Origin of the sequence: Candidatus Pelagibacter communis (genome assembly GCF_001180225.1) — a bacterium.
Lineage (GTDB): Bacteria > Pseudomonadota > Alphaproteobacteria > Pelagibacterales > Pelagibacteraceae > Pelagibacter > Pelagibacter ubique_D.
This window is the reverse complement of record NZ_CVST01000040.1, coordinates 57672-173014: the sequence shown is the minus strand read 5'-3', so window position 1 is coordinate 173014 and position 115343 is coordinate 57672. Positions and strand designations below refer to the sequence as shown.

Genomic DNA, 115343 nt, shown 5'->3' with positions numbered 1-115343 from the left:
GAGTGGAATGGCAAACAATTGCCAGATAAATTAACAACTACTGAATTTTTGATTGTTAAAGAATTGGCAAAAAGACCTGGGATTATTAAAGAAAGAGCCCAACTAATGGACATTGCTTACAGAGAAGATACAGATATTGAAGATAGAACTATTGATAGTCACGTCAAAAGAATAAGAAAAAAATTCAAAAAAGTAGATCCTGATTTTTCAGCTATTGAAACTAGATATGGTAGTGGATATAGATGGAATGTTAGCTGATGTTTAGTAAATACTTAAAGACTCTTTCTATTCTTAAAAAATTTCTATTTATAAACTTTGTAATATTTACAATTATTGGTTTATTTACACTTGTTTATCTTACTAATATTGAACCAAGTTTATTAAAAAAAAAATCTGAAGATCATATTAATATAATTAATAATACGATTGATAATATTAAAAGATTGAATATAAAATTTCAGGAAAATGACATTAGAAAATTTTTATTTTCTACAAGATTTATTTTTCAAAATTTAGATAGAGTCATTTTCTTTGATAATAGATTAGAATTAATTGGTGATACTGATACTTTAGATCTTGATCCACGATCTTTTTCAACACGATTAGATAAAATTGAATTTGAAAGTTTGAGTGAAGAAGTCAATGAAGATGAAAACAAAGAAAATAATTCTTCTCAAAATAATGAAACAAAGGCTTCATTTAAAGATTTATTAGAAAGGTATAATAATTCAGATAACTATGGAAATTATTATACTTTTACAGAAGATAACTTAAATCAATTTAAAGTTACAACAGTTAAAAATGTAAAAAGCGATGAAAGTAATTTAGGTTTTATAGTTATCTCAGAGAACGCCAATGAGATTAAGACAGCTATAGACGAGAGAAAAGCATTTGTAATTAGAACAGCTATATCAGTTGGTTTTGTAATTTTAATTTTTTCTTTTGTACTTAGCAGATATTTTATTAAACCAATTCAAAACCTAGTTGGATATACAATCAAAGTAAAAGAAAAAAACCCTGGCAAAACAGGAATTGAAAATTTGAAGAATAGAAATGACGAATTGGGATTATTATCTAATTCAATGGAGGATATGACTAATGAATTGCAAAAACGAATTTCTCATGCAGAAAATTTCTCAACAGATTTAGTTCATGAAATAAGAAATCCACTAGCATCTTTAAAAAGTGCATCGGAAATTTTAAAAGATACAAAAGATATAAATCAAAGAACTAAGCTTTTAGATATTCTTACTCATGACGTACAAAGAATTGAAAGATTAATTACAGATTATTCACAAATGTTGAAAGATGAAGTTGCCCTTAGTAGAGAGCAAATGAAAAAACTAGATATACAACCAATTATCCAATCTGTTGTTGATGATTATAACAACATTTATAAATTCAAGAAAAATATAAGTATAAACTATCAAAATGATGGAAAGTCAGAGTATCTAATTAATGGAATAGAAAATAGGATTGAACAAATCGTTGCTAATTTATTGGATAATTCTATTTCATTTAGTGAGGATGGTAGTGAGGTAATCGTGAATGTTTCAAATGGATTAGAAAAAAAAGTTATTGTTAAAATTTTAGATGAAGGACAAGGATTTAAAGAAAAAGATACTTCAAAAATTTTTAATCGTTTTTACAGTAATAGACCAGAAAATTTTGGTGAGCATTCAGGATTAGGTTTAAATATTGTAAAAAATTTAGTTGATCTTCATGATGGAAAAATTGAAGCATCCAATAGGCTAGATAAGCAAGGAGCATCGATAGAAATACAATTTCCTGGTTTATAATCTTTAGTTGATAAAATAGAACTTAACTGTATAAAGCTCGCTATGGATGATTTTAAAGTTAAAGATATTTCCCAAGCTGAATTTGGAAGAAAAGAAATTTCTATCGCAGAAAGTGAAATGCCTGGTTTAATGGCATTAAGAGAAGAGTATTCAAAAGAAAAACCATTAAAAGGTGCTAGAATTATTGGATGTCTTCATATGACTATTCAAACAGCAGTGCTAATAGAGACATTAGTAGATCTCGGAGCAGAAGTAAGATGGTCATCTTGTAATATATTTTCTACACAAGACCATGCAGCAGCAGCAATAGCAAAAGCTGGCATTCCTGTTTATGCATGGAAAGGTGAAACAGAAGAAGAGTACTTATGGTGTATTAAACAAACAATAGTTGGAAAACCTGATTGGAAACCCAACATGTTATTAGATGATGGGGGAGATTTAACTGCCATCATGCATAATGAATACCAAGATTTGATGAAAGATATAAAAGGTGTTTCTGAGGAGACTACAACTGGAATTAAAGCATTAAATAAAATGGAGAAAGATAATTCTCTATTAGTTCCTGCAATAAACGTTAATGACTCTGTAACGAAATCTAAATTTGATAACTTATATGGATGTAGAGAAAGTTTAGTTGATGGTATCAGAAGAGCTACTGATGTTATGATGTCGGGTAAAATTGCAATAGTTGCTGGTTTTGGTGACGTTGGAAAAGGAAGTGCCGCATCTTTAAGACAAAGTGGTGCTAGAGTTCTTGTTACTGAAGCAGATCCTATTTGTGCACTTCAAGCAGCAATGGAAGGTTATGAAGTAGTTTTAATGGAAGAAGCTATTAGTAGAGCAGACATAGTTGTTACAGCAACTGGAAATAAAGATATAGTTACAGCTGATCATATGAGAGATATGAAAGATAGAGCAATCTTATGTAATATTGGACACTTTGATAATGAAATACAAGTCGAGGCATTGAAAAATTACAAATGGACAGAAGTTAAGCCCCAAGTACATGAAATCGAACTACCAAGTGGAAAGAGAATTATCCTTTTAGCCGAGGGAAGATTAGTTAATTTAGGTTGTGCAACTGGACATCCAAGTTTCGTAATGAGCGCATCTTTTACCAATCAAGTAATTGCTCAAATAGAACTTTGGCATAACCATAAAAATTATGAAAATAAAGTTTATGTTTTACCCAAGCACTTAGATGAAAAAGTAGCAACATTACATTTGAAAAAAGTTGGGGCTAAATTAACAAAATTATCAAAAGAACAAGCAGATTACATAAGTGTTGGTACAGAAGGCCCATTCAAACCAGATGCCTATCGCTATTAAAAATAGCAAGATCGATATAAGTTCAGAAGAAACAACAAAAGTTTTAGCAGAAAGTTTTAAAAATTTTTTACAAGGTGGAGAAATTATATTTTTATACGGTGAAATGGGTGTGGGTAAAACTACATTTATAAAATATTTGGTTAATGAATTTCAAAAAAGTTCAGATCTTCCTATTACAGAAGTTTCAAGTCCAACATTCAATTTATTAAATGAATATCAAGTAGGTTCTAAGAAGATAAAACATTACGATTTATTTAGGATTAAAAATAAAAGAGATACTAATGATCTAAACATATTTGAAAAAAATGATAATTTAATTACTTTTATTGAGTGGCCAGAGTTAGTTAAAGATATTCAGGAAAAAGTTATTGTATTAAGATTTAAATATGAAAATGAGCTAAATAATAGAAGTGTTGAAATCACAGGCATCGATTAAGAACATAATAGAATGAAAAATTCACAAGATTTGCAAAAAATTAAAGGAGATGCATCATTTAGAACTTTTTATAGAAGTAAAAAAAATAACTCTATAGTTGTTTATGCAAAAAAAGAAAAAAAGAAAAATTTATTAATTTATGATGCGGTCAACAAAATTTTAATAAAAAATAGAATTTCTGCACCAAATCTGATTAGCCATGATTATAAAAAAAACTTCATTGAAATTCAGGATTTTGGAAATGTTTCGTTATTTAAAATTTTAAAAAATAAAAAAAGAAATAAGTATTTATTTTTTAAAAATATTATTCACACACTGAATAAATTACAAAGTATAAAAACTAAAAAAATAAAAAACTTTTTAAATCAAAATTACAAACTTGAATTATATAAAAATAAAATTTTATATAATGAAGCAAAACTTTTTAGTGACTGGTATGTTGAAAAAAAATTAAATAGAAATAAATCTTTATTCAAAAAAAAATTTAAAAACGAGATAAATAAATTATTATCTAAACTTAATAATAAAAACATTACTTTTGTACATAGGGATTTTCATGTTTCAAATTTAATGTATTTTAAAAATCAAATTGGCTTAATTGACAATCAAGACGCTCTTATTGGAAATAAAGCTTATGATTTAGCATCATTGATAGATGATGTTAGATTAAAAACTAATAACAAATTAAAAAAAAAGATTTTTGATTATTACATAAAAACCAATAAAAAAATCAATTTAATTAAATTTAAACAAGACTTTGAAATACTATCAGTTCTAAGAAATTTAAAAATCATTGGAATTTTCACAAGGCTTGCTTATAGAGATAATAAAAAAAAATATATTCAATTAATCCCTTATGCATGGGAAATGATAGATTACAGATTAAAACAGAATAAGATTTTTAAGGATTTAAAACTATTATTAAAAAATAATTTTCCAGAATTTATTAATTAAATTATGAAAATAAATACAGCTTTAATATTATGTGCAGGATATGGAAAAAGATTAAACCCAATAACATTAGATACACCCAAACCATTATTAGAGTTAAATAATGTAACAATGTTAGAAAAATGTATCCAATTGATTAAAAGTTTGGGAATTAAAAAAATTTTAATAAATTCATTTTATTTAAAAGATCATTTTCCAAAATTTTTTAAAGATAACAATTTTGATATTGATATTGAAATTATAGAGGATGGAAATGAAATTCTAGATACTGGGGGTGGTATTTTAAATTTAATCAAGCATTCTAATGAAGATGATTTTATTGTTTTTAATCCTGATACTGTTTGGACAAAAGAGTATTTTGATGAAATTAATAAAATGGAAGAGTTTTATTTTAGTGAAAAACTAAAAAATATTCTTCTATTAGTAAACAAAAATTTAAGTTTTGATAAAAATTTAATGGGCGATTTCAATTTAGAAAATAATATTATTACTAAGGAATTAGATAAAAATTATATTTACATCGGCTGTCAGATATTAAGTAAAAAATTGTTTAAAAATGAAACTAATGAAAAGTTTTCAATTTCTAAAATTTGGAACAAATTGATTGATACCAAAGATTTAAATGGATATGAAAGCAAACAAAATTTTTATCATTTAACTAACTTGGAAATCTTCAAAAAACTAAAAGATCTTTAGCTCTATCAGAGTCTAAATATTTAGCACTTAAAACTTTTCTATCTCCATTTACCTCAATGAGCAAAGGATTACCTGTTGGTATTTCTAATTTTGAAATTACATTATTATCTAAATTAAATAGGTACTTACAAAGAGCTCTAATTGAATTTCCATGTGCAGATATTAAAATATTTTTATCATTTATGATTTCAATTTTCTTTTTGTAAAAATCTATTACTCTCTCATAAGTGTCTTTTAAAGACTCAGTACTAGGTATTTTATCTTCAGGAATATTTTTATAAATTTCTATATTACATGGATGATATGGATTTTGTTTTTCTAGAGGATCAGGTCTTAAGTCCCAAGATCTTCTAAACTGATGTACCTTATCTTCCCCCAATTTTATCTTCATCTCGTCTTTATTAAGACCAGTAAGTGCACCATAATGTCTTTCGTTTAGTTCCCATGCTTGAGTAGGATTTTTATCATCCTTTAATTCATTTTTTATAATTTTAAGGGTATTTTTGGCTCTTAATTGAACAGAAGAGAAATAAAGGTCTATTTTTAGATTATTTTTATTAATTAATTCACCCGCTTTTTTTGCTTCTGATTTACCATTATCTGTTAAATCAACATCTACCCAACCAGTGAATTTTTTTTCCAGATTCCAAACACTTTGACCGTGTCTTACTAAGATTAAATAACTCATTTGTTTATCTTTTAGATTTATTTGATAATAAAACTTTTACATCAATGATTAATATATTTTCAAGATATAAGTTCATTTTTTATTTTTTTAACTTCGTAATAATTTTTCTGTATTTATTTCCTGGAAGTTTTTTAGGATGTTTTTTATATGATAATTGTCTAAAACAACCACAAATTACCCCAGATTTTTTGATTTCAACAAACCATTTGTATGCTTTTTTAATACTTTCTGTATTGGGATTTTTTACTTTTAATAAAATAAAACAATTTAAAATAATAAGTATTTATTTGATTTTACTTTCTATAATTTTAGAATTTCTACATTTAGTAATTCCGGAAAGAGGTTTTCAATTTTCTGATTTATTTGGAAATTTAATTGGTGTTGTTATAGTTGTAATCATAAGCTTTTTTTTAAAAAAAAATGAAAAATATTAGAGGTATTTATATATTTATATTTATTTTATTTTTAAGTGGCTGTTCTTCGGTACCAAAAAATATATCTGATGGTTGCTCAATATTTAATGAAAGATATTTGTGGTATAAGCACGCTAAAAAAACAGAAGCAAAGTGGGGTACACCAGTGTATTTACAACTAGCTATAATTAAGATGGAATCCAGCTTTGATTGGTTGGCAAAACCTCCAAGACAAAAAATATTTAAAGTTATCCCTTACAAAAGACCTTCCAGTTCTTTTGGATATTCTCAAGCGGTTAAAGGCACTTGGAAACAATATAAAGAAGAAACAGGTAATAAATTTGCTACAAGAACAAGATTTAAGGACAGCGTTGATTTTATTGGTTGGTACACAAACAAAACTGAAAAAATTTTAAAAGTTTCGAAGAAAGATGCTTTTAGACAATATGTTGCTTATCATGAGGGGTGGGGGAATTACAAGAATTATAAAAAAAATAACAAGGTTATTAAGTTAGCTAAAAGAGTTGAGAAACAGTCAAATATTTATAAAAAACAATTATCAGATTGTAAAAATAAATTAACTACAAGTAAGTATATTATTTTTTAATTTAATTGTTTTTTCAGCTCTATATCTACTGCATCAATACGCTTAGTATTTTTTGCTAATGCTAAATACATTGTAGGAGTTACATATAGAGTAAAGAATGTTGATATAATCATTCCACCTAAAATAGTTGCTCCAACTGCTAATCTTGATCCTTCTCCAGCACCAGGACCTATATTTCCGATAACCAAAGGTATCATAGCAATCATAGTACTTAGTGATGTCATTATAATAGGTCTAATTCTTAGCTTACAGGCTTTCAACACTGCTTCTTGAATTTTAACACCTGTTGTTCTTATTTGGTTTGCGTAATCAACAATTAAAATACTATTCTTCGTAGAAATACCAATAAGAATAATCAGGGCAATTTGTGAGAATATATTTACCGAACTATTTAAAAATAGAATAAATACCAAACCACCAAACACAGCCAAAGGAACTGTCAAAATAATTATGAAAGGGTGTACAAAAGAGTTAAATGTTGCTGCCATTACTAAATAAGCAGTTAACAAAGCTAAAGCAAAAATTAAATAAATTTCATTTGTAGTTTCTTTCAATTCTTCTGATTTTCCTTTCCAAGTAATTTGGTTTTGAGGTGCAACTTTTATCATTACATCTTCTAAATATTTAACAGCTTCAGTTAGTGTGTAATTTTCTGATAGTGCAGCTGAAATTGTAACAGCTCTTTGTCGATTATATCTTGGTAGTGTCTCAGCAGTTCCTTTTTCCTCAAATTCAACAAGACTAGCTATTGAAACTAATTTTCCAGTTGTTTCTGATCTTACAAATATTTTTGATAATCCGTCTTGATCACGTCTATCAGCTAAATATTGTTGTAAGATTATTGGGTATTCTCTTCCTTCTTTACTAAATGAAGTAACTCTTTTTCCTCCATAAAGTGTTTCAAGAGTTCTACCTATATTTTCTGTAGATACACCTAAGTCATTAGCTCTATTTTTGTTTGTAATTAATTTAACTTCAGGTTTGTTTTTTGTGTAATCACTTTCAATTCTGAACATATTTCTATTTTTTCTTAATTCTCTTAGAACACTATTTTGAATATCTTCTAATTCTTCATAGCTTGTCCCATAAATAACCATCTGTACTGGTTTGTTGTAGTTTGAAACTCTTATTCCTTGTGGAGATATTGGAAATGCAAAAGTTTCTGGAACCGAAACCACTTGTCCAATAGCTTCTCTTAATACAGTTTGACTATTTTTTTCTCTATTTTTCCATTCATCAAGTAAAGCAATTATTATAAAAGTGTTATAAGATGTTGCTGATCTTCCAAATCCAGGAACTCTCATGATTAGTCTTTCATATGGGCTATTTTCTGCTTGCAATAATCTTAATATTCTTCCTTCAATTATCTGAGCTTTTTCTTGAGTATATTCAAATGAACTACCTTCATCTGTCGAACCTATTATTAAATAAGAACCTCTATCCTCCATAGGCAGTAATTCTTTTTTTGAAAAATTAAAAAGATAAACAGATGCTGCAACGATAAAAATTATAAATATCGAAATAGTTTTTTGTCTATTTATCCAGTACTTGAGTGAATCAATATAAAATCCAGTAAAAGATTTAAATTTATTATTAAATTTTTTAACTAAGAAATTAACTTTTTCTTTTTTATTTAAAAACTTACTTCCAAGCATTGGAGATAGGGTTAATGCAACAAAGGATGATACTACAATTGAAAATGATAGCGCTATGGCTGTCTCTTTAAATAAAGTTCCAGATATTCCTTTAATAAATATAAGGGGCAAGAACACTGCAATTAAAATTAAAGTAGTTGCAATAATAGCAAAAGTAATTTGCTTAGAACCTTTATAAGCAGCAACTAGTGGTGTTTCACCATTTTCTATTCTAGTATAAATAGCATCTGTCATAATTACAGAGTCATCAGTAATTATTCCTATTGCTAAAATAAAACTTAATAATACAAAAATATTTATTGAGAGATCAAAAATGTATAATCCAAGAAATGAACCAATTAAACTAACAGGAAGAGCTACAGCTGGTACAATTACCGCTTTAAGATTTCCAAGAAAAAGATAAATAATTAAAACTACTAAAACAAAAGCAATAATTAAACTTTTATAAACTTCTTCGATTGCAGCACCAATATATGTTGCTCTGTTAAATGCTATCTCCAAACTTAGTCCATCCGGAAGTGACTTATTCAGTTCTTTTATTTTGGCTTTAATTTGGTTTGATAACTCTACTGTTGAAGCACCACTTTTAGCGTATATGCCAATTCCTACAGTTTTTAGGTTGAGAGCATTTTTACTTTGTGCTTTGAATAAAGTTTTCTCTGAAACAGGTCCAAATTCTATATTTGCAACATCAGAAAGTATTACTACTTTGTCTTTATTTTTTCTTAGAGGAAGTTGCTTTATAGTATCTATGTTTGAATAAGACTTATCTATATTTAAAGTTAAATCTTTATTATTTGCCTCTAATGTACCAGCAGGAATATTAAGATTTTCATTTCTTAAAGCTCTTTCAACCTCTTGAATTGTAAGGTTATTGGCTGCTAATTTAATAGGGTCTATCCAAACTCTTACACTAAGCTCTCTTAGTCCACCAACTAAAATCCTTCCAACATTTGGAACACTTGAAAAAGCATCTATCAGATATCTTTCAGCATAATCTCCAAGATCAAGATCATCCCATGTAGGAGATGTTAGTGCTACCCACATTGTAGTTGTGAAACCTGCTGCTTGTTTTAGAATTTGGGGTGGATTAGACTCGCTAGGTAAATTGTCAACAACTCGAGCAACTCTTTCTCTAATATCATTCGCTGCATCGTCTAAATCAATGTCTGTATTAAATTGTATATTAATTCTGCTTCGTCCATTCAAAGAACTAGAGTCTATGTTTTTAATACCTTCTGCACCACCTATAACATCTTCAAGTTTTTGAGTTATTTCTTCATCAACAATTTCTGCTGATGCTGACTTATAATCTGTTTGAACTTGGACTACTGGAGGCTGTATTCCATCTGGAAGTTCTCGAACAGGTAGCTCTGCAAAAACAAATATTCCAAAAATGATTAGAATTAAAGACATTACCCAAGCAACAACAGGTCGTTTAATACTAACTTCGGTTATATACATTTAATTATTTTTTTTCTTTTTCAGATTTTTTAAAAATATTTTTTAACCAATCAAATTTACCTTTTTTTTCCTCAGCTTTTTTAGATCCCTTTTTTTTACCCCAACCAGAATTTCCTTGTTTTTTCTTTGTACCTTTTTCTATAGGTCTGATCGTTAAATTTGGTCTAACTTTTTTTGTGCCTTCAGCAACGATTTTATCTCCTTTATTTAATCCATCTAAAATCTCTACAAATCCTAAATACCTATCACCTACAGTTACATTTGTTTTCATTACTTTATTTTTCTCATCCACTTTATATATAAAAATATTTTCACCTTCGACAATTGTGCTTGTGTCAGGTGCACTTAAACCATCTCTAACATTGTATTTAATTGAAATTTCTAAAAATGAACCTGGTAAAATTTCTCCAGATTTATTATCCATTTTTATTCTTGTAGCTAATGATCTGGTGTCTTGACTTATTCTGCTTGCGAAGGAGTCAACTTCACCTTTATAAATTTTATTTTTATATCCAGAAAACTTTATATCAACAGGTAAACCAACTTTTATAAATGGAACAAAAATTTCTGGTATATCCACATCGCAATACAGTGAGCTAGTATCTTCTAAATTAATTAATAGAGAAGATTTTGATACCTCTAAATCTTCAGAAAATTCTCTTTTCCCAATAACCCCATCAAATTGAGCAATAATTTTTCTATTCTTAAGATTAGCAACAACATCACCTTTTTTAACTTTTTTATTAAAATCTATTGGCTTTAATATCTCATACTTTTCAACCTTAAATGACTGAGTTTTAACTGGTGCTGCTGTTCCGTATGTACTTATAACATTTTCAAAAGTTCTCTCTTGTGTTGTGGTTACTATTATTCCAGGAGGAGGTCTTTTACTAAATTTTTTCTTAAAATGATTTCCAATCATTGTTCTGCCAATAATCACTATGGCAATAATTAAAAAGAAGATGACGATTATACTCGTGATTTTAGTTGATGTTTTCATAATTTAAATTCTTCCATATTCTGACCAAGATCCGTCATAAATGGTTGGGAGATATTTAGTATTAACTAAAGAATATGCAAGCGCTAAAACACAAGCAGTAACACCAGATCCACAAGAAAAAACTAAATTCTCCTCAAAATTTTTTGATATTTCTTGAAATAATTTATTTAAATCCTCTTTATTTTTAAAAGTCTTATTTTCATTTATTACCTCTACAAAAGGTAAACATACCGAATTTGGAATAGAACCACTTCTTACATTTTTTCTTGGATCTGGAGCTTTACCTTCAAATCTTTCTCTACTTCGCGCATCTACTATTTTAAATTCTTTTTTAGAAATATTTTTATCAATCAAGACTTTATTTTTTACAAGTTTAGATAACTCATTACCCTTATAATTAGATTTATTAAAATTTGCTGAAATATTTGAGGTCTCTTTATTTTCACTTTTCCATTTTTTAAAACCACCATCAAGAACATTCACCAATTTTGGATCATGACCAAAATAAATGAAATTATACCAGCCTCTGCATGAACTTATGACATTTGAATTATCATAAATTACAATTTGATCATCATTTGAAATTCCTAAGTTTGAAATTAAATCGTTCCAAACCTCTAAGCTTGGAAGCATATGAGGAAGGTCAGTGTTTTGTTTTGAATTCTTATCTAAATCAAAAAAAATAGCATTTGGGATATGCTCTTTATCAAATTCATCTTGAGCATTTCTATTTTCAGCAGGCATATGCCAAGAACAATCAATTATCTTCACTTTGTCGAGATTTTTTTCTAGCCAATCTGTATCAACTAATGACATACTATCTTTTTTCTAGATACTTTTGGTGATACTCTTCTGCTGTACAATAGTTTTTAGTTAATGAAATTTTTGTTACCACTTTGCCAGACAGTTTAATATTTTCTTTTTCTACCATCTTTTCAGCAATATTTTTTTGATCATCGTTTGTATAAAAAATTTCACTTCTATACTGAGTACCAAAGTCAGGCCCTTGAGAATTTAAGGTAGTGGGGTCATGAAATTTAAAAAAATGTTCAAGAATATTTTCATAAGAAATTATATTTGGATCAAATTCTAATTTAACTACTTCAGCATGATTGGTTGTACCAGAACAAACTTCTTTATAATTTGTTTTGTCAGAGTTACCTCCACAATATCCCACTTCTGTCTTTGCAACACCATCAAGTTTGCTGAATTTTATTTCTGGTCCCCAAAAACATCCTAAACCTAAAATTGCTATTTCCATTGATAAATACCTTAATTAATCTAAGTTAATCACATGTTATCGAAAAATCAATTGGGCTTTTTTTATATGTTTATATCTGTATGCGCTTTCTCGCTAATGGATTTAATTGTTAAATGGTCTGATGATTATCCAGTTGGGCAAGTTTTGTTTTTTAGAGGATTTTGTGGAATAATCCCAATTTTATTCCTTATCCCTAAAGATCGTTATTTTGATTTCTATAAAACAACGCGACCTGTGCTTCATTTTAAAAGATGCTTAGCAGGACTTATAGCTTTAGTTTCTATATTTATTGCACTTCGAAATTTACCTTTGGCAACTGTTGTAAGTATTTCCTTTGCCGCACCGATTTTTATTACAATTTTTTCAATTTTTTTATTAAATGAAAAAGTTGGATTATATAGATGGATGGCAGTGTTAGTTGGATTTTTAGGAATAATATTTATTACTGAGCCAGGTTTTAGTGCTTTAAATGTGTATTATATGTACCCAATTATTTTTTGTTTAGGTCTTTCCTATGTAGCAATTGCTATAAGAAAATTATCATCAACCGAACCTGCCTGGTTGATTAGTTTTTTCTTTTCATTCTCTATAATGCTTCTAAGTTTTTTATCGTTTTATCAGGGGTGGATCTTGCCAAGTTTACTTGATTTATTTTTGCTATCAATGGTTGGTATATTAGGTGGTCTTGCAAATTTATGGCTATCACAATCTTATAAATATTCAGAAGTTAGTTTGGTTTCTCCCTTAAAATATCTTGGATTAGTTTTTGCAATAATATTTGGATATTTTATTTGGAATGAAATACCAACTTCTAAAACTTTATTAGGTGCTTTATTAGTTATTGTTTCATCTATAATTATATTTAGAAGAGAAATGTATTTGAAAAAAAAACTATCTGTTTCACGTCATGAGTAAAACCCCATTATATTGGAATAAAGCAAAAAAGTATTTATCAAAAAAAGATAAAACTATGTCTTCTTTGATTAAAAAATATAAGTCACCATCAGAAACCGTTCTTACATCAAGGCGAGATGTTTTCTTTTCTCTTTGTAAAAGTATAATTGGTCAACAAATTAGTGTAGCCGCCGCTAACTCAGTTTTTTTAAAGTTTACAAAAAAGTGTAAAAACAAAATTAATGCAAAAACAGTGAATAAATTATCAAGCTCTCAATTAAAGAGCTGTGGATTAAGCAGACAAAAAGTTAAGGGTATAAAAAGTTTAGCAGAACAAGTATTAAATAAAACATTTAATCCTAAAGTTATTCCAGGTATGTCTGATGAAGAAGCAATTGTATACTTATCTAAACTTAGACAAATAGGAAGATGGTCAGCTGAAATGATTTTATTATTTACTTATAATCGTCCCGATATATGGCCTGTACAAGATATAGGACTTTTAAGAGCTATTTCAAAAAATTATAATAAAAAATATCTTCCACCAGAAAGCTATGTAAACTTATTACAAAAAAGATTTTCCCCATATTGTTCTGTAGCCACATGGTATCTTTGGAGAAGTATAGATCCTGAGCCTATTCAATATTAAAAGCTTCGACTATCTGTAAGTTTCTTTCGGTAGTATCTTTTGCGAGCGCCCAACCTTCTTGATATTCTTTAGAGTCATGACACTCCATAGCTTTTTCATAACTAGGAAATTCCCAAATTACTGTTCTTGGGTAAGTTTCTCCCTCTAAAGTATTAAATTTTCCTCCTCTTACTAATGGTACACCTCCATAACTTTTGATTATATCTGTAACTTTAGCTCCATATTTTTTAATATTTTCTTGGCTATCTATCTTTTTATACAAAGCAATCCAGTAAACCTTCATCATTTCTCCTTTTTAAATTTTTTTACTTATGATACTAAACTTCATGGCTGACAAACTCATAATCTCTTTTGATGAATATATAAAAATTGTTGAGAAACTGGCAATACAAATTCACAAGGAATACAAACCTACAGTTTTAATTGGTATTATGAGAGGTGCTGCACCGATCCTTGATATCTTATCGAGGATTTTAAAATTACCAATAGCCTACATTGTTATTCAAAGTTATTCAGGCGAAGGAATGGAAGATAAGCAGGGTGAACTTATGTTTGCTAGAGAAATAAGCTCATTAGCTAATAACGAGGATTTTAGTAAAGTTTTATTGATAGATGATCTTTCTGATACTGGTTTAACTTTAAATAAAAGTATTGAGTGGTTAAAAAATTATCCTCAAACAAAAAATTTTATAAAAGAAGTTAAAACTGCTTGTCTTTGGAAAAAAAAATCATCAACTTTCGAACCAGATTTCTGTCCAGTAAGACTAGATTCTGACCCATGGATTGTTCAGCCAACTGAACATTACGAGGAATTATCTATCGAAGAATTAATTAAAAGAAATTAGTTAACAGGGCTAGTTTACTAGCCCTGTTAAGATCTTATTTAACTTACAGCAAAACTTACAACACTAAGTATTGCAACTACCCATATTGCTGGAGAAGTGCTTGAAAACTTTCCAGTAAATATTTTAATTAATGCGTAAGAAACAAATGCTAGGGCAATTCCATTACTAATACTGTATGTTAACGGCATTGCTATCATTGCAAGTATCGCAGGAGCAGACTCAGAAATGTCGTTCCACTCAATATCTGTAATATTTCTTACAAAAAGAACAGACACAAAAAGTAGAGCTGCACCATCAATTTGTTTAGGTAAACTAGTTGCTAAAGGAGCAAAAAAGATACATGCTAAAAACAAAATACCTATTACAAGAGATGTCATTCCTGTTTTACCGCCTGCTTTTACACCGGCACCAGACTCAACATAACTTGTTACAGTAGTAGTCCCCATCATTGCACCTGCAACTGTTCCAACACTGTCAGATAACATTGCTTTATTGATATCTTGAACTTTTCCATCTTTACCAACTTTACCTGCAACGTTTGCAACAGAAGTTAAAGTTCCAGCCGTATCAAAGAAGTCGATAAACAATAAAGTAAAGATTACTGTAGACATACTAGCAGTCATTGCGGCAGACAGATCAAAATCAAAAAGATATGTCATTGGAGGAGGTGAGCTAGCTAAACCATTAAATTTAGCAAGTCCAGCAGCCCAAGCAATGATACTAAATACCAAAATTCCTATAATGATATTTCCTTTTACATTCATTTTTTCTAAAACAATGATTGCTATAAAAGTTGCACATCCTAAAAGAACTAATGGATCTCCAAGATTACCTAATTTAACTAAAGTAACAGGATCATCTACAACTACTTCCATAATTTGTAATCCGATAATCGCTAAAAATAACCCTATACCTGCACCAATTCCTAATTTTAAACTTTTTGGAATTGAGTTAATTAGCCATGCCCTTATGGGCGTTAAAGATATTATTAAGAATAATACACCTGCTACTAATACAGCACCAAGTGCTTCTTGAGGTGTGTACCCCATTCCAGCACATACACCAAATGCAACGAATGCGTTAATACCCATTCCGGGTGCAAGTCCTATTGGCCAAGTTTTTCCATAAAAAGCCATAATAAAACATGCTAAAGCTGTAGCTAAAATAGTAGCTGTATATACTGCGCCAAAATCAAAGAAACCTTTTTCGGGTCCGGCGAATTCTCCCGATAAGATAAATGGATTTAAAAACATTATATAAGCCATCGTTAAGAACGTTGTTGTTCCCGCTATGACTTCTGTTTTAAAATCTGTTTTGTGTTTTTTATAATTAAAATAATTATCAAGCATTTGTCCTCCTAATGTCAGATAAATATTTGATTCTATTGAATAATACTTTGAATAAGTCCATTTTATTCACAAAATTCAACCCACAAGTTTATATTTATGCCATATTTGTAATGATAGTGTTGTTATATGAAAAATTTGCGAATTTTATTTATTACGTTTTTTATCTTTTTATTTGTTTCAGGGTGTCAAACAGTAAAGCAAAAAACTGATGCTGCTATAGAAAATGAAAACAAAAAGTTGAGTGAATTTATTGGTCAATCAGCAAGTAAATTACAAATGGAACTTGGAAAACCTGATGAAGATTTTGAAAATGAAAAAGGTAATTTTATTTTTGTTTACAATACCAAGAAGTATGGATTTCCATGTGAGAGAAGATTTGAGATTAATCCAGATAAGATAGTAATTGGGTTTGCTTCTAATGGATGTTTTTAGGTTTTACCTGCGAGGATAAATCCTCGCAAGTAAGGGTAAACTTATTTAATTTCTATAAGTTTTTTCTTTTTGTGTTCTGGGATAATTCTTTCACAAGATATTGTTAAAAGACCATCTTTAAGTTCAGCACCATTAACTTTAACATCATCAGCAATAGTGAATGATCTTGCAAATTGTCTTTGAGAAATACCTTTATGAATTATTTCTCCATTAACTTCATTGTTTTCAGATTTATTAACTTGTTTTGTTCTTACCGTTAATAAATTATCTTCAAACTCAACCTCAACGTCATTTTTATTAAAACCAGCTAATGCAACTTCAATTGCATAATTATCCTTACCAGTTTTTCTGATGTTGTATGGGGGATAGTTTGATTGCATTGTCAAACCTCCATTACCCAACATACTTTCGAATTGCTCAAACATATCGTCAAAGCCAATTGAAAAAGGTCTTAGTGAGTTAAATATAGATAGATCCTTACTTGTCATAATATCCTCCTTTTTTAAGCAAGTTTATTTTAGGTAAGCCCCATTAGGCGACTTACATTGTATATTTAGGTATGATTAAAAAAATTTCAATATATGAGAAATTAAATTTTTTCTGAAATTTTTAATGCAAATGCGTAGTCGAGTGCAATTTCTTCTATTGCCCCATCTCTACCAGATTTACCTCCATGACCCGCATTCATTTCTGTTTTAAGGAGCAACAAATTATTATCAGTTTTATAGTCTCTAAGTTTAGCTGTAAATTTTGCAGGTTCATCAAACAAAACCCTGTTATCACTTAAACTAGTGGTTATTAGCATATGAGGGTAATCCATTTTTTTTATATTATTATATGGAGCATATGAATATATATAATCGAAGTGCTCCTTGTTATCTTTTGCATTTCCAAATTCATCAAATTCACCAACTGTAAGTGGCAAAGAGTGATCAAGATTTGTTGTTAATGAGTCCACAAAAGGAACAGCCATAATTATACCTAAAAATAATTCAGGAGCTTTATTTACAACTGCACCCATTAACAAGCCACCTGCAGATCCACCCATTCCAATTATTTTTCCTTTTGAGGTATAGTTGTTTTCTATCAAATATTTTGCAGCATAAATATAATCTTCAAACGTATTTTTTTTATTTGTTAACTTTCCTTCTTTCCACCATTTCATTCCTTTTTCCATTCCACCTCTAATGTGTGCAGTAGCCCAAATAATATTTCTATTTATTAAGCTCAGTCTTGTTGAGGAAAAACTTGGACTCATCGAACTACCATACGATCCGTATCCGTATAGTAACAAATTTGCTGTTCCGTCTATTTTTGTACTTTTATGTCTTGTAATCGTAAGTGGAACCATTCTTCCATCATGAGATTTAAACTCTATTCTCTCAACTATATAATCATCTGTATTATGGCCTGATGGTATTTCTTGTTCTTTTACAAGTATTTTAGATTTAGTTTTTAAATTGTATTTGTAAACTCTTGAGGGTGTTTTAGGTGAAGAGTATGAAACATAAACCTCATCTGTATCTCTATTTCTTTGAGTTAATGAAACACCAGGAACACACACTTTTTCGTCAGAAAAAATTAGTTCTTCTTCATTATTTGTTGAAGTATCAATAACAAATAATTTGTCCAAAGCATCTGATGTTTCGGATCTAATTATCCATTTATTTAAAAAAGAAAGTCCACCAATTAGCACTTCTTTTTTTGCAGGAATAAATGTCTCCCAATTCTGATTTTCTAATGTTTCTGAAATATCTATTTTAAAATCCTCTGCATCTTTATTTGTATGATTATAAAATTTTCCATTCCATGAATTTACAGAGTAAAGAATTCCCTTTTCTCGTTTAATTATTAATTTTGGATTTGGTTTTACTTCATTTACGTGAAAGTAATATTGCTCTGAAGTATTATGATCAGAAGTGTTTATGAAATAATATTTTTCATCAGAACTTAATCCAATACTAACAGTGAAAGCTTCACTTTTTTCCTCAAAGATTAGTTCATCTTCACTTTCAAAATTTCCAATTTTATGTCTATAAATTTTTCTAGCTCTATGATTTTCATCTAACTTTGAATAAAAAAGATACTTATCATCCAAGCTAAAAATTATACTTCCCGAGGTTTCTTTGATTTCTTTTGAAATTATTTTATTATTTTTAATATTTCTTACATAAATTGTATAATACTCAGAACCTTTGGTATCTAGTGAGTACCCAAGATATTGATCATTATTACTAACCTCTAAATCTCCAACTCCAAAATATTCCACATTTAATTTTTCTTTTTCTTTATCTCCATTCCAAATTTCTTCAATTTCTGACGAACCAATTTTTTTTCTTAATTTTATAGAGTAATTTCCTTTGGCAGTAGTTTTTGTCCAATATTCATATGAATGATCTTTAAAAGGTAAGCTTTCATCATCTAATTTTATTCTACCTTTAATTTCATCAAATAATATTTTTTGAGCATTTTTAGTATTTTTTAGATGATAATCAGTATATTCATTTTCATTTTCTAAATATTCTTTTACTTCTGGAAGAAGCTTAGTTTTGTCTTGCAAGACTTCTAAAATATTTTCTTGATGTATCCAGCTATAGTTATCTACCCACTCTATATTGTGACAAGATTTTAGCTCTGGTTTTTTTTTTAGATATGGTACTTTCATTTTTAACTGGAAATATATGAATTTTATAATTTATACATTATTAATTGTAGTTGGTTTATATTTTTTATTAAGGCTTTTTACTCAAGTTGCGTCAAAAAAAATATCAAAAGGTTTAAGAGTATTCTTATTTATAGTTTTAATTATCTTTGCAGTTTTGTTTGCAATCGGAGGTAAATTTTTACTTACTTTACCTCTTACTCTCGCGAGTCTTGCTCTTTTAAAATTGAAAGGTATGTCTATTTTTCAATTAATTTCATTGTACAGATTAATACAAACATTAAGAAATTCAGGCAGATTTTCATTTAATAACGCTGCATCAAATTTAAACACAATGTCTACTGAAGAAGCTTATCGTATACTTAATTTAAATCCCTCTAAAAATTTAACTAAAGAGGATGTAAATAAGGCATACATAAAAATACAAAAAAAAATTCATCCAGATATTTCTCCTGAGACTTCTAGGTTATCTACTTTAGTAAATGAAGCTAAAGAAATTGTTCTTAATGATATCAGCTAATTTTTAATTTATTTATTGTTTCGATTACTCTTTCTACAGAAATAAGGTTTGGATCTGCGTTTGTACCATGTGTTATATTCTCAATATTGTATCCATGAGGTACTAATCTAAAATAGTTTTTACTATAATCTGTGTAAGCTTTTGGAGCATCTAATAAAAATACAATACTTTTTTTACCTGATTGAGAAATTACATGAGAACCAAAAGAGTCGTTACCTACATACATGTCTGAAGCACATAAATAAGGTAAAACATCATAAATTTTTTTATCACTTAATGTCATAAAATTATCATTTTCTAAATTCGAAGTAATTTCATATTCAATTTCTTTTTCATTTGGACCGCATAGAATTAGAAAAAAATATTTCCCTGTTTTATTTAAACTGTTTACTAAATTAGAAAAATTTTTTGAACCCCATCTTGTTGTTGGTCCAGAAGATCCCACACCAAGCACTATTTTAAAATAATCATTTTTAATTTCAGATTTGATTTTCTCTAATCTTTCTTTTTTAATGTAAAATTTTGTTTCTGTTGGAGAATTTTTGATATTTAGTGTTTTTTCGGTAAATGATTTAGCTGACCTAATCAAATGTAAATTTTTTTTTTCATAAAATTTATAAGAATAAACATTTTTTATACCTGAAATTTTTGCTGCAAGATATATTCTTAAACTTGGGTAAAAAATTAATAAATTTTCAAAATTAAATTTTTTTAAAATTTTACTAAGTTTAAATATGTCAAAAAATTTTTTAGTAAATTTATCTAAGTAAAATACATTTTCAATTAATGGATCGTCAGCTAAAGCTTCTTTTAAATTTTTACAAAGTGTAATAATTGTAACTGGCCCGTGCTTTTTTGCTACTTCATGGCAGTATGCAAGATGTAATAAATTTGCACCCAGTCCAGAATAGCTTAAATATATTCCTGTATTCATAGTGAGTTATACATTTTTTTAATAAGTTTTTTCCCAACAATATTAAATTTAAAATTGTATGCTTTTTTTAGAAATAAAGAGTTTTTGCTATCACTAGCTAATAATTTGTTTTCTTGTTTTCTGAAATATTTTTTATTTATTGAGAAGTATTTTTTATAATCAAGTTTGTTTAAATAATAAGCTGTTTTTATTATTTCTTTCCCAGATAATTTTTTACCTGGTGAAATAATCAAATCCTTACTTCCAAGATTTGATACTTTTAATATTAATTTTACAACTTCTGTTATCCATGAGTAATCTCTAAATGTATTTATATTTCCAACTTCTACTTTTTTTTTATTTTTTGCGGCTAAGCAAATTTTTTTGATAAAAAAATCATCAGGTCTTAAAGGGGATTCAATCTGCATAAATACTAAGTTAAATAAATTTAACTTATATTTTCTGTATTTTTTCATTAACTTGAATACTTCTTTCTGCGTTTGGATATATGGATTTTTGTTTGTTGAGTATTTGCAATTTAGATTTACCAACCCTTTTTTTGGTGAAAATATATACCCAGAGTTTGCTTTAAAAAATTTTGTTTCTGACTTTTCTTTTTTTAAAATATCTAAGAAATTTTTAGTCCCAACATAATGAGATGAAAAAGTTGCTTTTTTTAATTTGATACTTTTTGGAATTGAGCTTTGCCCACTAAAATAAAAAATTTTTTTAGGATTATATTTATTTAAAATATGATTAATTTGTTTTTTATTATTTGTATTTAGTTTTTCAAAATTAACTTTTTTTTGTATTTTCAGATATTCATAATTAGTAAATTTTTTATTCAACTTTCTTGAGGTTACAATTATTTTTTCATTTTTCTTTAAAAGCTCTGCAGAAAGATATGCCCCTAATACACCTGATCCAATAATTAAGTTTACTTTTTTATTCATTTTTTTTTTGAATTATTATATTCTTTTAAAAAATATATGAGTTTATTAAAAGGTATTTATGCTGCATCAATGTCTGTGTTAAATGACGATTTAACATTAAACATTGACAAAACAATTGAGCATTCTGAGATGGTGATAGAAAATGGTTGCCATGGGGCTGCAATTTTTGGAAGTACAGGACAAGCTCAGCTGATACCAGTTGCTGAAAAAATTAAACTTCTAAACAAAATATCAACTAATAAATACAAAGATAATTTTATTATTGGTACAGGGTTAAATTCTTTAGGAGAAATAATAAATTTAATGAAAGTTGCAACATCATTGGATTTAGAAAAATTTTTAATTATGCCACCTGCATTTTATAAATATAGCGATGAAGATGTTTTTAATTTTTACTCCAGAATTGTAGAGTCAATTCCAAATGCTAAGATTGTATTATATAATTTTGAAAAACTTTGTGGATATAAATTCAGTGTGGAATGTGTTGAAAAACTAGCCAAAAATTTTCCAGATCAAATAGTTGGTGTTAAGGACAGTTCGTATAATCTTTTTGAAAATTTAAAGATAGATAATTTTTCTGTAATGCCAGGCTCAGAAACAAAATTATTAAAAGGACTAGGATTAGGTTGTTCGGGAATAATCACAGCAACATGTAACGCAACATCTAAACTTGCTAGAAAAGTATATGATGATTTTAATGATGGAAAAGAACAGGAAGTTAATACCAATTTATGTGATGTAAGAGGGACATTTGAAAAATATAATTTAATTTCTGGTTTACATACTTTTTTTAAGCATAAAGATAGTATTTATGAAAATTTGCTTCCTCCTTTGAGAATTCTTAATAAAGAGGAAGAATTTGATCTTTTAAATAAATTAGAGAAATTAGATTTTTCGTTTAAATCATCTATGGCAGCTTAATATGCAATTAGCAAGGTTCTTAAATAGTGTTTTTAAGAAAGATGGTTTTATCCTAGTTGATGCAAATTCTAAAAGTTATATAATTGGAAATCCCGAGAATGAAAATCCTATAAAAGTTAAAATATTAAATAAAAAACTTCATTATAAACTTTTATTTCATCCTGATCTATATTTTGGAGAAGCTTATACAGATGGAGAAATAGTTATTGAGAACGGTAGTCTTACAGACTTTTTAGATTTGTCTTTGATGAATTTTGGCAGAGGAGATTTAAATTTTTTTAGTTACTTAATTAATAGATTGAGAGGATCATACAGATATCTAACAAATTTTAATTTTATCAAAAAATCTAAAATGAATGTTTCACATCATTATGATATCAAAGATGACCTTTATGATTTATTTTTAGATCCTAAAAGACAATATTCTTGTGCTTATTTCAAAAATGAAAATGATACTCTAGAGACTGCTCAAAATAATAAAATTCAGCATATAATTAAAAAATTAAATATAAAGCCAAATCAAAAAGTATTAGATATTGGATGTGGGTGGGGATCTTTAGCTGTTGATATAGCTAAATCAGCAAATTGTGAAGTAACTGGAATCACTTTATCAGAGAATCAATTTAAATATTGCAAACAAAAAGCTAAAGAACTGAATTTAGAAAATCAATTAACATTTAAGTTGATGGATTATAGGGAGCTGGATGAAAAATTTGATAGAATTGTAAGTGTTGGAATGTTTGAACATGTGGGAAGAAAATTTTACAAAAAGTTTTTCTCACAAGTTGAAAAACTTCTTAAAGATGATGGAGTTTCGTTAATTCATACCATTGGATCAGTAAATCCTCCAAGAGATCCTCATCCATGGATTACAAAATACATATTTCCAGGTGGATATACACCAAGTTTAAGTGAAGTAACTACTCCAATCGAAAAAGCAGGCTTAATTGTTGCTGATATTGAGGTATTAAGAATGCATTATTCTCACACATTAAGAAATTGGAAAGAAAATTGCCTAAAGAATAAAGATAAAATTATTAATATGTTCGATGAGCGTTTTTTTAGAATGTGGGAATTTTATTTAGCAGGTTGTGAAATGGCTTTTAAATGGGGAGACCAAGTTGTATATCAATTTCAACTTACGAAAAACTATACTTCAACACCTGTTACAAGAGACTATATTTATCAATAATTTATTGATAAATAATAAATTCCTTTAAATGAAAAAAATAAAAAAAAAACAAAGTAAATCTGTTAAAAAAAGTAAGAAAAAATCTCAGCTAAAATCTAAAAAATCTAAAAAAATTTCTAAAGTTAAAAAAACAAAATCTAAGATTAACAAAAGTAATAAAAGAAAAACCAAAAAAAAAAATAATTTAAGAGTTAAAACAAAAAAAATAGTTATTAGAAAAACTAAAAAAAAAAGTTTTTTATTAAAAATAATTAATTTTCAAAATTCACTTAAACCTGAATTCAAATTTAAAATAAATATTAATATAGAAAAATATATTCAAGCATTTTTTGATAAAATTTCTGAAACAATCAGTAATTATAAGGATCTTAAAAAAGAAGAGCAGAGAAGAATAAAACTTGAAAAACAGGAACAAGAAAGACAGGAAAAATTAGCCATACAGCTAGAGAAGCAAAAAGAACAAGAATTAAAGTTAAAACTAAATGAACAAGTATTAAAAGAAGAAATTAGATTAGAAAAACAAAGAAAAAAAGAAATTAAGTTATTCCTAAGAAAAGAGCAGGCATTATTAAGAATTGAACAAGCTGAAAAACAGAAGAAATTTTTACAACAATTAAAATTAGAAAAACAAATTGAAAAATTTAGAGTAAGGGAAGTTAAAGAATTAGAAAAATTAGAAAAAATATCATTAAAAGAAAAAAGAGAAGATTATGCAGGACTTCAACAGAGAATTGAGAAGTTAAAAGAGAAATATCGAATAATCAGAGATCAAAAAATAAGAGAAAGAGTAGAAGCTTTAGGAGTTAAAATTCAAGGTGATGAAGATAGGGAAACATTACTAAGGAAAGAAAAAGAGTATACTTTAGCAAGGCAAAAAATTGAGTTTGCTCTTGAGAGCTTTTATAGAAGTGCTAGCAGTTTAGTTTTCCAATTAAATAAAAGGCATATCACAAGACACATGTCTATTTTTCGATGTATAGATAGAAGATTTGAAACAGGTGAGATATTTGTTAAGTGGGATGAGGCTCCTGATGAAGAGTGGTTATTATTAATTTATATTAAAAATAATTCTCCTGATGAAGGTATAGTGATTGAAGATAAAACTAATCCTGAGAAAAATATCTCTCACGAATTTAAAAATAATGAAATATTTAAGGCTTCAGACACTATGGTGGACTCCTTAACTCAACTAATTGCAAGAAAAAGAGCGAAAAATAACAATTAATTATTACATTTAATTTAAGTATTATTAGTTATGCTTTATGGAATAATTGCAATGGTAATTTTGTATGTGTTCTTAAGTTATATACTTGCTTGGATCAGATACTTTAATAGTCAGGACGAAAGGTTAGGACAATCAACCTGGAGATGGAGTTATGATTATGAAGTTGATGGAGAAAGAGACATATCCGATTTAGATGACAAGAATTTTGTAAGATTAAGAAGAAAGAGAAATAAAATTATTACCCTTATGTATTCAGTAGTTTTAATTATGTTTATTCTTTCAATGTCTTTATTAAGTCAAATTTTGATATTTTTTCTTAACTAATTTTTTAATTGTTTTTTATTTTTTAAATATAAGAAATAAGCAACTATTTCATATCCATATTTAAAAATTGTAAAGATAATAGGAAGTTTGAAAAAACTATATAAGAATTTATATTTTGGTATTCTCTTCCATACATAAAGAAAAGCTTCTGCACCTTCAATTACTTGATCGTTTTCTTTAATGTGCAATCTTCTTAAAAGTTCTTTGTCATTTTTCGAAGTTTCTTTTTCTGCTTCTTTGTTATTTGTAATATCTATCCAATCAATATCTTCAATATTTTCTTTTTTATACATATTGATTTCTGATCTGCAAATTTTGCAAGAGTTATTAAAATAAACTTTCATAGAAAATTATATTAACTTTAAAATTAAGCATGTAAATGCGCCAAATGATTAGTTGAAAATTAATAATAAAGCACTATCTAAAATGAGTGAGTAATTTTTTTGACAAATCTGATTTAACAAGAAAAGATGCTGATGCAATAGTATCTGATACATTACAAAATTGTGATGATGGTGAGCTATATTTGGAGGACACTAAATCCGAATCTATTTTATTAGATGATAATAAAATTAAAAGCTCAAGCTATAGTTCAGATTTAGGTTTTGGATTTAGAGCAATTACAGGAGAGGTTGTTGCATATTCTCACTCTAATGAAATATCAAAAGATTCATTAAAAAAATCTTCTGAAAATTTAAAATCTACACTGAAATCTATGAAAGGTACTTATAATCAAGATATTTCAAGATCTAATAAAAAATTTTATCAAGATATTAATCCCATAGAGCAAAAAACATTAAATTCGAAATTAGAAGTATTAAATAAAGTAAATGAGTATCTAAGAAAAAAAGATCAATCTGTAAAACAAGTTACTACGAGTTTTGCAGGTGAACAAAAATCTATTGAGATTATAAGATCAGGTGGTGAGGTATTAACTGATGTCCGACCACTAATTAGATTTAATGTATCTGTGATGTTAGAAAAAAATGGAAGAAAAGAAACTGGCGTTTATGGAATAGGTGGAAGACAATCTTATGATGAATATCTAAAAAATGACAATTGGAAAACTGTATGTGAAGAAGCATTTAGAATTGCGTCAGTAAATTTAGAAAGTAAACCTGCTCCAGCAGGAGAAATGAAAGTTGTTTTAGGACCTGGATGGCCAGCAATTTTAATACATGAAGCTATTGGACATGGTTTAGAGGGAGACTTTAATAGAAAAAAAACTTCTGCATTTCATGATCTTATGGGCCAAAAGGTTGCCAGTGAGGGAGTTACGATTGTTGATGATGGAACAATTGATAATAGAAGAGGTAGCTTAAGTATTGATGATGAAGGTACACCAACAGAAAAAACAGTATTGATTGAAAATGGGATATTAAAGAATTTTATGCAAGATAGATTAAATGCTAGATTGATGAATACCAAATCGACTGGTTCAGGAAGAAGAGAAAATTATAGACATGTTGTTTTGCCAAGAATGAGAAATACAATGATGTTGAGTGGAAACCAAACTCAAGAAGAAATGATCAAATCAGTAGATAAAGGAATTTTTGCAGTAAGTTTTGGAGGAGGACAAGTTGACATTACATCTGGAAAATTTGTATTTAATTGTACTGAGGCATATGAAATTAATAACGGAAAGATTGGTTCACCGATAAAGGGAGCGACATTAATAGGAGATGGTCCTTCAATTTTAAAAGAAGTTTCTATGGTTGGAAACGATATGATGTTAGATCCTGGTATAGGAACTTGTGGTAAAGCTGGACAAGGTGTACCTGTTGGAGTTGCCCAACCTTCAATTCTAATCGATAAAATGACAGTTGGTGGAACAAAACTTTAAATTATGGTTAAGGATCAAGAATATTTAAGATCAAAAGCATCATTTTGCTTAGATTTAGCTAAAAAATTAGGTGCAACCGGATCAAGTGTAACAGTAGGTCATTCAATTTCTGAAACTGTAAATTTTAGAAATAATACTTTAGACGAGTCTAATAGATCAGATGGATTAGCAATAAGTATAGAGACTTATTTGGGAAAAAAAAGATCTTCAATTTCTTCATCAAACTTATTAGATGATAACATTAAAACCCTAATAGAAAAATGTTTTGAAACAACTAAAAATACCCCTGAAGATGAATTTAATTCTTTACCAGATAAAGATCTTTTGGCTAAAGAAATTAAAAATTTAAATTTATATGATGAAACACACTTTGATAATGAAAAAAAAATTGAGTATTTAAAAGAACTTGAGAGCGTTGCATCTTCAGAAGAAAAAATCATAAATACAGAGTCTAGTTTTACTGAAAATAAATCTAACTTTATTTTAGCAAATAGTGATGGATTTTGTGATGGATACAAATCATCTTCATTTAGTGCATCTTGTGTTACTGTTGCTAAAGATGAAAATAGTATGGAAAGAGACTATGAATTTACAAGCAAACGTCATTTATCTGACATTAAGGGCGCAAAAGAACTTGGTCAAAAAGCTTCTGAACAAACTATAAAAAAATTAAGCCCAAATAAAATTGGAAGTGAAAAAATAAGCATTATATTCGATAAAAGAATTGCAAAAGGGATGTTGGGAGCTTTTGCAGGGGCCATATCTTCATCTGCGATTTCTAGAGGAACATCTTTTCTTAAGGACAAAATCAATGAACAAATATTTACAGAAACAATAAATGTTATTGATAAACCCGATATAAACAAAGGTGTTGGGTCCCAAATTTTTGATTCAGAGGGAGTAAAATCAGATACTTTAAATCTTGTACAAAATGGTGTTTTAAAAAATTATTTAGTCGATACTTACAATGGAAAAAAACTTAACTTAAAATCAAATGGACGATCTGGTGGTACAACAAATTTATATTTCGATAATGGAAATATTAGTTTTGAAGATTTATTAAAAAGTAATTCAAAACATATTTATGTAACCGAAACAATAGGCCATGGAAGTAATTTAGTTACAGGAGATTATTCAGTGGGTGCAACAGGCTTCCTAATTGAAAATGGCGAATTTAAATTTCCAGTAAATGAGATAACAATTGCAGGAAATTTCAAAGATATGTTTAAAAATATAACTTTAGCCAGTGATTTAGATTTTGAATATTCCATTAACTCACCAACTATGATGATAGAAGGAATGACAGTTGCAGGTAAATGAGCACTTACTGTGTAATTGGATCTGGAATATCTGGTGCTACAATTTCAAATCTATTAAATAAAAAACACTCTGTAGACCTCTATGACAAAGCAAGAGGTCCTGGTGGGAGATCGTCATTTAAAAGGTTAGATAAAAAAATAGGCTTTGATCATGGCGTTCAATATATTTCCCCTAAGACTAGTGAGTTTAAAAAATTCACAACAAAACTCATAGAAAAAAAAATATTAAAAAATTGGAAGGGCCAGCATATTTTTCAAAATAAAAAAATTAAAGAAAATAAAAATCATCAAAAAATAATTGGCAGAAAAGGTAATAACGATATTAGTAAGTATTTATTAAAAAAAATTAATTGTAATTTTCAAAAAGAATTAAAAAAAATTGATTATAATAAAAACAAATGGAAACTTACCTTTGCTGATGGTGATAATAAATTTTATGATAATCTAATTTTAACTTGCCCACATCCTCAATTACTTAAATTAGCAAAAAAATTTATTAATCATTCTTTTATTAAAAAAAAATTAAAAATGGATGCAAATATTACTGTCATGATAAAAATGAAAAAAACAAAAAAAAATATAAGTAGTTTTTTGTTTGATGATCAAATTTTAGGTTGGGCTGCTAGAGAAAATAGTAAGTTAAGATTTAAAAGTATTTATGAATTTTGGACACTTCAAAGTACAGCAATATGGGCAAATAAAAAAATTTTAAAAAATAAAGAAAATAAAGATTTAAATTCAAAAATATTAATTAACAAATTTTTTGATCTGACTGGTATTAAAAAAACCAACATCCTTTTTTCTTTAAATCATGGATGGATGTATTCATCAAATTCAAAACCTTTAAAAATTAAAAGTTATTGGAATTCAAAAATTAATTTAGGAGTTTGTGCTGATTGGTTTGTTGGACCCAGATTAGAAGCGGGATGGATAAGTGCTAATGACCTTTTTAGGAAAATAAAGAGATAAAATTACTCAATATTTTTAATTCTATACTCCCAACTTCCCATTCTTTCATAGGTAACTTTAACTATCACTGAAGTTTTTTTATCAAGCCATATATCAAAATTTAATCTTTTGTCTTCTGGAAGTGTCATGTCTTTTGAAGTGAGTTTAAAATGATCAGTATTAAATTCTTTTCCATTGATAGTGATTTTTTCCTTACCGATAAATGTAACTAGTTGTTCTTTTATACTTCCAGAAATAGGACTAATTTGGCTTTCTGCCTGTAATAATTTATGGCTCCACCAATTTCCAATTGTACTTTTCAAAGAAGCTTCACCAGAAAAAGAAGAACCTTGAATATCAAATTTATTAGTTTGATTATTTAATATTAAATTTACAAATTTTTCTTTTTTATTCTGACGTGTTTTAGATTTAAAGGAAATTAAATTATCTCCTAAATATTTTTCTTCTCCAAAACCTTCTACTTCAAAAATAGTTGCTCCAAGTAGTTTTACCGTAAATTTATATTCATTATTTACAGTTGTTTGATTGTCTTTCCTAGAAAAAGAGTAATTGTTGTATCCTATAACTTCATTATTTCTTAATATTTCAAGTTCAATTTTTTTAAAGTTATTATAATGACCAACATGCGCGTTTGAGTTAAAAGTAATTAAAAATAATATAAGAATAAAATAAAATTTTTTCATGATAACAATATAAATAAAAAGAAATTTAAGAGTATCAGTATTTAATGTTCCTATCTATAAAAAATATTCCGAAAGTAAATTGGAGCTCAAATGAAAGTTTGAATTTCAGACCAAAATTTTCAACGTCATTTTTCTTAATTTTTGGATTAACAATTTTTGGTTTAGGAGAAGGTTTGTTAATTTTATCAACAACTGGAAACTCACCCTGGTCAGTATTAGCTGAAGGAATTTCACTTAACTCCAGTTTATCCATTGGAGCAGCAACTTTTTTTGTAAGTGTAGGAGTACTTTTTTTATGGATTTTTTTAAAACAAAAACCAGGCCTTGGAACAATATTTAATATCATCGTGATTGCTGCTATGATTGATTTCACTCTAAATTATTTTCAACCGCCTTCATCTCTTTTTACAAAATATTTATTAGCAGTTCTTTCAGTAATTTTAGTAGGACTTGGTAGTGGTATTTATTTAGTAGCTAACCTTGGTCCAGGTCCACGAGATGGTTTAATGACAGGACTAACAAAAACAACAAATTTACCTATAGCCTTGGTAAGAGCTTTTTTAGAAATTACTGTTGTAATTATTGGTTGGTATTTAGGTGGGACCGTTGGAGTGGGCACACTTATATTTGCTTTTGGAATTGGCCCTTGTGTAGCTTTAGGACTATTTTTAGTTGGAAAAATATTTAACTAAGCAGCTGCGCTAGTTTTCTCACTTTTTTTTCTTTCATGAGGATCAAGAATTGCTTTTCTCAATCTACAAGACTCAGGAGTAATCTCTAATGCTTCATCACTGTTAAGCATACTTAGTTGTTCAGCTATTGACATTTTTCTAACAGGAGTAAGAACTACGTTTTCGTCAGTTCCTTGTGTTCTCATGTTTGTTAATTTTTTTCCTTTCATGACATTTATAATCATGTCTCCTGGTTTTGGTGATAATCCAACAATCATACCTGGATAAACAGGATCATTATGAGTGACAAACATTTCTCCTCTTGCTTGAAGGTTAAAGATTGCAAAAGCTACTGCTTTACCTTGTTCCATAGCAATCAATGCACCATTTCTTCTACCTTCCATTTCACCTTCGAAAGGTCCGTAGTCGTGGAATATTCTATTAATTACACCTTCCCCTTTAGTAAGAGTTAGAAATCTACTTGTGTATCCCATCAAACCTCTCGTAGGTGCATGAAATATCAATCTTTTCTTATTTGTACCGGTATCTTTTAGTTCAATTAACTTACCTTTTCTTCTATTCATTGAGTCGATTACTTTTGAAGAGTGTTCTTCATCTAAATCCATAGTAATTTCTTCAATTGGTTCAAGTTTGTTTCCTTGCTCATCAGTCTTAAACAAAACTTTTGGTGGACTCACTGTCATTTCAAAACCTTCTCTTCTCATTTGAGTAAGAAGTATTTCCAACATTAATTCACCTCGTCCACTTACAACGAATGAGTCTTTTCCATCATTTTCTGAAAAAGTAATTCCAACATTGTTTTGTGCTTCTTGAACTAATCTTTCTCTAATTTGTGTACTTGTAAGTTTTTTACCCTCTGTTCCTGCTAATGGAGAAGTATTAACAGTTATTGTAATCGACATTGTAGGAGGATCAATCGGAGTTGCTGGTATAGGATCATTAACTTCCAAATTACAGATTGTATCAGCAACATTTGCCTTTTCTAATCCAGCTACAACGACAATATCTCCTGCTTCTCCAACATCAATTGGAACTTTTTTAGTTCCTTCATATCTAAAAATCTTTGTTAATTTTCCTTCATCAACTTTTTCACCATTTAAATTAATAGCTTTGATTGGTTGATTTGCTCTTGCTGTACCTTGTGTAATTCTACCCACAAGACTTCTACCTAAAAAACTGTCTGAATAAAGCAATGTAGATAACATTGCAAAAGGTTTGGTTTTATCTAATTCAGCCGGTTTAACGTGCTCCACAATTAAGTCTAATAAAGGATTTAAATTTTCTCTTGGTCCATCTACCTCATGATCAGCCCATCCAGATCTTCCACTTGCATATAAAACAGGAAAATCTAATTGTTCTTCATTTGCATCTAAACTTACAAATAAATCAAAAGTTTCATCTAAAACCTCATTAGCCCTTTGATCCGCTTTATCTAATTTATTGATCACTACAATTGGTTTCAAACCTTGTTTTAATGCTTTCGATAAAACAAATTTTGTTTGAGGCATTACTCCTTCTGCAGAGTCGATTAATAAAAGAGCTCCGTCAGCCATACTCAAAACTCTTTCAACTTCTGCTGCAAAATCTCTGTGGCCAGGCGTATCGATAATATTTATTCTTGAATCATTCCAGTTAATAGATGCAGGTTTTGCAAGAATTGTAATTCCTCTTTCTTTTTCTAGTTCCCCAGAGTCCATTAATCTTTCATCAACAACTTCATTTTCTCTAAATGATCCACTTTGTTTCATTAAATTATCAATCAAAGTAGTTTTGCCATGGTCGACATGGGCTATGATTGTGATGTTTCTTATATTGTTGCTCATAAATTGTGGCTCTTATACATATTTAATTTGATATTAAAACTTAAAAAAACTCATGACTGGCTTGATTAATTTAAATAACTTGTGATTAATTAGGCTTTTTTTGTTTATCTTTTTTAAGTTTCCTTTTTTCTTTAAAACTTAATTTGGGTTTTTTTTTTACACTCGAATCTTTAAATGACTTTCCACTGTATCTTTTAGACATAATCAATATTTACCTAAAAAAAAAGGCCATCATATGATGGCCTTTTAAATTTTAGTTTTAGAGTAGTGGGATTACATTCCCATTCCACCCATTCCTCCCATGCCGCCCATACCACCAGGCATACCACCAGGCATTCCACCACCAGCAGCATCTTTTTCTTCAGGTTTGTCAGCAATCATCGCTTCTGTAGTTACTAATAATCCAGATATTGAAGCAGCATCTTGTAGAGCAGTTCTTACAACTTTAACAGGATCTATAATACCTTTAGCAAACATATCGCAATATTCTTCACTTTGTGCATCATATCCATGTGTTTTTTTATTTTGCTCTAACAATTTACCAACAACTACTGAACCGTCTACACCAGCGTTTTTTGTAATTTGTCTGATTGGAGCTTCAAGTGCTTTTCTAACAAGCTCTACACCAGCTTTTTGATCGTCACCTTTTGCTTTAACCTTATTAAGGTCTTGAGCAGCGTAAAGTAATGCACAACCACCGCCAGTTACAATACCTTCTTCAACTGCGGCTCTTGTTGCGTTCAAAGCATCTTCAACTCTATCTTTTCTTTCTTTAACTTCAACTTCAGTTGCACCACCAACTTTGATTACAGCAACTCCGCCAGCTAGTTTTGCAAGTCTTTCTTGAAGTTTCTCTCTGTCATAGTCAGAAGTTGTTTCGTCAATTTGTTGTTTAATTGAAGCACATCTTCCTTCGATATCAGATTTTTTACCACTTCCATTAACAATGGTGCTGTTATCTTTATCTACTTTAACTTTCTTACATGAACCTAGGTCATCAAGTTTAACATTCTCAAGTTTAATTCCTAAATCTTCAGAAATAACCTGACCTCCAGTTAAGATAGCAATATCTTCAAGCATTGCTTTTCTTCTATCACCAAAACCAGGTGCTTTTACCGCAACTACTTTTAGACCACCTCTTAACTTGTTTACAACTAAAGTTGCTAAAGCTTCACCTTCAACATCTTCAGAAATAATCATTAATGGTCTACCTGCTTGAACAACAGCTTCTAAAAGAGGAACCATTGGTTGTAGATTTGTTAATTTTTTTTCATGTAAAAGAATGAAAGGATTATCTAACTCAGTAGTCATTTTATCACTGTTTGTAATAAAGTATGGTGATAAATAACCTCTGTCGAATTGCATACCTTCAACAACGTCTAGTTCAGTTTCAATTCCTTTATTTTCTTCAACTGTTATAACACCTTCGTTTCCAACTTTTTGCATTGCTTTTGCAATCATAGTTCCTATTTCTTTATCACCATTTGCAGAAATAGTTCCAACTTGTGCAATTTCATCACTGTCTTTTACTTTTTTAGCTGATGCTACTAAGTTTTCTTTTACAACTTCAACCGCTGCATCAATTCCTCTTTTAACATCCATAGGATTCATGCCAGCAGTTACGTATTTTACACCTTCTCTAACAATTGCTTGTGCAAGAATAGTTGCAGTTGTTGTACCATCACCAGCTTCATCGTTTGTTTTGCTAGCAACTTCTTTAACCATCTGCGCACCCATGTTTTCAAACTTATCTTCAAGATCAATTTCTTTAGCAACAGAAACACCATCTTTAGTAATTCTAGGTGCACCATAAGATTTATCCATTACAACGTTTCTTCCTTTAGGACCCAAAGTTACTTTAACAGTATCAGCTAAGATATTTACTCCTCTAATCATAGCTGCTCTTGCTTCAGCATCAAATTTAACAACTTTTGCCATTTTGTTTTCTCCTTTAAATTAAATTACTTACTTGAAATACCCATAATGTCAGACTCTTTCATTATGCTATATTCTTTGCCATCTATTTTGACTTCAGTCCCAGACCATTTGCCAAATAAAACTTTGTCTCCAACTTTAACATCCATTGGAATTGTTTTTCCATCTTCTGTTTTAGCTCCACCACCAACAGCAACAACTTTTCCTTCTTGAGGCTTTTCTTGAGCTGTATCTGGTATAATTATTCCACCAGCAGTTTTTTCACTACTGTCTAAAACTTCGATTAGTACTCTGTCATGTAACGGTTTAAACTTCATAAATCTCCTTTATAATTCTATATAAATATGAGCCTCATATAGATATTTCGTAGCCTATTTCAAGATTAGAGAATCTTTTCAGAGTAATTATGCTAGGAAAATATAAATATTATGGTTTATAGGTAAAATAATGACTAAAAATTTAGACCTAGATGGCCTTCAGTCAATTGCTAATAATTATGACCTATTTTACATAGATTTATGGGGGGTCATTCATAATGGTGTCAAATTACATAACTCGGCAATAGCAACTCTGAATGAACTGAAGAAAAAAAATAAAAGTTTTGTTCTATTAACCAATGCTCCAAGACCAAATACTACAGTGAATAAATTTTTAGAAAAAATGGGTATGAGTGAAGATTTGACAAAGCATGTTTATACCTCGGGTGAAGCAGCTTTAAATTTTTTAAAAACATCTTTCAAATCTAAGAATTTTTTTCATATAGGTCCCCCTAGAGATTTTGATTTATTCAATGAATTTAAAAATAATAAATCAACCGAACTAAATGAAAGTGAATATTTACTTTGTACAGGTTTGTTTGATGACCATGAGGATGATTTAAGTTATTATAAAAGCTTGCTTGAAAAACACATAACAAAAAAAATGATTTGTACCAACCCTGATTTAATTGTTGATAGAGGTAATATTAGAGAATTGTGTGCAGGTTCAGTTGCTATGGTTTTTGAAAAAATGGGAGGAGAAGTAATTTATTTCGGCAAACCTCATGCTGAGGTTTATAATCAGTCTATAGACAATATTGGTAAGAAAGTTTTGGCAATTGGTGATAATTTAAATACAGATATAAAGGGTGCTAACTTATTAAATTACCATTCCTTGTTGGTTTGTAATGGAATTCATAAAGAAGAAATACAGAACAAAGGAGTTACCGAAGTATCAAAAGAGTATGAAGCTATCGTTAATTTTACTCAAACAGAATTAAAATGGTAAAGTTATATAAAAATTTCAATATTAATAATCACCATAAAAACTCAATTATATTAATTGGAAATTTTGATGGTCTTCACTTAGGACATCAAAAATTATTTAAATTAGCTCTATCATATAAAAAAAAATATAATTCAAAAATTGGTGTGATTAATTTTGATCCAATGCCTAAGATGTATTTTAATAATTCATTGAAGAATTTTAAAATTTCTTCTGTAAATCAAAAAATAGAATTACTCAAAGAATTAAAAGTAGATTTTATAATTACAAAAAAATTTGATAAAAATTTTTCTAAAATAAAATCAACTAAATTTATAAAAGAAATTTTATATAAAAAACTCAATTGTAAATTTATATTTGTAAGTAATAATTTTAGATTTGGAAATAAAAGAGAAGGTGATGTTAAATTACTTATACAAAATGAAAAAAATTATAATTATAAAGTAATCAAACCAAAGCCACTTTTAAAAAGTAAAAAAATAGTATCTTCAACGATAATAAGAAACTTGCTGGAAAAAGGTAATTTAAATAGAGCTAATAAATTTTTAGGAAGAGAGTGGACCATTGATGGAATAGTTCAAAAGGGAAGACAAGTTGGAAAAAAAATTGGTTTTCCAACATGTAACATAGATATTAAGGATTATGTCTTAGCACAGCCAGGAGTTTATGCAGTAAGAGTATTAAGAAAAAAAAATCAAAAAAAATTGAGTGGTATAGCAAATCTTGGCTACAGACCCACATTTAATCAAAAAAAAATCTTACTTGAGGTACATTTGTTTAATTTTTCTGGAAATCTTTATAATAAGCTTTTATCAGTGCAGTTTTTAAAGTTTATTAGAAAAGAAAAAAAATTTAAGAATGTTGATCAACTCAGAAAACAAATTAAATCTGATTTAAATATTGCAAAAAAAACTAAATGAGTAAATCTAATATAAATTTACCTAAAACAGCTTTCTCTATGAAGGCCAATTTACCAATCAGAGAGCCTGAGATTCTGGATTATTGGCAAAAAATAAATCTTTATGATCAATTGAGAAAATCTAGTAAAGGCAAAGAAAAATTTATTTTACACGATGGCCCTCCCTATGCAAATGGCAATATTCATATGGGGACAGCATTAAATAAAATTTTAAAAGATATAATTGTAAAATTTCATCAAATGGATGGAAAAGACTCAATTTATGTCCCTGGATGGGATTGTCATGGTTTGCCCATTGAATGGAAAATAGAAGAGGAATACAAAAAAAATAAGAAAAATAAAAATGATGTTCCTATAGTTGAGTTCAGAAAAGAGTGTAGATCTTTTGCGGAAAAATGGATTGAAATTCACAAAGGTCAATTTAAAAGATTAGGCGTAGTTGGTGATTGGGAAAATTATTATTCTACAATGAGCTTTGATGCGGAAGCTCAAATAGTAAGAGAGCTAGGAAAATTTCTTAAAGAAGGAAGTTTATATCGAGGTTACAAACCAGTTTTATGGTCAACTGTAGAAAAGACTGCACTTGCTGATGCAGAAGTAGAATACCAAGATCATAAGTCAGATACTATATATACATCGTTTCCAGTAAGGTCGTCTAAGATCAAAGAATTAGAAAAAAGTGAAATTATAATTTGGACCACAACACCATGGACGATTCCTGCAAACAAAGCTTTAGCTTATAATGAAGCATTAGAATATGTTTTATTGCAAGTTAATGATGAGGGAGATTTTCAAAACAGAAAAATAGTTGTCGCACAAGCTTTACTTGAGTCAGTCATAAAAGAATGTGGAATTAAAAATTATAAAGAGATTAAAAAGTTTAAAGGAAAAGAGTTCAAAGATACTATTTGTAATCATCCCTTTTTAAAATTAGGTTATGAAACTGAGATCCCAATGTTAGAAGCAAGATTTGTGACGACAGAGCAGGGTACTGGAATAGTTCATTGTGCGCCAAGTCATGGACCAGATGATTTTAATTTATGTTTGAATAATGGAATAAAAGCAATAGAGACAGTTGATGGTGATGGGAAATATACAAATAATGTAAAATTATTTGAAGGTATTCATATTTTTAAAGCTAATCCAATAGTAATTGAAAAACTTAAAGAGCAAAAAAATTTATTATCAAATGGTGAGCTAGTTCATTCTTATCCTCATTCTTGGAGATCAAAAGCACCATTGGTTCATAGAGCAACACCTCAGTGGTTTATTTCTATGGAAAGTCATAAATTAAGAGACAAAGCTTTAAAAGCCATTGATGATACAACATTTTATCCAAGCAAGGGAAAAGAAAGATTAAAATCTATGATCGAAACTAGACCTGATTGGTGCGTTTCTAGACAAAGAGTGTGGGGTGTCCCTTTACCTATTTTTGTTAATAAAAAAACTAAAGAAATTTTAGTTGATGATGAAGTTAATGAAAATATTGCAGCAATTTATGAAAAAGAAGGATCTGATTGTTGGTTTTCAGACGATCCGCAAAGATTTTTAGGCGATAAATATAAAGCCCAAGATTATGATAAATTAAGTGATATCGTTGAAGTTTGGTTTGATAGTGGCTCAACTCACTCATTTGTATTAGAGAAAAGAAATGACCTTAAATGGCCAGCATCAATGTATTTAGAAGGTTCAGATCAACATAGAGGGTGGTTTCATTCATCATTATTAGAATCATGTGGAACTAGAGGCAGAGCTCCTTTTGACTCAATTTTATCTCACGGTTTTGTCGTAGATGGAAAAGGTTTAAAAATGTCTAAATCATTAGGAAATGTGATTGCTCCAGAAGATATTTTAAAAAAATATGGAGCAGATATTTTAAGAATTTGGGTAGCATCATCTAATTATTCTGAAGATTTAAGAATAGATTATTCAATCTTAGATCAACACGCAGACTCCTATAGGAAGATTAGAAATACATTTAGATATTTGTTAGGAAATCTTAACGATAATTTTGAGATAATTGATCTTGAAAAAATAGAACTAAATAAATTACCTGATTTAGAGCAGTATATGCTACACAAATTGTATTCTTTAAACAATAATTTCAAAAAATATTTTGAGAATTATGATTTTCATAATTTGTATAAAGAATTATTAAATTTTTGTACTGTAGATTTGTCAGCTTTTTATTTTGATATAAGAAAAGACACTTTATACTGTGATTCTTTAGATGACCCTAAGCGAAAATCAACTATCTTGTTGCTAAATATAATTTTAAATTCTCTGCTTAGATGGTTTGCTCCAATATTGTCTTTCACAACTGAAGAAATTTATCAATTATTATTTAAAAACCAAAAAAGTATTCATTTAGAAAACTTTTTAACTTTCCCAAAAAGTTTTCATAATGAAAAATTAAATAAGAAATGGATTGAGTTAATTAAAATCAGAAATTTATGTAATGTAAGTATAGAAGAAAAAAGAGCAGCCAAAGTAATAGGATCAAGTTTAGAAGCTGAAATTAAAATTCATTTAGATCAAAATTTAGAAAGTATCACAAAGGATATTGATTTTTCAGAGCTTTGTATAACATCTAAAGCTGAAGTTAAATATGAAAATAATATCGACGTAAATGTTCTTACAGAAAAAGCAAAAGGAACGAAATGCTCTATGTGTTGGAAAATAAATGAAAAAGGATGTGCCAGATCTAATTGTCCTCAAAGTTCTTAATGTCTTTAAATAAAATATTTAAAAATTATTTTTTAGAAATGGTTATTATTTTAATCATTTTTTTTTTAGACAGAATTTCAAAACTATTTGTAATTCATCAGGATAAACTTAATTTTAATTCTGAAATATACTCATCAAAATTTTTGAATATTCATTTAATTTGGAATGAGGGAATAGCGTTTGGATTATTTTCATTTAATGACGATTATTTTTATAATTTACTAACTTTTTTAATATTTATAGTAATTATTTTTATTATTTTTATGATAAAGAAAAGTGATCCTTTAAGAAAATTTGCACTATTATTAGTACTGGGTGGTGCTTTGGGAAATTTTTTTGATAGACTAATTTACAAAGCTGTACCAGATTTTATAGATTTTCATGTGGGTAATTTTCATTGGTTTATTTTTAATGTATCAGATATATTTATAACTATAGGTATAATTTTAATGATATTAATTGAAATTATGAACAAATCTGAAGAGATAAATAATGAAAAAATTTAATCTTATTTTCATTTTAGGTTTAATATTAACTATTTTATCAGGATGTAATACAGTTAAAGAAGGTTTTAAAAATCCAAAAAAAAATAGTAGCGATGAGTTTTTGGTGGAAAAAAAATCTCCATTGGTGATGCCTCCAGAATTTAATGAGCTTCCTATTCCTAATGAAAATAAAGATACAGAACAGAAAGAAGAGAACAAAATTAAAAGTCTAATCACTGATAGTAGTGCGAATACCGAACAGGAAGTGTCAGATATCGATCTAGAAGGATCTATTTTGGACAAAATAAAAAATAATTAATGCTCACAAAAAATATTAAACTTAAGCTTTTTAGGGAAAAAAAGTTAAACAGAAACTTAAAAAAAAAATTAATAAATCTCCTCAAAGAAGATAATTTTGTAATCAAATCATTAAAAAAAGAATACAAAAATAATTTTAACAAAAAGACAATTTCTAAATTTAAAAGTTATATTAATTTTAGAGTTTTTGGGATGGGAGGATCCTCACTAGGAACCCAAGCGATTTATGATTTTCTAGGACATAAAATAAAAAAAAAATTTGAATTTTTAGATAATTTAAAATCAAATAAAAAAAAAAATACAAAAAAAAGATATTTAAATTTAATAATATCTAAATCTGGCAATACTATTGAAACCATTGTTAATACAAATATTTTTGTTAAAAAAAAAAGTGAAAGTATTTTTATTACAGAAAATAAAAAAAATTATCTTCATACTTTAGCTGAAAAATTTAAATCAGAAATAGTTCATCACAATAATTTCATAGGAGGAAGATACTCTGTTTTATCAGAAGTAGGAATGTTGCCAGCAGAGTTGATGGGTCTAGATTCAAATAAATTTAAACAACTTAATAATTTGATGAAAAATAAAAATTATTTTAATTCTTTAGTAAATAATGTTGACCAAATTCTATTCTTTGTAAAAAGAAAAAAATTTAATTCCGTGATCATAAATTATGATGAGAAATCAATAAATTTGTTCAATTGGTATCAGCAATTGGTAGCTGAAAGTTTAGGAAAAAAGAGTATTGGTGTACTTCCTATTATCTCAAATATGCCAAAAGATAATCACAGCGTTATGCAATTATATTTAGATGGTTTTAAGAACAATTTTTTTACTTTTTTTTACGTAAAAGAAAAAAATTCTCCAAAAATCAACAATAGTCAAATTTTACAAATGCAAAGTTATTTGAAAAATAAAGATATTGATCATATTATTTATGCTCAAAAACAAGCTACTGAAAATGTTTTTAAAAATAACAAATTACCCTTCAGGAGTTTTGAGATTTTGAAAAGAGATGAAAAAACACTAAGTGAACTTTTTACTTTCTTTATTTTAGAAACAATCTTGTTGGGAAGAGCTCTTAAAATTAATCCTTTTGACCAACCAGCTGTTGAGTTAATTAAAACTGAAACAAAGAAAATTTTAACTTAAATAAATTTTCCAAATATTATTTTAGAAATTCCATATTTTTTTTCTTCAATAATCTTAAATTTGTCTGGAAAATTATCCTTTTCTTTTTTATGTCTATGAATAATTATTATTCCATCTGGTTTAAGAGTTTTGAATTTAGAAAGATTATTTAAAATAGTATTAACATCTCTTTCTTTGTATGGAGGATCTAAAAAAATAATATCAAACTTTTCTATCTTTTTTAAAAAATCAATATCAATAAAAATATTCTTCTCAATAATTGAATAATTTTTGACCGTTTTTAAATTTGTTAAATTTTTTTTTAAGATTGGTAATATTCCTTTGTAATTTTCTACAAAAATTACATGTTTTGATTCTCTTGATAAACATTCCAAACCAAATGATCCTGTCCCAGAAAATAAATCCAGGACATAAGATTTTTCAAGATCTATAGAAAATTTATTTGAATGATTAATAATGTTAAAAATAGACTCTTTTGTTAAATCTTTTAAAGGTCTTGTTTCTTTATCTTTAGGTTCAAGAATTTTTTTACCTTTAAAATTACCACCAATAATTCTCATTTATTAATGACTTTGTATCCAATATCTTTTCTAAAAAAACCCTTTTCCCAGTTTAATTTTTCTAAGTTTTCGTGAATATTTTTTTTTGCTTCACTGTAAGTGTTTGAAAGTGATATAAAATTTAATACCCTGCCTCCAACAGAATAAATTTTATTATCTTGTTTTAGTGTTCCAGCATGAAATAGATAATTATTCTCATTTAAATTTAATTTATCAAAATTATTTATAATTAAATTTTTATCATATTTATCTGGATAACCATTTGAGCATAATACGACACACAAACTTTTTTTATTTATCCATTTTATATCTATTTCATCTAGTTTTTCATCAATACATGATTGAAAAATTTTAATGATATCAGTGTCTAATGTTGGCAAAATTGTTTGACATTCAGGATCACCCATCCTTACATTGTATTCAATTAAAAATGGTTCATTCTTAACAATCATTAATCCTGCATATAGAAAACCTCTATATTTTGTTCCTAAATCATTTATACCTTTTAACGTTGGTTTAATAATTTTTTCTATAATTTTTTGCTCTAATTTTTCATTAAATAATCTTGATGGTGAATATGCGCCCATCCCACCAGTATTTTTACCTTTGTCTCCTTCACCAACTCTTTTATGATCTTGAGCTGAGCCAAAATACTTAAATGTTTTTCCATCACTAATTATGAAATAGCTCATTTCTTCACCTTCTAAAAATTCCTCAAAAAGAATATTTTCTGCAGCTCCAAACTTGCCATCAAATATTTCTTTTACCGCTAAATATGACTCTTTTTTTTCTCTACAAATATAGACACCTTTACCAGCTGCTAAATTATCTGCTTTAATTACTAATGGGTGTTTTGCATTATCTATATAATTACAAGATTCCTCAGCATTTTTAAAAACACCAAACTCTGCTGTTGGTATATTATATTTTTTACATAGATTTTTTGTGAAAATTTTTGAACCTTCTAATTGTGAAGCAATTTTATTTGGTCCAAAAACTTTTATTTTTAATTTTTCCAAGTAGTCTACAATTCCATTCACAAGTGGATCTTCAGGACCCACTACAACAAAATCGATATTATTTTTTTTTAAAAATTCATGAACTTGTTTGAAGTTATTTATATCTAGCGAAATATTTTCAGCTATTTCAGATGTTCCTGCATTACCTGGTATGCAGTAAATTTTTTCAACTTTGTTTGACTTAGATATTGAAAATGTAAGAGCATGTTCTCTCCCTCCACTGCCTAAAATTGCAATTTTCATATAACTATTTATATATCTTAGAAATGAAAAATAAATTAGCTAAATTAAAGTATCTTCCTAATAACTTCAATGTATTGGAGGCTGGTGACCATGTAATGTGTGCTGTTTCAGGTAAAAAAATCATGTTAGAAGACTTAACATATTGGAATGTTGAAAAGCAGGAAGCTTATTACTCTTATGTAGAAGCAAACAAAAAAAGAGAACTATCTTTTAAATAATAAATTTACTTCCAACGGTTGTGAGACCAAATCCAGTGCTCAGGTTTCTTTATTATCATTTTTTCAAGAATTTTATTTAATTCATCAGTAATGGAATTTATTGAGATATCTTTTGAAAAAAAGATTGGTTTATTAATAGTTATCTTAAATTTTAAATCATTCATTCTTTCTATAAAGACAGGCACTATAGGAATGTTGTATTTTTTAACCAACTGTGCTGGAATTGTTGTTGTTAATGCTTTTTTGTTAAACAAATTGCTTAAAATTCCCTCTGATACTCTTTGATCTATCATTAATGCAGTCGAAAAATTTTGTTTCTTATATTTTACTAAATTTTTTAAACCACCTATGCCTTTTTTAATCTGATTTTGGCATATGTATTTTTTTCTAATTTTTTCCATTATTATATTCAAGAAAATATTATTTAATGGACGATAAATAGTTGCAAGTTTGATATTATTTTTTTCTAAACTCATTGCCATTAATTCAAAATTACTAAAATGTCCTGAGATAAAAACTACCTGTAATTTTTTTTCTTTTATTTCTTCCAAAATTTCTTTTCCATCTATTTCTATATTTTTTTCTAAATTTCCATATCTAAAATTTTTAATAAAAATATATTCTGCAAATACCCTGCCATAGTTATTCCACATTGAAATTTTGATCTGATCTAGATTTTCTTTGCTTATGTTTGGTAATGCTCTTTTAATATTTTCATCAATTATTCTTGTGGATCTAAAAAATGGTCCTATATTTTCAAATATTTTTCCACCCAACTTTGAGGATAATTTTACCCCTAATATTTTAAATAATATAAAACAAAACAAAGTTAGTAAAAATTGAAAAAAATATTTTATAAATTTCATATTTTAGATTATTGACTCAATAAATTTTTCTTTCTCTAGGATGTTCAATTTAGATTTTATAAATTTTAAATTATTAAAGTTCATATCTTTTAACCTTAAAAAATCTTTTTCAGTTGTCACAATCTTGCAATCTAATTCTTTTGCTAAATTGATTATTTTTTTTATATCTTCATCTTTGTAATCATAATGATCTGCAAATTCTAAATCTTTTAAAATTTTAAAACCACATTCTTCCATCATTGAAATAAAAGTTCCATGATTACCAATTCCTGAAAACGCCAAATAGTTATCTTCAATATTAAACTCATCTAAATTTTCTGGCATATATTTTCCTATATATATCTGAATATTTGGGTTGATATTAAGTATCTCTTTTTTAAGTTGCTCTAAATTCTGTAAATTGCCATTTATAAATACATTTTCATAATTCTTTAAGTTACTAATTTTTTCTCTTAATGGTCCCGCAGGGATTGTAAATCCGTTCCCAATCCAATTAATATTATTAAAACAAACAATTTTTGTGTCATATTCAACACTTTTATCTTGAAGACCATCATCCAAGATAGCAACCTCAAAACCTTTCTTTTCAGCTTCCGTAATAGCGTTAAATCTTTTTTTAGATAAAAAAAGTTCACCATGATTTTTTAAGAGAATTTGTTCATCTTTTTGATTACTATAATATTTTTTAATAAAACAAGATTTTATACTTTTTTTTTCTAAAATATTTTTAACTTCTATACTTAGAGAAGTTTTTCCAGTACCCCCTATATAAATGTTTCCAATGCAGATAGTTTTTATTTTAAATTTAGTTTTTTTTGGACTACTTTTAAGCAAACTTAAAAATTGAATTAATACTGCAATAGGAAGTAATAAATATGCTAAAAAGTTAGGTTTCTTAATTTCCCAAAATCTAGGTTTTTTTAAATTCATTTAGGATATATTTATCTAGCTCTTTTATAGTTTTTTTTAAAATTTTATCTCCAATCTTTTTTATTTTCACCCCAGTATTTTTGTTTTTTTTGAATTTAATTAAAGAAGCTAATTGTTTTGGGGAGTAAATAGTTCTTGATACATTTAAAGATTTAAGATGTTTATAAATATCAGTAAAATTATTTACATTAGGACCATGCAATATATTTGCTCCAAATCGAGCTGCTTCTAATGGATTTTGTCCACCTTTATTGACAATTGAGCCACCTAAAAATACTGATGGACTAATTTCATGAAATTTTTTTGTTTCACCAAAACTATCAACTAAATAAATATCTACTTTTTTTAGTTTTTGATTTTTTGAACTATGTAAAGTTATATTTAATCCAAGGTCATTTAGTTCAGAACTAATTTTATTTACTCTATGTATATGTCTTGGAATAATAATTGTTAAAAGATTTTTATATTTTTTTTTAAGATGCAGATGCGTTTTGCCACAAAATATCTCTTCAGGACTGTGTGTGCTTGAAGCAATCCAAATTTTTTTCTTTTTAAATTCTGATATTAGGCTCGAATTAAATTTATCAGAATAATAATCTCCAATTTCTGCAAATTTTAAATTTCCTAGATTATTGATTTTAGTATTTGAAAGTTTTTTTATATAAGAAAACGTTTCTATATTTTGTGGATAAGCAATTGTTAAATTGTCAAAAACTGATTTTCCAAAGCTCTTAATTTTAATCCAATTATTATATGTTTTTTTTGTTAATCTTGCGTTTAATAAAATTAAGGGTATTTTTCTTTTATTTATATTTTGAAACATACAGGGCCAAATTTCTGAGTCGATGAAGATAGCCACATCAGGTTTCCAAAAATTTAGAAATCTATTTATAATTTGGTAGAAATCTACAGGATAAAATTGATGCGTAGTTTTTTTGAATCTAAATTTTTTTATAACTTTTGATGAACTTAATGTACTGGATGTAATTAATATTTGTCTGACAGATTTATTTTTTTCATAATGTTTAATTAAAGGGATAACACTCATAATTTCACCTACACTTGCACCATGAAACCAAATGAGTTTGCCTTTAATTCTTTTTTTTGATGGAAAACTAAATTTTTCTGTAAACCTATTTTTATCTTCTTTTTTTTTTATTAATCTAAATACAATTATAAAAGGGGATAATATTAAAATTAACAAAACAATTATTTGATATAAAAATAACATTTCTATTTTTGTATTTGTTTCTCATAAAAGCTTTTGTAAAGTTTAGATCTTCCAAGCAAATCTTCGTGATTACCATTATCAACAATTTTTCCATTATCTATTAAGTAAATATTATTAGAATTTAAAATAGTTGAAAGTCTATGAGCAATAACAACAGTTGTTTTATTTTTAGTTAAAATTTTTAACGCTTCTTGTATCTTTGTTTCTGTTTCTGAGTCCAATGATGAAGTGGCTTCATCAAGAAGAATAATAGAACTTTCCTTCATCATAGCTCTCGCAATTGATAGTCTCTGTTTTTCCCCTCCAGATAATCTTACTCCATTTTCACCAATTATTGTTTCATATTTATTTGGTAAATTATTTATAAATTCATGACAAAAAGATAATTTTGATACTTTAAAAATCTCTTCATCTGTAGCGTCGTCTTTGGCATATTTAATATTATTAATTATTGTATCATCAAAAAGTGTTGTTTCTTGGCTTACAAGAGAAATTTCTTTTCTCAAAGATTTTATGCTCACATCATATATAGATTGGTTGTCTATTAAAATATCTCCAGATTTTTTGTCATAAAACCTAGGAATTAGATTCATAATTGTTGATTTGCCTGACCCACTATGACCAACTAATGAGGTCATTTTTCCCCCTTCAAATTCAAGGTTAATTGAATTTAGTGTATCTTCGCTTTGGTTCTCATAAGCAAAATTTACATTTAAAAATTGTATTTTTGAATTTTTAATTAAAAGTCTACTTGCTCCTTTTTTGTCATTAATTTTATTTTTTTGGTCAATTATTGGAAGTATCCTAGAAGCTGCAGATAATCCTTGATTTGCAACCAAGTTTAGCGTCGATAGCGCCCTCACAGGTTGGTAAGCTAACATCATTGCTGCTAAAAAAGAAAAAAAATTATTAATTTCAAGTTCACCTTTAGACATTAGTAATCCTGAATAAAAAATTAAAATTGCAATCATTATACCGGTAAAGGTCTCCATAATTGGAGACATCCTTACGAATACAGTTTGTATTTTTTGATTTTTCTCTTTTAATTCTGTTAAAAATACATCAGCTCTACTTTTTTCAAATTCCTCTTTTTGAAATATTTTAATCAGTTTGTGATTTTTGAAAAGTTCAACTAGATAGGTGGTTAGAAAACCAGATTTTTCTTGAGCTTCTGTAGCTACTTTGCTGATTCTTTTTCCTAAAGTTTTAGCAGATAAGCTTGCCAAAGGTATCATTATGATAGAAATAAGAGCCAATTTCCAATTTTGTGAAAACATTACTATTAACAAACCAACTAGTGTTAATGAGTCTTTGAATAAAGTTAATATTGAATTACTTAGTAAATTTGTAATGTGTGTAACATCATAAGTAAGATTTGAAATAAATTTTCCCGAATGTTTTTTGTCAATAATTTGTGTATCTGTTGAAACTAAATTATTTACCATGTCATTCTGAAGTTTTTTTTTAATCGACTCCCCAACATTTATCATCGTTGCTTTTGCAAAGTATAAAGATAGACCTTTGGTTGTAAAAGCAAATATTATCATTAAAGGTATCAAAACTAATAATGACTGATCTTTATCTATAAAAAGTTTTTTAATTGCAGGATCTAAAAGCCATGCAATTGATGAAGTGCTCCCAGCCACTAATATAGATAAAAAAGCTGATAAAAAAATTTTATTTAAATATTTTTTCGAATAATCTTTATACAATCTTTTATAAATTTCAGATTTATTCATTAAAAATTTTTAGAGATTAAAATATTTATAAAAATAATTAGACCAAACACATTATTACTTTTAAAAGCTTTTAAACAGCTAAAGGGATTAGTTAAATTAAAAACTCTCATTTGATATAAAAATAAATGCATTAGAGGCAATATAGATAAAAAATAATAAATAGATTTAAACTCTATTAGATATCCTCCAATAAAAAATAAAACCAATAAAATTGAGTAACATAAAAATAGAAATTTTTTTGCATTTCCTTTAAATTTAATTGAGGTTGATTTTAGTCCAATAATTTCATCATCTTTAATATCCTGAAACCCATATATCGTGTCATAGCCTAATGTCCAAAATATGGCTCCTAAATAAAATAGAACAGGAATTATATCAATCTGACCTTTAATTGCTGTCCATCCAAGTATTAGACCATAATTAAAAGTAATACCTAAAAATAATTGAGGCCAATAAGTAAATCTTTTCATTAAAGGATAAGTAAAAGCAAGTGGCATTGAACCTAGAGCTAATATTATAGTGAATAAGTTAAAATTAATTAAAACTAAAAAAGCTAATAAGCAAAGTGTTGTTGAATAAAAGATTGCAAGTTTAACTGAAATTTTTCCTGAGGCTATCGGTCGATCCTTAGTCCTAAAAACTTTAGCATCAAATTCTCTATCTAAAATATCATTCACAATACATCCGGCTGAACGCATTAGAACTGAACCAAGAAAAAATAAAATTAAATAAAAAAAATAGTTATTCCAACTCAATGAAAAATCATATGCTAGTGTTAAACCCCATGCACAAGGCCAAAATAAAAGCATGTAACCGATAGGTTTTTTTAATCTTGTCAATTCAATGAAAAGTTTAATTTGGTTCATAATAATTTACTTGTAAATAACAAAGGGTAGTTTCATAATCAAATTGATTCGTATGAACATAGATTACACAGTTACTGCTTTAATGTTTCCGGCTATTCCATTGCTTATGAGTGTCTATAGCAATAGATTTCACTCATTAAGTATTTTAATTCGTCAACTTCATGACGAGCATGTTTATGAAAAGCATATTCCACCTGAATGGAAGAAGCAGTTTATCAATTTAAGTGGCAGGATAACACTTCTTAGATGGACAATTTTATTTGCTTCATTTGGCTTCCTATTCAATATGCTTACTGTTTTCGCACTTTATTTAGATGAAGTGTTTGCAGCGAGAGTAATTTTTGGCTCATGTTGTTTATCCATGATTATATCAATTATTTTTTTTATTAGAGAAATTCAAATTTCAACAAATGCCCTTAAACTCCATATGTCTGATATGGATGTAGATGTAAATTAGGGAAGTATAACTGCTGGACCAGTAAGAACTCTAGACTCTAGATCTTTGTGTGCTTGAGCAATATCTTTTAAAGAATATTTTTTTGAAATTTTTACTTTTACTTTTCCACTTGAAGCCATTTCAAAAACTTTATTAGCAGCTTCATCTAATTCTTCTCTTGTAGTTGTGTACTGCATAATACTTGGTCTTGTTAAATAAAGTCCCTTTGGTTGAATTGATTTTGCAACGTTAACTGGATCTAAAGGTCCTGATGCGTTACCAAAAGAAACTAACATTCCTCTTAATTTTAAACATTCAATTGAACCATCAAAAGTATTTTTTCCAACACCATCATAGACGACAGATAATCCTTTTCCTTCAGTAATTTCTTTTACTTTTTCAGCAAAATTATCTTTGTTATAATTAATCACATGGTCGTAGCCATTTTGTTTTGCATTTTCTATTTTTTCATCTGAACCGACAGTACCAATAACATTGCATCCTAGACTTTTGGCCCATTGTCCAAATATTTGACCAACACCACCAGCTGCTGCGTGAAATAAAATATCTTCTCCAGATATTACAGGATAAGTTTTGTGTAAAAGATAAAATGTAGTTATTCCTTTTGTCATCAAAGTTGCTGCTGTTTCTAAATCAACATTATCAGGAACTTTTACCAAGTTTTTAGTTGGGTAATTTCTATGAGTTGAGTAAGCACCAAGAGGAGCTGCACAGTATGCAACTTTATCTCCAACTTTAAAATCTTTTACTTCTGAACCAACTTTAGTTATTTCTCCAGCTCCCTCTAGACCTATTGGGGAGGGTAGAGTTAATGGATAAAGTCCTGATCGATGATAAGTATCAATGTAATTTAAACCGATCGCATGATTTTTAATCGTTACTTCATCAGCTTTTGGATCTTCAAGTTTAAGTTCTTTATATTCTAAAACTTCTGGTCCACCTGCTTTTGATATTATAACTGAATTCATAATTTATTTTACAAATGTACCATTATGATAATCTTGAACTGCTTGCAAGATTTCTGCTTTAGTATTCATCACAAAAGGACCACCTCTTGCAATTTCTTCATTTATCGGTTTTCCAGATATTACAAGAAATTTAGCATCTGTTTTTGCTTTTACTTTAAGCTCTTCACCTTTTGTTAATAATATTAAAGTACTATCCTTAACATTATCATGTTTCTCACTGCCAATTTCGATTTCACCATCAATTAAGTAAATAAATGTATTGTGAGTTGATGGAATATTAAAATTAAACTCTTTTTCTTTATCTAATTCTACATCAAAATAAACTGGTTCTACATTATGACCTTTTACAGGTCCTTCAGCATTTTCAAATTTTCCTGCAATAACTTTTACTTGTTTTTCATCATCTTTATGAACACTCATTTTATCAGCATCAATATAAATATATTCAGGCTTACTCATTTTTAATTTAGCAGGCATGTTAATCCATAGTTGAAAGCCATGAAGTCTTCCTTCTTTCATAGCAGGCATTTCTGAATGAATAATTCCACTTCCTGTTTTCATCCACTGAACATCACCTGCAGTCATTCTTCCTTCACCACCAGTGCTATCTTTGTGTTCAAAATCTCCAGCGAGCATATATGTAACGGTTTCAATTCCTCGATGTGGGTGGGGAGGGAAACCAGCAATATAGTCTTCGCTATTTTCAGATCCAAATTCATCTAGCATTAAGAAAGGATCAAAGTAATTTGGCTCAACACCAATACTTCTTTTTAATTTTACTCCCGCACCATCCGAAGCTGGAATAGGATCTATAATTTTTGATACTTCAATTGATTTCATGTAAGTTGATATAATTATCTACTTAGTTATATCAAGTAGATCATTTAAGTTTTTAATTTCATTTTGTGGTGAATAATCAAGTTTATCAAAGATATTATTATTTCTATTTACCCATATAGAATTGTATCCATAGTTTCCTCCACCAGATACATCCCAAGTATTTGCACTTAAAAAAGCAACTTCATTTTTTTCAATTTTATATTTTTTTATTGGCATATCATAAACTTTAGAGTCAGGCTTAAAAATACCAACTTCTTCGACAGAAAAAATATCATCAAATAAATTGTCTAATTTATTACTTTGTACTAATTCATTTAACAAAGAAGGCGTACCGTTAGAAAGTATTGCTAGTTTTAAATTTTTTTCTTTTAAAGATTTTAAAACTTCTGGTACTTCTTCAAAAGGAGAGAGTATTTTATATAGATTTAATAATTCATCCCTCATTGAATTATCTATTTTAAACACACTCATTGATTTATCCAAACTATTTTCAGTGATTTGCCAAAAATCTTTATGTCTTTTCATTAAACTTCTAAGCCATGTGTATTCTAATTGTGTGGTTCTCCAATAATTTGCAAAAGCCTCCCACTTATCACCAATTTTATCTTTGCATTTTTCTGCTGCTGAATTTACATCGAATAAAGTGCCGTAAGCGTCAAAAATTATTGCTTTAATATTTTTCATAAACTAATTTAATAAAATGAGTAACATTAGATTATATTTTTCTAAAAGTTTATCTAATAATTTAACTGATACACTTGATAAATCCCAATCACATTACTTACACAAAGTAATGAGAGTTAAAGAAAATGAAGTTTTCTCATTATTCAACAGCAGTGGTGAATGGGAAGCAAAAATTTTAAATATCTCAAAAGGTGTTGTTGAATTTAATATTACAAAACAATTAAGACATAAAGAAAATCCAAAAGAATTGTGGTTGGCATTTTCTCCAATTAAATCAAATTACTTTAACTTTATGATACAAAAAGCAACTGAGTTAGGTGTTACAAAGTTTATTCCCATAATATTTGATAGAACGATTGTTCGTAAGATTAATAAAGAGCGATTAGAGAAAGTAATTATTGAAGCATCAGAACAATCAAATAGAATTAATATTCCAGATATTGAAGACCCAAAATCATTAGATGATTTTTTAAATAACAATAAAGTTGATTTAATTTTTACTGATCTAAATTCTGAAAATACCAGAATAGATTTAAATAAGGTTACAGATAAACCTACATGTGTAATTATCGGTCCAGAGGGAGATTTTTCTGAAGAGGAAAGGGCTAAGATTCTAAAATTTAGTGGAGTTCAACCATTGAAAATTAATGAGAATATATTGAGATCTGAAACAGCCGTAATTTCAGCTATATCGATCATAAAATACGCCATAAATTGATATTTTGTCGCGAAAACTAAAGTGTAATTTTTTTGAAGACGTTCTATATAGGGTAAAAAAATGAAAAAAATTTTATTAACAATTCTTTCTACTTTAACTCCTGCAGTTGCGTTTGCTAACCAGCCGAAAGATTGGCAATTAGGTTTTCAAAAAGCAGCATCAGAGTCTATGAGAGATATCGTTAATTTTCATGATAAATTGTTATTACCAATCATAATTGCGATAAGTGTTTTCGTTTTATTTTTGATGGTCTATGCATGTATCAGATTTAGAGCATCAGCAAATCCAGTTCCTTCTAAAAGAACTCACAATGTTGCAGTAGAAGTTTTATGGACATTAATTCCATGTTTAATTTTAATCGTGATGGCAGTTCCATCGTTTAAAATTTTATATAAACAAGATTCAATACCGAAAGCAGATGTAACAGTTAAGGCAATTGGTTATCAATGGTACTGGGGATATGAGTATCCAGATGAAAATATTATTTTCGACTCTTACATGATTGAAGATAAAGATTTAAAAGAAAATCAGCCTAGATTATTAGCTGTAGATAATGAATTAGTTGTTCCAGTAAATAAAGTAGTTAAAGTTTTAATTACCGCAAATGATGTTTTGCACGCTTGGGCTTTACCATCTTTTGGAGTTAAAAGAGATGCAGTTCCTGGAAGAATAAATGAAACATGGTTTAAAGCAGAAGAAGTTGGAACTTATTATGGACAGTGTTCTGAGCTTTGTGGAATTAAACATGCTTTTATGCCGATTACAGTAAGAGTAGTTTCTGAGGAGGAATATCAAGAATGGCTTACTGGTGCTAAAATAAAATTTGCAAAAGAAATTAATGAAGAAGATCAATTTAAAAAACTAGCGAGTAAATAATATGTATACACAAACTGCATCACACGACGATCATCATACGCCAACTGGTTGGAAACGTTGGGCATATTCAACTAATCACAAAGATATTGGTACAATGTACCTTATATTTGCAATTGTTGCTGGTGTGATCGGAACTGCATTTTCAGTTTTAATGAGAATGGAATTAATGCATCCAGGTGATGGAATTTTAGGTGGAAATTATCATTTATACAATGTCTTAGTAACAGGTCATGGTTTAATCATGATCTTCTTTATGGTTATGCCAGCAATGATTGGTGGTTTTGGAAATTGGTTTGTACCAATCATGATTGGTGCACCTGATATGGCATTCCCAAGAATGAATAACATTTCATTTTGGTTACTACCAACTTCATTCATTTTATTAATCATGTCTATATTTATGGATGGCCCTCCAGGTCAAACTGGAGTTGGTGGTGGATGGACAATCTATCCTCCTTTATCATCTACAGCAGGACAGCCTGGTCCAGCAATGGACTTTGCTATTTTAAGTTTACACTTGGCAGGAGCGTCTTCAATTTTAGGAGCAGTAAACTTTATTACTACAATTTTAAACATGAGAACCCCAGGTATGACATTGCATAAAATGCCTTTATTTGCTTGGTCAATTTTAGTTACAGCGTTCTTATTACTTTTATCACTTCCAGTGTTAGCAGGTGCAATCACAATGCTATTAACAGATAGAAATTTCGGAACTGCATTCTTTGATGCTCAAACAGGTGGAGATCCAGTATTATTCCAACACCTATTCTGGTTCTTTGGACATCCTGAAGTTTATATTTTAATTTTACCTGGTTTTGGAATGATCAGTCATATTGTTTCAACATTCTCAAGAAAACCAGTATTTGGATATTTAGGTATGGCATATGCAATGGTAGCAATTGGAATAGTTGGTTTCGTTGTATGGGCTCACCATATGTATACAGTTGGTTTAAGCACGGATACTAAAGCTTATTTCTTAGCAGCGACGATGATCATTGCCGTCCCGACGGGAATTAAAATATTTTCTTGGATAGCAACTATGTGGGGTGGTTCAATATCATTTAAGACACCCATGGTTTGGGCTTTAGGATTTATATTTTTATTTACAGTCGGTGGAGTTACAGGTGTTGTTCTTGCAAATGCAGGTGTAGATACAGCAATGCATGATACTTACTATGTAGTAGCTCACTTCCACTATGTATTATCTTTGGGTGCGGTGTTCGCAATCTTTGCAGGCTTTTATTACTGGTTTGGAAAAATGAGTGGTTACGAGTATTCAGAGTGGTTAGGTCAATTACACTTCTGGTTAACATTTATTGGTGTAAACTTAATTTTCTTCCCTCAACACTTCTTAGGTTTAGCGGGGATGCCTAGAAGATATGCAGATTATCCAGATGCATTTGCTGGTTGGAATTATATATCTTCAATTGGATCATATATTTCTGTAATTGGTTTAGGAGTATTTTTCGCAAATCTAATTTATGCATTTTATAAGAAAAAAGCTGCTGCTCAAAACCCTTGGGGTGAAGGAGCAACAACTTTAGAGTGGACAGTACCGTCTCCTCCAAATTTTCATACTTTTGATGAATTACCGAAGTTTGAAGATGAAGAGAGTGCAGAAAAATCTACTACTTAAAAAGTATTTAGATTTTTTGTCTAAAATTAAATGATTAAGTCTAAGTTAAAAAATAGAAATTTAAGTCAAGAAGACGTTTTCAATTTCTCTGAGTTATTTAAACTTATGAAGCCAAGAGTAATGTCTCTTGTGATTTTTACTTGTGCAGTTGGATTGTTAATGGCGCCAAATATTATTCCAACAAAAGATGCAATAATTGGAATTATTTTAGTTTCTATTGGCGCTGGTGCCGCTGGAGCTTTAAACATGTGGTACGAGTCTGATTTAGATGCATTAATGACAAGGACTTGTTTGAGACCTATACCAACTGGAAAGGTTAATAAAAACCAAGCTTTGATTTTTGGTATCGCTTTATCAATATTTTCTGTTGTTGCTTTAGATTATTTTGCAAATACAGTTTCAGCAGCTTTATTGTTATTTACAATTTTGTTTTATGTGCTGGTTTATACTATTTGGCTTAAAAGAAAAACGCCTCAAAATATAGTTATTGGAGGTGCTGCAGGAGCATTACCTCCTGTAATTGGTTGGACTATAGCTACTAACTCACTTTCACTTGAGCCATTAACTTTCTTTCTAATTATCTTTTTTTGGACACCATCACACTTCTGGGCACTAAGTTTATATAAATCTGATGATTATAAAAAAGCAAATATTCCAATGCTTCCATTGACTAATGGTGTTGAAAGCACAAAATTAAATATATTTGTTTATTCGTTAATAATGTTGCCAGTTATTGTTTTCCCATATGCAATTAATTTTGTTGGTCTAGTATTTTTGATCCCATCGTTAATTTTGACAATTTATTATAATTACTTATGTTTTGAACTTTACAAATTTAAGAAGAATAAGTTTGATGCAAAAAAAGCAAAAACAATTTTTGGATACTCCATATTATATTTGTTTTTAGTTTTTGTATTTTTCTTAATAGATAAAATTTTATGATAACACCCGATAAAAAAACAAAGAAAAAAAATATTATTACTGCTTTAGCAATTTTAGCTTTTATGGTTTTTTTGTTTGTTTTTACATTATATAACGTTGGCGTATTTGATAGGCAGATATGATTAAGAGCAAAACATTAACTCCATTACTTCTAGCAGGTATTTTTTGTTTAATGTTAGGTTTATCTTTTGCGGCAGTGCCCTTATATGATCTTTTTTGTCGTGTAACTGGCTTTGGAGGAACAACCCAAGTATCTAAAGAAGCCCCGAAAATAGTTTTAGATAAAGTTGTAAGTGTAAGATTTGATACGAATGTAAACAATCTCACTTGGGATTTTAAGGCAAAATCAAATGTCATTGATGTTAAGGTTGGTCAGGTAAATAGAATTGAGTTTGAGGTTGAGAACTATGGAGACGAAACAACCTATGGAGTTGCTAGTTTCAATGTTTCGCCTGCAAGTTTTGGTAAATATTATAGTAAATTAGGCTGTTTTTGCTTCGAAAAACAGGAACTTAAGGCAGGTGAGAAGGCAACTTATATTATGACTTTTTATTTGGACCCAGAACTGGTAAATGATCCAACAGTTAAAAACTTACAGGATGTAACTATGTCGTATACTTTTTTCTCGACAGATTATTATAAACAATCATAATTAAAAAAATATGTCAGCTGAAAAAAAACATGATTATCACTTAGTAGACCCAAGTCCTTGGCCTATATTTACATCTTTTGCATGCTTGGTACTAGCTATTGGAGCAATTTTTTATATGCACAATGATGTATCTTGGGGAATGTATTTGGGATTAGCTCTTGTAATTTATGCAGCTTATATGTGGTTCAGAGATGTTGTGATTGAAGCTGAACATCAAGGTCACCATACTCCAGTTGTTCAAATCCATCATAGATATGGAATGACGTTATTTATTGCTTCTGAAGTTATGTTCTTCGTTGCATGGTTTTGGGCATATTTTGATATAAGTTTGTTCCCAAATGAGTTTGTGGGAAATGTTTGGCCTCCACAAGACATAGAAACTTTTGATCCATGGGACATTCCATTAATTAATACACTAGTTTTATTATTATCAGGTACTACAGTAACTTGGGCTCACCACTCTTTATTAGAAGACGATAGAAAGGGATTTATTCAAGGATTAACAGCAACTGTTGCACTAGGCTTCTTTTTTACTTTATTACAGGCTTACGAATATCATCATGCTACATTTGATTATTCAGGACATATTTATGGTGCAGTATTTTATATGGCAACAGGTTTTCATGGTTTCCACGTAATTGTTGGAACAATCTTTCTTGCTGTTTGTTTATGGAGAGGAAGATTGGGTCACTTTACGAAAGAACACCACTTTGGTTTTGAGGCAGCTGCTTGGTACTGGCACTTTGTGGATGTTGTTTGGTTATTCTTGTTTGCAGCTATCTACGTTTGGGGAAGTTAGTATTTAATCCTTGAAGAATAAGCTTCTATTTTCAGTTTTTGTTTATTTTATAATTTTAGTTTTGTTGTCATTAGGCTTTTGGCAATTGTATAGATTGAGTTGGAAATTAGATCTAATCAATCAAATTGAAAATTCTTTAAAGATTGATCCAGTTGAACTTCAAAATGTAGAAAAAAAAAATTATTTAAGAATTAAAACATCAGGACAAATTGATTTTGAAAAACAAATTTATCTCTATAATCTTAACGAAACTGGTAAACCTGGATTTGAAGTTATTAACCCAATTAAAGTTGGAAACGAAGATTATTTAATTAATAGAGGCTGGATATCTTTTGAACAAAAAAACAAACCAGAGATTAACGTTGTTGATCAAAAAAATATTATTGGTACTTTAATGCTTCAATCAAAATCAAGCTCATTCAAACCCAAGAATGAAGTGGATAAAAATTACTGGTTTACACTAGATCGGGAAGATATTTTAAAATTTACAGGAAAAAACTTTTCAAAATATATTATTTATTTAAACGGTAACTACGAAAACCCAAGACCAAGAGTTATCACTGCTAAAATTTCAAACAATCACAAAAAGTACGCAATTACTTGGTTTTCGATGGCGATTTCAATCCTTTTAATATATCTATATTTTAGAAAAAAAAATTATTAAATGAGATACGTCAGCACTAGAAATACTTCAAAAACATATGAATTTAAGGATGTTTTTATCAAAGGTCTTGCTGATGATGGGGGATTGTTTATTCCTAGCTCACTTCCAAACTATAGTGAAAAAGAAATTCAAGAATTCAGGTCACTAAATTATTCAGATTTAGCAAAAAAAATCATTTTTCCTTTTATAGGAAATTTTATGGATAAAGATGAATTGTCTAAAATAATTGACAAATCTTATTCTGTTTTTAGGAGAGAAAATGTAATTGATTTCATAAAAATAGGAGATCGATCAGTCTTAGAGTTATTTCATGGCCCAACACTAGCCTTTAAGGATGTTGCTATGCAACTTCTTGGAAATTTTTATGAATTTTATTTAAGCAAGCAAAAAGAAAAAATTAATATTGTAGTTGCCACATCTGGAGATACGGGGGCAGCAGCTATAGATGCAATAAAAGGAAAAGAAAATTTAAATATTTTTGTACTACATCCTGATAATCGAGTTTCTTCTGTTCAGCGAAAAATCATGACTACTGGAAAACATGAAAATGTATTTAATATCGCTATTAAAGGAAATTTTGATGACTGCCAAAACTTAGTTAAATCAATGTTTTCTGACACAAAATTTTCTCAAGATATTAATATGTCAGGTGTAAATTCAATCAACTGGGCAAGAATTATTGCTCAATGTGTTTATTACTTTTACAGCTATTATCTCATTGAAGATTACACTAAACCCACTAATTTTTCTGTTCCCACAGGGAATTTTGGAGATGTATACGCAGGTTATTTAGCCAAAAAAATGGGTTTGCCCATTAATAAATTGATTGTTGCAACAAATCAAAATGACATTCTCCATAGAGCTATTTCAAACGGTAATTACGAGGCTGAAACTGTTTCCGAAACTATTTCTCCTAGCATGGATATACAGATTGCAAGTAACTTTGAGAGACTTATTTTTGATTTGAATGATAAGAATTCAGAACAAACATCAAAAGACATGATGAAAATTAAAGAAGAAGGAAAATATTCAATTGATAAAGAAAAGTTAAATTTAATTAATCAAGATTTCTTATCAGCAAGAATGAGCGAGACGGAAACACTTGATATTATTAAGTCTGTTTATCAAGAATTTAATATTGTTTTAGACCCTCATACTGCAATTGGTTATGGAGCTTTTGATAAACACAATCTCAATGGTAATAATATTGTGCTAGCAACTGCACATCCATGTAAGTTTCCTGATGCAATTCAAAGTGCTATAAATATTAAAGCTGAGTTACCAAATGAACTTCAATTTATATTAAATGAGAAAGAAAATTATGATATTCTTGAAAATGATATTGAAAAAGTAAAAGAACATATTAAAGATAGATCCAAATGAAAATAAAAGAAAACGATAATCTACCAAATTCAGAAATTTTTGTTCTTCAAGATGGAGAACCTGTGAAAAAAAATATAGAAGATTTTTTTAAAGACAAAAAAGTTGTAATATTTGGACTACCTGGTGCATATACTTCTGTATGTTCTGCTAAACATTTGCCAGGATATATTAAGATGCATGATCAATATAAAGAAAAAGGTATTGATCATATAATTTGTATTTCAGTAAATGATCCCTTTGTGATGAATGCTTGGGGTAAACAAAATGATGTAGGTGAAAAAATTGTTATGATGGGTGATCCATTTCTTAATTTCACAAAAGAAATTGGTGCAGATGTTGACAAAAGTGGCAGAGGTTTAGGAATTAGATCTAATAGATACACGATGTTTGTTGATAACATGAAGGTTATTAAAATTCAGGAAGAAGCAGATACTGGATCTTGTGAAATCTCAGCAGCAGAAAATTTCTTTAAATTAATCTAGACTTGCAGCTTTTTTAGCTAATAAATCAACTTCTTCATTTAGTGGATTTCCAGCATGAGCTTTAACCCAGTTCCACTTAATCTTAAAATTATTATTTAAATCATGCAATTGAACCCATAAATCTTTATTTTTAACATCTTCTTTATTAGATGTTTTCCAATTATTTTTAATCCAATTGTGGATCCAATCAGTAATTCCATTTTTAACATATTTAGAATCTGTGTAGATTTCTATCAAATCTTCAGAATTTACTTCTTTTAATGCATTGATTGTCGCCATTAATTCCATTCTATTATTTGTTGTATCTTTTTCACTTCCACTTATTTTTTTCACTTCATTATCAGTGCATATTATTGCTGCCCATCCACCATTTCCTGGATTTTTTAAACATGAGCCATCAGTATAAATTTTAATCATTAAATCAAATAATCTTTAAAACTATTCAAATTGTTATGAGCAATAAGTTTTTGATAATATTCGTTTGGATCCTTAATTTTGATTAATGCTGTTTTTGGAGTATTTGTATAATCATATAGTCTAGTTAAAAGATATCTAAGAGCAGCACCTCTACACAAGATATTTAAATTATTTTTTTCATTTAATTTAATTTTTTTAACGCTGTTGTATCCCTTGATCAATTTATCAATTTTCTTTTTATTAATTATAAATTTTTTATTTTTTTCATCAAAACATAGAGCATTAATACAGATTGCTATTTCATACATGTAGTAATCATTAGCGGCAAAGTAAAAATCAATAATTCCAGACAGTTTATTTTTGTTAAAAAAAATATTATCTACGAATAAATCACCATGTATAATTCCAGAAGGAAGTTTTTTTGGCCAATTTTTTTTAATATCTTTAAAATTATTATATAAAAATTTTTTTAAATTTGATCCTTTATTTGATTTAAATTTAATACTCTGAAGTAAAGGTTTTAAATATTTTACACCCATTGAATTTTTTCTTGTAAATTTTATCCTCTTAGTAACCAGATGCATTTTAGCTATTGCTTTTCCAATAGCATAGCAGTCAGTTTCATTAACTTTCATTTTATCTTTTCCACTTAAGAAAGTGACAATACAAGCTGTTTTATTTTTTAGTTTAATTAAATAATTTTTGTCTTTAGTTTTAAGTGGTCTTGGGCAATTAATTTTTGAATCATTTAAATGATCCATTAATTTCATAAAAAAAGGTATCTCTTTTGGAAGAACTCTCTTCTCAAAAATTGTGAGAATAAACTTTTTATTTTTGGATTTTAAAATGTAATTTGTATTTTCAATTCCTTTAGTAATTCCTTGGAAACTTAAAATTTTTTCAATATTAAACTTGTTGTTTATTATATCGATATCACTCTGATTTATTTTTGTATATACAGCCATTTAATTTAATTTGTTAGGAACTTTAAAGACCACATTTTCTTTTATAATTTCTACTTCCTCAACATTTATAGAAAATTTTTTTTTTAATTTATTAATAAAATCTTCTACAAGAATTTCGGGTGCTGATGCTCCTGATGATATACCAATAGTATTTGAATTCTGTATTTGATCAAAAGGAATTTCACTTTCAGAATGAAAAAGTTGTGAATTTTGACAACCTGATTTTTTTGCTACTTCAACAAGTCTAACTGAATTTGAAGAGTTTCTACTACCTATTACAAAAAACATATCACACTCTTTCGCAATATTTTTTACTGCCATTTGTCTATTAGTTGTTGCATAACAAATATCCTCTTTTGCTGGCTCTTTAATGTTTGTAAATCTATCTTTCAAAATCTTTATTATTTCTTTAGTGTCATCAACGGATAGTGTTGTTTGAGTTATATAAGCCAATTTTTCTTTATGATTGGTTTTGTACTCCATTGCTTCAGCTTCATTTTGAACCAAATCAATAGATCCTTTAGGTAATTGGCCCATAGTGCCTATTACTTCTGGATGGTTCTCATGTCCAATCAAAATAATATGATAACCAGCTTTATTTAAGTTTTCCGCTTCTCTATGAACCTTAGAAACTAGTGGACAAGTAGCATCTACATAAGTCATTTTATAATTTTCAGCATCTTTTGGTATTTTTTTTGGAACACCGTGCGCAGAAAAAATAACAGGTCTAGATTTGTCATTAATTTCCTCTAATTCTTCAACAAAGATAGCACCTTTATTTTTTAAATTATCAACAACATGCTTGTTATGAACGATTTCGTGTCTAACATAAACTGGCGATCCATATTTTTGAATAGATTTTTCTACAATCTCTATAGCTCTCTCAACACCAGCACAAAAACCCCTTGGAGCAGAAAGTAAAATTTTAATTTGTTTGTTTTTCATTTTTCTCTAAAAAATATTCCAGCAATATATGTGGAAAGGTTAAAGACGCCAAACCAATAAAAATTAGTTTTAAGATTGCATCATCTATATAATTAACCTTATTTAATAATAATAATACAATTATTGAAACGAAAATTGTTAAAAGTGTAAGTGGTAAAGCCTTTAAAATAAATAATTTTAGTCCATTTTGGAGATTGTTTTCATCAAGGTCTATCGCAAGTGAAATAGAGTGCCTCACAGAATGTAAAAAACAAAAATAAATTGTAAAAGCTACTAAAGGAGTAAAGTAGTAATTTAAAATTATAATTGAGAAATAATCAAAAAAAATAGTGAATTTTTTTAATTCAAACTTATCAATAAATAAAAATATACTTGATAATGAACTCAAAATAATTGATATCTCGATTATCTTTTTTTCTTCTAAAAATTCTAAGAATAAATAAAAATTTTCATTAACAACAAGTAATGATTTGAATATTTTCACAGTATCATCAAAATGAAAAAAAAGCGGGGCAAGAATTATGAGTGATCCTTTTAAAAGGTATAATATTTGAATTAAGTAAGATTTTTTGTTTATTAAAAATTGTGTATCTTCTTTACCAAAATGAAATGATGCCACTATAAGAAAAACTAACAGTGTGGTTGCAGGTAAGAGTGACCAAATAATAATTACACAAACTGCTATAAAAATATAGAAAATATAGAAAATATATATTCTTTCAAAATTAAATAATTTAAGAAGTTTTTTACCTTTAATATTATCTAATGCACCGTGTGAAACTCCAATAGTTAAAATTAAAAATAAGCATATTGATGATGAAATATCTAAATAATTTAATCTAAACATCACTACAGAAAATAGATTAATTAGCAAAAAAAATATAAATGAATGATTAAGGTTAATTTTTTTAATTAATTGATTAGTCATTTAAAATAATTCTTTTAAAAATTTCCATTTAGGCATTTTTAAAATTATTTCTAAATCTTCAAAAAAATTACTTTTATTAGATAAGAAATTAATAGCAGTCTTAGGTGAACTATTGAACATTTTAAAGAAAATTTCCCCCATATCTGAAGAGTTATTTCTTAAAACTTTCAAAAAAATATTGTCCAAAAAATCATATTTTTTTTTAATTTTAAACAATTTAGCTTTAGAAATATTTTCAATGTTTTCTGCTATATATTTACTGTGTTCCTGAATATTTAAAAAAGTATAACCCGTGCTTAATCTTGTCATATCACCGGCTGATCCAATATATATTTCATTTAATTTTTTTAGATTTTTATTTCTAAATAAAGGTATAAAGCCTTCTTCTTTAAAATTGATTTTATAATTTCTGATATTTAAATGGTTTTTTAAGTATTGATCTATTTGATTATCATAATCTTTTATATTTTCATTACTTAAATTTGATATCCAAGTAGTTTCCACAAGAGCACTTTTTTTTGAAAAAGGTAATGTGTAAAAAAAATGAACCTCATTTTTTTGATCACAAGCAAAATCCATTAAGTTAAATATTTGGTCATCAAAAAAATCTTTTTCTGTTTCAATTTCTACACCACAAAAATGTTGCCACAAATTATTTTTCTTATTTTCAAAATTTGGAACGCTGTTAAAAATTATTGAATTTGATAATTCAATATCATTAATATTCTTAAAAAATTTTATATTTTCATTTAATTTAAGTTTTGAAAGAATTTTGTCATAAAATTTTCCAGTATCTATAGATTGGTAAGGTGTTAGCTTACAATCAATAAACTTTGTATCATTAGGAGTGTTTATAGAAAAATTATCCCAACTTTTTTTTACACAATCATCAAAATTATGTGGAAATACTTTCCAAAATGACCAAGTTTTGTCTCTTTTATATTCGTCCCTAGGCTCAATTATAGCCAAAGATTTATTTTTTAATTTATCAGAAATTTCAAGTTCATAAGCCAAAGACAAACCTGCACAACCACCACCGATAATTATGTAATCAAAATCTTTCATTTAAATTTATCTCTTCATTAATTAATGAATGATCATGTTCAATGTTCTTATCATTTTTATTTGTAAATGTTAAAATTATTAAATCAAAAATTGATAAAAAAGTTTCAATGATTTTTTCAATTTTTGTTACATAAATTTTTCCAGAATTTTTATAATTTTCTAAATTATTTTTATTAATTATTTTGTGTCCAATTTTTCGGTAGACTCGTCTTGCAACTAAAATAGAGAATCTGAAACTTAAAGGTATTTCTTTAATTGAGTAAAAAGAATTTTCATAAAATCTTTCAGATAAAGAGATGGCAGATTTGATATCGTTGAAATTTTCATTGATATAAATTCTTTTATTATTTTTATCTTCAATTACATCTCTTGAAATATTGGTAAGCTGCATTGCTATTCCAAGATCAATAGCTGATTTCAAGGAATTTGTCTTATTAACTTTTAAAATTTTTGCCATCATCAAACCAACTGTACCTGCTACTCTATAAGAGTAAATTAATAACTCTTTTTTTGATTTTAATTCCACTCTTTCTTTAATATCTGAATTAATCCCGTCAAATAAATCATTAATTACTTTTGTTGAAATATTAAATTCATCTATAAGTTCCCAAATATTTTTAATAACAATGTTTTGAAAGTTTTTATTTAAAAAATCTTTTTTAAATTTTTCAAATTTAATTATTTTGTCTTCTAATTTTCCTGGATCATCTGCAATATTATCTGCTTCTCTACAAAAATCATAAAGCGCAGAACATTTATCATAAGTTTTTTTTGGTAAAAAAAAACCAGCCCAATTAAATGATTTTGCATATGTTGCTAAATAATTTTTAGTTAACATTCTAGATCAATTTATCTAATACTTTTGCTGATGAAAGTACTCCTGGTACTCCCGCACCTGGGTGAGTTCCAGCACCAACAAAATATAAACCATCATAAATCTCTGATTTATTATGAAATCTAAAATAAGCTGATTGAGTGAATTTAGGCTGAATTGAAAAACCTGATCCATATTTTGTATTTAGTTCTTTCTCAAAATAATCAGGTGTAAGATAAAAGTCTGATACGATATTATCTCTAAGATTTGGCATTAAATCATTTTCCATTTTATCAACCACAAGATTTTTCATTTTTTCACCTTCTATTTGCCAATCTATATTTGATTGATTATTTGGAACTGGCACCAATACATAAAAACAATCACTACCCTCAGGAGCCATGCTTTTATCTGTTGCAGAAGGTCTATGTAGATAATAGCTAATATCGTTATTTAATTTTTTATAATCAAAAATATCATCCAGATGTTCTTTATATTTGTTCCCAAATTTAATTGTATGATGCTCAACGTTTTCATAGATTTTTTTGGTTCCAAAATAATAAACAAATAAACCCATTGAGTAATCCATCCTCTTTTGTTTCCAATCAAACAGCATTGAATTTTTTAGGTTTTTACTAGTCATCTTTTCATAAAAAGCAGGAGGGTCTGCATTACAAATAACATTATCAGCTTCGATAATCTCTTCGTTGTCAACTACAACACCAGTAATTTTATTATTCTTAGTAATAATTTCTTTTACCTCAGTATTTTTTATTATTTCGATTTCTATTTCCTCCATTAACTTTTCAAATCCTTTAATTATATTTCCCGTACCACCCATTGAATAATGAATGCCCCATTTTTTTTCTAAATAAAGAATTAGCCCATAAATTGATGTAGTTGTGAACGGATTACCACCAACCAAAAGTGGATGCATACTAAGCATCCTTCTTAATTTTTCATTTTTTACATAAGACGATACTAATGAATAAACTGATTTATAACTCTTAAGTTTTAATAATGCTGGCAGCTGTTTCATCATAAAAAAAGGTTTATCAAATGGAACATCTGCAAGCTCTAAAAATCCCTTCTCAAAAATTTTTTTGGTAAAATTTACTAAATCTTCATACCCCTTAACATCTTCATGATTTAAATTTTCAATTTGTTTTTTCATTTCTATTTCATCACCTGAGTAATTAAATTTAGTTTGGTCCTCAAAAACAAATTGATACCAAATTTTAAGTGGGGTTAGTTTTATGTAGTCCTCAGGATTTTTATTAAACAAACTGAATAGTTCGTTAATTAAATATGGAGCTGTTATTACTGTTGGCCCAGCATCATAGGTAAAACCATCTTTTTTGAAAACTCTAGCTCTTCCACCTAGGTCTGAATGTTTTTCTACTAATTTTACTTTGTGTCCTTTGGCTCTTAGTCTTATTGCTGCAGCAATACCACCAAATCCAGATCCAATAACTATAGAATTCATTGCTGTAATTTATAGCTTTTTCAGGAAATTGTAACCGTATTATGAGTTTATTTTTTTTAGCTGTTCTTTAGTTTCTTCTAAATTTTTTTGAAATACAGCATCCAGTTTAGATTTATCAACTGAAGTAGTTATGATTTTTTTTACTGAGTCTACCGCTATTTTGATTGAAGCATCTTTTATTTCTTTCAATGCAGCCTCTTTCATTTGGCTAATTTTATTTTCAGCCAAACTTTTTTTAATTTCTGATGATTTATGAAATTTATCATTTAAATCTATTATTAACTTATCCGACTCTTTTTTTGCATTTTCCAAAATTTCATTACTTACAGAACTAGCTGTATCTAATTTTTTTTGAGCATTATCGAGTAAAGTTTTTGCTTCTGTTCTCAATTTTTCACTTTCATCTATCTCATTTTTGATGTCAGAAATCATACCATCAAGCATTTGAGAAACTTTTTGTGGAATTTTGAAGTAAACTAAAACCCCGATGAAGATTACAAATGAAATAGCTACCCAGAAAGTTGCATCAATTGCCATAGTATTTATCTCCGTTTCTTCTAGATAGATCGTCAACAATTGCTGATATACTGCTATTATTTACTTCAGCACCAATCAGTTTCTGAAGTAACTCAGATGACGTTTCTATAGCAATTTTATTTATTTTGTCAGGCGCATTATCTCTTAAAGCTTGGATTTCTTTTTCCGCTTTAGCTATTTCGTCATCTATTTGTTTATCAAGAACGTCTCTTTTTGCGTTTATATCTTTAACTGCCTTTTCTCTTGCTTGATTAAACATAGCATTAGCTTCAGTTTTGCTTTTTAAAATTATTTGATCATATTCTTTAAGTTTGGTCTCACTATCTTCTCTTTGTTTTTCAGCTGCCTCAATATTTTCTAGAATTTGAGATTTTCTTGACTCTAAGTTGTTACTAATTTTTGGAAGAATTAATTTAGATAAAACCAAATACATTATCCCAAAAGTAAGTACTAACCAGAAAATCTGAGAAACCCAAAACTCTGGATTTAATTGAGGCATACCTCCACTTTCAGCGGCAAAAGCTTCTTTAATGAAAAAGAAGCTTAAAAATATTAGATGAAGATATATTTTTTTGACCATTAATTTAAAACGCAAATAAAATAATCAATGCAACAACTAATCCAAATAATCCTGTTGCTTCAGCAAGTGCAAAACCTAAAAGTAGGTTAGGAAATTGTTTCTGAGCTGCTGATGGGTTTCTCATAGCACCTGATAAATAATTTCCAAAAATTATTCCAATACCAACACCGGCACCAGCTAAAGCTATTGCTGCTAAACCTGCTCCGATCATTTTTGCTGCTTCTAATTCCATTATATCCTCCTCTGTTATTAATGGTGTAAATTTAATGCATCATTTAAATAGATGCAGGTTAAAATTGCAAAAACATATGCTTGAAGAAAAGCAACTAATATCTCCAAACCAGTTAATGCAACTGAAAAACTTAGTGGAAGCCATCCACCAACTATTCCAAGACTAATTACAAAGCCTCCGAAAACTTTCATCATTGTATGACCAGCCATCATATTTGCAAATAATCTAACTGATAGACTTATTGGTCTACTTAAATAAGAAATAATTTCAATAACTACTATTAAAGGAAGTAATACCGCTGGTACTCCACTTGGTACAAACAATTTTAAATATCCAAAACCATGTTTAATAAATCCAATTACTGTTACGCCAATAAAGATAAATGCAGCAAGAACAAATGTAACGATAATATGACTAGTTACAGTGAATGTGTACGGTATCATTCCAAACATGTTGCAAAATAAAACAAACATGAACAATGAAAAAATAAATGCAAAATATGGTTTTGCTTTAGAACCAGCTGTATCACTAATCATTTTAGCAACAAAGGTGTAGCTAAGTTCCGCTAATAATTGAATTTTATTTGGTAAGATTGAATTTTTCTTAGATCCTAAATTAAAAATTAATAAAATAGAAACTGTACTTATAATCATAAACAAACTTGCGTTTGTAAAAGATATATCAAATGCTCCAACTTTTATTTCAGGTCCAATTCTATAAACATCGAATTGGGACATCGGGTTTGCTGCCATAGTACTAACTTATTTTTGCATCTTTTTTGCTGATCTAATCACGTTTGTTATTCCAGCGATCACCCCAACAAAAAAAAATATTAATATAAACCAGGGTTTAGTACCAAAGGTCTTGTCAAAAATAAACCCAATAATTGTCCCGACAGCCACTGCAGAAACAAGTTCTGTGCTCAATTTGAATGCAGTTCCAATAGGCGAGGGATTATCCTTCTTGTTATAAAGATTTTTCTTAGAAATCTTGCTTTTTGCAATCTCTAAGCGAGTTTTAAAAGGGTCTTTTGCCATTTATTTTGGTTAAGCAACCATACTTTCTGCTTTTTGTAGGTCTACAGCTACCAGTTGGCTTATCCCTTTTTGTGGCATAGTTACTCCATATAGCCTGTTCATTTTAGACATTGTTAAGGCGTGGTGAGTAACAATTATAAATTTAGTGTTAGTAATTTTAATTAACTCCTCTAGCAAGCTACAAAATCTTGTAACGTTAGCATCATCAAGAGGAGCATCCACCTCATCTAAAACACAAATTGGAGAAGGGTTAGTTAAAAATACTGCAAATATTAAAGATAGGGCAGTTAGTGCTTGTTCACCACCAGATAATAAAGTTATAGATTGAAGCCTTTTTCCTGGTGGACTGACCAACATTTCTAAACCAGCTTCTAATGGATCATCAGAGTCTACTAATTCGAGCTTGGCATTTCCTCCATTAAAAAGTTTTGTATAAACCTCATTAAATTTTCTGTTAACTTTTTCAAATGCCTCAACAAGTCTTTCCCTTCCTTTTTGATTTAGCTCATCAATACTATCTTTAAGTTTAACAATTGCGGTAACTAGGTCACTACGATCTTGTTCCATTTTTTTTATTTCTTCTTCATACTTACTAGTTTCCTCATCTGCTTTTAAATTTACAGAACCTAATTGATCTCTTTGTTGTTTTTTTTTATCTAATGCATCTTCTTGATCAACATGATTTGGAAGTTCTTCAACTCCAAATAAATTTGAATTTTCTAAAATATTTTCTTCTGTTAAATTTAATTCTGTATTAACCCTATCAAGCAAGTCATTTTTTCTTTTTTGTAAACCTTCTATGGTTGCACCTGAGCTAGCTTTTCGCTCTCTAATTTGAATTGATTGCTCTTGTATCTCATTTAGTTGAGCTCTTAAAGTTTCAATTTTTTTATCAGTTTCTTCTATAATTTTTTCGTTCTCTATTTTTTCTTCATCAGAAATTCTTAAATTTTCTGAAATTTGACCTTTTCTTTCTGCTTGTACTCTTGGCTGATTTTCTAAATCATTTAATTGTTTAGATAATTTATTTTTTCTTTCAGTTAATTCATTTACCATTTTTTCTGAATTGGATAAAAGATTTTTCCAGCTTTCTATCTCAGTCTCTATTGTTTTTATTCTTTCATTTCTTTTTACCGATTCATTCTTTATCGACTGATTTTTACTATATGCATCAGCATATTTTTCTTGAAGTATTTTTATATTTTGAGATTTCTCATTTACACTTAATAGTTCTGTTCTTGATTTTTCATTTTTTAAATCATTAATAAAATTGTCTAATTCCATATTACATCTATCGAGTAATGTAACTGCTTGATTTATCTCATTACTATCAATTAATTCTTTTGCTCTAGTAATAGAATTTTTTACATTCTTTATAGGACCAATGCTTATTTTAATTGTATCGTCAGCTAAATTATTAACTACTTCGTCAACTTCTTTTTGCTCTCTCTCAAGTTCATTTTTTGCATTTTCTAGATCTTCGTTTGATAACCTTTCTGTCTCAAAATATTTTGAATCTATTTCAATTAAGTCTGACTTTTCTTCCTTTAATCTTTTTTCATTAGAGTTAGCATCAATAATAATTCCATTTTCTCTAGTTATGTCTTCGTCTAAAGTCTTTATTGATTTCTTAATTGTTTCAATTTCGTCTTGAATTCTAGTATTTTCCTCATCTAGGTTCTGTAGTTCCAAATTAAGTCTCTGTATTCTTGATAAATTCTCAATATTTTTTTCTCTAAGTGGAGCAACTTTATCAGTTGAAGTTTTTATTAAGTTTTCAAGTTCAGATATTTGATTGTTGAAACTTTCAACTTCTCCTCCTGCCTCTGTATTAATTTCATTTTCTATTCTTATTTCCTTATCGATATCCAACAATCTTAGATAATATAGACCAGCCTCTATTTTTTTTATTTCCTCTGAAATTAATTTGTATTTTGTAGCTTCTTCCGCTTGTTTTTGAAGATTTGCCAATTGTTTTTCTTGTTGCCTTCGTAATTCATCGGCTCTTTTTAAATTATTTTCAGCCGCGCCAAGTCTAAGTTCAGCTTCATGTCTTCTTACATGTAAACCAGAAATTCCAGCTGCCTCCTCAAGTATTGCTCTTCTGTCAGTAGGTTTTGCTGTCACTAAAGCTCCAATTCTTCCTTGGCTAATCATAGAAGGGGAATGTGCACCCGTTGAAAGATCTGCAAAAAACATTTGAGCATCTCTTGCTCTTACTTCTTTGTCATTAATATAAAATTTAGAACCCTTATCTTTTTCAATTTTTCGTCTAACTTGAATGTTTTCTAATTCACGATACTGAATGGGACCTTCTTTTTCTTTGTTCTCTACTTCTATGGAAACTTCTGCAATATTTTTTGATGCTTTATTAGATGTACCTGAAAAAATTACATCTTCCATTCCCGAACCTCTCATACTTTTTGCAGAGGTCTCTCCCATTACCCATCTTAAAGATTCTACTATGTTTGATTTTCCACAGCCGTTAGGACCAACAATTCCAGTAAGACCTTCTTCTATCAAGAAATTTGTTTTTTCAGCAAATGATTTAAATCCATTTAATTGGATTTTTTTAAACTCCATGCACTAACTTATATCATTTTTTCTAGTGCTTTTTTCAAATTTTTATAATTAAGTTTTTTTTCAAATTTTTCGTTGTTTATTATTATCGTAGGGGTTGCGTTTACTTTGAAATTTTTTGCACCCTCTATTCGGTCATTTAACACAAAATCCTCAATATTTTTGTTATTCACACAAGATTCAAAATCGATAGAGAAACCTTCATTTTTTAAAAATATTTGAAGATTTTTATTTGCTTCTTCAATAGAGCTTCCTTTAACCCATTTTTGTTGGTTAGCATATAAACTTTCCAAAATATCAGCATTACCATCATTTTTACATTGAGCAACTTTTGAAGCGTTGAAGGCGGCAATATCTAAAGGGAAATGTCTAAATTCTATTTTAGCAAGACCTGTGTCCAGATATTCTTTTTTAAGTTCTGGATAAACGTTTTTATGAAAATTAGCACAATGGCTACAAGTTAGCGACTCAAACGCAATTATAGTTATTTTTGCGTCTTTATTTCCAACGATAATTCTTTTTACTTCTTCAGCGTTTAAATTTGAAAAGCTTCCTAAAACAATTATGGCAAGTAATATAATTTTTTTCATTTTTCTTTATAAACTTTTGTTAATTCTGTTAATGATTTTTTAATCTTTTCGTTTTTAACATCTTTGATTTTATCTCGATATTTACTAATTGCCACATTATTAGATTTAATTTCATTCAAACTGCTAGTTTTTTGTTCGTCATCAAAGCTAATAAATTTGAGCTTTTCAACAACATCGTAGCCAAAAAAATTATTCATTTTATCTAAAATGTTTTTTTTTGAATATTCTACATCTACTTCATGGCCCCTTTTAACCATTACAACTAAAGTACTCACACCAAATCGATTTGAGTTTTTGAATGTTTTTGGGAAACAGACTTTAAACAATTCATTCCCGACTAAATATTTCCAATTACTGAGTGTTTCTGAATATATATGACCTTTTTTATTAATAATTTTTTTTAGATTTTTTGGCAAAGTGTCTTTGAAAGATCTTAATCCTTGAATGCTAGTATTTCTCTGCTTAGTATTATTTTTAAATTGCATATGAAAGATCTAATAATAACAAATAAAATTCTCAATTGGTACGATATAAATAAGAGATCTTTGCCTTGGAGAAATAAGGTTTCACAAGAAAAGAAACAATACTTTACATTGGTTAGCGAGTTTATGTTGCAACAAACTCAGGTTGCTACTGTAATACCTTATTTTAATAGATTTATTAAAAATATCCCTAATATTGAAAAGTTATCAAAATATAATGATAGAAAATTAACCAAACTTTGGGAAGGTCTTGGATATTATTCAAGAGTAAGAAATTTAAAAAAAACTGCTCAAATAATTGTTAAAAAATTCAATAAAAAAATACCTAGAGATTTTTATGAATTAAAATCATTACCAGGTATTGGCGATTATACAGCGAGTGCAATTTCAGCAATCGCATTTAACAAACCAATAATTCCTTTGGATGGAAACATTGAAAGAGTATTAAAAAGATACTTATATTTAAAGAAACAAAGTCAAATTAAAAAAGAATTCTTACAAGATCAAAAAAAAATTTTTGGCACATCAACAAAAAGATCAAGCGATTATGCGCAAGCTTTGATGGAACTCGGTGCATTAATTTGTAAACCTACAAACCCTTCATGCAATAAATGTCCATTATCTTATAATTGCAAAGCATTTAAAAATAAAAATTTTGATTTAGTGAAATTTAAGAAAATTAACAAGGAAACATATTATAAATTAAATGTTTATAAAAAAAATAATCAATATTTATTAGTCAAAAATAATAAATTTAATTTTTTGAAAAATTTAAATATTTTTCCAATGGATCAATTAAATAATCCTAAAAATTTTGATAAAGATTTAAATTTTAAAATATCTAATATGAATATGAATATTAAAATTGAATATAAAAAGAAGCATAACTTTGACAAAAATAATAATTGGATAAATCCTGCAAAGCTTGAAAATTATGTACTTCCAACATTTACCAAAAAGATAATAAAATTCTTAGAAAGTCAAAAATGAAAAAAATAGCAATTATTGGCGCAGGTATTTCAGGTCTGTTTATAGCTAACTTATTTAAAGGAAATAAAGATTATCAGGTCACAATTTATGAAAAAAAAACTTCATTAGAAATAGAAGAAGGTTATGGTATTCAATTATCTGTTAATAGCGTAAGTTATTAAACAAATTAGGCTTCTCTTACTTGTCGAACAAAGAGAAATTTAATCCAAAAAAAATTGATTTTTATGAAATTAAAAATTCAAAGAAAATTTGCGATTTAGATATTTCAGAATTTAATTCTGATGATTGTAAGTACACAACATTAAAAAGATCAAAATTACTTCAGTTTCTAATAAATGGACTGGATAAAAATACAATCCAGTTTAACTGCAGTTTAGACAAGATAGAATCCAGTAATGATTCAATAAATTTAACTTTTGATAAAGAAAAAATAACTTGTGATCATTTAATTATTTCAGATGGTGTATTTTCAAAAGGAAAGTCATTAATTTCAAATAATAATTCAGAACCAATTTACAATAACACTATCGCTGTTAGAGCCAGTGTATCCAAAGAAAGTCTTGATAATATAAACGAGGAGAATGTTTCTTTATTTTTAGGATCAGATTTTCACTATGTATTATATCCACTTAATAATTATAAAAATTTTAATTTTATTGGGATATTGAAGAATAAGTTAAATTCTGATCAGCAAAAAAACCATAATCTTTGCAATGAAAGTACATTTATTGAGGGCATTAAACAAAAATTATCTGAAAAAATTTCATCAAAAGTATTTCAGAGTCTTGAAGATATTAAATTGTTTCCAGTATTTGTAAGTAAAAATCCATTTATTCCTCCTAAAAATATTTATTTAGTTGGAGATGCTTTTTTTGCATTCTCTCCTTCTTTTGCTCAGGGAGCCTCACAATCAATAGAAGGAGCCGATCAATTACATGAAATTATAATTAATCAAAAAAATGATTTTTATAATTCAAGATTAGAGCGAGTAAAAATGATTAATAGAAGATCTGATTTTAATCAATTTGCTTTTCATTTATCAAATCCGATTATAATCTTTTTTAGAAATATTTTTTTAAAGCTTTTGACAAAAAATAAAAAATTTCTTCAAAGTTATTTAGGTAAAATTTATAAAGATTAATTTTTAGAAATTAATCTTTGTCTCAAGTAATCGATTGGGTAGGTTCGTCCATTAATATCACAATGCCAAAATGTCCAACCATTACAGCTTTCAGCTCCCAATATAGTAGCTGCAACTTTATGAATAGAACCTTCCGCTTGGTTGTGCTTGATGCTACCATCAGCCATTATTCTTGCTGTTATTTTTTTCTTATTATCAAAAATATTTGTTCCAGGCTTAATTATTCCAAGCTCTACCAGCGATCCAAATGGAATTCTTGGTTTTGATCTGTTATTTTTAAGTGTATCCAACAAATCATCTTCAATTGGTTTGGTAGCCTTCAAACGTTCCTCAGCAGCTTTAAAATAATTCTTTTCTTTTTCTATACCAAAATAATTTCTCCCTAGTTTTTTTGCAACTGCAGCAGAAGTTCCAGAACCTAAAAAAGGATCAAGAACTAGATCATTTTTATTTGATGTAGCTAGTAAAATTCTATGTAAAAGTGATTCTGGTTTTTGAGTAGAGTGAATTTTTTTTCCATTTTTTTTTAGTCGTTCAGAACCACTACAAATAGGAAGACTCCAATTAGATCTCATCTGAAGATCATCATTCAAACATTTCAAAGACTGATAATTGAATGTGTATTTTGATTTTTCACTCTTCGAAGCCCAAATTAAAGTCTCATGAGCATTTGTAAATCTTGTGCCTCTAAAGTTAGGCATTGGATTATTTTTATTCCAGATGACATCATTTAGTATCCAGAAACCTAAATTTTGTATTGCAGTTCCTACTCTAAAAATATTATGGTAACTACCTATAACCCAAATAGCTCCATCTTTTTTCAAAATCCTTTTGCATTCATTAAGCCATTCATACGTGAACTCATCGTATTTTTTAAAATTTTCAAATTGATCCCACTTATCGTTTACAGCGCTGACTTTAGATCTATCCGGTCTAGTCAATTCACCTTTTAATTGTAAATTATATGGAGGGTCAGCAAAAATTAAATCAAAAGTTTCACGTGGAATTTTTTTTAATTCTTCGAGACTGTCTCCGTTAATTATTTTATTTTTAAAATCAGATTTCATTTGTAAAAATTAATTAGACTCCAAATGGATTCTTCGGTCAACCTGTGATTGAAAAAATTGGATTCGATTTGTGTTTCGAATTTTAATGACAACTAGATGTAGTATTAAGTTAATCTAGATATAGGAGAGAAAGTTTTTCTATGATGTTTGGTTATCCCTAGTTTTTTTAATGCTTGTAAGTGTTGTTTGGTGCCATAACCAAAATTTTTATCCCAATGATAACCTTTATTTTTTTTTGATAGTGTAGCAACAAATCTATCTCTTGATACCTTTGCTATTATAGAGGCTGCTGAAATTGAAGGAATTTTTCTATCACCCTTTATGATCGATTTTAATTTATAATTTTTTAAATTTGGAATTTTGTTTCCATCTATCAATACAAGAGTTGGTTTTTTTGTTAATTTTAATATAGCTCTTTTCATAGCCAGTAAACTTGCATTTAGTATATTGAGTTTTTCAATCTCGTTAACAGAAGCTTTGCCTAATGACCAAATTGAATTTTTTTTAATATAATTAAAAAGGTATTCTCTCTTTTTTTTACTCAACACTTTCGAGTCTTTTAAAATTTTTGGATCCACAGATTTTTTTAGAATGACAGCAGCAGCATAAACAGGACCTATTAAACTACCTCTGCCTACTTCATCAACACCAGCTATTAATTTCATTAGATTGTTAATTTTAACTCTTTAACTTTTTCTCTTATTTTTTTTAAATCTTCCCATGAATATTTTTTGTTATCCGGATATCTAATTAAATAAGAAGGGTTAAAAGTTATCATTAAAGGATAAGTATTTTTACTTAAAATTATTTCCTTCCATTTACCTCTTTCTGAAGATATTTTTTCATTAATCCCAGTAACAGCTTCCATAGCTGTACTACCCATTAAAATTATAATTTTGGGATCAATAATAGATATATGTTCTTTTAAAAAGTTTGAGTAACGTTTAATTTCTTGTGAAGTTGGTTTTCTATCCTCTGGTGGTCTAAAATTTATTGCATAACTTGTATAAATATTTTCTCTTTTAATATTTATTGCTATTAACATTTTGTCTAAAAGCTCTCCACTTTCTCCTTTAAAAGGGTTTCCAACTTTGTCTTCAATTTCGCCTGGTGCTTCTCCGATTAACATTATAGGACTATCAATATTTCCTTCTCCAAGAACAATATTTTTGGAATTATTTCTTAGTTTACAATTTTCAATTGAATTTAATTGTTTCTTTAGATTTTCTAATAAATCTTGTTTATTTCTTTGATTGATATCACTTTCTTTTTTGACCTCAGAAAACCTATTAATAGGTTTTTTATCAAATACAAAATTGGCTTCTATTGTATTTATTAATTCTTCGTTTAATTTGTCGTTTTGATTTATCAATTTTTTCACCTTACAAGAATTAAATGATATCTAAAATATTTAAAATCATATTGTTATTAGTGTTATCCTATCAGACACCCGTTTATTCTAAAAGTACAAGTTTTAATGATTTCAACTCAAGAGATTTATCTAATTATTTTTCAGGTATTATAGCTTATGAAAATAGAGATAATTCAGAAGCTTTAAAATATTTCAATTTAAGTAAAGTTTTATTAAACAGCCATGACAATTATTTAAAAAGATACGTTAATTCTCTTGTATTGGAAAACAAAGTAGCCCAAGCAATTAATGTTATAAAAAATAACTCAAAAAAAAGTAACTCCAATTATTTTGATGCATATGTTTTATTAATAATTGATAGTTTGAAAAAAAATGATTTTGATAAAGCTGATATTTACTTAGATCAAAGTTTGAGATTTCAGGAAGAAAATAGAATTAATCCAGTAATTTTTGAGACTTTAAAGCAGTACATTTACACTTTTAAAAATAAAAAACTTTTACCTAATAAGAAAAATTTTGGAAACTTATCATTAATAGCTGAGGCATTTCAAAGATGTCATTATAATGATCAAAGAACCAGCTCTTTCTTTTTAAATTTAATCAACAGTCAACAAGGTGATTATTCAAGATATATATTTTTTTATATAAATTATCTTATTCAGAATAAGGAGTTTGATCAGGCAAAGTCAGTAATTGATCAAATTGATTATATTGGCTCAACACTTTTGTTAACTCAAACCAAAAGCTGGATAGATAATAATAAGTTTAAAAGTTTTGAAAAAATTTTCTCATGTGGAAACCACAATGATATAATTAGTGAATTTTTATTTTTGATTTCAAATCTTTATTCATCACAAGATAATTTTGAAAAATCAAATTTTTATTTAAATTTATCAATATACTTAAATCCTAAATTTGAATTTAATTTATCCCTTGTTGCAGAAAATTTCTTTGCAGATGGTGAATACAACAAGGTAAAAAAAATAGTAAGAAAATTTAAAGAGACTGATGAGTTTTATTATTGGTTTAGAGTTAAAAAAGAAGCGCAAATAATAGTGAAAGAACAAAATTATGAAAAGGGCACAAGCTATATCGAGTCTAAATTTAAAAATATTGAAAAACCTAATCCAAAGATGATTTTTGATTTAGCGAATTTTTACAAAAACTCTAAAAATTATGAACTTGCAATTGATAATTATTCAAGATTAATCTCCTCACTAGAGGATACATCTGTAATTAAATCAGATATTTTATATCGAAGAGGTGGGAGTTACGAAAGATTAGGTAATTATGAGAAGTCAGATGAAGATTTACTTCATGCAATAAGAATAAGACCTAATGATGCATACGTCCTAAATTATCTTGCTTATTCTTGGTTAGAACGTGATTACAAAATAGATGAAGCGATGGAAATGTTAAAAATAGCATATGATTTAAAAAGTAATGATCCCTATATTATTGACTCAATTGGTTGGGCATATTTCTTGATAAATGAATATGAAGAGGCAGAAAAATATTTAAAAAGAGCTGTAGAATTAATGCCTGATGACCCAATAGTAAATGATCATTATGGAGATATATTGTGGAAGCTAGATCAAAAAATTCAGGCAAGATATTTTTGGAATAGTGTGTTGAGCTTTGATGATACTGAAGATGATATGAGAGAAAATATAAACAAAAAATTGATTACTGGCTTAAAATCTATTCAATGAAATTAAATTTAAAGTCTCATGCTAAAATCAATTTAGCTCTCAATGTAACAGGAAAAAATAAATCATTACACAAAATTGAAAGCATCATTAGTTTCATTGATTTGTATGATGTTATTTCAATAAAAAAAATAAGAGATGAAAAACATAATATTTCTTTTCAAGGGAAATTTGCGAAAGGTATTGGAAAAAAAAATACTGTTCAAAAACTCTTTAAAATATTAGGTCGAGAAAAGTTATTACTAAATCAAAAATTTAGAGTTTCTATAACAAAGAATATTCCTCAAAAAGCAGGACTTGGTGGCGGTTCTATAAATGCTGCAAGTATTTTAAATTTTTTAAATAAAAAAAAGGTAATTAAAATTAGTGAAAAGAAAATTTTGGAGGTTTGCTCTGAAATAGGGTCTGATGTTATTTTAGGTATAAACCCGTCTAGCTCAGTTTTGCTTTCAAACAATAAAATTAAAAAATTTTTTAATTGTCCGACTCTAAATATGCTTTTAATAAAGCCTAATTTTGGTTGTGCGACAAAAAAAATTTATTCTAACGTTAAAAATTTTACAAAACCAAAATTTAATAATCCAAAAAAAATTATGTTTGGTTATAAATTTTTAAAAAATCAAAGTAATACTTTAGAAGATGTTGCAATTTCAAAATACCCACAAATAAAAAAGATTAAGTTATTTTTAGAAAAGACTAATAATCCTGAGTTTGTAAGAATGACTGGGTCTGGATCTACAGTTATTGCATACTATAAATCAGTCAAAGACTGTAATTCAGCAAAAGTTCAATTTAAGAGGAAATTTAAAAATTGTTGGTTGTATGTATCAAAAACTATATAAATTTATTTTTTTTGTGTTATAGGATCTATAATATTGGGGCGTAGCCAAGCGGTAAGGCACGGGTTTTTGGTACCTGCATCCTAGGTTCGAATCCTAGCGCCCCAGCCATATATATGGATAAATTTTTAGATAAAATTTTTTTTAGGTCCAAAAATCTTAATTATATAAGTAAAAATATAAAAAACATATCCCAGAACACTCCTGCAAAAAAAATTTTTGAAGCAATTAACAATTATTCTGAAAATAGTGAATTAAGATTTGTTGGAGGGTGTATTAGAAAAATTATAAATCGAGAAGAAGTAGATGACATTGATTTAGCAACTAACATTACACCAGATGAAGTTTGTGATGCACTAAATAAACATCAAATTAAATTTTTTGAGTCAGGTAAAGAACACGGCACGATAACTGCAGTAATAAATGAAAAAAACTATGAAATTACTTCACTTAGAAAAGACGTTGCTACAGATGGAAGACATGCAAAAGTTGAATTTACTTCTGATTGGAAAGAAGATTCAAAAAGAAGAGATTTTACAATTAATGCTATTTACTCTGATAGTTCAGGAAATTTATTTGATCCACAAAATGGTAAGCTAGATTTAAATAAAGGTGTTTTAAAATTTATTGGAGATCCAGAAAAAAGAATTCAAGAGGATTATTTAAGAATATTAAGATATTTCCGATTTCATATTAATTACTCAACTGAAAATCATAAAACAGAGGTAATTAAAATATTTAAAAAAAATATCAAAGGTATTTCGAACTTATCTGCTGAAAGATTATTAGATGAATTTAAAAAGACAGTTAAATCAAAAAATTTTCTCAAATTATTTGAAGATCAACAAAGTTTAGAAATATTAGAAATAGTATTTCCACAATTTAAAAATATTAATCATTTTAAGAAACTGAATTCATTTAGTTCCAAAGTTATTAGCAACTTTGACTTTATTTTTGTAATTGCATTACTGATTATTGATGAAACAGACAATACTGACTATTTTATTTATAAATTTAAAATCTCAAAAAAAGATCAAAAGAGGCTTAAATTAATTCATTATTTTTTCAAAGAAAAGGTGAGTATTAAAAGTTTTACAGAAAAAAACTTTAATAAAATATTTTACTATAATGGTAGACAAACTGTAATTGATATAATTAATTTTAAATTGTTCTATTCAAGTAAGGTGGAGAATAAATTATTAAAACTACTTAAAATTTACGAAAATAAAACATTGCCTGAATTAAAAATTGGAGCAAATATTTTAATGTCTAAGTATAAAATTCCTGAGGGTAAAATTTTAGGTAAAAAGTTAAAACTTATAGAAGAAACCTGGGTTCAAAATGGATTTCAAATTTCAGATAAACAGGTTGAAAAAATTGCAAAGAGTTAAATATATTTAACGTCTTTAATTTCAAAATTCTTTATCCCAGAAGGGGTACTTATTTCTACAAGATCACTTTTATTTTTACCTATTAATCCTTTTCCAATTGGGGACTGAAAGAAAATTAATTTTTGTTTTAAGTCAGCTTCATCTTTTCCAACAATTTTATAATTTATTTTTTCTCCACTATCTAAGTCTTCTAGATATACAGTTGATCCAAAAATTACTTTACCCTCATTATTTAATTTAGTTACATCAATTACGTTAGCTCTGGCTATTATGTCGTTTATTTCAGTAATCCTACCTTCATTATGAGATTGTTCTTCCTTTGCAGCATGATATTCGGCATTTTCTTTTAGATCTCCATGCGATCTTGCTTCAGCAATTGCGGCAACGATCTCAGGTCTTTTCTTTTCTTTTAAAAAAATAAGTTCTTCCTCTAATTTTTTTAAACCATTTAAGGTAATAGGTTCTTTTTCCATTTTTTTATTTCCACTTAGCTAAAGGAGGTAACGACATTAAAATTCCTTCTACATTACCACCAGTTTGTAATCCAAATTTAGTTCCTCTGTCATACAGTAAATTAAATTCTGTGTAACGACCTCTTTTAATATACTGCTTCTCTTTTTCTTTTAAAGACCATTTTTTCTTAATTTTTTTTCTAATAATTTCATTAAAGATCATTTGAAAAGTAATACCAACATCTCTTACAAATTTAAAATCTTTTTCGAAATTATCATCTTTATAATCAAAAAAAATTCCCCCAATTCCTCTAGCTTCTTTTCTGTGGGGTAAATAAAAATATTCATCACACCATTTTTTATATTTTTTATAATAATTTTTATTATGTTGATCACACATTAACTTTAAAGTTTTATGAAATTTATTTTTTTCATTATCATCTTTGATGGCCGGGGTTACATCCATTCCCCCTCCAAACCAATTTTTTTGAGTGCTGATATATCTTGTATTAAAATGCATAGCTGGAATGTGCGGATTTTGCATATGCATAACTATTGAAATTCCTGAAGCCCAAAATCTAGGATCTTTCTCAGCTCCTGGTATATTTTTTTGAAATTTTTTAGGAAATTTTCCATATACCTTTGAGAAATTTACTCCTACTTTTTCAAAAATTTTTCCATTTTTTAAAATTCTATATTCACCACCTCCTTCATCTCTTTTAGAGTTTCTTTTCCAAGAAGTTGATACAAATTTTATTTTGTTATTTTCTAATTCAAGTATGTCATTACAAATTGCATTTTGTAATAATTTGAACCAATTGCTAGCTAGGTCTTTTTTAATTGAATTGTCCATATTACATTAAATTATTTTGCCTTAAACTTTCAGCCAAAACTATTGCAACTGAGGATGCTATATTTAGAGATCTCGCATTTTCATTCATTGGAATTTTTAGACGATCACCAATCAGCTTATGAACCTTCTCTGGAACACCAGCGCTCTCTCTTCCAAATAATATTGTATCATCAGCTTTAAAATTAAATTTAGTATAATTTATAGAACCCTTTGTTGTCATTAAAACAATTCTTTGATTCTTTTTTTCTTCAAAAAAATGTTCTGCACTTTGGTAGAATTTAATTTTACTATAGTCCATGTAGTCCATGACAACTCTTTTAAACCTTTTGTCAGATAATAAAAATCCACAAGGCTCAATAATTTCTAATTCCGCCCCTAAACAGGCACACGTTCGTATAATTGCAGCTGTATTCTGTGGAATATCTGGCTCGTATAGTGAAATTTTAGGTCTAGGTTTCATCCGTAATGTGTCATTCTTTCAGTAGAAAAATTACTGTTATCTTATAAGAAATCGTATATTAAATTAATTTTTTAACAAAAAACTATTTAAAATGTCAGATAAAAAGCCAAAAAAAAGAAGAGATTTTTTATTTACAGCGACCACAGCTGTAGGTGCAGTTGGAGCTGCAGCAGTAGTGTGGCCCATGGTAGATCAAATGAACCCAGATGCTTCAGTTAAAGCATTAGCAAGTACCGAGGTAGATGTAAGTTCAGTCAAACCTGGAAACACAATTACAGTTCTATGGAGAGGAAAACCAGTTTTCATCAGAAGAAGAACACAAGAAGAGATCGACGAAGCAAGATCTGTTAAAATGGAAGAATTAATTCATCCAGAAAAAGATGAGGATAGAGCAAAAAATCCTGAATGGTTAGTCATGCTTGGAGTTTGTACTCATTTAGGATGTGTGCCTTTGAATGACAAAGGTGATTATAATGGATGGTTTTGTCCTTGTCACGGTTCTCACTATGATACGTCTGGAAGAATTAGAAAAGGACCAGCTCCTTGGAATATGGAAGTTCCAAAATATGAATTCGTAAACGCAAACACAATTAAAATAGGATAGTACAGTTGTTATGAGTGATCACGATTATCAACCTAAATCAAAAGTTGGTCAATGGTTTAATGATAGATTACCGTTACTAACTCTTGCAAATCATTTAACAGATTATCCTACTCCAAAAAATTTAAATTACTGGTGGACATTTGGAGGAATTTTAACTTTTTGCTTAATCACACAAATTATAACAGGATTAACTTTGGCGATGCATTACATTGCTCATGCTGACATGGCATTCGAAAGTGTTGAGCATATAATGAGAGATGTTAACTACGGATGGTTAATTAGATATATACATGCAAATGGTGCATCGATGTTTTTTCTTGCTGTGTATATTCATATCTTTAGATCATTATTTTATGGTTCTTACAAAGCACCAAGAGAAATAATTTGGATTATTGGTATAGTAATTTACTTGTTAATGATGGCAGCTGCATTCATGGGCTACGTCTTACCTTGGGGACAAATGAGTTTCTGGGGAGCAACTGTTATTACAAATTTATTTAGTGCAATCCCGTTAGTAGGTGAGGGAATTGTAACATGGTTATGGGGTGGATACTCAGTTGATAATCCAACTTTAACAAGATTTTTTACTCTACATTATTTAATCCCATTCTTAATAGCAGGACTTGTAATTTTACATATATGGGCTCTGCATGTACCTGGAAATAATAATCCAGTTGGTATTGATATCAAAAAACCATCTAAGGATACCGTCCCATTCCACCCATACATTGTTATTAAAGATGGTTTTGCATTATTAATGTTTATGATTGTTTTTGCATTTTTTGTTTTTTATACGCCTAATATTTTGGGTCACGCAGATAATTACATAGAGGCAAATCCTATGGTAACTCCAGCTCATATAGTTCCAGAATGGTATTTGTTACCTTTTTACGCAATACTAAGATCGGTACCGGATAAACTACTTGGAGTAATTGCAATGCTATCTGCTATTTTAATACTTGCAGCTTTACCTTGGTTAGATACTTCAAAAATTAGATCAGCAGTATTTAGACCTTTGTATAAACAGTTTTACTGGATTTTAGTAGCAGACGTTTTAATTCTTGGTTACATGGGAGCAATGCCTGCAGAAGGTCTTTATTTATTAATTGCAAGAGTAGCCACTGCCTATTATTTCTTACATTTCTTGGTTATTCTCCCTGTGCTTGGATTTAAAGAGAGAACATTACCTGTTCCACTAAGTATAACAGAGCCTATTTTAGGTGGATCACCAAACTTAGAAGCTGCAAAACACACAGAAAGTAAAATAAAATAAAGTGAAAAAGTTATTTAAACTAATTTTAATACTTTCATTTTTCTCTCTAATTAGTGCCCAAACATTTGCTGCAGAAAAAGTAGATTATCTTAAAACAGATTGGAGTTTTAAAGGTCTTTTTGGAAAATTTGATAGAGCAGCTCTTCAAAGAGGATATCAAGTTTATACGGAAGTTTGCGCTTCTTGCCATTCAATGAAATATTTAAGCTATAGAAATTTATCAGAAGAGGGTGGACCAGAGTTTTCAGAGGCAGCTGCAAAAGCAATCGCTGCTTCTTTTGAAGTTACAGATGGACCAAACGCTGATGGCGAAATGTTTACTAGACCTGGAAAACTTTCGGATAAATTTGTAATGCCATACGATAATGTAAAAGCCGCACAAGCAGCTAACGGAGGAGCTTATCCACCAGATATGTCTGTTTTAGTTAAAGCTAGAGGTGGTGGAGTTGATTATATTTATTCTTTACTTCAAGGTTATCAAGATCCACCAAGTGGAGTAACTTTGGATGATGGAGTTTATTACAACAAATATATGTATGGTAATAAGATCAGAATGGCAGCGCCATTATCAGATGGAATTGTAGAGTACGGGGATGGTACTAACGCATCAGTTGAACAGATGTCAAAAGATGTAACAACATTTTTAATGTGGGCTGCGGAGCCTCACTTAGAAGCAAGACACCAAATGGGATTTAAAGCCATAGTATATTTGATTATTTTAACTATTTTAGTTTACTTTAGTATGAAGAAAATTTGGTCACGTGTTGAATCTGAAGTTTAATACATCTCCATCTTTAACAATATAATCTTTTCCTTCTAATCTCATTTTCCCATTTGCTTTAGAATTTACCCATCCATCATTTGCTATAAAATCTTCATAAGAAATAGTTTCAGCTCGAATAAACCCTTTTTCAAAATCAGTATGTATTTCACCTGCTGCCTTAGGAGCTGTACAATTTTTTTTAATTGTCCATGCTCTTGTTTCCTCAGGACCAGATGTAAAATAAGTGTCCAGCTCTAGTATATTGTAACCTTTTTGAATTAACATATTTAATCCAGTTTCTTTTAAACCTATCATTTCCATATAATTTTTTTTCTCTTCAGCAGGTAGCTCATTAATTTGATTTTCAATATCAGCGGATACAATTAGTGTATTTTCATTACCAAATTTTTCTATAAAATCTTTTGTATATTTATTACCATTCTGAACACTTTGTTCATCAACATTACAAACATATATTTTTGGTTTAATTGATAATAAACCGCTTTGATTTAATTGCTTGATATCAAATTGTGTTTTTAGAACCGAAATATCTTTATCATTATTTATGCAATCAAGAGCAATTTCTAAAATTTTAAGTTGTTCCTCATCTACATTTTTCTTGTTATTTTTTTCCAATCTTTTTTGAATACTTTCAAGATCTGCAAGCATCATTTCAGTTTCAATAATTTCCAAATCTCTCACTGGGTTTACGTCAGGATTAACATTTTGGATATCATCTGAATCAAAACATCTAATCATATGAATTACTGCATCAACTTCCCTGATATGAGAAAGAAATTTATTTCCTAATCCTTCTCCTTTTGAAGCTCCTTTTACAAGACCAGCAATATCAACGAATGAAATTGTAGTATTAATTATTTTTTTAGAGTTGGAGACTTTTGATAATTTGGACAATCTTTCATCTGGTACGGGAACTACACCAACATTTGGATCAATTGTGCAAAATGGAAAATTAGCTGCTTGTGCTTTACTAGAATTTGTTAGTGCATTAAAAAGTGTAGACTTACCAACATTTGGTAAACCAACGATTCCACATTTAAAACTCATTATTTATTATTAACTGTACTTGAAAATAGATCTAATTTTTTTTCAATTAATATTGAAATTGACTCAGTAATATTATTTGTAATTTTTTCTAATCCAGCCATTTCATCTTCATCAAAGTTTTGAAGTACAAAATCACTTACTTCCATATTGTCTTTTGGTTTTCCAATACCAATTCTTACTCTAGAATAATCTTTACCAATAAATTTATCTATTGAAGCTATACCATTATGACCTGCACTAGATCCACCAAACTTAGCTTTTATTTTTCCAAATTCCACATCCAAATCATCATGAAAAACTATGACATCCTCGGCATCAATTTTAAAATATTCTATTAATTCTCTTATACAAATTCCTGAATTATTCATGAAAGTTAAAGGTTTAATTGCATATATTTTTTTGTCTCCAACATTTCCTGTTGTAAGCAAACCTTTAAATTTTGGTTTCTGTTTTGATAGGCCAAATTTTTTATTTATCGAGTCTATAATTTTAAAACCTACATTATGTCTATTATTTTCACTATCGGGCGTTGGGTTACCTAGTCCTACAAATAAAAGCATAAAAATTTTTTAATGGAAAACAAACTTCAGTCTAAATAATTTATTTTTTTTCTTCAGCAGGCTTCTCTTCGCCTTCAGCAGCTGGTTTATCACCTTCAGCTGGTGTAGTAGCAGCTTCAGCACCCGCTTCACCTTCTGCAGCTTCAGCTTCAGCTGGTTTTTCTGGCTCTTTCATTACAGTTGGAGCCGCAAGTGTTGCAATAACGAAATCCCTACCTTGAATAGTTGGTACAACTTCAGGATCTAGATTAATTGATGAAATTTTAAAACTTACTCCAATATCAATACCATCTAAATCAATTAAAAGATTGTCAGGTATTTTTTCACTTGGACATTTCAATTCAACTTTTCTTCTTACAATATTTAATACTCCACCTTTTTTTAATCCAGGTGACTTTTCATGATTAATAAATTTAACTGGAACCTCAATTCTAATTTTTAGACCAGGCACAACTCTTAAAAAATCAACATGCATAGGTTCGTCTGACAAGATGTGATATTTCACTTCTCTTGGAAGTACATTTTGTGGTTTACCGTTTACATTTAATGTAAGAATTGTAGATAAAAAATTTGAGTCTTCTAACATCGACTTTAGCAGTTTCTTAGATATAGAAACTTTTTCATTTTGAGCTTCTCCGCCATAAATTATAGCTGGAACTTCTCCATTATCTCTTAGTGAGTTAAGCTCACCTTTTGTTTTAGTATCTCTGATGTTAGCTTCTAAAGTATTCATAAAAACAAGGGTTTTTAGCTCAAGATCCTTAATAACACAAGGTAATTATTTAAATAAATCAGATACTGAAGTAGAATTTGATATTCTTTTAATTGCTTCACCCATTAGCCCTGAAATAGATAAAACTTCAATGTTTTTTGCACCTTTTATTTTGTCACTATTATCAATTGTATTTGTAATTACTAAATTTTTGATAACGGAGTTTTTAATTTTTTTGACCGCTTCACCACTAAGAACGCCGTGAGTAATATAAACATAAACTTCTTTTGCACCTCTATCTTTTAGAGCTTTAGCTGCATTTACAATTGTTCCACCCGAGTCGATGATATCGTCTACAATTATACATGTCTTACCTTTTACATCCCCAATCACATTCATAACCTGAGATTGTCCAGGCTTTGGTCTTCTTTTATCTACTATAGCTAGACCAACATTTAAAAGTTTTCCAAGAGATCTTGCTCGCTCAGTACCACCCACATCTGGAGCAACACAAATCATATTTTTACTTTTAATTTTTTTCTTAACGTGTCTTGCAAAAATAGGAGTAGCAAACAAGTTATCTACTGGAATATCAAAAAATCCTTGAATTTGTCCTGCGTGCAAATCCACTGTTACAACACGATCTGCTCCTGCTTTTGTAATCAGGTTAGATACTAGTTTTGCTGAAATGGAAGTTCTTGGGACAACTTTTCTATCTTGTCTTGCATAACCAAAATATGGAATTACAGCAGTTATATTTTTTGCGGATGATCTTTTTAAAGCATCTATGCATAATAAAAGTTCCATTAAGTTATCATTAGCTGGAGAAGATACAGATTGAATAATAAAAATACTATTTCCTCTTATGTTCTCATTAATCTCAACATAAATTTCACCATCAGAAAAATTTCTAATACTTGAATTGACTAATTTAGATTTTAAATATTTAGCAATATTCTTACTAAGAGGTTTATTGCTATTTCCTGATAATAATTTCATGAAAAAACCTAATTAAGCATAATTATTGAAATATTTCTACCATAATCAGCATGATTTAAACTTTTTGATCTTCTAGCACTAAAAAATTTATTTTTAGCATCGAATGTATCAACGTCAATTTTTTCTATTTTTTTCACACCAGACTTAAGAATTAATGATTTAACATAACTAGATAAGTTAAAATATAACTTTTCTTTACCCAATTTAAAAAATTTATGATTAGTTTTGTCTTTTCTTATAAATTTTTTATAAAAATCTTTTTGAACTTCATAATTTTTAACTGATATTGATGGACCTATAACTGCCGTAATATTTTTTGATTTAGACCCTCTCTTAACCATAAATTTAATGACTTTTGATATAATTCCCTTAAAGGCACCTTTCCATCCTGAATGAATTGCAGCTATCATTTTTCTCTGATTGTCAAAAACAAGTATTGGTACACAATCTGCAGTCAAAACTGCAATAGGCAAATTTACTTGATTAGTAATAATTGCATCAGCCTTAGGTTTTATTTTTGATTTATGCTTTTTGTCAATAAATACGAATTTATTACTATGAATTTGATTAAGTAAAAAAATATTTTTTGATTTCTTGGAAATTTTATTTTTAACGATATTTAAATTTTTTTTTACATTTGCACTATTATCATTTGAACCTGGACCACAATTTAAACTTTTATAAATATTTTTTGATACACCACCGATGCTATTAAAAAAACCATGTTTAATAGCTTTATTTTTTGAAAGCTTTTTAGATTTAATCAATTTGAAAACCTGTTTTAAATTTATTGTTTTTAATTTTAATCAACATTACCTTAAACAACTCTCCCATTTGTTTCTCATCAATTAAACGTCTAATTCTATAAAATAGATCTGTTTTCTGTGAGAAGGCTATATTATTACTTACAATCTCTGCTCTCTGCAAAATTCCCATACTTGTTAAGAATTTTTTTTGATTGGTAATTAGATGATCTAGTTTTTCAAATTGATTAATATAATTAGCATATAAATTAAAATTTAAATTGTATGTGATATCAGAGTCGCCAATATCTTCTAATATGTTTGAAAATTTATGATCCTTTATTGCTTGAATAGTATTTTTTATTTTCAGATCTAAATATCCATAATCAATTATTAAAAGTCCACCATTTCTGTTCTCAATAATTTTACAAATTTTCTCTAGATATTTAAACGCTTCTGGAGAGTACTCAATAATATCTTGGTCCTTAGATATTCCAAATTTAAGTTCTTGCTCTATTGTTTTAATATCAACTTCTTTATCATTGAACTCAGCCCTTTTGTAAGTTTTTAAATTAACATACCTTTCAAACCAATTATTCTCCTTTTTAAAAAATTGCTTTATTGGAAGTGCATCAAAAAATTCGTTTGCAAGATAAATGCAAGGAAATGTGTTGTCGATTTCAACTTCATTTACCCAGATTATTTTTTCAGAATTTAAATTTTTTTTTTGTTCATCAATTAAATATGAGCTTTTTTCATGAATCATTAAATTACAGGAGTTAAAACAATCTGGAAAATTCTTTAATGTTTCAGACACAACTTTCATCATTTCTCCATTACCAGCGCCAAGTTCAATTAAGTTAAAATTTTTAGGTGAACCGATGCTTTTCCAAAAAGTTATTACCCAAATCGCAATTATTTCTGAAAATAGTCTTGTGATGTTGGGAGACGTAATAAAATCACCTTCTTTTCCAAAGGGATTTTTTTTCATATAATAACCAATTTCTTTATCGTAAAGAGCGTGATTGATAAATTGATCTAGAGGTAAATTAGTCGACTTGTTCATTTTTTTTCAAAAAGAAAATAATTAATCCAATTATCAAAAAGATAAAACTTATTAATTGACCCATAGTTAAATTGAATATTAGGTATCCCAATTGATCATCTGGAACTCTAAAAAATTCAACAATAAATCTAAAGATTGAATAGAAAATTAAAAATAATCCAGAAATCAATCCAGCTTTTTCAAAATTTCCTCTACTTCTAAAATAAATTAAAATTAAAAATAAAATTAAACCTTCTAATAATGCCTCATAAATTTGTGAGGGATGTCGTGGTTGATTATCTATTTGTATGAAAGTAACTGCCCAAGGTAAATTAGTTATAGTTCCATAAAGTTCAGAATTTATAAAATTTGCAATTCTTCCAAAAAATATTCCAATAGGCGCAACTAGAGCGACGACATCTAAATATAGAAACGTATTTTGATTATTTTTTTTTGCAAACAATATAGTTGCAACAACAATACCAATTACTCCTCCATGAAAAGACATGCCGCCTTCCCATACTTTTAAAATATCTAATAGATTATTGATATAGAATTCAAAATTATAAAATAATACATAACCAATTCTTCCACCTAAAATAATTCCGATGATTAAGTACGTTATATAATCATCAAATTTTTTATTTATTTCAGAATTCTTTAAGAACAGTTTTTTTGCTATTAACCATCCAAATAAAATACCAACTATATAAGCTAGAGAATACCATCTAATTTCTAAAGAAAATATTTCTATTGCAACTGGGTCAAAATTATTGATGAACATTTTAAATTATATCTATATTGTATATCTCAAATATGAAAAATTCTAAATTTATAATTGATAAATTTGCAAAACTACTAGAGCAGGGATTAATAACCTCAAAAGATTTATCATCTGAAATCTTAAATATATTTAAGTCAAAGAGAGATGAATTTGTTTTTAAAATGAAACTTACAAGCAAGGATGAATTTGAGATTCTTTCAAAGAGAGTAGAAAATTTAGAAAATAAAATTTCAAAATTAGAAACAAAAAAAAAGAAGAAAACTAGACCGGCAAAAAGATCTTAACTCTTAGCCCATTCAATTTTGATTTTTCCAGCATAATGTTACCACCATGGGATTTGATAATATCAGAAGCAATTGATAGTCCTAATCCAACACTAGATTTTGAATCATTTCTTCCTTTGTCAATCTTGTAAAAAGGTTTAAATACATTTTCATACTCTTTTTTGGGTATCCCAGGGCCGTCATCATCAATAATTATAAATAGATTTGTATTTTTTTTGGTTAGGCTTATTTCAACGTTGTTTGCATATTTTAATCCGTTATCAATCAGGTTATTTAAAGATCTATTGATAAGGTTCTTTCTGCCATTAATGTAAATTCTAGGAATTAAATTATGAGAAATGTTTTTATTATTATATTTTTTTATAATTTCCTCTATTAGTTCTGAAAGATTAAACATTTCGTCTTTTTCAACATATGATGAGCTTGTAAATTGTAGGTATTCATTAAGCATTTTTTCCATTTCGTTAATATCATCTGTTAACTTATCAACTGCATCTTTATCTTTAAGAAAAGCTAATTGTAGCTTCATTCTTGTTAAAGGAGTTCTTAAATCATGACTAATACCTGATAACATTTCAGTTCTCTGATTAAGATGTCTTGCAATTCTCTTTCTCATTTTGTCAAATTCATGACCTGCTTGACGTATCTCAAGTGCTCCTGAGGGTTTAAATTCTTCTATGTCTTCTCCTTTTCCAAATCTCTCAGCAGCGCGAGCTAAATTTGTAATTGGCCTCGTTTGGTTCTTTAAAAATATTAGTGAAATAATAACCATTATAATTGCAGGAACTGTAATCCATAGCGCAAATATTCTTGCAGAGGTACTAGTGACTCGATCTTTTGGAACTAAAAATTTAAAATATCCATCTTCATATTTTATTCTTAAATCAACTAGTTCTTTATAGTTTGTAGTATTAAACCAGAAGATCTCAGGAGAAAATTTAGACTTCAATTCTCTTCTTAAAGTTCGATCAATTGGACTAAACCATCTTTCTTTATTTTGATCACTTAATTTTTCATTAACTACCAATTCAATATTTAAATCTAGAAACAATGAAAAAAGATTATTCACTTCTTGCTTATCATTTTCCTCATTTTGATAAGCTTCTATAAAAGCACTAATCTCATTAACCAGAGTTCTGGTCATACCTTTATTAGTTTTAATCCACAAACTATCAAAGAAAACAATGGTGATTATTAATTGGATAGTAATTACAGGTACCGCAACAATTAAGAGTGCTCTGTAAAATAATCTTTTTGGTAAAACTTTTTTAAAGAAATTACTCAATCCAGAGAACATATCCTGCACCTCTAATTGTTTGCAAAAACTTAGGACTTTTTTGGTCTATTTCAATTTTTTTTCTCAATCTAGTAATAATAACATCAATGGATCTTTCTTTATCCAAATTAATCAATTTTCCTATATCTTCTCTTGAAAATGTTTTTCCAGGACTATTAATCATTTTTTCTAAAATTGTCTTTTCAGTATTATTAATTTTAAATTCTTTTTGATCTCTAATAATTAAAAGTTTATTTAAGTCGATTTTGACATTTTCAAATTCAATAATTCTTTTTTGCTCAGTTTTTTTTGTCTTATCTAAAATGTTTTTTATTCTTAGAATTAATTCTTTAGGTTCAAATGGTTTGGGCAAATAATCATCTGCACCAATTTCAAGACCTTCTATTCTTTCCTTGGCTTCTCCTTTTGCTGTAAGAAGTATAATTGGAGTATCTAGATTTTTTTTATTTTCTTCTATAAATTCTAATCCATTCTTTCCAGGCATCATTATATCGAGCACAATTAGGTCAAACTTTATTATTTTTATTTTGTCAGAAGCATCTTCAGCACTGTCAGCTGTGGTTACTAAATAATTATTTTCGTTTAGAAATTTTTTGACCAATGATCTAATACCATCGTCGTCATCAACTACTAAAATATGAGCTAAAAAATTATCCATTAATTATTTTATTTAATACATTGTCAAAATTAACAACCTCTTCTGAAGTTGAATTTAAAAGAGCTGAATAAATTCTTTTTTTTTGTAAATTAAAAATTTCTTCAAATATTTTCTTTCCTTTTTCGTTTAAAAACACATGTTTAACCCTTGTATCCTGATCATTTTTCTTAAATATGACGATGTCTAAATTTATTAAATCTTTTAAAACTCTGTTAAGGCTCTGCTTAGTTACTTTTAATTTTTTAAGCAGATCTGAGATAGAGATACCTTCGTAAGATGAAATTAGGTGAATAACCTTATGGTGGGCCACACCAATTGAATATTTATCTAAAATTTTTTTAGAGTCAGAAAATGTCTCTCTATAACTAACAAATAATTTTTCAATTAAGCCCTTTAGTTGATCGTCTTTAAGATATAAAAGTTCTTTCATAATGGGTAAGTTATATTGACATATCAAAGATACAAAGATATTTTTCACTGATATTTTAAAATATTTTCACTAATGATACCGTACGATAAAAGATCTGGAAAAATTTGGTACAACGATGAACTTGTTGATTGGGGAGATGTAAAACTCCATGTTTTAAGTCATGGTTTACATTATGCGAGCTGTGTTTTTGAAGGTGAAAGAGTTTATGATGGTTCTATATTTAAATTAGAGGAACATACCTCTAGATTTTTTCATTCTGCTAGAAGAATGGGTTTTGAAATTCCTTATACTGAAGAGCAAATAAATACTGCTTCAAATAAAATAATTGCAACTCAGAATGTAGAAAACGGATATGTAAGACCAGTAGCTTGGAGAGGCACTGAAATGATGGCTATATCAGCACAACAAACAAAAATTCATGTTGCGATTGCAACTTGGGAATGGGGATCTTACTTCGATCCAAAACTAAAAGTCGAAGGCATTAAATTAAATATTTCAAACTGGAGAAGACCAGCTCCTAACACTATACCTTGGGATACTAAAGCATCAGGTTTGTATATGATTTGTACATTATCTAAACATGAAGCTGAAAAACAAGGTTACACAGATTCTTTAATGTTGGATCATGAAGGAAATATTGCTGAAGCAACAGGTGCCAATGTATTTTTTAAAGATAAAAATGGAGAAATTCACACACCAATCCCAGATTCATTCTTAGATGGAATTACAAGAAGAACTGTAATTGGAATTGCAAAATCAAAAAATATAAAAGTACATGAAAGAAAAATTAGTCCCACAGAACTTCCTAATTTTGTGGGATGCTTTTTAACAGGAACTGCTGCTGAAGTTACACCCGTATCTTGTATAGCAGAAAATCAATTCAAAGTTTGTGATACTATCATTGATCTTAATGAAAGTTATCAAGCATTGGTAAGAAAGAAAAAAGCAGCTTAATCTTTGTTATCTTCAGATATTGCGTGATCAATACCTTTTCGTAAATAATCATAACCTGTAAATAAAGTAAGCGCAGCTGATAACCATAAAAGAATAATTCCAATAGTTTGAGCATTATAATCTTCAAAGTTGATTATTTTATTTCCAGTATCTCCTGAAAGTAGAAGACCAATAGCAACCATTTGTAATACCGTTTTAAGTTTAGCAAGATTTGAAACTGGAAGTTTAATCTGACCTTTTGCTAAAAATTCTCGCAATCCTGAAATTAAAATTTCTCTAGTTAAAATTATTATGGCTGCAATAACTTCATAATTTCTGATTGTTCCATCCATCACCAACAAAATTAGAGCTGTAGCGACTATAATTTTATCTGCAATTGGATCTAATAGTTCTCCCAATTTAGATTCTTGGCCTAACATTCTAGCTAACATGCCATCTAAGAAATCTGTAAATGAAGCAATTATAAATAAAATTAAAGCAGTTAAATCACCATAAAAACCTGGAAGATAAAATGCTAAAACAAAGAAGGGTACAATTATTATTCTCCCTATTGTCAGAATATTTGGAATTTTTTTTAACATAATTATTCGTGAAAGAAGTTATATATCTTTTTTGCTACTTTTTCTTCAACACCTTCAACAGATTTAATTTCATCTAAACTGGCAGACTCAACAGATCTCGCTGACCCAAAATGGTTTAGTAGCGCTCTTTTTCTAATTGCTCCAATACCTTCAATTTGGTCCAGCAAAGATTTACTAATTCCTTTTTTTCTCTTTGCTCTATGGGTACTTATTGCAAATCTATGCGACTCATCTCTTATCCTTTGAAGGAAGAATAGAGTAGGGTCATTTTTTGAGAATTTATATTCTTTGCCATTATGAAAAAATGTTTCATTTCCACTATTACGAAATTTACCCTTTGCTATTGCAATAATTGGAATGTCATGAAGCCCCAATTCATTTAAGCTTTCTCTAGCTACTGAATATTGTCCTTTTCCTCCATCTACTAATACTAAATCAGGAAAAGTGAGATAATTATCTTTTTCTTGAACAGCACGTTTAAATCTTCTGTTTAACACTTCTCTCATCATCCCATAATCATCCTGTTCATTTTTTTTGTGCTTGATATTGAACTTTCGATATCTTTTTTTAATAAATCCCTCATCACCATAAGCAATTAAAGCTCCAACACTATTTGTTCCTTGGATATGGCTGTTATCATAAACCTCAATTAAATTTATATTTGTTTCAAGATTAAATTTTTTTGCAACTTCATCAAAAAGTTCTCGATTATTCTGACTTTCATAAAGTTTTCTATTCAAACTGTCTTTTGCATTTTTTATTGCTTGATTAATTACTTTTAATTTTGAACCTTTTTTAGCAACACTAATGTTAATTTGTTTTCCTTCTTTTTGAGTTAAAGTTTTTTCAATTAAAACTTTTTCTTTTATTTCCTCAGATAAAATTATTGCAGAAGGCACACTTTTATTTTCATAAAATTGTGAAACAAATGAATTTAAAATATCTCCTAATTTTTCATCTGGGTCATGTTTTGGAAAAAAAGCTTGGTTACCCCAATTTTGCTTTGAACGATAAAAAAATACTTGAATACAAGTTTTGCCAGACTCTTTGTATCCAGCAATAACATCTGCCTCAACTAAGTTTGCCTCATTAATTCTTTGAGAAGATTGAATAATATTTAAAGCTTTAATTCTATCTCTTAAAATTACTGCTTTTTCAAAATCTAATTCCTCACTTGCTTTTTCCATTTGGCTTGAAAGATTTTTTTGAATTTTCCTTGATTTCCCAGAGACAAACTCAATGGCATCATCAACTGTTTGTTGATAATCATTTTTTTCAACATAACCAACACATGGTCCAGAACATCTTTTTATTTGATAAAGGATACAAGGTCTTTCTCTATTTTTAAAAACAGTATCATCACAAACTCTTAGATGAAAAATTTTTTGGATCATCTTTATAGTCCAGTTAGCTGAACCTGCTGATGCAAAAGGTCCAAAATAAAATCCTTCTTTTGTTTTTTTTCCTCTATGTCTTTTAATTTGAGGCCATTTATCTTTGTTACCAATAAAAATGAATGGAAATGACTTATCATCTCTTAATAAAATATTGAATTTTGGCTTAAATTTTTTAATTAGGTTTGCTTCTAGAAGTAGCGCTTCACTTTCATTTGAAGTAGTCGTTATCTCTAATTTTCTAGTTTGAGACAACATTCTCTCTGTTCTAATTATATGATTTTTTTCAGATACATAACTTTTAAGTCTGTTAGGAAGATTTTTTGCTTTTCCTACATATAGGATTTCATTTTTTTCATTTAGCATCCTGTAGACACCAGGAAGTTTAGGGACTAGCGAGAGCTCTTTTTTAATTACCTCTTTTCCTATTTCAGAGCTTATCATGACTTCTTTTTTTGGTAATTTGAATACCAACAGATGAACATTGCTTAAGAATTTCTAATTTCTCAATTTTCAACATTATTTTAGCAATCCTTTGATCTTTGAATAATTCATCAAATACAGCCTCAGCTAATGTTTCAAGAAAGTTGTAATGTTTTTTTTTAACAAGTTTTGTGATCAATTTTACAATTGTTCCATAATTTACAATCGATTTTATATCCTTATCATTTGATGGCTTTTTGTCCTCATAATCAATCTCTAAGCTAAATTTAACTTTTTGAGGCTTTTTTTTTTCAAAGTCATAATAGCCAAGTTTTAAATTTAAAATTAGTTCATTAATTAGAATTTTCTTTTCGTAATTAAAAAGACTTTTGTTTTTATTTATTCTTACAATCTTAAAATTACTTCTTTTCATTCTTTGCCCATAATATCTGGTGTTTGCCAGTTTAAATTTTGCCCACTATCTATAGCTAAAACTTGTCCTGTAATAGATATATTTTTTATAAAAAAGTCAACAGCATTGCATATTTGTTCAACATCAACTTGTCTTTTTAGTGGGGTTGCTAAATACTGTTTTCTAAAATGTTTTTCAGATTGTCTTTGATTTTTAATAGTTGGGCCAGGTGCGATTCCGTTTACTCTAATCTTTGGAGCTAAACTCATAGCGCTAGTTTTTGTTAACGTATAAAGTCCAGTTTTACTGATTGTGTAAGAAAAAAAATACGGAGTTAGTTTGAAAACTCTTTGATCAATTATATTAATTATATTGTTATTGGTTCCTTTAACATTTTTTGCAAATTCTTTTGATAATAATGCAGGTGTTCTTAAATTTGTTCTTAAATGTTGTCCCCAACTATCTGTTGTAAAGTTTTCTAATTTATCATTTTCAAACAAAGAGGCATTATTAATTAGACAATCAAAATACTTAAGTTTTGATTTTGCATATTTTACAATTTTATTTACATCATTTTCTTTACTTAAATCACCTTTAACCAAGTAAACTTTAGTACCATTATTTGATAGTTCTTTTTTTAACTTCTTGGCTTTTGATTTTGATTTATTAAAATGAATTAAAATTTCTTTATTAGGACCAGATAATTTTTTTGCAATTGCAGCACCAATTCTAGTTGCCCCACCTGTAATAATTATTTTTCGTGCTTCCATTTTTTATCTCTTTTTTTTGTAACTTTTGTTCCAGGCATTCCCATTGTTGATCGGCCTTTAGGATAAAGTTTATTTTTTACATCATACTGCCTTATTTTTGGATTTAATGTAATTTCTAATTCGCTACTTTCCAACTTTCTTATTTCGTCTCTAATTTTAGCGGCTTCTTCAAATTCAAGATTAGATGCTGCTTCTTTCATTTTTTTATCTAGTGCTTTAAGATGTTTCTTTAAGTTTCCACCAACATTAGAACCTTCACTTATTTTTACATAATCTTTTTCATAAACACTCTCTAAAATATCGCTAATTTCTTTTTTAACTGATGTAGCGCTAATTTTGTGTTTTTTATTATAAGCTATTTGAATATTTCTTCTTCTATCAGTTTCAGCAACTGCCTTTTTTATACTTTTAGTCTCTTTATCAGCATACAAAATAACTTTTCCATCTACATTTCTTGCTGCTCTTCCTATTGTTTGAATGAGTGATGTTTCTGATCGTAAAAAACCTTCTTTATCTGCATCTAAAATTCCAACTAGTGCACATTCAGGAATATCAAGACCTTCTCTTAATAAGTTGATACCAACTAAAACATCGAATACACCCATCCTCAAGTCTCTCATTATTTCAATTCTCTCCAAAGTATCGATATCTGAGTGAAGGTACCTAACTTTAATTCCATTTTCATGAAGGTATTCTGTTAAATCTTCTGCCATTTTCTTAGTAAGAGTTGTAACTAAAACACGATGATTGTTTTCAATCACTCTTTTACATTCGTGCATCAAATCATCTACCTGATTTTTTGCAGGTCTAATTTCAACCACAGGATCAATTAGTCCAGTTGGTCTGATAACTTGATCAATAAATTTTCCTTTTGTTTGCTCTAGTTCCCATGGTCCTGGTGTTGCAGACACAAATACGGTTTGAGTTCTCATTAAATCCCACTCTTCAAACTTTAATGGTCTATTATCCATACATGATGGTAATCTAAAACCATATTCTGCGAGAGTACTTTTTCTTGATCTATCTCCTTTATACATCCCGTTTAGTTGTGGAACAGTCACATGACATTCATCAACAAATATTAGAGTGTTATCTGGAAAATATTCAAATAGAGTGGGAGGGGGTTCTCCCGGTTTTCTTCCAGATAAAAATCTTGAATAGTTTTCAATTCCAGCACAAGAACCAGTTGCTTCAATCATTTCTAAATCAAACTTAGTTCTTTCTTCTAATCTTTGAGCCTCTAATAATTTATTTTCTGCTCTATGTTTTTTTAAAGTTATTTCTAATTCTTTTTTAATATTAATAACTGCCTGTTCGATTGTAGGCTTAGGAGTTATGTAATGGCTATTCGCATAGACTTTTACTAAACTTAGCTCTCTAACTTTATCTCCTGTTAAAGGATCAAATTCTTCAATTTGCTCTAATTTATCTCCGAATAGACAAAGCCTCCAAGCTCTATCTTCTAGATGGGAGGGAAATATTTCTAAATATTCTCCTCTTGCTCTAAATGTTCCTCTATAAAAATTTTGATCATTTCTTTTGTATTGTAAAGCAACTAAAGATTTAATTATTTCTTCTCTGTTGTAATCATAATTTTTTTGAAGAGTTAGCGTCATTTTACTGTACGCTTCAACAGAACCTAATCCATAAATACATGAAACACTTGCTACAATTAAAACATCATCTCTTTCTAAAAGAGATCTAGTTGCTGAGTGTCTCATTCGATCAATCTGCTCGTTAATTGATGCCTCTTTTTCTATGTAAGTGTCAGATCTTGGTACGTACGCTTCTGGAGTGTAGTAGTCATAATAAGAAACAAAGTATTCAACTGCATTATCTGGGAAAAATGTTTTCATTTCTCCATAGAGTTGTGCTGCTAGCGTTTTGTTTGGAGCAAGTATCAATGCTGGTCTATTAGTGGCCTCGATTACTTTTGCCATTGTAAAAGTTTTTCCAGATCCTGTAACTCCAAGTAATACTTGATTAAATTGATCTTTATTTGCACCATTTACTAATTTTTTTATAGCTTCTGGTTGATCACCCGCAGGTTTAAAATCAGATTTAATTTTGAATTTTTTTCCACCTTCGAGTTTTCCACCAATTTTTGGATTTTTACTCTGAATATCTGTAATTAAATCTTGATAAGTATTTTCCATATATTAAACAGCGTATTAGAATTTATTTATATTTCAATGAGCATAATATCAGACAGTTTAAAACGAATTAAACCATCACCAACTATTGCAGTTACTCAAAAAGCAAGAGAACTTAGAGCTGCAGGAAAAGATGTAATTGGTCTTGGGGCTGGAGAACCAGATTTCGATACACCAGATAATATTAAAAATGCTGCAATTAAAGCTATCAAAAGTGGAGACACAAAATATACAGCAGTAGATGGAACACCTGCTTTAAAAAAAGCAATCGTAGATAAGTTTAAAAGAGAAAACAAAATTAATTACACTACAGATCAAATCACTGTTGGAACTGGTGGAAAACAAGTTCTTTATAATGCTTTCATGGCAACTTTGAATAAAGGTGATGAAGTAATTATTCCTGCACCTTTTTGGGTTTCTTATCCTGATATGGTTTTGTTAGCAGGTGGTAAACCAAAGATAGTTAAGTGCACAGAAGAAGAAGGATTTAAACTTACTGCAAGTAAATTAAAAAAAGCTATTACCAAAAAAACTAAATGGGTGATTTTAAATTCACCATCTAATCCAACTGGAGCAGGTTATTCCAAAAAAGAAATTGAAGATTTAGCTAAAGTTTTAATTAAAAATAAAAAAGTTCATATTTTGAGTGACGATATCTATGAACATATAGCTTATGATAATTTTAATTTTTACACGATTGCTCAAAACTCTAAATTAAAAGATAGAACTTTGACTATGAATGGGGTCAGTAAATCTTATGCAATGACAGGTTGGAGAATAGGGTATGCCGCTGGACCAAAAGATATCATTAAAGCAATTGGTAAAATTCAATCTCAATCTACATCAAACCCATCATCAATCAGTCAAGCTGCTGCAGTTGAAGCTTTAAATGGAAATCAAGGTTTCATAAAAAAAAGATCAAAAGCTTTCAAAGAAAGAAGAGATTTTGTAGTTAAAAGTTTAAACAGCATTAATGGTATAAATTGTTTAACCCCTAATGGAGCATTTTATGTATTTCCAAGTTGTAAGGGATTATTAAATAAAAAAACTAAATTGAAAACTGATACAGAGTTTGTTCAAAAACTACTTGAGCAATCTAATGTTGCAGTTGTTCAAGGATCTGCATTTGGTTTAGATGGATACTTTAGAATTTCTTACGCTACTTCAATGCAAAATTTGAAAAAGGCAATGGATAGAATAAAATCTTTCTGTGAAAGCCTTTCTTAAGAAGTGAAAACTGCACTACTATTTGGTTCAACTGGATTAGTTGGAGGTCATGTTTTAAATCAACTTATTCAGAACGATAATTACTCTAAAATTAAAATATTTGTTCGTTCCTCAACTGAAATAAACAATTCAAAAATTCAAGTAATTCAAACTAATTTTAATAATTTAGAAAAACACAAAGAAGAGATCGAGGGAGATGAATGTTATTTTTGTATTGGGACAACAAAAAAAAATTCTCCTGACAAAAATGAATATCAAAGAATTGAATTAGATATTCCAAAACAAGTAGCCCAAATTGCAAAATCTAATAATATTAATTCTTATTTTTTTGTGTCTTCAGGATACGCAAACTCTAAAAGTTCAGGAGATTATTTAAAATATAAGGGCCTAGTAGAAGAAGAGATCTTAAGTTTGGGTTTTTCTAAAATAGGAATTATGAGACCCTCATTTATTTTGGGAAATAGAAAAGAATTTAGATTGGGAGAGAAAATAGGAATAATTATTTTTAAACTCCTAAATCCTTTATTTGTTGGACCATTAAAGAAAATGAGATCAATTCATTCAGAAACAATCGCAAAAGCAATGATTAAACTTGCGAATAGTAATATTGATCAAAAAATCTTCGAGTCAGATCAAATTTCAGATTTAGTAAAATAAATTTATTTTAAGGTACAATGACTATTTTCTACGATACACCCAACTTTTTCCATTTCTTCGTCAAATATTTTTGGATGTCTTAAAGCATAAATATTTTTTAAATAATTAATTCCATACCGTTTAAATTTTCCATCTTCTGTAAGTGCTCCGGATTCGTGTCCATATGAAACCACTGTTTCTAATAAATTTCCTTTTTTGTCATAGAGAACTGTTTCTCCATAACAATTACAAAAATAACTTCTGTTCTGCTTAGGCTCAATATCAATAAAAATAGATGTTCCTCTTATTCCAATTGTGCCGTGTGGGATTTCAACATTTAATTCCTCTTGTCTTTTTCCAAAAACTGCATGAACAGAGCCTTTGATAACTTTTAATAAGTTTTTTGAGACAAATTGAAGTTTAGTTTCAGGTCTTATCAAATAAAAATCATCTTTAACTTTGATTATTGATTTTTCATCTTTAGTTTCAATTGTAGAATTATTTAAATCCTGAAAATTTAATTCTGCTTCCTTGCCATCTATGAAAAATTTTCCTGATAATACTTTATTAGTTTCGGAGGCAAATGCGAGCTTTGGACTTAATCCCCAAGCAATCATAATTTGACTTACAGTTTTTATAAATTTTCTTCTGTTCATTTGAATTAATTTTATACCTGAAATTTAAAGATGAGGTTATACAAAATTTTTATACTAAGCCTAATCTTACTACTGATTTTCCAGCATCAATTAGAGCCCCACTTGCTGGTTTAAATTCAAAACCAATTAAATCCTCAGCATATTTTGTCTCTGGTTTCATCTCTAATTCAAGATCAGGGATCATTGTTTTTGCACTTGAATCTAACATGCTAATAAATTTCACCATAAAATTTGGTAAAGTTTTTTTAGGAAGTTTTTTTGCATACTCTGGTAAAGCTTCAGCTAATATTTTTGATGTCTCAAGTAATGTTTTAACTTCTTTTCCAATAATTAATCTTCTGCCACCAACTTTTGAATTTCCTAAGCAAGCTACATGAGATTTTGCAACATCTTTAACATCAGATATTAGTATTCCCCATTTAGGTGTTGCTGGAAACTTGCCTTTTAAAAATTGTCTAACATATTCAATCGAAGTTCCACCTTTAACATCCAAAGCATCTCCAAACACTCCACCAGGATTTATACAAGTAAGTTTACTTTTAATCCCTTTACTTTCCATTAATTCCCAGGCTGCTTTTTCAGCAACTGTTTTAGATAAAAAATAATCATTAACTCCTTCAACCCAATTTTCATCTGTCCAATCATTTTCGCTAAATGAATAAGGATTCGATCTATTTGGCTTTCTAAACATTGCTGCTATTGAAGATGTAACTACAAATTGTTCTGCATTTGCTTTGATGCCAGCATTTAAAACCCTTAAAGTTCCATCTTTTGCAACTGGTATTAAATTTTCTCTATTTTTTGAGACCTTCATCGGAAAAGGGGAAGCCATATGAATTATATATTTACATCCCTTTGCAGCTTCTTCCCAACCTTCGTCACTTAAAAGATCGAGTTTTATAAAAGATAACTTATCTATCGAAGCATATTTACTAATTGTCTCTTTTGTTTGAGAAATTACGTCATCACTTCTAACTGTTCCTAAAACATCATAACCTGAATTTAATAATTCTATTGCAGTATGTTTAGCTATCCATCCACTTATTCCAGTTAATAGCACTCTATCAGTCATAACATTTCTCCTTTTAATTAGTTATTAATTGTAATCTCAAACTAATGAGATAAGAATTTTTCTGCTTCTAATGCAGCCATACATCCCATACCAGCTGCTGTCACTGCTTGTCGAAAAGTTTTATCTTTGACATCACCTGCAGCGTAAACTCCAGGAATATTAGTTTCTGTAGAATCTGGTTTTGTAATTAAATAACCTTCTTTATCCATTTCTAATTGATCTTTGAAAAGTTGAGTTGCAGGATCGTGACCAATTGCAATAAATAATCCATCTAATTTAACTTCTTCTGTTTTTTCAGTTTTCAAGTTTTTAATTTTTATACCCTTTACATTTTTTGGTTCACTATCCCCTAAAACATCCTCAACAACAGAGTCCCAAACAATTTCAATTTTTTTATTTTCCATCAATTTCTTTTGAAGCATCTTTTCAGCTCTCAAACTATCTCTTCTATGAATTAATTTTACTTTTGATGCAAATTTTGTAAGAAACATAGCTTCCTCTACTGCAGCATTACCACCTCCAACTACAGCAACTTCTTTATCTTTAAAAAAGAAACCATCACATGTAGCACATGCTGAAACTCCAAACCCTCTAAATTCTTGTTCAGATTTAATGTTTAACCATCTTGCTTGTGCACCAGTTGAAATAATTATGCTATCTGCGGTATATTTTTGTCCACTATCACCCACAGCTTCAAATGGTGTAGATTTTAAATTTACTGAGCCGATATGATCTTCAATCATTTCTGTTCCAACAGCTTTTGCTTGATCCCTCATTTGATCCATTAGCCATGGTCCTTGAATTACTTCCGCAAAGCCTGGAAAATTTTCCACATCAGTTGTAGTTGTTAATTGTCCGCCTGGTTGAGCTCCGTGAACAAGGATAGGATTCAACATTGCTCGTGCAGCATAAACAGCAGCTGTGTATCCGGCAGGACCAGATCCAATTATTAACACTTTTGTGTGTTTAGTTGGATTTTGACTCATATGGAAGCTATATAGTGATTAATGTCTAAATTAAAAGGTTTATTATTAACTCAAGGAATGCATGGAATGATTAGTCAAGTCGAGGGACTTGCTAAAGCACTTGATATTGATTTTACTCACCACAAGGTTGAACTGAAAAATATTTGGAAACTTGTTCCACCAAAATTTACTCCAATTTCTCAAAATGTTTACAAAAAGATTGAAGATAATGATTTTGATTTAATAATCTCATGTGGAAGAAAGAGTGTAATTCCATCTATTCACTTAAAACATATTTCTAAAAAAAAAATCTTTAATATTCATATTCAAGATCCAAAAATAGATTTTAATCATTTTGATTTTATTGTTGCTCCAGAACATGATGGAATTAATGGCGATAATGTTATTAGCACAAAGGGAGCTATTCATTATCTTTCGGAGAAAGAAATTGAAGAAAATAAAGATTATTTAAAATCTTTTATCAAACAAGATGAGAGAAAAATTTGGTGCTTAATTATGGGTGGACCAACAAAATATTATGATTATTCAACTAAAAATATGAAACATATTTTCTCAATGTTTTATAAATTAATGAAGAAACATGATTTTCAATTAGTTGTAATCCCATCAATGAGAACCCCAATAAATACAATTCATTATGCAAAAGAGTTTTTTGGAGAAAATCACACAGTAATTATGAATGTAGATAAAAAGGCATATTTATCTGCATTAGCTTTATCTGAAAATATCATTGTTACATGTGACTCTAGCTCTATGATCTCTGAGGCTGCTTTGACAGGCAAACCAATCTATGTTGCTAATATTTTACCAAAAAAGAATGATAAAAGATTCCAAAGATTTAGAAACTTATTTAGAGAACTAAATATCACTAGAAACTTAGGTGAGGAAATAGAAAATTGGAACTATGAAAAGCTAGATGAAACTAATAGAGTAGCAAAAATTATTAAAGAAAAAATTCAATCTTAATGTCATTTTTAAATTCCATAAAAAATAATTCAAAAAAATATGATACACCATTTGATCATTGGGAGTATGGCAATGCTCTATCTGAAGGAGCAATTGATGAAATTATTAAAGCAGATATTCCAAATTTAAGTGAGCATAATTTGAATTATGATGGAACCCGTGCAATTGATGGAGGGGCAGCAGAATTCAGAGAAGGTATTTCCTCTGGCGGTAAAGCAATAAAATTTAGATGTTTTGTAACAAAAGAAAATAGTTTGCAATTTCCAAATCTTGTTAAATTTATAAATGAACTACAATCAAAAGAAACATTCGAGACAATATCTAAAATGATCAATAAAGATTTATCAAACTCATACGTCAGGGTAGAAGTGATTTGTGATAGAGAGGGTTTTTGGCTCAAACCACACTGTGATATTAAAGAAAAATTAATGTCAGGATTAATTTTTGTAAATAAAACTAATGAATCTGAAGATTTAGGGACTGATTTTTATAATGAAAAATTAGAGAAAGTTAAAACATTGCCTTACAGAAACAACTACGGTTATCTTTTTACCAGCGGGCCAAATACTTGGCATGGCATGGAAAAAAAGAGCATTCTTAAAGAAAGACGATGTTTACAAGTAAACTATGTGACCTTCGAAACAGATTGGAAAGTAAATAATTAAAATTTATTCAAAGAAATTAATCCAGATTTTGGATCAATAATTTTTTCATTTAAGGTAGCAACTTTACCAACTGCAAAACCGGCATTCTCAATTACCTTTTTAAAGTCTTCTTCAGAAAATTTTGGAGTATTTTCAAAGTTAATAAAAGCAACTCCTTCTGGCCATGAAACTTCAACATTACCCTCACCTGTTGCAGCTTTAAGTTCTTTTTCAACTTTTGCCTGGCATGCCATACAAACCATTCCATCTACAACTCCAATCATAGCAACTTCTGCTTTGACTATGTTTTGAAATAATATTAATGATGTAAATAAAACTAGTAAGATTTTTTTCATAATTCTTTTATAAACTATTTTTTTTAATTTAACATACCCATATTGGGTAATACTATTGAAATTTATTTATGAATATAGAAATGCTTTCAAATCCCTCAGAGTTAAAAGATACCAGATCGAAAATAGAAGAGTTTTGTAAATCAAACTTACCACATATCGAATTAGCAAGCGTAACTTTAGCAATTGATGAGGCTTTGCAAAATGTAATTCGTTACTCGTATAAAATGAAAAAAGATCAAAAAATTGATTTAAATTTAGAAATTATAAACAACGATGAGCTTAAAGTAATAATAACTGACTACGGTGAACAAGTACCTTTAGAAACGATTAAACCAAGAGATTTAGATAAAGTCAGACCTGGTGGTTTAGGAGTATACTTCATAAAGAAAACTTCTAAATTTTGTGAATACAAACACAATGAGGTTGGTCCTGGCACAACTTTAACTTTAATTTTTTAACTATTCCTCTTTAACTAGTTTTGGCTTTGCACATTTATAAAATTGATTAGACCCTCTTAATGATTTTTGTAACAACGCTAATTCATTAGAATTTTGGCTGTAAGTTAAATTTGTCTGAAGTCCCCCAATGGATCCAACAGAGGAGAAAGATGATGGGGTTTGTTTACCCATCTTAAAATTTACTTTTGTTTTTGAATTATTAATTTTGGTTAAAATAATTTGTTTTCTCTTCTTTGAGTAAACCCAAACTGTTGTATTTTTTTTATTTTTACAACTTAATTGATAAATATTTGCATTAGAATTTTTAGGAATAAAAGCTATAACAATTAAAACGATGGTAAATTTTAAAAAAAATTTAAATAACATTAAAATATTCTTTTTAGCTTTTTTTGCATTTTTAGCAGCTAACTATCTTTATAATAATATCATAACAAAATCCACAGCTAACAATGTAAAGTTTTTAGAAGTTGAAGTTGAGTTAAAAGGTAATGTAGATTTCAATTTAAAATGTGAAGGAGCAAACAATCCAAATCCTTCAAGTGTAAACAGAGGCCTAGGTGAACAAACTGAAAGTAATTGCACTGGTACTGGAACCTTTTCCGCAATAGTTCCGCAACAAAGATTTACTGAAAGTTCAAATTAATCTACTCAACTAATTTTTTGAGCTTTAAACCCTCAAGACATTTTTCCATTGTAAACATTCCATCTTTGGCAGATGTTTGAAGAGTAGATTGAATTTGTTCTGTTTTACCTTCTCTAATTAAATTTCTTATTGCCGGTGTCCCTGTCATTACTTCATGACAACCAATTCTTCCTCCACCTTTCTTTTTTAATAATTGTTGAGACATGACTAATCTTATTGATCCTGCTAACATTGTTTGCGCTTGTTCTTTTTGAGCTGGGGGAAATACATCTAAAATTCTTGTAATTGTTGATGACGCGCTACTTGCATGTAAAGTTCCAAAAACTAAGTGACCAGTTTCTGCAGCAGTTAATGCTAAAGAAATAGTTTCAAGATCTCTCATCTCTCCAACTAAAATTACATCAGGATCTTGTCTAAGTGCAGATTTTAACGCTTTTGCAAAACTACCAGTATCTTTTCCAACTTCTCTTTGAGAAATAATACTTTTTTTAGCAGGGTGAACAAACTCAATAGGATCTTCAATTGTAATTATGTTTTCTGCTCTATGAGAATTAATTTGATCTATCATTGCAGCAAGTGATGTAGATTTACCAGATCCAGTTTGTCCTGTAACAAGAACCAATCCTGTTTTGTGAGTAATTGCTTCATGTGCTGCAGGTGGCAAACCTAGTTTTTCAATATTTGGAATCTCACTTATAATTTTTCTAAGAACCATACTTGGTCCATATGAAGAATAATAACCGTTTGCTCTAAATCTCTGTCCATCAACAACAACAGCAAAATCTAAATCACCATTGCTAATTAAATAATCATATTGCGCTTTATCTAAAGATTGTTTCCAAAAAGTTTCTATATCTTGTCTTGAAACAATATCTTCGCTGAAAACTTTAATCTCACCATTTTCTCTGATTGCAAATGGTTGATTCGATCTGATGTGGATATCTGACAAATCATATTCTTTTGGATATGATTTTAATTTATCATGAAGACTCATAAATGTTTTGATGCTCTAAAAGTTATAGCTTTTCAAGTTTTTTTTAATATTGATACATATATAAAGTAACACAACTAATGCTTGTGTACCGATTCGGTATTTATTATTGTGATTTTATTCGGTTTTTATAAAAAATTATGATTGATAAAATTGGACCTCCTATTGCAAAAGCTTTTGCTCCTATCATTAAATTAATAGGAAAAAATCACTCAAAAAAAGAAAAAGTAATAGGTGTAGTTTTTAGAGATAAATTTATTCAAGCTGCAGAAATTTCATACAAAAAAGGTGTTTGTAAAATTGATAATTTCTCTAATCAACAAATAGCAGGAATTGGAGAAGACCAAGATTTTTTATCCGCAACAACATATTTAAGTGATCAAGTAAAAAATGCATTAGACTCTATTAAGACTAAAACAAAAGACATTGCCGTTTCTTTAGATACATCCAAAGCACAAATTTATAATTTACAAATTCCAATTATGGATGAAGAAAGTTTAAGGGAAGCAACTGCTTTAGGTGGATTTTGGGATCAGTTTGATGAAACACCTGAAAATTTAGATGAATTTGAAACAAGTTATTCTGTTATGAATACAAATGAAGAGCTTGGTGTAATGGATGTAGTTTTAGTTGCTATGGAGATAAAGTTTGTGGAAACTTATTCGAATATATTTAGGCTTGCAGGTTATAATCCTGTGGTAATTGATCTTGCACCTTTCGCTCATGTTAACTCTCAAGGAATACTTCTTGGGAAAGAAGGTTTTGAAACTCCAAATGTTATTTTCAATTATTCAAAAGATGAGAAAAGTATTACTATTTGTTCCAATAAAGGTTTTCAGTATTCAGAATTAAATATTATTGAAGCAGATCAAGTATTGCTTGATACAGTTGAGGAAGTTGAGAGTGTTGAAACAGAATTTTGGGATGAAATTTTTGAAAGACTTGGTTCTCAAATTAAACAGTATTTAGTTGAGTATGAAACAAAGTATGAATTTGATCCTATAAACATCATCACAGTAATTTCAGATAAGTCAAAAATTAAAAATGTTTCAAAAGGAATTGAGCGACAATTGGGAGATGTTGTTGTTAAGCTTTATAATCCAGAAGACTCCGCTGAAATTTCTGATAGTGCAAAAAAATATATAGATTCACTTAGCAATAAATCTCTTGCATCGGAAGCAATTGGTATAGCATCAAGAAAATTAAATTCTTTTAATCTAGAAACTAACGAAATAATTTCAGTAAATCTTTTATCTAATTTTGATCAGGTAAAAACTAACAGAAGATCAAAATCTTTAGGTAATTTTTGTTTAATGATTTCGATGATTTTTGTTTTGGGTATTATTGGACACATTGTTCCATTTAAAATTTTTAAATTAATGAACAATTCATCTAAATTAGCTGCCACTAAAATTTTAGAGGAAGATCTTGAAAGTAAAAATAATCTTTTGCAAGGTTATAATGCAAAAATCGATAGCATTAATGAAGATAAAAGAATTGCAGCAGCCTTTGGATCAAATTTAAAAACAACTGCAAATCTTTATGCAAGTTTAGATCAAATAGTTCCAAAAAATATAAGATTGACTAGTTTTGGAATACAAGAAAAACATAATATTTTATTTTCTGGTGTAGCTATGAACGACCAAGCTGTGGTAAATATGATGAATAGTTTTTCAGAAAATGAAGTTGTTAATGATAGTAAAATTGAGGCATTAGTTGAATTTTCTAAAGAAGATCGAATAGCTCTTTACACAGTTGCTGGACAACCTGATCTAAAAGAAGAAGATTTGCCAAAAGAAAAAATAACAAAAAAATTTAACTCAAGATTATCTTTAAAACCTCTAGCTGATGAAGTTTTTGACGATGAAACAATAGTTTCAGATTTATTAGAGGCAGGTAAAAAATAATGTTGCTAAGATTTATATTAACAACCATCTTTGTATTGTATTTCGGCAATTCTTTCAGCAGTGATCCATTTACAAATGAAATTGGTATTGTAAGAGAGCCAGAAGTCGTAGAGATAAAAGTTGAAGATATCGTCGAAACTGAGACGGATTTAGCAATAGAGGAAGAAGCTCCTGAAATAGAATTAGCAGAAGAAATTATTGAGAAGACGGACCAGGTAAATGAAGTTGTCGAGAACGAACCCCAGGACACAGAAATTGTTACAGTTTTGAATATTGATCCGATCATCGCATATTCTCTAAAAGATTATTTGCTCAAAGGTGTTGCGCTAAGTAAAGAGTCTGCTCATCAATTTCAAAGAGCTAAAGTAAAAAAAATCGATAGAGCAAAAACACCTACAACTCATACCGTATCGGAAAACGATACAATTGAGAAAATTGCTTTTAGATATGGATTTTCTTTAAGAGAAATCGAAGTTGCAAATGCAATTTATCCTGGATCAAGAAAATTAGTAGTTGGTGATAAAGTAGTTATACCAAATAGATTTCATATCGTAAAAGAAGGTCAAAACTTAAAAACAATTGCTGAGAGATATAATTTAAGCGCAACACAACTTGCTTCTTACAATAATTTAGAAGATGAAAATATTATTTTAATTGGTGATAAATTATTACTACCTTTCTTTATTCATGTAACAAATGAGAATGAAACAATAGCTGATATTGGCAAAAGATATGAAAGAGAAATAAGCGAATTAATAGAATTTAATGCTTTTGATAAAAACACAGTAATATTAAATGAAAATCAATTAGTAAAAATTCCAATTTATACTAATGAGAATATTTCTTATGAAAACTTAGACAAGAAGAGTATTAACGATTTTAAAATAAATAGAAAAAATCTTGCAATAATTGAAATAAGTAACAGTCAATTTATGGTTAGAGAGGGAGATAGAATAGGTAACAGAGATGGCGTGATAGTCTCAATTGAAAAAAATAAAATGATTGTTTTAGAGGACAATATTGAATATGAATTTTTAATTAATACTCCAATAGTAGGAATGGCAATTGCATCTTTACCACAATCAAATAATGAAGATATAATTAATGATGATGTGAACAATGATGATACAAATATTGAAAATCAAACAGAGAATAATGAAAACGATAACAATGATAACGACAGTGAAACAGTAACTAATGTTGAGGATTTATTCAATTAATGACAAAATTTATTAAATTATTACTAGTATTAACACTGTCTATATTACTGGTAAGTTGTAGTAGTTCAAAAAGGCCTAAAATGGCTTATGATCAAAAGGATAAAGGAGCTGTTCAAGAAATTGAGTCTTTCAATGTAAAAGCAAGCGCTGAAAATTTTAGACAAACTGCAGAACAATTTAATCAAGATTCAAATGATATTTTAAATAAAAATAAAAAAGAGGAAAAGTTAGTAAGAAGAATTTCTTTAACAGAGGGTAAGGCGCTAGAAAAAAAATCACTTAAACTAATTGATAGAAATTTAAAGATTAAAAAATTAGAAGATACCGAAGTAAGTTTAAAGCTTAATAATATGAATATAAGATCAGCTTTAAAATTACTTGCTGGATTGGTTCAGAGAAATATCATCATAGGTAATGAAGTTGATGGAGAAATAACTATAGACTTTGAAAATATAAAATGGGGTTCTGCTGTTTATGCCATTTTAGATATTAATAGTTTAATTATGACTGTTGATGAAGACTCTGGTCTGTTAAGAGTTCATACAAAAGAATTTTTTGCTGAATTAGAAAAAGCCAAAATAGACAATACAATAGAGGAAAATAATAATTTAGCTTCCTTAGATATTGGAGGCTCAGTTTCAAACGAAGGAGATGGTTCAGAACCTTTGGTTACAGAGATCTTTAAAGTCTTTTATCAAAGTTCAACAGATTTAGTAGAATCTCTTGGGGAAGTTATGGGTGAGACCGAAGGTTTTACTATGGTAGATGATGAAAAAAATAATCAAATTATAATCACAGGCACATATGCGCAATTAAATCAGGCAGAGAACATTCTAAACAAAATTGACTTGGAAAAAAAACAAGTAATGATCGAGGCTTATATTGTTAATGCAACTGATGGCTTTAATAAAAACTTTAGTGCAAACATAGATGCATTAAATGCTGCGGCAACTGCAAATGGAAAAGACCGAATAACCTTTTCAGGGATTGATACTAACCCAGGAAACACAACTTCTATAACACCTGTAGCAGATACGAATCCTGAGGCTATATCTAATGCAGATTTATCAGATGCAGTCAGTTTGGCAGGAGGAGCATTTTTGCTTGGAAATATAGGAATGACAAAGATCAAAGCTGTAATCACTGCATCAGTGAAAGACTCTAATACAGAAACAGTTTCAAATCCAAAACTATTTGCAATGGACGGTGAAGAAGCAACTCTTACTCAAGGTACAACTTTAGTAAAAGTAATTCCAGCTTCAGGTGATGCTGCAGGATCTACAGTAGAAATTCCACAAAATTTAAGCATCACGGTGAAACCAGAAATTGTTGGAGAAAGTAGAGTAAAAATTGAATTATCACTTGCAAATGATGCACCAGGTGAAAGCTCAGGTGATGACGTTGTAACGAACGAGGAATCGCTTACATCTATAGTCCAAATTAATGCTGGTGATGTAGCTGTACTTGGAGGTGTTTATAAAAATACTAGAGAAAACAGTGAAACTTATGTGCCGTTCTTCTCAAAAATTCCATTACTAGGAGCATTTTTTAGACAAACAACTGATAAAGACGATAAAACTCAACTGTTAATATTCCTAAGTGCAAATGTTGTATAAGTTATAATTTTTATTATAACTTTAAACATGCCTTCAATAAATCCTGAAATAAGTATTAAGATTTCAAACCTTTTAAAAACTAGTGGAAAATTATCTGAAGCAAATTTTAATGAGGCTAAAAAAAAATACGATAGTAATGGCAAGGTTCCCCTTGGAGTTCTAGAGTATTTAATTGATGACAAATTAGTAAGTGAAGATGATATTGTTTCAGCAGTTTCAAGAAATTATGCTTTACGTAAAACTATTCTAACTGAGCAAAATATTAAAAAAGAAGCTGTAAAAAAACTTCCAAAAGATTTTATAATGGAAAATGAAATGCTTCCATTCGAATTAAATGGGAGAATTTTGAAAATTGCTTTATTTGATCCAACCAAATCTACATTGGCAGGCAAGATTAAAAGCATGACAGGATGTAATGTAGAGCTATATGTTGCTAAACCATCAAATTTGGATCAAGCTCTAAAGTTTAAATCTGTAATTGAAGCAACACAAGAGTCTGCAAACTCAACAAATAATCAAGCACAAAAATCATCACTTTCAAAACCAAATTTAAATGTGAAGGTCCCGAATGTAAAAATTACGCAAGGTGAAAATGCTGTAGTTGAGTTTGTTGATAAACTTTTAAACGAGTCTTTTTTTAGTGGTACGAGTGATATCCATATTGAAATTTTTAGAAGAGGTGAGGCAAGAGTAAGATTTAGAAAAGATGGTGTCCTTCAAGAACAATTACAATTTAAACAATTTTTGATGGAGAATTATAATGCAATAGTGACAAGACTAAAGATTATGTCGGGTTGTGATATTTCTGAAAAAAGGTTGCCACAAGATGGAAAACTTCAATTTAAAAATCCACAACCAAAAAATGAAGATGATGTTGATATTGATGTTAGATTTTCAGTTATTCCAGCTAAAGAAGGTGAAAGAGTTGTTATGCGTTTACTTGCTGCTGGACCAGATCTTGGTTTAGAGCAAATCGGTCTTGATAAAGAAGATTACGATAACTTGGTCACAGCTATAACCGCTCCCCAAGGGATGGTTTTGGTT

127 protein-coding genes and 1 tRNA gene (2 of these 128 cut by a window edge) are annotated in these 115343 nt (G+C 28.5%); 60 read left to right on the top strand and 68 right to left on the bottom strand.

The genetic code is table 11. The features are described from left to right. The 6 genes in view from AMN99_RS03640 to AMN99_RS03620 are tightly spaced (at most 42 nt apart) and all read left to right on the top strand, a layout consistent with a single transcriptional unit that may run on beyond the window. On the top strand, positions 1-258 hold the 3' portion of the coding sequence (locus tag AMN99_RS03640) for a response regulator transcription factor (RefSeq protein ID WP_075506477.1). It extends 450 nt beyond the left edge of the window; 258 of the gene's 708 nt are visible here — the last part of the coding sequence; its start codon lies off the left edge, out of view; the stop codon is at positions 256-258. Beyond that, the gene (locus AMN99_RS03635) at positions 258-1799 is read left to right on the top strand and encodes a HAMP domain-containing sensor histidine kinase (RefSeq protein ID WP_075506476.1); all 1542 of its coding nucleotides are present in this window, start codon (positions 258-260) and stop codon (positions 1797-1799) included. The genes AMN99_RS03640 and AMN99_RS03635 overlap by 1 nt, the downstream gene beginning before the upstream one ends. Positions 1800-1841: 42 nt before the next feature. After that, complete coding sequence (ahcY, locus tag AMN99_RS03630) at positions 1842-3128, top strand: adenosylhomocysteinase (protein ID WP_075506475.1); 1287 nt, start codon at positions 1842-1844, stop codon at positions 3126-3128. Next, a complete protein-coding gene (gene tsaE / locus AMN99_RS05620; RefSeq protein ID WP_082255148.1) occupies positions 3112-3564 on the top strand; it encodes a tRNA (adenosine(37)-N6)-threonylcarbamoyltransferase complex ATPase subunit type 1 TsaE in 453 nt (150 codons plus the stop codon). Before ahcY ends, tsaE begins: the two co-directional genes overlap by 17 nt. Positions 3565-3576: 12 nt before the next feature. Next, positions 3577-4518, top strand: a complete 942-nt coding sequence (locus tag AMN99_RS03625) for a phosphotransferase (RefSeq protein WP_082255147.1) — start codon at positions 3577-3579, stop codon at positions 4516-4518. A gap of 3 nt (positions 4519-4521) precedes the next feature. Continuing rightward, on the top strand, positions 4522-5211 hold the full coding sequence (locus tag AMN99_RS03620; RefSeq protein ID WP_075506474.1) for a sugar phosphate nucleotidyltransferase: 690 nt from the start codon (positions 4522-4524) through the stop codon (positions 5209-5211). Here AMN99_RS03620 and AMN99_RS03615 read toward each other — a convergent pair. Then, positions 5189-5899 (bottom strand): 2,3-bisphosphoglycerate-dependent phosphoglycerate mutase, encoded by a 711-nt coding sequence (locus AMN99_RS03615; protein WP_075506473.1) that lies wholly within the window; start codon positions 5897-5899, stop codon positions 5189-5191. The genes AMN99_RS03620 and AMN99_RS03615 overlap by 23 nt on opposite strands. Positions 5900-5943: 44 nt before the next feature. Between AMN99_RS03615 and AMN99_RS03610 the strand changes: the two genes are divergently transcribed. After that, positions 5944-6333 carry a hypothetical protein gene (locus tag AMN99_RS03610; RefSeq protein WP_075506472.1) on the top strand — a complete coding sequence of 130 codons (390 nt, stop codon included), beginning with the start codon at positions 5944-5946 and terminating at the stop codon, positions 6331-6333. Beyond that, positions 6320-6919, top strand: a complete 600-nt coding sequence (locus AMN99_RS03605; protein ID WP_075506471.1) for a transglycosylase SLT domain-containing protein — start codon at positions 6320-6322, stop codon at positions 6917-6919. Before AMN99_RS03610 ends, AMN99_RS03605 begins: the two co-directional genes overlap by 14 nt. On the opposite strand, the gene AMN99_RS03600 is transcribed toward AMN99_RS03605, so the two are convergent. Genes AMN99_RS03600 through msrA form a run of 4 tightly spaced genes read right to left on the bottom strand, consistent with a single transcriptional unit; the run spans position 6916 to position 12299 of the window. Continuing rightward, a complete protein-coding gene (locus AMN99_RS03600) occupies positions 6916-10038 on the bottom strand; it encodes an efflux RND transporter permease subunit (RefSeq protein ID WP_075506470.1) in 3123 nt (1040 codons plus the stop codon). The genes AMN99_RS03605 and AMN99_RS03600 overlap by 4 nt on opposite strands. 4 nt (positions 10039-10042) lie before the next feature. Further along, entirely contained in the window at positions 10043-11038 is a 996-nt protein-coding gene (locus AMN99_RS03595; RefSeq protein WP_075506469.1) for an efflux RND transporter periplasmic adaptor subunit, read from the bottom strand. A gap of 3 nt (positions 11039-11041) precedes the next feature. Continuing rightward, entirely contained in the window at positions 11042-11854 is an 813-nt protein-coding gene (locus tag AMN99_RS03590) for a rhodanese-like domain-containing protein (protein WP_075506468.1), read from the bottom strand. Between the two features lies 1 nt (position 11855). Further along, the gene (msrA, locus tag AMN99_RS03585; RefSeq protein ID WP_075506467.1) at positions 11856-12299 is read right to left on the bottom strand and encodes a peptide-methionine (S)-S-oxide reductase MsrA; all 444 of its coding nucleotides are present in this window, start codon (positions 12297-12299) and stop codon (positions 11856-11858) included. A 33-nt stretch (positions 12300-12332) separates the two neighbouring features. On the opposite strand from msrA, the gene AMN99_RS03580 reads away from it, so the two are divergent. Both AMN99_RS03580 and AMN99_RS03575 read left to right on the top strand, forming a co-directional pair. Continuing rightward, positions 12333-13214 carry a DMT family transporter gene (locus AMN99_RS03580; RefSeq protein WP_075506466.1) on the top strand — a complete coding sequence of 294 codons (882 nt, stop codon included), beginning with the start codon at positions 12333-12335 and terminating at the stop codon, positions 13212-13214. Continuing rightward, on the top strand, positions 13207-13842 hold the full coding sequence (locus AMN99_RS03575) for a DNA-3-methyladenine glycosylase family protein (RefSeq protein WP_075506465.1): 636 nt from the start codon (positions 13207-13209) through the stop codon (positions 13840-13842). The genes AMN99_RS03580 and AMN99_RS03575 overlap by 8 nt, the downstream gene beginning before the upstream one ends. On the opposite strand, the gene AMN99_RS03570 is transcribed toward AMN99_RS03575, so the two are convergent. Next, positions 13829-14125: a DUF1330 domain-containing protein gene (locus AMN99_RS03570; RefSeq protein ID WP_075506464.1), complete on the bottom strand. Its 297-nt coding sequence runs from the start codon at positions 14123-14125 to the stop codon at positions 13829-13831. The two genes, AMN99_RS03575 and AMN99_RS03570, sit on opposite strands and share 14 nt — an antisense overlap. A gap of 43 nt (positions 14126-14168) precedes the next feature. Here AMN99_RS03570 and AMN99_RS03565 point away from each other — a divergent pair, with 43 nt between their 5' ends. After that, positions 14169-14687 carry a phosphoribosyltransferase gene (locus tag AMN99_RS03565; protein ID WP_425304636.1) on the top strand — a complete coding sequence of 173 codons (519 nt, stop codon included), beginning with the start codon at positions 14169-14171 and terminating at the stop codon, positions 14685-14687. 38 nt (positions 14688-14725) lie between these two features. Here AMN99_RS03565 and AMN99_RS03560 read toward each other — a convergent pair whose 3' ends face one another. After that, the gene (locus tag AMN99_RS03560) at positions 14726-16036 is read right to left on the bottom strand and encodes an NCS2 family permease (protein ID WP_075506462.1); all 1311 of its coding nucleotides are present in this window, start codon (positions 16034-16036) and stop codon (positions 14726-14728) included. Between the two features lie 126 nt (positions 16037-16162). Between AMN99_RS03560 and AMN99_RS03555 the strand changes: the two genes are divergently transcribed. Next, positions 16163-16468: a hypothetical protein gene (locus AMN99_RS03555; RefSeq protein ID WP_075506461.1), complete on the top strand. Its 306-nt coding sequence runs from the start codon at positions 16163-16165 to the stop codon at positions 16466-16468. 41 nt (positions 16469-16509) lie between these two features. Here AMN99_RS03555 and AMN99_RS03550 read toward each other — a convergent pair whose 3' ends face one another. Continuing rightward, positions 16510-16956, bottom strand: a complete 447-nt coding sequence (locus AMN99_RS03550) for an Hsp20 family protein (protein WP_075506460.1) — start codon at positions 16954-16956, stop codon at positions 16510-16512. A 101-nt stretch (positions 16957-17057) separates the two neighbouring features. Beyond that, positions 17058-19133 carry a S9 family peptidase gene (locus tag AMN99_RS03545; protein ID WP_075506459.1) on the bottom strand — a complete coding sequence of 692 codons (2076 nt, stop codon included), beginning with the start codon at positions 19131-19133 and terminating at the stop codon, positions 17058-17060. Positions 19134-19149: 16 nt separating this feature from the next. Between AMN99_RS03545 and AMN99_RS03540 the strand changes: the two genes are divergently transcribed. Then, positions 19150-19650 (top strand): J domain-containing protein, encoded by a 501-nt coding sequence (locus tag AMN99_RS03540; protein ID WP_075506458.1) that lies wholly within the window; start codon positions 19150-19152, stop codon positions 19648-19650. Here AMN99_RS03540 and AMN99_RS03535 read toward each other — a convergent pair. Then, entirely contained in the window at positions 19643-20584 is a 942-nt protein-coding gene (locus AMN99_RS03535; protein ID WP_075506457.1) for a glycosyltransferase family 9 protein, read from the bottom strand. The genes AMN99_RS03540 and AMN99_RS03535 overlap by 8 nt on opposite strands. Beyond that, the gene (locus AMN99_RS03530; RefSeq protein WP_075506456.1) at positions 20581-21516 is read right to left on the bottom strand and encodes a GDP-mannose 4,6-dehydratase; all 936 of its coding nucleotides are present in this window, start codon (positions 21514-21516) and stop codon (positions 20581-20583) included. The genes AMN99_RS03535 and AMN99_RS03530 overlap by 4 nt, the downstream gene beginning before the upstream one ends. Before the next feature lie 36 nt (positions 21517-21552). Between AMN99_RS03530 and AMN99_RS03525 the strand changes: the two genes are divergently transcribed. Genes AMN99_RS03525 through AMN99_RS03510 form a run of 4 tightly spaced genes read left to right on the top strand, consistent with a single transcriptional unit; the run spans position 21553 to position 25178 of the window. Then, entirely contained in the window at positions 21553-22437 is an 885-nt protein-coding gene (locus tag AMN99_RS03525; RefSeq protein ID WP_075506455.1) for a dihydrodipicolinate synthase family protein, read from the top strand. Between the two features lies 1 nt (position 22438). Continuing rightward, on the top strand, positions 22439-23629 hold the full coding sequence (locus AMN99_RS03520) for an SAM-dependent methyltransferase (protein ID WP_075506454.1): 1191 nt from the start codon (positions 22439-22441) through the stop codon (positions 23627-23629). A gap of 28 nt (positions 23630-23657) precedes the next feature. Beyond that, complete coding sequence (locus AMN99_RS03515) at positions 23658-24854, top strand: hypothetical protein (protein ID WP_075506453.1); 1197 nt, start codon at positions 23658-23660, stop codon at positions 24852-24854. Between the two features lie 30 nt (positions 24855-24884). Beyond that, entirely contained in the window at positions 24885-25178 is a 294-nt protein-coding gene (locus tag AMN99_RS03510) for a hypothetical protein (RefSeq protein ID WP_075506452.1), read from the top strand. On the opposite strand, the gene AMN99_RS03505 is transcribed toward AMN99_RS03510, so the two are convergent. Beyond that, positions 25175-25522, bottom strand: coding sequence for a DCC1-like thiol-disulfide oxidoreductase family protein (locus AMN99_RS03505; RefSeq protein ID WP_075506451.1), 348 nt, complete (start codon positions 25520-25522; stop codon positions 25175-25177). The genes AMN99_RS03510 and AMN99_RS03505 overlap by 4 nt on opposite strands. Positions 25523-25608: 86 nt before the next feature. Between AMN99_RS03505 and tldD the strand changes: the two genes are divergently transcribed. From tldD to AMN99_RS03490, 3 genes are read left to right on the top strand one after another with little or no spacing between them, the layout of a single operon-like run. Further along, a complete protein-coding gene (gene tldD, locus AMN99_RS03500; RefSeq protein WP_075506450.1) occupies positions 25609-27021 on the top strand; it encodes a metalloprotease TldD in 1413 nt (470 codons plus the stop codon). Positions 27022-27024: 3 nt separating this feature from the next. Next, complete coding sequence (locus AMN99_RS03495) at positions 27025-28341, top strand: TldD/PmbA family protein (RefSeq protein ID WP_075506449.1); 1317 nt, start codon at positions 27025-27027, stop codon at positions 28339-28341. Then, positions 28338-29309 (top strand): NAD(P)-binding protein, encoded by a 972-nt coding sequence (locus tag AMN99_RS03490; protein ID WP_075506448.1) that lies wholly within the window; start codon positions 28338-28340, stop codon positions 29307-29309. Before AMN99_RS03495 ends, AMN99_RS03490 begins: the two co-directional genes overlap by 4 nt. A gap of 2 nt (positions 29310-29311) precedes the next feature. On the opposite strand, the gene AMN99_RS03485 is transcribed toward AMN99_RS03490, so the two are convergent. After that, entirely contained in the window at positions 29312-29992 is a 681-nt protein-coding gene (locus tag AMN99_RS03485; RefSeq protein WP_075506447.1) for a DUF6134 family protein, read from the bottom strand. Positions 29993-30036: 44 nt separating this feature from the next. Here AMN99_RS03485 and AMN99_RS03480 point away from each other — a divergent pair, with 44 nt between their 5' ends. Beyond that, positions 30037-30684, top strand: a complete 648-nt coding sequence (locus AMN99_RS03480) for a membrane protein YczE (protein WP_075506446.1) — start codon at positions 30037-30039, stop codon at positions 30682-30684. Here the strand turns inward: AMN99_RS03480 and typA are convergent. The 3 genes from typA to groES all read right to left on the bottom strand — a co-directional run bounded on the left by typA (position 30681) and on the right by groES (position 34759). Then, on the bottom strand, positions 30681-32507 hold the full coding sequence (typA, locus tag AMN99_RS03475; protein WP_075506445.1) for a translational GTPase TypA: 1827 nt from the start codon (positions 32505-32507) through the stop codon (positions 30681-30683). The genes AMN99_RS03480 and typA overlap by 4 nt on opposite strands. Positions 32508-32780: 273 nt before the next feature. Continuing rightward, a complete protein-coding gene (gene groL / locus AMN99_RS03470) occupies positions 32781-34445 on the bottom strand; it encodes a chaperonin GroEL (protein ID WP_075506444.1) in 1665 nt (554 codons plus the stop codon). Between the two features lie 23 nt (positions 34446-34468). Next, positions 34469-34759 carry a co-chaperone GroES gene (gene groES / locus AMN99_RS03465; protein ID WP_075506443.1) on the bottom strand — a complete coding sequence of 97 codons (291 nt, stop codon included), beginning with the start codon at positions 34757-34759 and terminating at the stop codon, positions 34469-34471. 130 nt (positions 34760-34889) lie between these two features. On the opposite strand from groES, the gene AMN99_RS03460 reads away from it, so the two are divergent. The 6 genes from AMN99_RS03460 to AMN99_RS03435 are packed head-to-tail and all read left to right on the top strand — an operon-like array spanning position 34890 to position 41309. Next, positions 34890-35708 (top strand): TIGR01459 family HAD-type hydrolase, encoded by an 819-nt coding sequence (locus AMN99_RS03460; protein ID WP_075506442.1) that lies wholly within the window; start codon positions 34890-34892, stop codon positions 35706-35708. After that, on the top strand, positions 35702-36625 hold the full coding sequence (locus tag AMN99_RS03455) for a bifunctional riboflavin kinase/FAD synthetase (RefSeq protein ID WP_075506441.1): 924 nt from the start codon (positions 35702-35704) through the stop codon (positions 36623-36625). The genes AMN99_RS03460 and AMN99_RS03455 overlap by 7 nt, the downstream gene beginning before the upstream one ends. After that, entirely contained in the window at positions 36622-39351 is a 2730-nt protein-coding gene (ileS, locus tag AMN99_RS03450) for an isoleucine--tRNA ligase (RefSeq protein ID WP_075506440.1), read from the top strand. The genes AMN99_RS03455 and ileS overlap by 4 nt, the downstream gene beginning before the upstream one ends. Further along, on the top strand, positions 39351-39857 hold the full coding sequence (lspA, locus tag AMN99_RS03445; protein WP_075506439.1) for a signal peptidase II: 507 nt from the start codon (positions 39351-39353) through the stop codon (positions 39855-39857). The genes ileS and lspA overlap by 1 nt, the downstream gene beginning before the upstream one ends. After that, the gene (locus tag AMN99_RS03440) at positions 39844-40155 is read left to right on the top strand and encodes a DUF3035 domain-containing protein (RefSeq protein WP_075506438.1); all 312 of its coding nucleotides are present in this window, start codon (positions 39844-39846) and stop codon (positions 40153-40155) included. The genes lspA and AMN99_RS03440 overlap by 14 nt, the downstream gene beginning before the upstream one ends. Then, on the top strand, positions 40155-41309 hold the full coding sequence (locus AMN99_RS03435) for a glucose-6-phosphate isomerase (RefSeq protein WP_075506437.1): 1155 nt from the start codon (positions 40155-40157) through the stop codon (positions 41307-41309). Before AMN99_RS03440 ends, AMN99_RS03435 begins: the two co-directional genes overlap by 1 nt. On the opposite strand, the gene rsmD is transcribed toward AMN99_RS03435, so the two are convergent. Both rsmD and purD read right to left on the bottom strand, forming a co-directional pair. Beyond that, the gene (rsmD, locus tag AMN99_RS03430; protein ID WP_075506436.1) at positions 41306-41869 is read right to left on the bottom strand and encodes a 16S rRNA (guanine(966)-N(2))-methyltransferase RsmD; all 564 of its coding nucleotides are present in this window, start codon (positions 41867-41869) and stop codon (positions 41306-41308) included. The two genes, AMN99_RS03435 and rsmD, sit on opposite strands and share 4 nt — an antisense overlap. Then, on the bottom strand, positions 41866-43131 hold the full coding sequence (purD, locus tag AMN99_RS03425; protein ID WP_075506435.1) for a phosphoribosylamine--glycine ligase: 1266 nt from the start codon (positions 43129-43131) through the stop codon (positions 41866-41868). Before purD ends, rsmD begins: the two co-directional genes overlap by 4 nt. 23 nt (positions 43132-43154) lie before the next feature. Here purD and AMN99_RS03420 point away from each other — a divergent pair, with 23 nt between their 5' ends. Further along, positions 43155-43349 carry a DUF2093 domain-containing protein gene (locus tag AMN99_RS03420; RefSeq protein WP_075506502.1) on the top strand — a complete coding sequence of 65 codons (195 nt, stop codon included), beginning with the start codon at positions 43155-43157 and terminating at the stop codon, positions 43347-43349. A 5-nt stretch (positions 43350-43354) separates the two neighbouring features. On the opposite strand, the gene AMN99_RS03415 is transcribed toward AMN99_RS03420, so the two are convergent. The 5 genes from AMN99_RS03415 to ubiA are packed head-to-tail and all read right to left on the bottom strand — an operon-like array spanning position 43355 to position 48981. After that, entirely contained in the window at positions 43355-44215 is an 861-nt protein-coding gene (locus tag AMN99_RS03415) for a lysophospholipid acyltransferase family protein (protein WP_075506434.1), read from the bottom strand. A gap of 3 nt (positions 44216-44218) precedes the next feature. After that, the gene (lpxK, locus tag AMN99_RS03410) at positions 44219-45145 is read right to left on the bottom strand and encodes a tetraacyldisaccharide 4'-kinase (RefSeq protein ID WP_075506433.1); all 927 of its coding nucleotides are present in this window, start codon (positions 45143-45145) and stop codon (positions 44219-44221) included. Then, entirely contained in the window at positions 45126-46376 is a 1251-nt protein-coding gene (locus AMN99_RS03405) for a 3-deoxy-D-manno-octulosonic acid transferase (RefSeq protein ID WP_075506432.1), read from the bottom strand. Before AMN99_RS03405 ends, lpxK begins: the two co-directional genes overlap by 20 nt. 2 nt (positions 46377-46378) lie before the next feature. Then, a complete protein-coding gene (locus AMN99_RS03400; RefSeq protein WP_075506431.1) occupies positions 46379-48115 on the bottom strand; it encodes an ABC transporter ATP-binding protein in 1737 nt (578 codons plus the stop codon). Beyond that, complete coding sequence (gene ubiA, locus AMN99_RS03395) at positions 48115-48981, bottom strand: 4-hydroxybenzoate octaprenyltransferase (RefSeq protein WP_075506430.1); 867 nt, start codon at positions 48979-48981, stop codon at positions 48115-48117. Before ubiA ends, AMN99_RS03400 begins: the two co-directional genes overlap by 1 nt. 52 nt (positions 48982-49033) lie before the next feature. On the opposite strand from ubiA, the gene AMN99_RS03390 reads away from it, so the two are divergent. Beyond that, on the top strand, positions 49034-49438 hold the full coding sequence (locus AMN99_RS03390) for a DUF2721 domain-containing protein (protein ID WP_075506429.1): 405 nt from the start codon (positions 49034-49036) through the stop codon (positions 49436-49438). Here the strand turns inward: AMN99_RS03390 and AMN99_RS03385 are convergent. Genes AMN99_RS03385 through AMN99_RS03375 form a run of 3 tightly spaced genes read right to left on the bottom strand, consistent with a single transcriptional unit; the run spans position 49435 to position 51930 of the window. Further along, positions 49435-50406 (bottom strand): quinone oxidoreductase family protein, encoded by a 972-nt coding sequence (locus AMN99_RS03385; protein ID WP_075506428.1) that lies wholly within the window; start codon positions 50404-50406, stop codon positions 49435-49437. The two genes, AMN99_RS03390 and AMN99_RS03385, sit on opposite strands and share 4 nt — an antisense overlap. 3 nt (positions 50407-50409) lie before the next feature. After that, entirely contained in the window at positions 50410-51246 is an 837-nt protein-coding gene (locus AMN99_RS03380; protein ID WP_075506427.1) for a pirin family protein, read from the bottom strand. 18 nt (positions 51247-51264) lie between these two features. Next, complete coding sequence (locus AMN99_RS03375; protein ID WP_075506426.1) at positions 51265-51930, bottom strand: haloacid dehalogenase type II; 666 nt, start codon at positions 51928-51930, stop codon at positions 51265-51267. 16 nt (positions 51931-51946) lie between these two features. On the opposite strand from AMN99_RS03375, the gene AMN99_RS03370 reads away from it, so the two are divergent. The 9 genes from AMN99_RS03370 to AMN99_RS03325 all read left to right on the top strand — a co-directional run bounded on the left by AMN99_RS03370 (position 51947) and on the right by AMN99_RS03325 (position 60082). Beyond that, complete coding sequence (locus AMN99_RS03370) at positions 51947-52648, top strand: RsmE family RNA methyltransferase (protein ID WP_075506425.1); 702 nt, start codon at positions 51947-51949, stop codon at positions 52646-52648. Positions 52649-52708: 60 nt separating this feature from the next. Further along, positions 52709-53524 (top strand): cytochrome c oxidase subunit II, encoded by an 816-nt coding sequence (coxB, locus tag AMN99_RS03365; RefSeq protein WP_075506424.1) that lies wholly within the window; start codon positions 52709-52711, stop codon positions 53522-53524. A 1-nt stretch (position 53525) separates the two neighbouring features. Then, positions 53526-55160: a cytochrome c oxidase subunit I gene (gene ctaD / locus AMN99_RS03360; RefSeq protein ID WP_075506423.1), complete on the top strand. Its 1635-nt coding sequence runs from the start codon at positions 53526-53528 to the stop codon at positions 55158-55160. Positions 55161-55190: 30 nt separating this feature from the next. After that, the gene (gene cyoE / locus AMN99_RS03355) at positions 55191-56102 is read left to right on the top strand and encodes a heme o synthase (protein ID WP_075506422.1); all 912 of its coding nucleotides are present in this window, start codon (positions 55191-55193) and stop codon (positions 56100-56102) included. Positions 56103-56220: 118 nt separating this feature from the next. Then, complete coding sequence (locus AMN99_RS03345; protein ID WP_256998103.1) at positions 56221-56754, top strand: cytochrome c oxidase assembly protein; 534 nt, start codon at positions 56221-56223, stop codon at positions 56752-56754. A 10-nt stretch (positions 56755-56764) separates the two neighbouring features. Then, positions 56765-57553, top strand: coding sequence for a cytochrome c oxidase subunit 3 (locus AMN99_RS03340; RefSeq protein WP_075506420.1), 789 nt, complete (start codon positions 56765-56767; stop codon positions 57551-57553). A 10-nt stretch (positions 57554-57563) separates the two neighbouring features. Beyond that, positions 57564-58217 carry an SURF1 family protein gene (locus tag AMN99_RS03335; protein WP_075506419.1) on the top strand — a complete coding sequence of 218 codons (654 nt, stop codon included), beginning with the start codon at positions 57564-57566 and terminating at the stop codon, positions 58215-58217. Next, positions 58218-59600, top strand: a complete 1383-nt coding sequence (thrC, locus tag AMN99_RS03330) for a threonine synthase (RefSeq protein ID WP_075506418.1) — start codon at positions 58218-58220, stop codon at positions 59598-59600. It abuts the gene before it with no gap. After that, positions 59597-60082: a peroxiredoxin gene (locus AMN99_RS03325; protein WP_075506417.1), complete on the top strand. Its 486-nt coding sequence runs from the start codon at positions 59597-59599 to the stop codon at positions 60080-60082. Before thrC ends, AMN99_RS03325 begins: the two co-directional genes overlap by 4 nt. Here AMN99_RS03325 and rnhA read toward each other — a convergent pair. The 15 genes from rnhA to AMN99_RS03250 are packed head-to-tail and all read right to left on the bottom strand — an operon-like array spanning position 60074 to position 72743. After that, on the bottom strand, positions 60074-60499 hold the full coding sequence (gene rnhA, locus AMN99_RS03320) for a ribonuclease HI (protein ID WP_075506416.1): 426 nt from the start codon (positions 60497-60499) through the stop codon (positions 60074-60076). The genes AMN99_RS03325 and rnhA overlap by 9 nt on opposite strands. Further along, positions 60499-61464 (bottom strand): homoserine kinase, encoded by a 966-nt coding sequence (locus AMN99_RS03315; protein WP_075506415.1) that lies wholly within the window; start codon positions 61462-61464, stop codon positions 60499-60501. Before AMN99_RS03315 ends, rnhA begins: the two co-directional genes overlap by 1 nt. After that, positions 61465-62409 carry a 4-hydroxy-3-methylbut-2-enyl diphosphate reductase gene (ispH, locus tag AMN99_RS03310; RefSeq protein ID WP_075506414.1) on the bottom strand — a complete coding sequence of 315 codons (945 nt, stop codon included), beginning with the start codon at positions 62407-62409 and terminating at the stop codon, positions 61465-61467. Next, positions 62390-63337 carry a Brp/Blh family beta-carotene 15,15'-dioxygenase gene (locus AMN99_RS03305; protein WP_075506413.1) on the bottom strand — a complete coding sequence of 316 codons (948 nt, stop codon included), beginning with the start codon at positions 63335-63337 and terminating at the stop codon, positions 62390-62392. Before AMN99_RS03305 ends, ispH begins: the two co-directional genes overlap by 20 nt. Next, entirely contained in the window at positions 63338-64402 is a 1065-nt protein-coding gene (locus tag AMN99_RS03300) for a lycopene cyclase family protein (RefSeq protein ID WP_075506412.1), read from the bottom strand. Continuing rightward, on the bottom strand, positions 64389-65240 hold the full coding sequence (locus AMN99_RS03295; protein WP_075506411.1) for a phytoene/squalene synthase family protein: 852 nt from the start codon (positions 65238-65240) through the stop codon (positions 64389-64391). Before AMN99_RS03295 ends, AMN99_RS03300 begins: the two co-directional genes overlap by 14 nt. A gap of 1 nt (position 65241) precedes the next feature. Then, complete coding sequence (crtI, locus tag AMN99_RS03290) at positions 65242-66702, bottom strand: phytoene desaturase family protein (protein WP_075506410.1); 1461 nt, start codon at positions 66700-66702, stop codon at positions 65242-65244. 39 nt (positions 66703-66741) lie between these two features. Next, positions 66742-67239 carry a F0F1 ATP synthase subunit B family protein gene (locus AMN99_RS03285; protein WP_179850435.1) on the bottom strand — a complete coding sequence of 166 codons (498 nt, stop codon included), beginning with the start codon at positions 67237-67239 and terminating at the stop codon, positions 66742-66744. Further along, positions 67229-67819, bottom strand: a complete 591-nt coding sequence (locus tag AMN99_RS03280) for a F0F1 ATP synthase subunit B family protein (RefSeq protein ID WP_075506409.1) — start codon at positions 67817-67819, stop codon at positions 67229-67231. The genes AMN99_RS03285 and AMN99_RS03280 overlap by 11 nt, the downstream gene beginning before the upstream one ends. 4 nt (positions 67820-67823) lie before the next feature. Then, complete coding sequence (locus AMN99_RS03275) at positions 67824-68051, bottom strand: F0F1 ATP synthase subunit C (protein WP_006997791.1); 228 nt, start codon at positions 68049-68051, stop codon at positions 67824-67826. Between the two features lie 17 nt (positions 68052-68068). Continuing rightward, entirely contained in the window at positions 68069-68803 is a 735-nt protein-coding gene (locus AMN99_RS03270) for a F0F1 ATP synthase subunit A (protein ID WP_075506408.1), read from the bottom strand. A gap of 9 nt (positions 68804-68812) precedes the next feature. Further along, positions 68813-69088, bottom strand: coding sequence for an AtpZ/AtpI family protein (locus AMN99_RS03265; RefSeq protein WP_075506407.1), 276 nt, complete (start codon positions 69086-69088; stop codon positions 68813-68815). A 9-nt stretch (positions 69089-69097) separates the two neighbouring features. After that, positions 69098-71671 carry a chromosome segregation SMC family protein gene (locus AMN99_RS03260; RefSeq protein ID WP_075506406.1) on the bottom strand — a complete coding sequence of 858 codons (2574 nt, stop codon included), beginning with the start codon at positions 71669-71671 and terminating at the stop codon, positions 69098-69100. Between the two features lie 8 nt (positions 71672-71679). Continuing rightward, positions 71680-72258, bottom strand: a complete 579-nt coding sequence (locus AMN99_RS03255) for a thioredoxin domain-containing protein (RefSeq protein ID WP_075506405.1) — start codon at positions 72256-72258, stop codon at positions 71680-71682. Next, positions 72255-72743, bottom strand: coding sequence for a DciA family protein (locus AMN99_RS03250; protein ID WP_075506404.1), 489 nt, complete (start codon positions 72741-72743; stop codon positions 72255-72257). Before AMN99_RS03250 ends, AMN99_RS03255 begins: the two co-directional genes overlap by 4 nt. Between AMN99_RS03250 and AMN99_RS03245 the strand changes: the two genes are divergently transcribed. The 3 genes from AMN99_RS03245 to AMN99_RS03240 are packed head-to-tail and all read left to right on the top strand — an operon-like array spanning position 72744 to position 74871. After that, positions 72744-73730: an A/G-specific adenine glycosylase gene (locus AMN99_RS03245; RefSeq protein ID WP_075506403.1), complete on the top strand. Its 987-nt coding sequence runs from the start codon at positions 72744-72746 to the stop codon at positions 73728-73730. Beyond that, positions 73727-73891 (top strand): NAD(P)-binding protein, encoded by a 165-nt coding sequence (locus tag AMN99_RS05890; RefSeq protein ID WP_256998102.1) that lies wholly within the window; start codon positions 73727-73729, stop codon positions 73889-73891. The genes AMN99_RS03245 and AMN99_RS05890 overlap by 4 nt, the downstream gene beginning before the upstream one ends. A 20-nt stretch (positions 73892-73911) precedes the next feature. Next, positions 73912-74871: a Rossmann-fold NAD(P)-binding domain-containing protein gene (locus AMN99_RS03240; protein WP_256998101.1), complete on the top strand. Its 960-nt coding sequence runs from the start codon at positions 73912-73914 to the stop codon at positions 74869-74871. Here the strand turns inward: AMN99_RS03240 and AMN99_RS03235 are convergent. The 3 genes from AMN99_RS03235 to AMN99_RS03225 all read right to left on the bottom strand — a co-directional run bounded on the left by AMN99_RS03235 (position 74868) and on the right by AMN99_RS03225 (position 77319). Continuing rightward, positions 74868-75938 carry a site-specific DNA-methyltransferase gene (locus AMN99_RS03235; protein WP_075506402.1) on the bottom strand — a complete coding sequence of 357 codons (1071 nt, stop codon included), beginning with the start codon at positions 75936-75938 and terminating at the stop codon, positions 74868-74870. The two genes, AMN99_RS03240 and AMN99_RS03235, sit on opposite strands and share 4 nt — an antisense overlap. A 104-nt stretch (positions 75939-76042) precedes the next feature. Further along, positions 76043-76603 (bottom strand): ribonuclease HII, encoded by a 561-nt coding sequence (locus AMN99_RS03230; RefSeq protein WP_075506401.1) that lies wholly within the window; start codon positions 76601-76603, stop codon positions 76043-76045. Then, the gene (locus AMN99_RS03225) at positions 76603-77319 is read right to left on the bottom strand and encodes a uracil-DNA glycosylase (protein WP_075506400.1); all 717 of its coding nucleotides are present in this window, start codon (positions 77317-77319) and stop codon (positions 76603-76605) included. The genes AMN99_RS03230 and AMN99_RS03225 overlap by 1 nt, the downstream gene beginning before the upstream one ends. Positions 77320-77333: 14 nt before the next feature. On the opposite strand from AMN99_RS03225, the gene AMN99_RS03220 reads away from it, so the two are divergent. From AMN99_RS03220 to AMN99_RS03205, 4 genes are all read left to right on the top strand, one after another. Further along, a complete protein-coding gene (locus AMN99_RS03220) occupies positions 77334-79022 on the top strand; it encodes a tetratricopeptide repeat protein (RefSeq protein WP_075506399.1) in 1689 nt (562 codons plus the stop codon). Continuing rightward, positions 79019-79861 carry a 4-(cytidine 5'-diphospho)-2-C-methyl-D-erythritol kinase gene (locus AMN99_RS03215; protein WP_075506398.1) on the top strand — a complete coding sequence of 281 codons (843 nt, stop codon included), beginning with the start codon at positions 79019-79021 and terminating at the stop codon, positions 79859-79861. The genes AMN99_RS03220 and AMN99_RS03215 overlap by 4 nt, the downstream gene beginning before the upstream one ends. Before the next feature lie 34 nt (positions 79862-79895). Continuing rightward, positions 79896-79969 (top strand) — tRNA-Gln (locus tag AMN99_RS03210). A gap of 5 nt (positions 79970-79974) precedes the next feature. After that, entirely contained in the window at positions 79975-81249 is a 1275-nt protein-coding gene (locus AMN99_RS03205; protein ID WP_075506397.1) for a CCA tRNA nucleotidyltransferase, read from the top strand. Here the strand turns inward: AMN99_RS03205 and greA are convergent. Genes greA through AMN99_RS03190 form a run of 3 tightly spaced genes read right to left on the bottom strand, consistent with a single transcriptional unit; the run spans position 81246 to position 83014 of the window. Then, complete coding sequence (gene greA, locus AMN99_RS03200; RefSeq protein WP_075506396.1) at positions 81246-81722, bottom strand: transcription elongation factor GreA; 477 nt, start codon at positions 81720-81722, stop codon at positions 81246-81248. The two genes, AMN99_RS03205 and greA, sit on opposite strands and share 4 nt — an antisense overlap. A 4-nt stretch (positions 81723-81726) precedes the next feature. Next, positions 81727-82554, bottom strand: a complete 828-nt coding sequence (gene hemF, locus AMN99_RS03195; protein ID WP_075506395.1) for an oxygen-dependent coproporphyrinogen oxidase — start codon at positions 82552-82554, stop codon at positions 81727-81729. A gap of 1 nt (position 82555) precedes the next feature. Beyond that, positions 82556-83014, bottom strand: coding sequence for a tRNA (cytidine(34)-2'-O)-methyltransferase (locus tag AMN99_RS03190; protein WP_075506394.1), 459 nt, complete (start codon positions 83012-83014; stop codon positions 82556-82558). 91 nt (positions 83015-83105) lie between these two features. Here AMN99_RS03190 and petA point away from each other — a divergent pair, with 91 nt between their 5' ends. The 3 genes from petA to AMN99_RS03175 are packed head-to-tail and all read left to right on the top strand — an operon-like array spanning position 83106 to position 85672. Next, on the top strand, positions 83106-83618 hold the full coding sequence (gene petA, locus AMN99_RS03185) for a ubiquinol-cytochrome c reductase iron-sulfur subunit (protein WP_075506393.1): 513 nt from the start codon (positions 83106-83108) through the stop codon (positions 83616-83618). 10 nt (positions 83619-83628) lie between these two features. Further along, a complete protein-coding gene (locus AMN99_RS03180) occupies positions 83629-84891 on the top strand; it encodes a cytochrome b (protein ID WP_075506392.1) in 1263 nt (420 codons plus the stop codon). 22 nt (positions 84892-84913) lie between these two features. Further along, positions 84914-85672 carry a cytochrome c1 gene (locus tag AMN99_RS03175; protein WP_306452584.1) on the top strand — a complete coding sequence of 253 codons (759 nt, stop codon included), beginning with the start codon at positions 84914-84916 and terminating at the stop codon, positions 85670-85672. Here AMN99_RS03175 and ychF read toward each other — a convergent pair. Genes ychF through lgt form a run of 7 tightly spaced genes read right to left on the bottom strand, consistent with a single transcriptional unit; the run spans position 85649 to position 91565 of the window. Continuing rightward, complete coding sequence (ychF, locus tag AMN99_RS03170; RefSeq protein WP_075506390.1) at positions 85649-86722, bottom strand: redox-regulated ATPase YchF; 1074 nt, start codon at positions 86720-86722, stop codon at positions 85649-85651. The genes AMN99_RS03175 and ychF overlap by 24 nt on opposite strands. Next, the gene (gene pth / locus AMN99_RS03165) at positions 86722-87282 is read right to left on the bottom strand and encodes an aminoacyl-tRNA hydrolase (protein WP_075506389.1); all 561 of its coding nucleotides are present in this window, start codon (positions 87280-87282) and stop codon (positions 86722-86724) included. The genes ychF and pth overlap by 1 nt, the downstream gene beginning before the upstream one ends. A 40-nt stretch (positions 87283-87322) precedes the next feature. Then, the gene (locus AMN99_RS03160) at positions 87323-88015 is read right to left on the bottom strand and encodes a 50S ribosomal protein L25/general stress protein Ctc (protein WP_075506388.1); all 693 of its coding nucleotides are present in this window, start codon (positions 88013-88015) and stop codon (positions 87323-87325) included. Positions 88016-88060: 45 nt separating this feature from the next. After that, complete coding sequence (locus AMN99_RS03155) at positions 88061-88993, bottom strand: ribose-phosphate pyrophosphokinase (RefSeq protein ID WP_075506387.1); 933 nt, start codon at positions 88991-88993, stop codon at positions 88061-88063. 8 nt (positions 88994-89001) lie between these two features. Next, entirely contained in the window at positions 89002-89760 is a 759-nt protein-coding gene (gene pgeF / locus AMN99_RS03150) for a peptidoglycan editing factor PgeF (RefSeq protein WP_075506386.1), read from the bottom strand. Then, positions 89753-90802: an SAM-dependent methyltransferase gene (locus tag AMN99_RS03145; protein ID WP_075506385.1), complete on the bottom strand. Its 1050-nt coding sequence runs from the start codon at positions 90800-90802 to the stop codon at positions 89753-89755. The genes pgeF and AMN99_RS03145 overlap by 8 nt, the downstream gene beginning before the upstream one ends. Beyond that, entirely contained in the window at positions 90786-91565 is a 780-nt protein-coding gene (gene lgt, locus AMN99_RS03140) for a prolipoprotein diacylglyceryl transferase (protein ID WP_075506384.1), read from the bottom strand. The genes AMN99_RS03145 and lgt overlap by 17 nt, the downstream gene beginning before the upstream one ends. Before the next feature lie 32 nt (positions 91566-91597). Between lgt and AMN99_RS03135 the strand changes: the two genes are divergently transcribed. Beyond that, positions 91598-91849 (top strand): hypothetical protein, encoded by a 252-nt coding sequence (locus tag AMN99_RS03135; RefSeq protein ID WP_075506383.1) that lies wholly within the window; start codon positions 91598-91600, stop codon positions 91847-91849. Here the strand turns inward: AMN99_RS03135 and AMN99_RS03130 are convergent. From AMN99_RS03130 to AMN99_RS03120, 3 genes are read right to left on the bottom strand one after another with little or no spacing between them, the layout of a single operon-like run. Further along, positions 91827-93146 carry an ATP-binding protein gene (locus tag AMN99_RS03130; RefSeq protein WP_075506382.1) on the bottom strand — a complete coding sequence of 440 codons (1320 nt, stop codon included), beginning with the start codon at positions 93144-93146 and terminating at the stop codon, positions 91827-91829. The two genes, AMN99_RS03135 and AMN99_RS03130, sit on opposite strands and share 23 nt — an antisense overlap. Beyond that, positions 93127-93804, bottom strand: a complete 678-nt coding sequence (locus AMN99_RS03125) for a response regulator (RefSeq protein ID WP_075506381.1) — start codon at positions 93802-93804, stop codon at positions 93127-93129. The genes AMN99_RS03130 and AMN99_RS03125 overlap by 20 nt, the downstream gene beginning before the upstream one ends. Continuing rightward, complete coding sequence (locus tag AMN99_RS03120) at positions 93797-94234, bottom strand: MarR family winged helix-turn-helix transcriptional regulator (protein WP_075506380.1); 438 nt, start codon at positions 94232-94234, stop codon at positions 93797-93799. Before AMN99_RS03120 ends, AMN99_RS03125 begins: the two co-directional genes overlap by 8 nt. Positions 94235-94306: 72 nt before the next feature. Here AMN99_RS03120 and AMN99_RS03115 point away from each other — a divergent pair, with 72 nt between their 5' ends. After that, on the top strand, positions 94307-95188 hold the full coding sequence (locus AMN99_RS03115) for a branched-chain amino acid aminotransferase (protein WP_075506379.1): 882 nt from the start codon (positions 94307-94309) through the stop codon (positions 95186-95188). Here the strand turns inward: AMN99_RS03115 and pgsA are convergent. From pgsA to uvrB, 5 genes are read right to left on the bottom strand one after another with little or no spacing between them, the layout of a single operon-like run. Further along, positions 95185-95769 carry a CDP-diacylglycerol--glycerol-3-phosphate 3-phosphatidyltransferase gene (gene pgsA / locus AMN99_RS03110; protein ID WP_075506378.1) on the bottom strand — a complete coding sequence of 195 codons (585 nt, stop codon included), beginning with the start codon at positions 95767-95769 and terminating at the stop codon, positions 95185-95187. The two genes, AMN99_RS03115 and pgsA, sit on opposite strands and share 4 nt — an antisense overlap. Before the next feature lie 2 nt (positions 95770-95771). Next, complete coding sequence (gene uvrC / locus AMN99_RS03105; protein ID WP_075506377.1) at positions 95772-97607, bottom strand: excinuclease ABC subunit UvrC; 1836 nt, start codon at positions 97605-97607, stop codon at positions 95772-95774. Then, entirely contained in the window at positions 97594-98019 is a 426-nt protein-coding gene (locus AMN99_RS03100; RefSeq protein ID WP_075506376.1) for a dihydroneopterin aldolase, read from the bottom strand. Before AMN99_RS03100 ends, uvrC begins: the two co-directional genes overlap by 14 nt. Continuing rightward, complete coding sequence (locus AMN99_RS03095) at positions 98016-98768, bottom strand: SDR family oxidoreductase (protein ID WP_075506375.1); 753 nt, start codon at positions 98766-98768, stop codon at positions 98016-98018. Before AMN99_RS03095 ends, AMN99_RS03100 begins: the two co-directional genes overlap by 4 nt. Then, on the bottom strand, positions 98750-100924 hold the full coding sequence (uvrB, locus tag AMN99_RS03090) for an excinuclease ABC subunit UvrB (protein ID WP_075506374.1): 2175 nt from the start codon (positions 100922-100924) through the stop codon (positions 98750-98752). Before uvrB ends, AMN99_RS03095 begins: the two co-directional genes overlap by 19 nt. A 36-nt stretch (positions 100925-100960) precedes the next feature. On the opposite strand from uvrB, the gene AMN99_RS03085 reads away from it, so the two are divergent. Together AMN99_RS03085 and AMN99_RS03080 are read left to right on the top strand one after the other, a co-directional pair. Then, positions 100961-102148, top strand: coding sequence for a pyridoxal phosphate-dependent aminotransferase (locus tag AMN99_RS03085; RefSeq protein ID WP_075506373.1), 1188 nt, complete (start codon positions 100961-100963; stop codon positions 102146-102148). A gap of 3 nt (positions 102149-102151) precedes the next feature. Beyond that, entirely contained in the window at positions 102152-102805 is a 654-nt protein-coding gene (locus AMN99_RS03080) for an NAD(P)H-binding protein (protein ID WP_075506372.1), read from the top strand. A gap of 2 nt (positions 102806-102807) precedes the next feature. On the opposite strand, the gene AMN99_RS03075 is transcribed toward AMN99_RS03080, so the two are convergent. Genes AMN99_RS03075 through trxB form a run of 3 tightly spaced genes read right to left on the bottom strand, consistent with a single transcriptional unit; the run spans position 102808 to position 105498 of the window. Next, positions 102808-103440 (bottom strand): FecR family protein, encoded by a 633-nt coding sequence (locus AMN99_RS03075; protein ID WP_075506371.1) that lies wholly within the window; start codon positions 103438-103440, stop codon positions 102808-102810. A 49-nt stretch (positions 103441-103489) separates the two neighbouring features. Next, the gene (locus AMN99_RS03070; protein ID WP_075506370.1) at positions 103490-104512 is read right to left on the bottom strand and encodes an NAD-dependent epimerase/dehydratase family protein; all 1023 of its coding nucleotides are present in this window, start codon (positions 104510-104512) and stop codon (positions 103490-103492) included. A gap of 41 nt (positions 104513-104553) precedes the next feature. Further along, on the bottom strand, positions 104554-105498 hold the full coding sequence (gene trxB, locus AMN99_RS03065) for a thioredoxin-disulfide reductase (protein ID WP_075506369.1): 945 nt from the start codon (positions 105496-105498) through the stop codon (positions 104554-104556). Between the two features lie 21 nt (positions 105499-105519). Between trxB and AMN99_RS03060 the strand changes: the two genes are divergently transcribed. Together AMN99_RS03060 and AMN99_RS03055 are read left to right on the top strand one after the other, a co-directional pair. Next, a complete protein-coding gene (locus AMN99_RS03060) occupies positions 105520-106464 on the top strand; it encodes a mitochondrial fission ELM1 family protein (protein WP_075506368.1) in 945 nt (314 codons plus the stop codon). Next, a complete protein-coding gene (locus AMN99_RS03055) occupies positions 106464-107129 on the top strand; it encodes a hypothetical protein (protein WP_075506367.1) in 666 nt (221 codons plus the stop codon). Before AMN99_RS03060 ends, AMN99_RS03055 begins: the two co-directional genes overlap by 1 nt. On the opposite strand, the gene AMN99_RS03050 is transcribed toward AMN99_RS03055, so the two are convergent. After that, complete coding sequence (locus AMN99_RS03050) at positions 107126-107464, bottom strand: heavy-metal-associated domain-containing protein (protein WP_082255146.1); 339 nt, start codon at positions 107462-107464, stop codon at positions 107126-107128. The two genes, AMN99_RS03055 and AMN99_RS03050, sit on opposite strands and share 4 nt — an antisense overlap. Before the next feature lie 68 nt (positions 107465-107532). On the opposite strand from AMN99_RS03050, the gene AMN99_RS03045 reads away from it, so the two are divergent. Further along, positions 107533-107922 carry an ATP-binding protein gene (locus AMN99_RS03045; RefSeq protein WP_075506365.1) on the top strand — a complete coding sequence of 130 codons (390 nt, stop codon included), beginning with the start codon at positions 107533-107535 and terminating at the stop codon, positions 107920-107922. Here the strand turns inward: AMN99_RS03045 and AMN99_RS03040 are convergent, their stop codons facing one another. Continuing rightward, positions 107923-108288 (bottom strand): hypothetical protein, encoded by a 366-nt coding sequence (locus AMN99_RS03040; protein ID WP_075506364.1) that lies wholly within the window; start codon positions 108286-108288, stop codon positions 107923-107925. On the opposite strand from AMN99_RS03040, the gene AMN99_RS03035 reads away from it, so the two are divergent. Next, entirely contained in the window at positions 108257-108565 is a 309-nt protein-coding gene (locus AMN99_RS03035; RefSeq protein WP_075506363.1) for a hypothetical protein, read from the top strand. The two genes, AMN99_RS03040 and AMN99_RS03035, sit on opposite strands and share 32 nt — an antisense overlap. A 1-nt stretch (position 108566) precedes the next feature. Here the strand turns inward: AMN99_RS03035 and AMN99_RS03030 are convergent, their stop codons facing one another. After that, positions 108567-109559: a type IV pilus twitching motility protein PilT gene (locus AMN99_RS03030; protein WP_075506362.1), complete on the bottom strand. Its 993-nt coding sequence runs from the start codon at positions 109557-109559 to the stop codon at positions 108567-108569. Between the two features lie 137 nt (positions 109560-109696). On the opposite strand from AMN99_RS03030, the gene AMN99_RS03025 reads away from it, so the two are divergent. From AMN99_RS03025 to AMN99_RS03010, 4 genes are all read left to right on the top strand, one after another. Further along, positions 109697-111463: a type IV pilus biogenesis protein PilM gene (locus AMN99_RS03025; protein ID WP_075506361.1), complete on the top strand. Its 1767-nt coding sequence runs from the start codon at positions 109697-109699 to the stop codon at positions 111461-111463. Continuing rightward, a complete protein-coding gene (locus tag AMN99_RS03020) occupies positions 111463-112683 on the top strand; it encodes a LysM peptidoglycan-binding domain-containing protein (protein ID WP_075506360.1) in 1221 nt (406 codons plus the stop codon). The genes AMN99_RS03025 and AMN99_RS03020 overlap by 1 nt, the downstream gene beginning before the upstream one ends. 80 nt (positions 112684-112763) lie before the next feature. Continuing rightward, positions 112764-114299, top strand: a complete 1536-nt coding sequence (locus AMN99_RS03015; protein WP_075506359.1) for a secretin N-terminal domain-containing protein — start codon at positions 112764-112766, stop codon at positions 114297-114299. A 27-nt stretch (positions 114300-114326) separates the two neighbouring features. Further along, on the top strand, positions 114327-115343 hold the 5' portion of the coding sequence (locus AMN99_RS03010) for a GspE/PulE family protein (protein WP_075506358.1). It continues 735 nt past the right edge of the window; only the first 1017 of its 1752 coding nucleotides appear in the window; the start codon lies at positions 114327-114329; its stop codon lies off the right edge, out of view.

Coding starts and splice junctions, on each gene's coding strand:
- AMN99_RS03635 (WP_075506476.1), top strand. CDS start 258: ATGTTTAGTAAATACTTAAAGACTCTTTCTATTCTTAAAAAATTTCTA.
- ahcY (WP_075506475.1), top strand. CDS start 1,842: ATGGATGATTTTAAAGTTAAAGATATTTCCCAAGCTGAATTTGGAAGA.
- tsaE (WP_082255148.1), top strand. CDS start 3,112: ATGCCTATCGCTATTAAAAATAGCAAGATCGATATAAGTTCAGAAGAA.
- AMN99_RS03625 (WP_082255147.1), top strand. CDS start 3,577: ATGAAAAATTCACAAGATTTGCAAAAAATTAAAGGAGATGCATCATTT.
- AMN99_RS03620 (WP_075506474.1), top strand. CDS start 4,522: ATGAAAATAAATACAGCTTTAATATTATGTGCAGGATATGGAAAAAGA.
- AMN99_RS03615 (WP_075506473.1), bottom strand. CDS start 5,899: ATGAGTTATTTAATCTTAGTAAGACACGGTCAAAGTGTTTGGAATCTG.
- AMN99_RS03610 (WP_075506472.1), top strand. CDS start 5,944: ATGATTAATATATTTTCAAGATATAAGTTCATTTTTTATTTTTTTAAC.
- AMN99_RS03605 (WP_075506471.1), top strand. CDS start 6,320: ATGAAAAATATTAGAGGTATTTATATATTTATATTTATTTTATTTTTA.
- AMN99_RS03600 (WP_075506470.1), bottom strand. CDS start 10,038: ATGTATATAACCGAAGTTAGTATTAAACGACCTGTTGTTGCTTGGGTA.
- AMN99_RS03595 (WP_075506469.1), bottom strand. CDS start 11,038: ATGAAAACATCAACTAAAATCACGAGTATAATCGTCATCTTCTTTTTA.
- AMN99_RS03590 (WP_075506468.1), bottom strand. CDS start 11,854: ATGTCATTAGTTGATACAGATTGGCTAGAAAAAAATCTCGACAAAGTG.
- msrA (WP_075506467.1), bottom strand. CDS start 12,299: ATGGAAATAGCAATTTTAGGTTTAGGATGTTTTTGGGGACCAGAAATA.
- AMN99_RS03580 (WP_075506466.1), top strand. CDS start 12,333: ATGTTATCGAAAAATCAATTGGGCTTTTTTTATATGTTTATATCTGTA.
- AMN99_RS03575 (WP_075506465.1), top strand. CDS start 13,207: ATGAGTAAAACCCCATTATATTGGAATAAAGCAAAAAAGTATTTATCA.
- AMN99_RS03570 (WP_075506464.1), bottom strand. CDS start 14,125: ATGAAGGTTTACTGGATTGCTTTGTATAAAAAGATAGATAGCCAAGAA.
- AMN99_RS03565 (WP_425304636.1), top strand. CDS start 14,169: ATGGCTGACAAACTCATAATCTCTTTTGATGAATATATAAAAATTGTT.
- AMN99_RS03560 (WP_075506462.1), bottom strand. CDS start 16,036: ATGCTTGATAATTATTTTAATTATAAAAAACACAAAACAGATTTTAAA.
- AMN99_RS03555 (WP_075506461.1), top strand. CDS start 16,163: ATGAAAAATTTGCGAATTTTATTTATTACGTTTTTTATCTTTTTATTT.
- AMN99_RS03550 (WP_075506460.1), bottom strand. CDS start 16,956: ATGACAAGTAAGGATCTATCTATATTTAACTCACTAAGACCTTTTTCA.
- AMN99_RS03545 (WP_075506459.1), bottom strand. CDS start 19,133: ATGAAAGTACCATATCTAAAAAAAAAACCAGAGCTAAAATCTTGTCAC.
- AMN99_RS03540 (WP_075506458.1), top strand. CDS start 19,150: ATGAATTTTATAATTTATACATTATTAATTGTAGTTGGTTTATATTTT.
- AMN99_RS03535 (WP_075506457.1), bottom strand. CDS start 20,584: ATGAATACAGGAATATATTTAAGCTATTCTGGACTGGGTGCAAATTTA.
- AMN99_RS03530 (WP_075506456.1), bottom strand. CDS start 21,516: ATGAATAAAAAAGTAAACTTAATTATTGGATCAGGTGTATTAGGGGCA.
- AMN99_RS03525 (WP_075506455.1), top strand. CDS start 21,553: ATGAGTTTATTAAAAGGTATTTATGCTGCATCAATGTCTGTGTTAAAT.
- AMN99_RS03520 (WP_075506454.1), top strand. CDS start 22,439: ATGCAATTAGCAAGGTTCTTAAATAGTGTTTTTAAGAAAGATGGTTTT.
- AMN99_RS03515 (WP_075506453.1), top strand. CDS start 23,658: ATGAAAAAAATAAAAAAAAAACAAAGTAAATCTGTTAAAAAAAGTAAG.
- AMN99_RS03510 (WP_075506452.1), top strand. CDS start 24,885: ATGCTTTATGGAATAATTGCAATGGTAATTTTGTATGTGTTCTTAAGT.
- AMN99_RS03505 (WP_075506451.1), bottom strand. CDS start 25,522: ATGAAAGTTTATTTTAATAACTCTTGCAAAATTTGCAGATCAGAAATC.
- AMN99_RS03495 (WP_075506449.1), top strand. CDS start 27,025: ATGGTTAAGGATCAAGAATATTTAAGATCAAAAGCATCATTTTGCTTA.
- AMN99_RS03490 (WP_075506448.1), top strand. CDS start 28,338: ATGAGCACTTACTGTGTAATTGGATCTGGAATATCTGGTGCTACAATT.
- AMN99_RS03485 (WP_075506447.1), bottom strand. CDS start 29,992: ATGAAAAAATTTTATTTTATTCTTATATTATTTTTAATTACTTTTAAC.
- AMN99_RS03480 (WP_075506446.1), top strand. CDS start 30,037: ATGTTCCTATCTATAAAAAATATTCCGAAAGTAAATTGGAGCTCAAAT.
- typA (WP_075506445.1), bottom strand. CDS start 32,507: ATGAGCAACAATATAAGAAACATCACAATCATAGCCCATGTCGACCAT.
- groL (WP_075506444.1), bottom strand. CDS start 34,445: ATGGCAAAAGTTGTTAAATTTGATGCTGAAGCAAGAGCAGCTATGATT.
- groES (WP_075506443.1), bottom strand. CDS start 34,759: ATGAAGTTTAAACCGTTACATGACAGAGTACTAATCGAAGTTTTAGAC.
- AMN99_RS03460 (WP_075506442.1), top strand. CDS start 34,890: ATGACTAAAAATTTAGACCTAGATGGCCTTCAGTCAATTGCTAATAAT.
- AMN99_RS03455 (WP_075506441.1), top strand. CDS start 35,702: ATGGTAAAGTTATATAAAAATTTCAATATTAATAATCACCATAAAAAC.
- ileS (WP_075506440.1), top strand. CDS start 36,622: ATGAGTAAATCTAATATAAATTTACCTAAAACAGCTTTCTCTATGAAG.
- lspA (WP_075506439.1), top strand. CDS start 39,351: ATGTCTTTAAATAAAATATTTAAAAATTATTTTTTAGAAATGGTTATT.
- AMN99_RS03440 (WP_075506438.1), top strand. CDS start 39,844: ATGAAAAAATTTAATCTTATTTTCATTTTAGGTTTAATATTAACTATT.
- AMN99_RS03435 (WP_075506437.1), top strand. CDS start 40,155: ATGCTCACAAAAAATATTAAACTTAAGCTTTTTAGGGAAAAAAAGTTA.
- rsmD (WP_075506436.1), bottom strand. CDS start 41,869: ATGAGAATTATTGGTGGTAATTTTAAAGGTAAAAAAATTCTTGAACCT.
- purD (WP_075506435.1), bottom strand. CDS start 43,131: ATGAAAATTGCAATTTTAGGCAGTGGAGGGAGAGAACATGCTCTTACA.
- AMN99_RS03420 (WP_075506502.1), top strand. CDS start 43,155: ATGAAAAATAAATTAGCTAAATTAAAGTATCTTCCTAATAACTTCAAT.
- AMN99_RS03415 (WP_075506434.1), bottom strand. CDS start 44,215: ATGAAATTTATAAAATATTTTTTTCAATTTTTACTAACTTTGTTTTGT.
- lpxK (WP_075506433.1), bottom strand. CDS start 45,145: ATGAATTTAAAAAAACCTAGATTTTGGGAAATTAAGAAACCTAACTTT.
- AMN99_RS03405 (WP_075506432.1), bottom strand. CDS start 46,376: ATGTTATTTTTATATCAAATAATTGTTTTGTTAATTTTAATATTATCC.
- AMN99_RS03400 (WP_075506431.1), bottom strand. CDS start 48,115: ATGAATAAATCTGAAATTTATAAAAGATTGTATAAAGATTATTCGAAA.
- ubiA (WP_075506430.1), bottom strand. CDS start 48,981: ATGAACCAAATTAAACTTTTCATTGAATTGACAAGATTAAAAAAACCT.
- AMN99_RS03390 (WP_075506429.1), top strand. CDS start 49,034: ATGAACATAGATTACACAGTTACTGCTTTAATGTTTCCGGCTATTCCA.
- AMN99_RS03385 (WP_075506428.1), bottom strand. CDS start 50,406: ATGAATTCAGTTATAATATCAAAAGCAGGTGGACCAGAAGTTTTAGAA.
- AMN99_RS03380 (WP_075506427.1), bottom strand. CDS start 51,246: ATGAAATCAATTGAAGTATCAAAAATTATAGATCCTATTCCAGCTTCG.
- AMN99_RS03375 (WP_075506426.1), bottom strand. CDS start 51,930: ATGAAAAATATTAAAGCAATAATTTTTGACGCTTACGGCACTTTATTC.
- AMN99_RS03370 (WP_075506425.1), top strand. CDS start 51,947: ATGAGTAACATTAGATTATATTTTTCTAAAAGTTTATCTAATAATTTA.
- coxB (WP_075506424.1), top strand. CDS start 52,709: ATGAAAAAAATTTTATTAACAATTCTTTCTACTTTAACTCCTGCAGTT.
- ctaD (WP_075506423.1), top strand. CDS start 53,526: ATGTATACACAAACTGCATCACACGACGATCATCATACGCCAACTGGT.
- cyoE (WP_075506422.1), top strand. CDS start 55,191: ATGATTAAGTCTAAGTTAAAAAATAGAAATTTAAGTCAAGAAGACGTT.
- AMN99_RS03345 (WP_256998103.1), top strand. CDS start 56,221: ATGATTAAGAGCAAAACATTAACTCCATTACTTCTAGCAGGTATTTTT.
- AMN99_RS03340 (WP_075506420.1), top strand. CDS start 56,765: ATGTCAGCTGAAAAAAAACATGATTATCACTTAGTAGACCCAAGTCCT.
- thrC (WP_075506418.1), top strand. CDS start 58,218: ATGAGATACGTCAGCACTAGAAATACTTCAAAAACATATGAATTTAAG.
- AMN99_RS03325 (WP_075506417.1), top strand. CDS start 59,597: ATGAAAATAAAAGAAAACGATAATCTACCAAATTCAGAAATTTTTGTT.
- rnhA (WP_075506416.1), bottom strand. CDS start 60,499: ATGATTAAAATTTATACTGATGGCTCATGTTTAAAAAATCCAGGAAAT.
- AMN99_RS03315 (WP_075506415.1), bottom strand. CDS start 61,464: ATGGCTGTATATACAAAAATAAATCAGAGTGATATCGATATAATAAAC.
- ispH (WP_075506414.1), bottom strand. CDS start 62,409: ATGAAAAACAAACAAATTAAAATTTTACTTTCTGCTCCAAGGGGTTTT.
- AMN99_RS03305 (WP_075506413.1), bottom strand. CDS start 63,337: ATGACTAATCAATTAATTAAAAAAATTAACCTTAATCATTCATTTATA.
- AMN99_RS03300 (WP_075506412.1), bottom strand. CDS start 64,402: ATGAAAGATTTTGATTACATAATTATCGGTGGTGGTTGTGCAGGTTTG.
- AMN99_RS03295 (WP_075506411.1), bottom strand. CDS start 65,240: ATGTTAACTAAAAATTATTTAGCAACATATGCAAAATCATTTAATTGG.
- crtI (WP_075506410.1), bottom strand. CDS start 66,702: ATGAATTCTATAGTTATTGGATCTGGATTTGGTGGTATTGCTGCAGCA.
- AMN99_RS03285 (WP_179850435.1), bottom strand. CDS start 67,239: ATGGCAATTGATGCAACTTTCTGGGTAGCTATTTCATTTGTAATCTTC.
- AMN99_RS03280 (WP_075506409.1), bottom strand. CDS start 67,819: ATGGTCAAAAAAATATATCTTCATCTAATATTTTTAAGCTTCTTTTTC.
- AMN99_RS03275 (WP_006997791.1), bottom strand. CDS start 68,051: ATGGAATTAGAAGCAGCAAAAATGATCGGAGCAGGTTTAGCAGCAATA.
- AMN99_RS03270 (WP_075506408.1), bottom strand. CDS start 68,803: ATGGCAGCAAACCCGATGTCCCAATTCGATGTTTATAGAATTGGACCT.
- AMN99_RS03265 (WP_075506407.1), bottom strand. CDS start 69,088: ATGGCAAAAGACCCTTTTAAAACTCGCTTAGAGATTGCAAAAAGCAAG.
- AMN99_RS03260 (WP_075506406.1), bottom strand. CDS start 71,671: ATGGAGTTTAAAAAAATCCAATTAAATGGATTTAAATCATTTGCTGAA.
- AMN99_RS03255 (WP_075506405.1), bottom strand. CDS start 72,258: ATGAAAAAAATTATATTACTTGCCATAATTGTTTTAGGAAGCTTTTCA.
- AMN99_RS03250 (WP_075506404.1), bottom strand. CDS start 72,743: ATGCAATTTAAAAATAATACTAAGCAGAGAAATACTAGCATTCAAGGA.
- AMN99_RS03245 (WP_075506403.1), top strand. CDS start 72,744: ATGAAAGATCTAATAATAACAAATAAAATTCTCAATTGGTACGATATA.
- AMN99_RS05890 (WP_256998102.1), top strand. CDS start 73,727: ATGAAAAAAATAGCAATTATTGGCGCAGGTATTTCAGGTCTGTTTATA.
- AMN99_RS03235 (WP_075506402.1), bottom strand. CDS start 75,938: ATGAAATCTGATTTTAAAAATAAAATAATTAACGGAGACAGTCTCGAA.
- AMN99_RS03230 (WP_075506401.1), bottom strand. CDS start 76,603: ATGAAATTAATAGCTGGTGTTGATGAAGTAGGCAGAGGTAGTTTAATA.
- AMN99_RS03220 (WP_075506399.1), top strand. CDS start 77,334: ATGATATCTAAAATATTTAAAATCATATTGTTATTAGTGTTATCCTAT.
- AMN99_RS03215 (WP_075506398.1), top strand. CDS start 79,019: ATGAAATTAAATTTAAAGTCTCATGCTAAAATCAATTTAGCTCTCAAT.
- AMN99_RS03205 (WP_075506397.1), top strand. CDS start 79,975: ATGGATAAATTTTTAGATAAAATTTTTTTTAGGTCCAAAAATCTTAAT.
- greA (WP_075506396.1), bottom strand. CDS start 81,722: ATGGAAAAAGAACCTATTACCTTAAATGGTTTAAAAAAATTAGAGGAA.
- hemF (WP_075506395.1), bottom strand. CDS start 82,554: ATGGACAATTCAATTAAAAAAGACCTAGCTAGCAATTGGTTCAAATTA.
- AMN99_RS03190 (WP_075506394.1), bottom strand. CDS start 83,014: ATGAAACCTAGACCTAAAATTTCACTATACGAGCCAGATATTCCACAG.
- petA (WP_075506393.1), top strand. CDS start 83,106: ATGTCAGATAAAAAGCCAAAAAAAAGAAGAGATTTTTTATTTACAGCG.
- AMN99_RS03180 (WP_075506392.1), top strand. CDS start 83,629: ATGAGTGATCACGATTATCAACCTAAATCAAAAGTTGGTCAATGGTTT.
- ychF (WP_075506390.1), bottom strand. CDS start 86,722: ATGAGTTTTAAATGTGGAATCGTTGGTTTACCAAATGTTGGTAAGTCT.
- pth (WP_075506389.1), bottom strand. CDS start 87,282: ATGCTTTTATTTGTAGGACTAGGTAACCCAACGCCCGATAGTGAAAAT.
- AMN99_RS03160 (WP_075506388.1), bottom strand. CDS start 88,015: ATGAATACTTTAGAAGCTAACATCAGAGATACTAAAACAAAAGGTGAG.
- AMN99_RS03155 (WP_075506387.1), bottom strand. CDS start 88,993: ATGAAATTATTATCAGGAAATAGCAATAAACCTCTTAGTAAGAATATT.
- AMN99_RS03145 (WP_075506385.1), bottom strand. CDS start 90,802: ATGAACAAGTCGACTAATTTACCTCTAGATCAATTTATCAATCACGCT.
- lgt (WP_075506384.1), bottom strand. CDS start 91,565: ATGTTCATCAATAATTTTGACCCAGTTGCAATAGAAATATTTTCTTTA.
- AMN99_RS03135 (WP_075506383.1), top strand. CDS start 91,598: ATGAAAAATTCTAAATTTATAATTGATAAATTTGCAAAACTACTAGAG.
- AMN99_RS03130 (WP_075506382.1), bottom strand. CDS start 93,146: ATGTTCTCTGGATTGAGTAATTTCTTTAAAAAAGTTTTACCAAAAAGA.
- AMN99_RS03125 (WP_075506381.1), bottom strand. CDS start 93,804: ATGGATAATTTTTTAGCTCATATTTTAGTAGTTGATGACGACGATGGT.
- AMN99_RS03120 (WP_075506380.1), bottom strand. CDS start 94,234: ATGAAAGAACTTTTATATCTTAAAGACGATCAACTAAAGGGCTTAATT.
- AMN99_RS03115 (WP_075506379.1), top strand. CDS start 94,307: ATGATACCGTACGATAAAAGATCTGGAAAAATTTGGTACAACGATGAA.
- pgsA (WP_075506378.1), bottom strand. CDS start 95,769: ATGTTAAAAAAAATTCCAAATATTCTGACAATAGGGAGAATAATAATT.
- uvrC (WP_075506377.1), bottom strand. CDS start 97,607: ATGATAAGCTCTGAAATAGGAAAAGAGGTAATTAAAAAAGAGCTCTCG.
- AMN99_RS03100 (WP_075506376.1), bottom strand. CDS start 98,019: ATGAAAAGAAGTAATTTTAAGATTGTAAGAATAAATAAAAACAAAAGT.
- AMN99_RS03095 (WP_075506375.1), bottom strand. CDS start 98,768: ATGGAAGCACGAAAAATAATTATTACAGGTGGGGCAACTAGAATTGGT.
- uvrB (WP_075506374.1), bottom strand. CDS start 100,924: ATGGAAAATACTTATCAAGATTTAATTACAGATATTCAGAGTAAAAAT.
- AMN99_RS03085 (WP_075506373.1), top strand. CDS start 100,961: ATGAGCATAATATCAGACAGTTTAAAACGAATTAAACCATCACCAACT.
- AMN99_RS03075 (WP_075506371.1), bottom strand. CDS start 103,440: ATGAACAGAAGAAAATTTATAAAAACTGTAAGTCAAATTATGATTGCT.
- AMN99_RS03070 (WP_075506370.1), bottom strand. CDS start 104,512: ATGACTGATAGAGTGCTATTAACTGGAATAAGTGGATGGATAGCTAAA.
- trxB (WP_075506369.1), bottom strand. CDS start 105,498: ATGAGTCAAAATCCAACTAAACACACAAAAGTGTTAATAATTGGATCT.
- AMN99_RS03060 (WP_075506368.1), top strand. CDS start 105,520: ATGTCTAAATTAAAAGGTTTATTATTAACTCAAGGAATGCATGGAATG.
- AMN99_RS03055 (WP_075506367.1), top strand. CDS start 106,464: ATGTCATTTTTAAATTCCATAAAAAATAATTCAAAAAAATATGATACA.
- AMN99_RS03050 (WP_082255146.1), bottom strand. CDS start 107,464: ATGAAAAAAATCTTACTAGTTTTATTTACATCATTAATATTATTTCAA.
- AMN99_RS03045 (WP_075506365.1), top strand. CDS start 107,533: ATGAATATAGAAATGCTTTCAAATCCCTCAGAGTTAAAAGATACCAGA.
- AMN99_RS03035 (WP_075506363.1), top strand. CDS start 108,257: ATGGTAAATTTTAAAAAAAATTTAAATAACATTAAAATATTCTTTTTA.
- AMN99_RS03040 (WP_075506364.1), bottom strand. CDS start 108,288: ATGTTATTTAAATTTTTTTTAAAATTTACCATCGTTTTAATTGTTATA.
- AMN99_RS03030 (WP_075506362.1), bottom strand. CDS start 109,559: ATGAGTCTTCATGATAAATTAAAATCATATCCAAAAGAATATGATTTG.
- AMN99_RS03025 (WP_075506361.1), top strand. CDS start 109,697: ATGATTGATAAAATTGGACCTCCTATTGCAAAAGCTTTTGCTCCTATC.
- AMN99_RS03020 (WP_075506360.1), top strand. CDS start 111,463: ATGTTGCTAAGATTTATATTAACAACCATCTTTGTATTGTATTTCGGC.
- AMN99_RS03015 (WP_075506359.1), top strand. CDS start 112,764: ATGGCTTATGATCAAAAGGATAAAGGAGCTGTTCAAGAAATTGAGTCT.